The sequence below is a fragment of the Pantoea sp. RG18 genome (assembly GCF_025910075.1).
GTDB classification, from domain to species: domain Bacteria; phylum Pseudomonadota; class Gammaproteobacteria; order Enterobacterales; family Enterobacteriaceae; genus Pantoea; species Pantoea agglomerans.
Genome location: NZ_JAPCIL010000012.1, coordinates 57,672 through 173,014, shown reverse-complemented (window position 1 = coordinate 173,014; position 115,343 = coordinate 57,672). Strand labels below are relative to the sequence as shown.

General features: G+C 56.3%; 90 protein-coding genes, 1 tRNA gene and 2 pseudogenes (2 of these 93 cut by a window edge). 65 read left to right on the top strand and 28 right to left on the bottom strand.

Features of this window, described 5'->3' with window-relative positions; all coding sequences use genetic code 11:
* From gyrB to dnaA, 4 genes are all read right to left on the bottom strand, one after another.
* Positions 1 to 1,806, bottom strand: the 5' portion of a protein-coding gene (gene gyrB / locus OK409_RS14060; RefSeq protein ID WP_010258926.1) for a DNA topoisomerase (ATP-hydrolyzing) subunit B. Its footprint begins 603 nt before the window's first position; 1,806 of the gene's 2,409 nt are visible here — the first part of the coding sequence; its start codon is at positions 1,804 to 1,806; its stop codon lies beyond the left edge, outside the window.
* Between the two features lie 18 nt (positions 1,807 to 1,824).
* Positions 1,825 to 2,910, bottom strand: a complete 1,086-nt coding sequence (recF, locus tag OK409_RS14055; RefSeq protein WP_010258927.1) for a DNA replication/repair protein RecF — start codon at positions 2,908 to 2,910, stop codon at positions 1,825 to 1,827.
* A 251-nt stretch (positions 2,911 to 3,161) separates the two neighbouring features.
* Positions 3,162 to 4,262 carry a DNA polymerase III subunit beta gene (gene dnaN / locus OK409_RS14050; RefSeq protein WP_010258930.1) on the bottom strand — a complete coding sequence of 367 codons (1,101 nt, stop codon included), beginning with the start codon at positions 4,260 to 4,262 and terminating at the stop codon, positions 3,162 to 3,164.
* 4 nt (positions 4,263 to 4,266) lie between these two features.
* Positions 4,267 to 5,682, bottom strand: coding sequence for a chromosomal replication initiator protein DnaA (gene dnaA, locus OK409_RS14045; RefSeq protein WP_010671615.1), 1,416 nt, complete (start codon positions 5,680 to 5,682; stop codon positions 4,267 to 4,269).
* Between the two features lie 597 nt (positions 5,683 to 6,279).
* Here dnaA and rpmH point away from each other — a divergent pair.
* The 7 genes from rpmH (at position 6,280) to OK409_RS14010 (ending at position 11,905) form a co-directional block, all read left to right on the top strand.
* Positions 6,280 to 6,420: a 50S ribosomal protein L34 gene (gene rpmH, locus OK409_RS14040; protein ID WP_003849659.1), complete on the top strand. Its 141-nt coding sequence runs from the start codon at positions 6,280 to 6,282 to the stop codon at positions 6,418 to 6,420.
* A gap of 14 nt (positions 6,421 to 6,434) precedes the next feature.
* A complete protein-coding gene (gene rnpA / locus OK409_RS14035) occupies positions 6,435 to 6,794 on the top strand; it encodes a ribonuclease P protein component (protein WP_008926396.1) in 360 nt (119 codons plus the stop codon).
* On the top strand, positions 6,758 to 7,015 hold the full coding sequence (yidD, locus tag OK409_RS14030) for a membrane protein insertion efficiency factor YidD (protein ID WP_008926397.1): 258 nt from the start codon (positions 6,758 to 6,760) through the stop codon (positions 7,013 to 7,015). Before rnpA ends, yidD begins: the two co-directional genes overlap by 37 nt.
* 2 nt (positions 7,016 to 7,017) lie before the next feature.
* The gene (gene yidC, locus OK409_RS14025) at positions 7,018 to 8,664 is read left to right on the top strand and encodes a membrane protein insertase YidC (RefSeq protein WP_010258933.1); all 1,647 of its coding nucleotides are present in this window, start codon (positions 7,018 to 7,020) and stop codon (positions 8,662 to 8,664) included.
* A 92-nt stretch (positions 8,665 to 8,756) separates the two neighbouring features.
* Entirely contained in the window at positions 8,757 to 10,121 is a 1,365-nt protein-coding gene (mnmE, locus tag OK409_RS14020) for a tRNA uridine-5-carboxymethylaminomethyl(34) synthesis GTPase MnmE (RefSeq protein WP_264367167.1), read from the top strand.
* A 265-nt stretch (positions 10,122 to 10,386) separates the two neighbouring features.
* Positions 10,387 to 10,977 (top strand): malonic semialdehyde reductase, encoded by a 591-nt coding sequence (locus OK409_RS14015; protein ID WP_031591047.1) that lies wholly within the window; start codon positions 10,387 to 10,389, stop codon positions 10,975 to 10,977.
* A gap of 178 nt (positions 10,978 to 11,155) precedes the next feature.
* Positions 11,156 to 11,905, top strand: a complete 750-nt coding sequence (locus tag OK409_RS14010; RefSeq protein WP_010258937.1) for a 4'-phosphopantetheinyl transferase family protein — start codon at positions 11,156 to 11,158, stop codon at positions 11,903 to 11,905.
* 36 nt (positions 11,906 to 11,941) lie between these two features.
* Here OK409_RS14010 and OK409_RS14005 read toward each other — a convergent pair whose 3' ends face one another.
* Complete coding sequence (locus tag OK409_RS14005; protein WP_010258938.1) at positions 11,942 to 13,255, bottom strand: NCS2 family permease; 1,314 nt, start codon at positions 13,253 to 13,255, stop codon at positions 11,942 to 11,944.
* A gap of 152 nt (positions 13,256 to 13,407) precedes the next feature.
* On the opposite strand from OK409_RS14005, the gene yieH reads away from it, so the two are divergent.
* Together yieH and OK409_RS13995 are read left to right on the top strand one after the other, a co-directional pair.
* Entirely contained in the window at positions 13,408 to 14,067 is a 660-nt protein-coding gene (gene yieH, locus OK409_RS14000; protein ID WP_010258939.1) for a 6-phosphogluconate phosphatase, read from the top strand.
* Between the two features lie 10 nt (positions 14,068 to 14,077).
* Positions 14,078 to 15,010, top strand: a complete 933-nt coding sequence (locus tag OK409_RS13995; RefSeq protein ID WP_264367166.1) for a GlxA family transcriptional regulator — start codon at positions 14,078 to 14,080, stop codon at positions 15,008 to 15,010.
* On the opposite strand, the gene OK409_RS13990 is transcribed toward OK409_RS13995, so the two are convergent.
* Positions 14,995 to 15,990 carry an acyltransferase gene (locus OK409_RS13990; protein WP_010671618.1) on the bottom strand — a complete coding sequence of 332 codons (996 nt, stop codon included), beginning with the start codon at positions 15,988 to 15,990 and terminating at the stop codon, positions 14,995 to 14,997. The genes OK409_RS13995 and OK409_RS13990 overlap by 16 nt on opposite strands.
* 221 nt (positions 15,991 to 16,211) lie before the next feature.
* Here OK409_RS13990 and glyQ point away from each other — a divergent pair, with 221 nt between their 5' ends.
* The 7 genes and pseudogenes from glyQ to OK409_RS13955 all read left to right on the top strand — a co-directional run bounded on the left by glyQ (position 16,212) and on the right by OK409_RS13955 (position 26,252).
* Positions 16,212 to 17,123, top strand: a complete 912-nt coding sequence (glyQ, locus tag OK409_RS13985; protein ID WP_010258942.1) for a glycine--tRNA ligase subunit alpha — start codon at positions 16,212 to 16,214, stop codon at positions 17,121 to 17,123.
* Between the two features lie 9 nt (positions 17,124 to 17,132).
* Entirely contained in the window at positions 17,133 to 19,202 is a 2,070-nt protein-coding gene (glyS, locus tag OK409_RS13980; RefSeq protein ID WP_010258943.1) for a glycine--tRNA ligase subunit beta, read from the top strand.
* Between the two features lie 377 nt (positions 19,203 to 19,579).
* The gene (locus OK409_RS13975) at positions 19,580 to 19,813 is read left to right on the top strand and encodes a hypothetical protein (protein WP_264367165.1); all 234 of its coding nucleotides are present in this window, start codon (positions 19,580 to 19,582) and stop codon (positions 19,811 to 19,813) included.
* Positions 19,776 to 20,726, top strand: a complete 951-nt coding sequence (locus OK409_RS13970; protein WP_264367164.1) for a hypothetical protein — start codon at positions 19,776 to 19,778, stop codon at positions 20,724 to 20,726. The genes OK409_RS13975 and OK409_RS13970 overlap by 38 nt, the downstream gene beginning before the upstream one ends.
* Positions 20,723 to 20,989, top strand: a complete 267-nt coding sequence (locus OK409_RS13965) for a hypothetical protein (protein ID WP_052270955.1) — start codon at positions 20,723 to 20,725, stop codon at positions 20,987 to 20,989. The genes OK409_RS13970 and OK409_RS13965 overlap by 4 nt, the downstream gene beginning before the upstream one ends.
* A gap of 50 nt (positions 20,990 to 21,039) precedes the next feature.
* Positions 21,040 to 25,890: pseudogene (locus OK409_RS13960) on the top strand (hemagglutinin repeat-containing protein); the annotation flags it as partial.
* Positions 25,887 to 26,252: a hypothetical protein gene (locus OK409_RS13955; RefSeq protein WP_182505102.1), complete on the top strand. Its 366-nt coding sequence runs from the start codon at positions 25,887 to 25,889 to the stop codon at positions 26,250 to 26,252. The pseudogene OK409_RS13960 and the gene OK409_RS13955, both read left to right, overlap by 4 nt.
* 49 nt (positions 26,253 to 26,301) lie before the next feature.
* On the opposite strand, the pseudogene OK409_RS22500 reads toward OK409_RS13955, so the two are convergent.
* A pseudogene (locus OK409_RS22500) lies at positions 26,302 to 26,382 on the bottom strand (type I toxin-antitoxin system SymE family toxin); the annotation flags it as partial.
* On the opposite strand from OK409_RS22500, the gene OK409_RS13950 reads away from it, so the two are divergent.
* The 6 genes from OK409_RS13950 to OK409_RS13925 all read left to right on the top strand — a co-directional run bounded on the left by OK409_RS13950 (position 26,345) and on the right by OK409_RS13925 (position 31,372).
* Positions 26,345 to 26,596 carry a hypothetical protein gene (locus OK409_RS13950; protein ID WP_182505103.1) on the top strand — a complete coding sequence of 84 codons (252 nt, stop codon included), beginning with the start codon at positions 26,345 to 26,347 and terminating at the stop codon, positions 26,594 to 26,596. The pseudogene OK409_RS22500 and the gene OK409_RS13950 overlap by 38 nt on opposite strands.
* 301 nt (positions 26,597 to 26,897) lie before the next feature.
* Entirely contained in the window at positions 26,898 to 27,941 is a 1,044-nt protein-coding gene (locus OK409_RS13945) for a VENN motif pre-toxin domain-containing protein (RefSeq protein ID WP_413629124.1), read from the top strand.
* Positions 27,942 to 27,950: 9 nt separating this feature from the next.
* Positions 27,951 to 28,148 (top strand): hypothetical protein, encoded by a 198-nt coding sequence (locus OK409_RS13940; protein WP_033759390.1) that lies wholly within the window; start codon positions 27,951 to 27,953, stop codon positions 28,146 to 28,148.
* Between the two features lie 776 nt (positions 28,149 to 28,924).
* On the top strand, positions 28,925 to 30,187 hold the full coding sequence (locus tag OK409_RS13935; protein ID WP_264367162.1) for a glycosyltransferase family 9 protein: 1,263 nt from the start codon (positions 28,925 to 28,927) through the stop codon (positions 30,185 to 30,187).
* Between the two features lie 592 nt (positions 30,188 to 30,779).
* Positions 30,780 to 31,058 (top strand): type II toxin-antitoxin system ParD family antitoxin, encoded by a 279-nt coding sequence (locus OK409_RS13930; protein ID WP_033773230.1) that lies wholly within the window; start codon positions 30,780 to 30,782, stop codon positions 31,056 to 31,058.
* Positions 31,058 to 31,372 (top strand): type II toxin-antitoxin system RelE/ParE family toxin, encoded by a 315-nt coding sequence (locus tag OK409_RS13925; protein ID WP_033773231.1) that lies wholly within the window; start codon positions 31,058 to 31,060, stop codon positions 31,370 to 31,372. Before OK409_RS13930 ends, OK409_RS13925 begins: the two co-directional genes overlap by 1 nt.
* Positions 31,373 to 31,474: 102 nt before the next feature.
* Here the strand turns inward: OK409_RS13925 and OK409_RS13920 are convergent, their stop codons facing one another.
* Genes OK409_RS13920 through fdnG form a run of 5 tightly spaced genes read right to left on the bottom strand, consistent with a single transcriptional unit; the run spans position 31,475 to position 37,634 of the window.
* Positions 31,475 to 32,086 carry a glutathione S-transferase gene (locus OK409_RS13920; protein WP_033767621.1) on the bottom strand — a complete coding sequence of 204 codons (612 nt, stop codon included), beginning with the start codon at positions 32,084 to 32,086 and terminating at the stop codon, positions 31,475 to 31,477.
* Between the two features lie 21 nt (positions 32,087 to 32,107).
* On the bottom strand, positions 32,108 to 33,031 hold the full coding sequence (gene fdhE, locus OK409_RS13915) for a formate dehydrogenase accessory protein FdhE (protein ID WP_010257482.1): 924 nt from the start codon (positions 33,029 to 33,031) through the stop codon (positions 32,108 to 32,110).
* Positions 33,031 to 33,672, bottom strand: a complete 642-nt coding sequence (gene fdoI / locus OK409_RS13910) for a formate dehydrogenase cytochrome b556 subunit (RefSeq protein ID WP_010257478.1) — start codon at positions 33,670 to 33,672, stop codon at positions 33,031 to 33,033. Before fdoI ends, fdhE begins: the two co-directional genes overlap by 1 nt.
* Complete coding sequence (gene fdxH, locus OK409_RS13905) at positions 33,672 to 34,571, bottom strand: formate dehydrogenase subunit beta (RefSeq protein ID WP_010257476.1); 900 nt, start codon at positions 34,569 to 34,571, stop codon at positions 33,672 to 33,674. The genes fdoI and fdxH overlap by 1 nt, the downstream gene beginning before the upstream one ends.
* A 12-nt stretch (positions 34,572 to 34,583) precedes the next feature.
* Entirely contained in the window at positions 34,584 to 37,634 is a 3,051-nt protein-coding gene (gene fdnG / locus OK409_RS13900; RefSeq protein WP_264367161.1) for a formate dehydrogenase-N subunit alpha, read from the bottom strand.
* A 404-nt stretch (positions 37,635 to 38,038) separates the two neighbouring features.
* On the opposite strand from fdnG, the gene fdhD reads away from it, so the two are divergent.
* Positions 38,039 to 38,863 (top strand): formate dehydrogenase accessory sulfurtransferase FdhD, encoded by an 825-nt coding sequence (gene fdhD / locus OK409_RS13895; protein WP_264367160.1) that lies wholly within the window; start codon positions 38,039 to 38,041, stop codon positions 38,861 to 38,863.
* Here fdhD and OK409_RS13890 read toward each other — a convergent pair.
* Complete coding sequence (locus tag OK409_RS13890; RefSeq protein ID WP_137229742.1) at positions 38,860 to 39,636, bottom strand: DeoR/GlpR family DNA-binding transcription regulator; 777 nt, start codon at positions 39,634 to 39,636, stop codon at positions 38,860 to 38,862. The two genes, fdhD and OK409_RS13890, sit on opposite strands and share 4 nt — an antisense overlap.
* A gap of 207 nt (positions 39,637 to 39,843) precedes the next feature.
* Here OK409_RS13890 and OK409_RS13885 point away from each other — a divergent pair, with 207 nt between their 5' ends.
* The 3 genes from OK409_RS13885 to OK409_RS13875 all read left to right on the top strand — a co-directional run bounded on the left by OK409_RS13885 (position 39,844) and on the right by OK409_RS13875 (position 43,265).
* Positions 39,844 to 41,184, top strand: a complete 1,341-nt coding sequence (locus OK409_RS13885) for an aspartate aminotransferase family protein (RefSeq protein WP_264367159.1) — start codon at positions 39,844 to 39,846, stop codon at positions 41,182 to 41,184.
* A 282-nt stretch (positions 41,185 to 41,466) separates the two neighbouring features.
* Positions 41,467 to 42,084: a superoxide dismutase [Mn] gene (gene sodA / locus OK409_RS13880; protein ID WP_008926407.1), complete on the top strand. Its 618-nt coding sequence runs from the start codon at positions 41,467 to 41,469 to the stop codon at positions 42,082 to 42,084.
* Between the two features lie 212 nt (positions 42,085 to 42,296).
* Complete coding sequence (locus OK409_RS13875; RefSeq protein WP_033780832.1) at positions 42,297 to 43,265, top strand: VirK/YbjX family protein; 969 nt, start codon at positions 42,297 to 42,299, stop codon at positions 43,263 to 43,265.
* Positions 43,266 to 43,273: 8 nt separating this feature from the next.
* Here OK409_RS13875 and OK409_RS13870 read toward each other — a convergent pair whose 3' ends face one another.
* The 6 genes from OK409_RS13870 to OK409_RS13845 all read right to left on the bottom strand — a co-directional run bounded on the left by OK409_RS13870 (position 43,274) and on the right by OK409_RS13845 (position 50,514).
* The gene (locus OK409_RS13870; protein WP_003848030.1) at positions 43,274 to 43,636 is read right to left on the bottom strand and encodes a YibL family ribosome-associated protein; all 363 of its coding nucleotides are present in this window, start codon (positions 43,634 to 43,636) and stop codon (positions 43,274 to 43,276) included.
* Positions 43,637 to 43,739: 103 nt separating this feature from the next.
* Positions 43,740 to 44,285 (bottom strand): mannitol operon repressor MtlR, encoded by a 546-nt coding sequence (gene mtlR / locus OK409_RS13865; protein ID WP_171820345.1) that lies wholly within the window; start codon positions 44,283 to 44,285, stop codon positions 43,740 to 43,742.
* Between the two features lie 64 nt (positions 44,286 to 44,349).
* Positions 44,350 to 45,498 carry a mannitol-1-phosphate 5-dehydrogenase gene (mtlD, locus tag OK409_RS13860; protein ID WP_264367158.1) on the bottom strand — a complete coding sequence of 383 codons (1,149 nt, stop codon included), beginning with the start codon at positions 45,496 to 45,498 and terminating at the stop codon, positions 44,350 to 44,352.
* 96 nt (positions 45,499 to 45,594) lie between these two features.
* Positions 45,595 to 47,529: a PTS mannitol transporter subunit IICBA gene (locus tag OK409_RS13855; protein WP_010257448.1), complete on the bottom strand. Its 1,935-nt coding sequence runs from the start codon at positions 47,527 to 47,529 to the stop codon at positions 45,595 to 45,597.
* Positions 47,530 to 47,961: 432 nt separating this feature from the next.
* A complete protein-coding gene (locus tag OK409_RS13850; RefSeq protein ID WP_010671639.1) occupies positions 47,962 to 48,678 on the bottom strand; it encodes a DUF3053 domain-containing protein in 717 nt (238 codons plus the stop codon).
* A gap of 237 nt (positions 48,679 to 48,915) precedes the next feature.
* A complete protein-coding gene (locus tag OK409_RS13845; RefSeq protein ID WP_264367157.1) occupies positions 48,916 to 50,514 on the bottom strand; it encodes a gamma-glutamyltransferase family protein in 1,599 nt (532 codons plus the stop codon).
* 734 nt (positions 50,515 to 51,248) lie between these two features.
* Between OK409_RS13845 and OK409_RS13840 the strand changes: the two genes are divergently transcribed.
* On the top strand, positions 51,249 to 51,545 hold the full coding sequence (locus OK409_RS13840; protein WP_010257438.1) for an HTH-type transcriptional regulator: 297 nt from the start codon (positions 51,249 to 51,251) through the stop codon (positions 51,543 to 51,545).
* Between the two features lie 41 nt (positions 51,546 to 51,586).
* On the opposite strand, the gene OK409_RS13835 is transcribed toward OK409_RS13840, so the two are convergent.
* Complete coding sequence (locus OK409_RS13835) at positions 51,587 to 52,180, bottom strand: HD domain-containing protein (protein ID WP_010257434.1); 594 nt, start codon at positions 52,178 to 52,180, stop codon at positions 51,587 to 51,589.
* A 62-nt stretch (positions 52,181 to 52,242) separates the two neighbouring features.
* Between OK409_RS13835 and OK409_RS13830 the strand changes: the two genes are divergently transcribed.
* The 16 genes from OK409_RS13830 to OK409_RS13755 all read left to right on the top strand — a co-directional run bounded on the left by OK409_RS13830 (position 52,243) and on the right by OK409_RS13755 (position 74,956).
* Positions 52,243 to 52,707 (top strand): MarR family winged helix-turn-helix transcriptional regulator, encoded by a 465-nt coding sequence (locus OK409_RS13830; protein ID WP_010671641.1) that lies wholly within the window; start codon positions 52,243 to 52,245, stop codon positions 52,705 to 52,707.
* 95 nt (positions 52,708 to 52,802) lie between these two features.
* Entirely contained in the window at positions 52,803 to 53,231 is a 429-nt protein-coding gene (locus OK409_RS13825; protein WP_010257431.1) for an organic hydroperoxide resistance protein, read from the top strand.
* A 321-nt stretch (positions 53,232 to 53,552) separates the two neighbouring features.
* Positions 53,553 to 55,244: a kdo(2)-lipid A phosphoethanolamine 7''-transferase gene (gene eptB, locus OK409_RS13820; protein WP_052270946.1), complete on the top strand. Its 1,692-nt coding sequence runs from the start codon at positions 53,553 to 53,555 to the stop codon at positions 55,242 to 55,244.
* Between the two features lie 125 nt (positions 55,245 to 55,369).
* A tRNA-Pro gene (locus tag OK409_RS13815) sits at positions 55,370 to 55,446 on the top strand.
* A 1,104-nt stretch (positions 55,447 to 56,550) separates the two neighbouring features.
* Positions 56,551 to 58,161, top strand: coding sequence for a dipeptide ABC transporter periplasmic-binding protein DppA (gene dppA / locus OK409_RS13810; protein WP_010671642.1), 1,611 nt, complete (start codon positions 56,551 to 56,553; stop codon positions 58,159 to 58,161).
* A 171-nt stretch (positions 58,162 to 58,332) separates the two neighbouring features.
* Positions 58,333 to 59,352 carry a dipeptide ABC transporter permease DppB gene (gene dppB / locus OK409_RS13805; RefSeq protein ID WP_010257427.1) on the top strand — a complete coding sequence of 340 codons (1,020 nt, stop codon included), beginning with the start codon at positions 58,333 to 58,335 and terminating at the stop codon, positions 59,350 to 59,352.
* A gap of 9 nt (positions 59,353 to 59,361) precedes the next feature.
* The gene (dppC, locus tag OK409_RS13800; protein ID WP_010671643.1) at positions 59,362 to 60,264 is read left to right on the top strand and encodes a dipeptide ABC transporter permease DppC; all 903 of its coding nucleotides are present in this window, start codon (positions 59,362 to 59,364) and stop codon (positions 60,262 to 60,264) included.
* Between the two features lie 12 nt (positions 60,265 to 60,276).
* Complete coding sequence (gene dppD, locus OK409_RS13795) at positions 60,277 to 61,263, top strand: dipeptide ABC transporter ATP-binding protein (RefSeq protein WP_010257423.1); 987 nt, start codon at positions 60,277 to 60,279, stop codon at positions 61,261 to 61,263.
* Positions 61,253 to 62,275 (top strand): dipeptide ABC transporter ATP-binding subunit DppF, encoded by a 1,023-nt coding sequence (gene dppF / locus OK409_RS13790; protein WP_022624835.1) that lies wholly within the window; start codon positions 61,253 to 61,255, stop codon positions 62,273 to 62,275. Before dppD ends, dppF begins: the two co-directional genes overlap by 11 nt.
* Positions 62,276 to 63,113: 838 nt before the next feature.
* Positions 63,114 to 63,704 (top strand): cellulose biosynthesis protein BcsO, encoded by a 591-nt coding sequence (gene bcsO / locus OK409_RS13785; protein ID WP_089415132.1) that lies wholly within the window; start codon positions 63,114 to 63,116, stop codon positions 63,702 to 63,704.
* Entirely contained in the window at positions 63,695 to 64,498 is an 804-nt protein-coding gene (gene bcsQ / locus OK409_RS13780) for a cellulose biosynthesis protein BcsQ (protein ID WP_172608408.1), read from the top strand. The genes bcsO and bcsQ (OK409_RS13780) overlap by 10 nt, the downstream gene beginning before the upstream one ends.
* A 49-nt stretch (positions 64,499 to 64,547) precedes the next feature.
* Positions 64,548 to 66,659, top strand: coding sequence for a UDP-forming cellulose synthase catalytic subunit (bcsA, locus tag OK409_RS13775; protein WP_264367156.1), 2,112 nt, complete (start codon positions 64,548 to 64,550; stop codon positions 66,657 to 66,659).
* Positions 66,656 to 69,670: a cellulose biosynthesis cyclic di-GMP-binding regulatory protein BcsB gene (gene bcsB, locus OK409_RS13770; RefSeq protein WP_264367155.1), complete on the top strand. Its 3,015-nt coding sequence runs from the start codon at positions 66,656 to 66,658 to the stop codon at positions 69,668 to 69,670. Before bcsA (OK409_RS13775) ends, bcsB (OK409_RS13770) begins: the two co-directional genes overlap by 4 nt.
* A gap of 11 nt (positions 69,671 to 69,681) precedes the next feature.
* Positions 69,682 to 73,497 carry a cellulose biosynthesis protein BcsC gene (locus OK409_RS13765; RefSeq protein ID WP_264367154.1) on the top strand — a complete coding sequence of 1,272 codons (3,816 nt, stop codon included), beginning with the start codon at positions 69,682 to 69,684 and terminating at the stop codon, positions 73,495 to 73,497.
* Entirely contained in the window at positions 73,497 to 73,940 is a 444-nt protein-coding gene (gene bcsD / locus OK409_RS13760) for a cellulose biosynthesis protein BcsD (protein WP_010671651.1), read from the top strand. The genes OK409_RS13765 and bcsD overlap by 1 nt, the downstream gene beginning before the upstream one ends.
* A gap of 8 nt (positions 73,941 to 73,948) precedes the next feature.
* The gene (locus OK409_RS13755; RefSeq protein WP_031590334.1) at positions 73,949 to 74,956 is read left to right on the top strand and encodes a glycosyl hydrolase family 8; all 1,008 of its coding nucleotides are present in this window, start codon (positions 73,949 to 73,951) and stop codon (positions 74,954 to 74,956) included.
* Between the two features lie 128 nt (positions 74,957 to 75,084).
* On the opposite strand, the gene bcsG is transcribed toward OK409_RS13755, so the two are convergent.
* The 3 genes from bcsG to bcsE are packed head-to-tail and all read right to left on the bottom strand — an operon-like array spanning position 75,085 to position 78,469.
* Positions 75,085 to 76,746, bottom strand: a complete 1,662-nt coding sequence (gene bcsG, locus OK409_RS13750; protein WP_050680407.1) for a cellulose biosynthesis protein BcsG — start codon at positions 76,744 to 76,746, stop codon at positions 75,085 to 75,087.
* Complete coding sequence (gene bcsF / locus OK409_RS13745) at positions 76,746 to 76,934, bottom strand: cellulose biosynthesis protein BcsF (RefSeq protein ID WP_010257418.1); 189 nt, start codon at positions 76,932 to 76,934, stop codon at positions 76,746 to 76,748. Before bcsF ends, bcsG begins: the two co-directional genes overlap by 1 nt.
* Positions 76,934 to 78,469, bottom strand: a complete 1,536-nt coding sequence (gene bcsE, locus OK409_RS13740) for a cellulose biosynthesis protein BcsE (RefSeq protein ID WP_264367153.1) — start codon at positions 78,467 to 78,469, stop codon at positions 76,934 to 76,936. Before bcsE ends, bcsF begins: the two co-directional genes overlap by 1 nt.
* 206 nt (positions 78,470 to 78,675) lie before the next feature.
* Here bcsE and bcsR point away from each other — a divergent pair, with 206 nt between their 5' ends.
* From bcsR to OK409_RS13700, 8 genes are all read left to right on the top strand, one after another.
* Positions 78,676 to 78,873, top strand: coding sequence for a cellulose biosynthesis protein BcsR (bcsR, locus tag OK409_RS13735; protein WP_010257416.1), 198 nt, complete (start codon positions 78,676 to 78,678; stop codon positions 78,871 to 78,873).
* A complete protein-coding gene (gene bcsQ / locus OK409_RS13730; RefSeq protein ID WP_010257415.1) occupies positions 78,873 to 79,604 on the top strand; it encodes a cellulose biosynthesis protein BcsQ in 732 nt (243 codons plus the stop codon). The genes bcsR and bcsQ (OK409_RS13730) overlap by 1 nt, the downstream gene beginning before the upstream one ends.
* Positions 79,601 to 82,204, top strand: coding sequence for a UDP-forming cellulose synthase catalytic subunit (bcsA, locus tag OK409_RS13725; protein ID WP_033759432.1), 2,604 nt, complete (start codon positions 79,601 to 79,603; stop codon positions 82,202 to 82,204). Before bcsQ (OK409_RS13730) ends, bcsA (OK409_RS13725) begins: the two co-directional genes overlap by 4 nt.
* A 4-nt stretch (positions 82,205 to 82,208) precedes the next feature.
* Positions 82,209 to 84,497 carry a cellulose biosynthesis cyclic di-GMP-binding regulatory protein BcsB gene (bcsB, locus tag OK409_RS13720; RefSeq protein ID WP_122459515.1) on the top strand — a complete coding sequence of 763 codons (2,289 nt, stop codon included), beginning with the start codon at positions 82,209 to 82,211 and terminating at the stop codon, positions 84,495 to 84,497.
* Positions 84,490 to 87,957 carry a cellulose synthase complex outer membrane protein BcsC gene (gene bcsC / locus OK409_RS13715; protein WP_264367152.1) on the top strand — a complete coding sequence of 1,156 codons (3,468 nt, stop codon included), beginning with the start codon at positions 84,490 to 84,492 and terminating at the stop codon, positions 87,955 to 87,957. Before bcsB (OK409_RS13720) ends, bcsC begins: the two co-directional genes overlap by 8 nt.
* A 116-nt stretch (positions 87,958 to 88,073) precedes the next feature.
* Complete coding sequence (hmsP, locus tag OK409_RS13710; protein WP_264367151.1) at positions 88,074 to 90,098, top strand: biofilm formation regulator HmsP; 2,025 nt, start codon at positions 88,074 to 88,076, stop codon at positions 90,096 to 90,098.
* Positions 90,099 to 90,323: 225 nt separating this feature from the next.
* Positions 90,324 to 91,613 carry a dicarboxylate/amino acid:cation symporter gene (locus tag OK409_RS13705; protein ID WP_010257403.1) on the top strand — a complete coding sequence of 430 codons (1,290 nt, stop codon included), beginning with the start codon at positions 90,324 to 90,326 and terminating at the stop codon, positions 91,611 to 91,613.
* Between the two features lie 246 nt (positions 91,614 to 91,859).
* Complete coding sequence (locus OK409_RS13700; RefSeq protein WP_010257399.1) at positions 91,860 to 93,350, top strand: M16 family metallopeptidase; 1,491 nt, start codon at positions 91,860 to 91,862, stop codon at positions 93,348 to 93,350.
* A gap of 2 nt (positions 93,351 to 93,352) precedes the next feature.
* Here OK409_RS13700 and OK409_RS13695 read toward each other — a convergent pair whose 3' ends face one another.
* On the bottom strand, positions 93,353 to 94,225 hold the full coding sequence (locus OK409_RS13695) for an alpha/beta hydrolase (RefSeq protein WP_010671660.1): 873 nt from the start codon (positions 94,223 to 94,225) through the stop codon (positions 93,353 to 93,355).
* 523 nt (positions 94,226 to 94,748) lie between these two features.
* Positions 94,749 to 95,681, bottom strand: a complete 933-nt coding sequence (locus tag OK409_RS13690) for a sugar kinase (protein ID WP_264367150.1) — start codon at positions 95,679 to 95,681, stop codon at positions 94,749 to 94,751.
* Between the two features lie 284 nt (positions 95,682 to 95,965).
* On the opposite strand from OK409_RS13690, the gene OK409_RS13685 reads away from it, so the two are divergent.
* Positions 95,966 to 98,026 carry an AsmA family protein gene (locus OK409_RS13685; RefSeq protein WP_050680420.1) on the top strand — a complete coding sequence of 687 codons (2,061 nt, stop codon included), beginning with the start codon at positions 95,966 to 95,968 and terminating at the stop codon, positions 98,024 to 98,026.
* On the opposite strand, the gene ppiC is transcribed toward OK409_RS13685, so the two are convergent.
* Complete coding sequence (gene ppiC, locus OK409_RS13680) at positions 98,027 to 98,308, bottom strand: peptidylprolyl isomerase PpiC (protein WP_010257386.1); 282 nt, start codon at positions 98,306 to 98,308, stop codon at positions 98,027 to 98,029.
* Between the two features lie 75 nt (positions 98,309 to 98,383).
* Here ppiC and rep point away from each other — a divergent pair, with 75 nt between their 5' ends.
* Positions 98,384 to 100,405 carry a DNA helicase Rep gene (gene rep / locus OK409_RS13675; RefSeq protein ID WP_010257384.1) on the top strand — a complete coding sequence of 674 codons (2,022 nt, stop codon included), beginning with the start codon at positions 98,384 to 98,386 and terminating at the stop codon, positions 100,403 to 100,405.
* Between the two features lie 43 nt (positions 100,406 to 100,448).
* On the opposite strand, the gene gppA is transcribed toward rep, so the two are convergent.
* Entirely contained in the window at positions 100,449 to 101,933 is a 1,485-nt protein-coding gene (gene gppA, locus OK409_RS13670) for a guanosine-5'-triphosphate,3'-diphosphate diphosphatase (protein ID WP_010671664.1), read from the bottom strand.
* Between the two features lie 7 nt (positions 101,934 to 101,940).
* On the bottom strand, positions 101,941 to 103,233 hold the full coding sequence (gene rhlB, locus OK409_RS13665; RefSeq protein WP_022624852.1) for an ATP-dependent RNA helicase RhlB: 1,293 nt from the start codon (positions 103,231 to 103,233) through the stop codon (positions 101,941 to 101,943).
* A 117-nt stretch (positions 103,234 to 103,350) separates the two neighbouring features.
* On the opposite strand from rhlB, the gene trxA reads away from it, so the two are divergent.
* From trxA to OK409_RS13605, 12 genes are all read left to right on the top strand, one after another.
* Entirely contained in the window at positions 103,351 to 103,683 is a 333-nt protein-coding gene (trxA, locus tag OK409_RS13660; RefSeq protein WP_003851963.1) for a thioredoxin TrxA, read from the top strand.
* Positions 103,684 to 104,035: 352 nt separating this feature from the next.
* Complete coding sequence (gene rho, locus OK409_RS13655; RefSeq protein WP_010257369.1) at positions 104,036 to 105,295, top strand: transcription termination factor Rho; 1,260 nt, start codon at positions 104,036 to 104,038, stop codon at positions 105,293 to 105,295.
* Positions 105,296 to 105,575: 280 nt separating this feature from the next.
* Positions 105,576 to 106,661, top strand: coding sequence for a UDP-N-acetylglucosamine--undecaprenyl-phosphate N-acetylglucosaminephosphotransferase (gene wecA, locus OK409_RS13650; protein ID WP_022624853.1), 1,086 nt, complete (start codon positions 105,576 to 105,578; stop codon positions 106,659 to 106,661).
* Positions 106,662 to 106,688: 27 nt separating this feature from the next.
* On the top strand, positions 106,689 to 107,738 hold the full coding sequence (gene wzzE / locus OK409_RS13645) for an ECA polysaccharide chain length modulation protein (RefSeq protein ID WP_010257365.1): 1,050 nt from the start codon (positions 106,689 to 106,691) through the stop codon (positions 107,736 to 107,738).
* Between the two features lie 10 nt (positions 107,739 to 107,748).
* A complete protein-coding gene (gene wecB / locus OK409_RS13640) occupies positions 107,749 to 108,879 on the top strand; it encodes a non-hydrolyzing UDP-N-acetylglucosamine 2-epimerase (RefSeq protein WP_010257363.1) in 1,131 nt (376 codons plus the stop codon).
* Positions 108,876 to 110,135 (top strand): UDP-N-acetyl-D-mannosamine dehydrogenase, encoded by a 1,260-nt coding sequence (gene wecC, locus OK409_RS13635; RefSeq protein ID WP_010257361.1) that lies wholly within the window; start codon positions 108,876 to 108,878, stop codon positions 110,133 to 110,135. Before wecB ends, wecC begins: the two co-directional genes overlap by 4 nt.
* Complete coding sequence (gene rffG, locus OK409_RS13630; RefSeq protein WP_033780850.1) at positions 110,132 to 111,202, top strand: dTDP-glucose 4,6-dehydratase; 1,071 nt, start codon at positions 110,132 to 110,134, stop codon at positions 111,200 to 111,202. Before wecC ends, rffG begins: the two co-directional genes overlap by 4 nt.
* A gap of 19 nt (positions 111,203 to 111,221) precedes the next feature.
* The gene (rfbA, locus tag OK409_RS13625) at positions 111,222 to 112,103 is read left to right on the top strand and encodes a glucose-1-phosphate thymidylyltransferase RfbA (protein ID WP_010257356.1); all 882 of its coding nucleotides are present in this window, start codon (positions 111,222 to 111,224) and stop codon (positions 112,101 to 112,103) included.
* Positions 112,081 to 112,788, top strand: coding sequence for a dTDP-4-amino-4,6-dideoxy-D-galactose acyltransferase (gene rffC / locus OK409_RS13620; RefSeq protein WP_264367149.1), 708 nt, complete (start codon positions 112,081 to 112,083; stop codon positions 112,786 to 112,788). Before rfbA ends, rffC begins: the two co-directional genes overlap by 23 nt.
* Entirely contained in the window at positions 112,775 to 113,905 is a 1,131-nt protein-coding gene (gene rffA / locus OK409_RS13615; protein WP_010257349.1) for a dTDP-4-amino-4,6-dideoxygalactose transaminase, read from the top strand. Before rffC ends, rffA begins: the two co-directional genes overlap by 14 nt.
* On the top strand, positions 113,905 to 115,155 hold the full coding sequence (gene wzxE, locus OK409_RS13610) for a lipid III flippase WzxE (RefSeq protein WP_010257347.1): 1,251 nt from the start codon (positions 113,905 to 113,907) through the stop codon (positions 115,153 to 115,155). Before rffA ends, wzxE begins: the two co-directional genes overlap by 1 nt.
* A protein-coding gene (locus OK409_RS13605; protein ID WP_033780854.1) for a TDP-N-acetylfucosamine:lipid II N-acetylfucosaminyltransferase crosses the window boundary here: on the top strand, positions 115,152 to 115,343 show its start. The gene runs 876 nt beyond the window's last position; only the first 192 of its 1,068 coding nucleotides appear in the window; the start codon lies at positions 115,152 to 115,154; its stop codon lies off the right edge, out of view. Before wzxE ends, OK409_RS13605 begins: the two co-directional genes overlap by 4 nt.

Genomic DNA, 115,343 nt, shown 5'->3' with positions numbered 1-115,343 from the left:
CGGATAACGGCGCTCCATACGCTTGATCATCTTCTGGGTGCTGTTGAAGTCAGTGACCAGCGTCTCCAGCGGCTCACCGCCCAGCGCCGGCGCGCTGGCATTGGTGTGCAGCGTCGCGCCATCAAGCGCGATAGCGATCTGGTATTGATCCATCGCTTCATCATCTTTGATGTACTGCTCCTGCTTGCCTTTCTTCACTTTGTAGAGTGGCGGCTGGGCGATATAAACGTGGCCGCGCTCAATGATTTCAGGCATCTGACGATAGAAGAAGGTCAGCAGCAGGGTACGGATGTGCGAACCATCGACGTCGGCATCGGTCATGATGATGATGCTGTGATAGCGCAGCTTGTCCGGGTTGTACTCGTCGCGACCAATACCGCAGCCCAGCGCGGTGATCAGCGTGGCCACTTCCTGGGAGGCGAGCATTTTGTCGAAACGCGCTTTCTCAACGTTAAGAATCTTACCTTTCAGCGGCAGAATCGCCTGGTTTTTACGGTTACGGCCCTGTTTGGCCGAGCCGCCTGCGGAGTCACCCTCCACCAGGTAGATTTCAGACAGCGCCGGGTCGCGCTCCTGGCAATCCGCCAGTTTGCCTGGCAGACCCGCCAGGTCCAGCGCGCCTTTACGGCGGGTCATTTCACGGGCGCGGCGTGCCGCTTCACGGGCACGGGCGGCGTCGATGATTTTGCCGACTACAATTTTGGCGTCTGATGGGTTTTCCAGCAGGTATTCAGCCAGCAGTTCATTCATCTGCTGCTCAACCGCTGTTTTCACCTCGGAGGAGACCAGTTTATCTTTGGTCTGCGAGGAGAATTTAGGATCCGGCACTTTCACCGAAACCACAGCGATCAGACCTTCACGGGCATCATCACCGGTGGCGCTGACTTTGGCCTTCTTGCTGTAACCCTCTTTTTCCATATAGGCATTCAGGGTACGGGTCATCGCTGAACGGAAACCGGCGAGGTGTGTACCGCCGTCGCGCTGTGGGATGTTGTTGGTAAAGCAGTAGATATTTTCCTGGAAGCCGTCGTTCCACTGCAGCGCCACTTCCACACCAATGCCATCTTTCTCGGTAGAGAAATAGAACACGGTAGGGTGAATCGGGGTTTTGTTTTTGTTGAGGTACTCAACAAACGCCCGGATGCCGCCTTCATAGTGGAAGTGATCGCTTTTGCCATCACGCTTATCATCCAGACGAATCGACACGCCGGAGTTCAGGAATGAGAGTTCACGCAGGCGTTTCGCCAGGATGTCATACTCAAAATCGCGCACGTTGGTAAAGGTTTCGTGGCTCGGCCAGAAACGCACACGGGTCCCTGTAATGTCGGTCTCACCCGTCACCGCCAGTGGTGCCTGCGGTACGCCATGGACGTAAATCTGCTGATGCACTTTGCCTTCGCGACGAATGGTCAGCTCCAGCTTCTGCGACAGGGCGTTAACCACGGAGACGCCCACGCCGTGCAGGCCGCCGGAGACTTTATAGGAGTTATCATCGAACTTACCGCCAGCATGCAGCACGGTCATGATCACTTCAGCGGCAGAGATGCCCTCTTCTTCGTGAATACCGGTAGGAATGCCGCGCCCATCATCCTGCACCGATACGGAGTTATCAGCATGGATGGTGACCACAATGTCACTACAGTGACCAGCGAGCGCTTCGTCGATTGCGTTATCCACGACCTCGAATACCATGTGATGCAGACCGGTACCGTCATCGGTATCGCCGATATACATGCCCGGGCGTTTGCGTACCGCATCAAGTCCTTTCAGGACTTTAATACTTGAGGAGTCATAAGAATTCGACATCAACGTTTCTCGCTCATTTTAATCTTCAGGTTGAACCGCTATTTTACCCTGTTCCACGCGGAACATCTTGCCCTTTTCGTCGGTCATGTCGATTACATGTCCGGCAGAAATTGCGCTGACAAATACCTGAGCCTGAGTGGCTTTTAACCGTTCCGCCAACAGGCGTCGGCGGCTCTCATCCAGCTCAGAAGCAAAGTCATCAATGAGGTAAATACAGCGGCGTCCGCTCTGGCTTGTCAGGAACTCGCCCTGTGCCAGACGCAATGCACACATCAGCAGTTTTAACTGCCCGCGTGAGAGTAAATCTTCTACCGGCGTCCCTTCAGCCCGAATACGAAAATCCGCTTTATGGGGGCCGCTGGCGGTATAGGTCAGTGCGCGATCGCGCTCAAAGTTACGTTCCAGCAGTTCGGCGTAGTCGCTCTCTTTGTCCCAGCCACGCTGGAATGAGAAGCGCAGCTCAAATTCCGGCAGAAACTGGCCACAGGTGGCGGTGATCTCCGCTGAAATCGCCGCACTGTATTCCGCCCGCCACTGGCTGATCTGTTCAGCCAGCGGAACCAGCTCCTGATCCCAGGGACGAATCTGGCTGTAGCGTGAGACCTGGCGCAGCGCCGCGTTCCGCTGTTTAAGCAGGCGGCGCATGTTGTTCCAGGCGTTAAAAAAGCCGGGGGTGTTATGAAAGCAGCCCCAGTCGACATAGGCTCTGCGATATTTGGGGCCGCCATTCAGCAAACTAAAGCCTTCAGGGGTGATTAACTGCATCGGCAACAGCTGCGCCAGCTCCGCGACCTTATGACCATCGCTGCCATCAATGCGCACTTTGCTGTCACCGGCACGGTTTTTGGTCAGCCCGACTGAAATTTCCCGCTCTTTGTTTTCCAGACGCCCATGCAGCACAAACGCCGCCTCATCGTGACGAATCACGCGTCCCGCCTGCAGGCTGCGAAACGAACGGCCATGCCCCAGAGTATGAATCGCTTCTAAAACGCTGGTTTTACCACTGCCGTTGGCACCAACCAGGAAATTAAAGCCGGGTGCCAGCTGCAGGTCAGCCTGCTCAATATTACGAAAATCTTTGATAAGAAGGCGGGTTAAAGCCATGAATCAGTCCAGCGTGAAGGGCAATGATCGGGATGAAATGGTTTTGCCTTATAAAAATTCAGGTCTTACCTTTAACAATCCAGGGCGTCGACGGCGAAGCAGGTTTGCCCGATACCTCAGTCACCAGGCCGTCGGCGTCGCCGCCAGTCTGGTTCCGGCCAGCGCGCAGGCCCTGGGAGCATACTGAAGTATGTGACCAGGGGCGAGCACTGCCCGGAATCAGAATGGCAAGTAAGCCAGGCCGATATATTCTACAAGCGCATGGGCATGACGACATAGGCCGCTGCCGGACTCGCCACATCCTCAATCTGCACGCTCGACACCGAATCGGTCAGCAGCAGACGGACGTTTTCGCACTTCAGCGCGTTCAGCACATCCAGCACGTAACTGACGTTGAAGCCAATCTCCAGTTCCGTGCCGTTGTAGCTGACATCCAGCATCTCTTCCGCTTCTTCCTGTTCAGGGTTATTGGCGGTGATCTTCAGCTGATTTTCGGTGATATAGAGCCGAACACCGCGGAACTTCTCGTTAGAGAGGATAGCGGCGCGGGCAAAGGCCTGTTTGAGCAGATCGCAGCCCGCTTCCAGCGCTTTGTCCGGATTCTTCGGCAATACGCGACGATAATCGGGGAAACGACCATCAACCAGCTTAGAGGTAAAGATGTAGTCGCCGACATGCGCACGGATATTGCTGCCGCCAATCTGAACCTGCAGCGGAGTATCGCCGCCATCCAGCAGACGCAGCAGTTCAATCACGCCTTTGCGCGGCACAATCACCGAATGACTCGGCAGCGCCTGACCAATCGGCATGGAGCAGACAGCCAGACGGTGACCGTCAGTGGCCACGGTGCGCAGCTCTTCCCCTTCGGTTTCAAACATCATGCCGTTGAGGTAGTAACGCACATCCTGATGCGCCATCGAAAACTGGGTGGCTTCAATCAGCCGTTTCAGCGTTGCCTGTGGCAGGGTGAATTCAACCTCACTCTGCCAGTCGTCAAGATTGGGGAAGTCACTGGCGGGCAGGGTCGACAGCGAAAAACGGCTGCGGCCAGAGCGCACCAGCATGCGATCGCCTTCCAGTGCCAGAGTAATTTCTGCGCCATCCGGCAATCCGCGACAGATATCGAGGAATTTACGCGCCGGAACGGTGGTGGATCCAGGCTCATGTGCCTGAGTCAGCGCCACGCGTGCGACCATCTCCATTTCCAGATCGGTACCGGTCAGCAACAGCGAACCTTCAGTTACCTGCAGCAGCAGGTTTCCGAGGATCGGCAGCGTCGGACGACCACCCAGGGGGCCACTTACTTGTTGCAGCGGCTTCAGCAACTGCTCACGTTCAACAATAAATTTCATAGCGTCAGGAAGATAATGTTCTGATGAGATTAGAGAAATCTTCTTTGATATCGTGGCTCTCTTCACGCAGCTGCTCAATCTTGCGGCAGGCATGAAGCACCGTTGTATGGTCGCGCCCCCCAAAAGCATCGCCAATTTCTGGCAAGCTATGGTTGGTTAACTCTTTCGCCATCGCCATCGCCATCTGGCGTGGACGTGCCACCGAGCGCGAACGGCGCTTGGAAAGCAGATCCGCCACCTTAATTTTGTAGTACTCAGCCACGGTCTTCTGAATATTATCGATGGTGACCAGCTTTTCCTGCAGCGCCAGCAGATCGCGCAGCGCTTCGCGCACGAAGTCGATGGTAATCGCCCGGCCAGTAAAGTTGGCATTGGCGATCACGCGATTCAGCGCGCCTTCCAGCTCACGCACGTTAGAGCGTAACCGCTTGGCAATAAAGAAGGCGACTTCACCAGGCAGACGGATGTCGTTCTCATCCGCTTTTTTCATCAGGATCGCCACACGCGTTTCCAGCTCAGGCGGCTCGATCGCCACCGTTAAACCCCAGCCGAAACGTGATTTAAGACGATCTTCCACCCCGTTGATCTCTTTTGGATAGCGATCCGAGGTGAGGATGATCTGCTGGTTGCCCTCTAATAAGGCATTAAAGGTGTGGAAGAACTCTTCCTGCGATCGCTCTTTATTAGCAAAGAACTGAATGTCATCGATCAGCAGCGCATCTACCGAACGGTAGTAGCGTTTGAACTCTTCAATCGCATTGTTCTGTAGTGCTTTAACCATGTCCTGCACGAAGCGCTCGGAGTGCATATAAACCACTTTTGCATTGGGTTTTCGGGCAATGATGCCGTTGCCCACCGCATGCAACAGGTGCGTTTTACCGAGACCGGTGCCGCCATACAGAAACAGCGGGTTGTAAGCGCCGCCTGGATTATCCGCCACCTGACGTGCCGCCGCGCGCGCCAGCTGGTTAGATTTACCCTCGACGAAGTTATCGAAGTTATGACGGTTGTTCACATTTGAGCGATAGGTGACGTCGGCCGGAGCCGGGACATTATCCCAGCTGGGACGCATGATCTGCGTCGGGGCCGGACGAATATGGCTCTGTACGGGCATCACGGGCGCGCTGACGCTGGCCATTACAGGCTGGCTGACCGCTGCCGCCTGCTGCTGAACCGGGCGCGTTCCCACTTCAAAACGCAGCGTGGGCACGTTTGGACCGCAGAATTCATTCAGCAGTGCATTGATACTATTAAGGTATTTGTCCCGAACCCAGTCGAGTACGAAGCGATTTGGAGCATACAAGGCAAGCGTATTGTCGTTTAACTCAGCCTGCAGTGGACGGATCCACATGCTGAATTCGGTGGCAGGAAGCTCATCCTGCAAACGGGCAAGACACTGTTGCCAAAGCGTAAGTGACACGGCGGACTCCACTCGTACAAATTCGAAAAGAATAGTAGGCGTTACTCTAAGAAACGTTCATTTTTGACACAGACGCTAAGAAAGCGCCTGCGACCGCTATCAGCGGTTTTCCGTCCTGCAATCACCGGAGGATCGTCAGCGGAAGGGCGGATCATAGCGCAAAGCGAGGCAGAGATCTTCCCTTTCTACACAGTTTTGATCCTTTTTATCCACAGGCCAGAGGCGCGCAAAGAAGTTTACGCCAGTTGCGGGAAAAACCAGCAGGGATCTGGCGCAATCCATTAAAATTTCGGGCGACATCTCATTTTATCCCCAGGATCCGGCAAGCCGATCGCAATAAGATCCCGTGCGATCCTTGCGCTTTAGTGCGGAGCCCGTATAATTCTCCACCCGACATTGAGCCATCAGGCGCAAAGTCGGGACTCTGCGGGCTGTATGCGGGTTTTCAGGCACTATGACACGCGAAGTAAATTGACTCGGGACTGTACAATTATTACAATCCCGCCTCTTTATTAAAGACACATTGAGGCGTAGGTCGATTTTCTGGCCCGAAACGCGTCACCCAGTGAAAATTTTCAAGTTTAGGTAGAAACCGCCATGAAACGCACTTTTCAACCGTCCGTACTGAAGCGCAACCGTTCACACGGTTTCCGTGCTCGTATGGCAACAAAAAATGGTCGTCAGGTTCTGGCACGTCGTCGTGCTAAAGGCCGTTCTCGTCTGACCGTTTCTAAGTAATAAAGCAAGCCCTGATGGGTAAGCTCGCATTTCCCAGGGAGTTACGTTTGTTAACTCCCACTCATTTCACTTTCGTCTTCCAGCAGCCACAACGGGCTGGCACGCCGCAAATTACTATTCTCGGCCGCCTTAACGCGCTGGGGCATCCCCGCATCGGTCTCACCGTCGCTAAAAAACATGTGAAACGCGCTCATGAACGCAACCGGATCAAGCGATTGACCCGCGAAAGCTTTCGTCTGCGTCAACATGAACTGCCGTCGATGGACTTCGTGGTGGTCGCGAAGAAGGGGGTTGCCGATCTGGATAACCGTATGCTGGCGGAAGCGTTGGAGAAATTATGGCGTCGTCACTGTCGCCTGGCGCGCGGCTCCTGATCGTCCTGATACGCGTCTATCAACGCGGCATCAGTCCATTACTGGGACCACACTGTCGGTTTCACCCGACCTGCTCTCATTACGGAATTGAGGCATTACGCAGGTTCGGCCTGATAAAAGGCAGTTGGTTGACATTAAAACGCGTATTAAAATGCCACCCCTTGAACCCGGGTGGTGACGATCCTGTGCCGCCAAAAACCTTTGATACCAGAGAACATTAACGATGGATTCGCAACGCAATCTCTTTCTCATCGCTTTTCTGTTCGTGACCTTTATGATCTGGCAAGCCTGGCAGACGGACCACGCTCCGCAGCCACAGCAGACGCAGACCACACAAGGCACAAACAGCGTAGCGGGTGATACCGCCAGTCAGGGTGTACCGGCCAGCGGTCAGGGCCAGACGATCACCGTTAAGACTGATGTCCTGTCATTGAATATCAACACCCGAGGCGGTGATGTTGAACAAGCACAGCTGCTGACTTTCCCGGACAAACTGGGTTCTAACCAGCCGTTCCAGCTGCTTGAAACAACGCCAGCGTTCCTTTATCAGGCACAGAGTGGTTTGACCGGTCGTAATGGCCCGGATAACCCGAACAACGGCGCGCGTCCGCTGTTCAACGCTGCGCAGGATCACTTCGAGATGGCTGATGGCCAGTCCGAACTGCGTGTGCCGATGACCTACACCGCTGAAAATGGCGTGGTTTACACCAAAACCTTCATCTTCAAGCGTGGCGAATATGCCGTTAATGTCGATTATCATGTCAACAACACCACCCAGCAGCCGCTGGAAGTGTCGCTGTTTGGCCAGCTGAAGCAGACCATCGATCTGCCTAAGCATCGTGATACCGGCAGCAACAACTTTGCTCTGCACACCTTCCGTGGCGCGGCCTACTCCACCAGCGAGTCGAAATATGAGAAGTATAAATTCGACACCATCGCGGATAACGAGAACCTGAACGCCACCACCAGCAATGGCTGGGTTGCGATGCTGCAGCAGTACTTTGCAACGGCATGGGTTCCGCGTACCGAAGGCACCAACACCCTTTACACCAGCAACCTGGGTAATGGCGTGGCGGCGATTGGCTATAAATCTGCACCGGTCACCATTGCCGCGGGCGCACAGCAGAATCTGGGTGCAACGCTGTGGGTCGGCCCGGAAATTCAGGACAAGATGGCAGCGATTGCGCCGCACCTTGATCTGACCGTGGATTACGGCTGGTTGTGGTTTATCTCTCAGCCGCTGTTCAAACTGCTGAAATTTATTCACAGCTTCATCGGTAACTGGGGCTTCTCCATTATCGTGATCACCTTCATCGTGCGCGGCATCATGTACCCGCTGACCAAAGCGCAGTACACCTCGATGGCGAAGATGCGCATGCTGCAGCCGAAAATTCAGGCGATGCGTGAGCGTCTGGGTGATGACAAGCAGAAGCAGAGCCAGGAAATGATGGCGCTGTATAAAGCAGAGAAAGTGAATCCGCTGGGTGGCTGTCTGCCGCTGGTGATTCAGATGCCAATCTTCCTGGCGCTCTACTACATGCTGTCAGGCTCGGTTGAACTGCGTCATGCGCCATTTATTCTGTGGATCCATGACCTGTCAGCGCAGGACCCGTACTACATCCTGCCGATTCTGATGGGCATCACCATGTTCTTCATTCAGAAGATGTCACCGACCACCGTGACCGATCCAATGCAGCAGAAGATCATGACGTACATGCCGGTGATTTTCACGGTGTTCTTCCTGTGGTTCCCGTCAGGTCTGGTGCTGTACTACATCGTCAGCAACCTGGTCACCATTCTCCAGCAGCAGCTGATTTATCGCGGCCTGGAAAAACGTGGTCTGCATAGCCGCGACAAGAAGAAAGCGTAAGCGATCCAGAGCGGGAGTAATCCCGCCCTAAAATAGTCTATTCTCAGGCGGTCAAAGCGACCGCCTGTGTTTTTTGTAGCGAGAGAAAATTTATGAGCCACAGCGATACCATTGTTGCCCAGGCGACGCCACCCGGACGCGGCGGCGTAGGCATTCTGCGCGTCTCTGGCGCGCAGGCGGCAGAGGTCGCCCGCCAGCTGCTGGGCAAACTGCCTAAGCCGCGTTACGCCGATTATCTGCCGTTCACCGATAGCGATGGCCGCGTGCTGGATCAGGGCATTGCGCTGTGGTTTCCCGGTCCTAACTCCTTTACCGGTGAAGATGTGCTGGAGCTGCAGGGCCACGGCGGCCCGGTGATCCTGGACCTGCTGCTGAAGCGCATCGTGGCGCTGCCTGGCGTGCGTATCGCTCAGCCGGGTGAGTTTTCAGAGCGTGCGTTTCTGAATGACAAGCTCGATCTGGCGCAGGCCGAAGCGATTGCTGACCTGATTGATGCCAGCTCTGAGCAGGCGGCGCGTTCGGCAGTGAACTCCCTGCAGGGCGTCTTCTCCACCCGTATCAATCATCTTGTGGAAGCACTCACTCACCTGCGGATCTATGTCGAAGCCGCTATCGACTTCCCGGATGAGGAGATCGATTTCCTCTCTGACGGCAGAATCGAAGCGCAGCTGAATACGGTGATCGGCGACCTGGATGCCGTTCGTGCCGAAGCGCGTCAGGGCAGCCTGCTGCGTGAAGGGATGAAAGTGGTGATTGCGGGCCGGCCTAATGCGGGCAAATCGAGCCTGCTGAATGCGCTGGCGGGCCGTGACGCCGCCATCGTCACGGACATCGCAGGCACCACCCGTGACGTACTGCGTGAGCATATTCATATTGATGGCATGCCGCTGCATATCATCGACACCGCCGGTCTGCGTGAAGCCAGCGACGAAGTGGAGCGCATCGGGATTGAGCGCGCCTGGCAGGAGATCGAACAGGCTGACCGCGTGCTGTTTATGGTGGACGGCACGACGACCGACGCCACCGAAGCGGCGGTTATCTGGCCCGATTTCGTCTCCCGTCTGCCGCCCGAACTGCCGATTACCGTGGTCCGCAACAAGGCGGATGTTACCGGGGAGTCTCTCGGTCTGACAGAAGTAAATGGTCACTCACTGATTCGCCTGTCGGCACGCACCAGCGCGGGCGTGGACGAGCTGCGCGACCACCTGAAGCAGAGCATGGGCTTCGCCGGCAATATGGAAGGCGGCTTCCTGGCGCGTCGCCGTCATCTGCAGGCGCTGGAGCTGGCGGCAACGCACTTACAGCAGGGTAAAGCGCAGCTGCTCGGTGCCTGGGCCGGTGAGTTACTGGCGGAAGAGTTGCGTCTTGCCCAGCAGGCGTTAAGCGAGATCACCGGCGAGTTCACTTCTGACGATTTGCTGGGTCGCATCTTCTCCAGCTTCTGTATCGGTAAATAACCGTGCTGGCCTGATAGCGTCCTGCTGTCAGGCCAGATTTCCTGCCACGCTGCCTCCCTGTTATTCCCGCCTCTGCGTTGATTCTTGCTGATATGTTATTTTGCGGCGGCACGGCATTGCCGTATAACGGTTGAAGCGCCGATCTGACGAGCGGCGACGGATTGCGGTGAATAATCCCCGCCTTATCCCGCCGCGTCGGGCCGGACGCAAACCCACTACGTGAACACCATTGGGCGAACTTTTTCGCCTGAAACAGGAGAGTTGCATGAGTACACCGCTCGACACTGCCGCACTGGACACGCTGTTTAATGACGCCCGCACCCACAGTTACTGGCAGGCTAAGCCCGTCGATAACGCCCTGCTGGAGCAGCTCTACGCTTTAACGGCACTGGGCCCGACCTCGGCGAACTGCTCGCCTGCGCGATTTGTTTTCGTGACCTCGGCGGAAGGCAAAGAGAAGCTGAAACCGGCACTCTCTTCCGGCAATCTGGAAAAAACCATGAGCGCGCCGGTCACGGTGATTGTGGCCTGGGACCGCGAGTTCTATGAGCAGCTGCCCGCCCTGTTCCCGCATGCTGATGCGCGCAGCTGGTTTACCGGCAGCCCGGAAGCGGCAAAAGAGACCGCTTTCCGTAACAGCAGCCTGCAGGCGGGCTACCTGATTCTGGCGGCGCGTTCGCTGGGTCTGGATGCCGGTCCGATGTCCGGGTTTGATCCGGCCAAAATCAATGACGCCTTTTTCCCCGACGGTCAGTATCAGGTTAACCTGCTGATTAACCTCGGCTACGGTGATGCATCAAAACTGCATCCGCGCCTGCCGCGACTGAGCTTTGAGCAGGCGAGTCGTTTCGCCTGATGCTGCCCGCGTCGCGATTCGAAGCGCGACGCTTATCTCTGGTCGATCCCCGCAACTCAGCTCACTCTGCTCATCCTATTCCGAATTTACCCCAATCTGTGCGTTGCCAGGTGCATTAAGGTAAGAAAATTCCTACAATGCTTCTGATGATTATCTGACCATTTTCACGGAGCGACAGATGGCTGGTCATTTTGTACGCTGGACGGGCGATCCCGGCTTCCCGGCTAATGATTTACGCATTCCCCAGGCTATCACCGACACGGCACAGCAGTTTGCTGACAAACGCCGTGGGCGATTTCTTGCCGCCCGTACCCTGCTGGCACAACTGATGCTACGGGTTTATGGCATTGGTGAACTGCCGCGCCTGCTTATCCAGAGCAACGGACGCCCCGTTTTTGCTGACAGCGATCTGCCCGATTTCAGCATCGCCTATGCGGGTAATACGGTGGGTGTGCTGCTGGCCGAAGAGGGTGGACGTGCCGGTCTGGATATGGAGATTGTGCATGCCAGAAGCCGTCAGACTCAGGAGCAGCTGATTCAGGGATTAACCTCGGGCGAGATCGCCTGGATCAATGCCCAGCAGGATGCCATGGAGGCGGTGACGCAGATCTGGACATTACGCCAGAGCATTCTCAAGCTGACGGGAGAGGGCGATCGGGGACTGGATTCGCTGCGCCTGTTGCCCGGTGCGGGTCGGCTGCGATCTTCACTCTATCCCGATATTCAGGTGGTGTGTGATGCGGAGCCCATGCTGGTCTGGTCGTGTGCGCTGTCGTCTGCGACTCAGCGTCTGCATCTGTGGGAGATGGATAACGCCTTTCAGTGGCACGCATTACGCGAAATAGAGATGGGTAAGCCCAACATCGGGCCTCATGCTCTGCGGCTGACCAGCCTGCCCAGCGAGCGCAGCCTGCATCCTGAAATGTAAAAAGCCGCAACCCGGCGGTTGCGGCCCTGAATGCGCTTAGTGCGCGTCTACAAAGACAATCTTCAGCACAAACAGCAGAGCAACAATCACTACGCAGGGGCTGATTTCACGCCAGCGGCCAGTACCCAGCTTCATGACGCAGTAAGCGATGAATCCCAGCGCAATACCTTCGGTGATGGAAAAGCTGAAGGGCATCATGGCGGCGGTCACAAACGCCGGAACGGCTTCGGTCAGATCATCCCAGCGTACGCGCGACAGGCTGGCGGTCATTAACACCCCAACGTAAATCAGCGCGCCCGCAGCGGCGTAGGATGGCACCATCGCGGCCAGCGGTGACAGGAAGGTCACCAGCAGGAACAGCAGGCCGGTGACCACGGCCATCAGGCCGGTACGGCCACCAATCGCCACGCCCGAGGTGCTTTCGATATAGGCGGTCACGGATGAGGTGCCTGCCAGCGCGCCACTCACTGAACTGATGCTGTCGACATAGAGCGCCTGCTGCATGCGCGGGAAAGTGCCGGTTTCATCGGTCAGTCCCGCTTTGTCGGTGACGCCGATCAGCGTGCCGGAGGAGTCGAACAGATTGACCAGCATAAAGGAGAAGATTACGCCTGCCATGCCGATGTTGAAGGCGCCTTTGATATCCACCTGGCCAACCACAGAAGTAATGGAAGGCGGCGCAGAAAACAGGCCGACAAACTTCACGTCGCCCAGCATCCAGCCGATAGCGGTGGTAACCACCATCGAGATCAGCACTGCCGCGTGGATATTGCGTGATGCCAGAATAGCGATGATAAAGAAGCCCAGCGCGCCCAGCAGTACGCTGTGCGAGGTCAGGTTCCCCACGGCCACCAGGGTATCGGGATTCGGCACGATAATACCGGCATTCTTCAGCCCCATCATGGCGATAAACAGGCCGATACCGGCGGTAATGCCGACGCGCAGGCTCAGCGGGATATTGGCAATCATCCAGTAGCGAACCCGCAGCAGCGTCAGGATCAGCAGGCCGACCGCACCCCAGAAGATCGCGCCCATACCCACCTGCCACGAATAGCCCATCGCCCCGACCACCACAAAGGCGAAAAAGGCGTTCAGCCCCATTGCGGGCGCCAGCGCCACCGGCAGATTGGCAAACAGTCCCATCAGAATGCTGCCAAAAGCGGCAATCAGACAGGTGGTCACAAACACCGCCTGGGTATCCATGCCGGCGACGCCGAGGATCTGCGGATTGACGAAGACGATGTAGACCATCGTCAGAAAGGTGGTGATACCCGCGATCACTTCGGTGCGCACCGTGGTGCCATGTTCCTGCAGCCTGAAGATGCGCTGCAAAACGCCTTGCTTGCTCATGCCATCCATCCAGAAGAAAAAATCATCGGCGCGTATCCTGGCGATTTTACCGGGGCAATACAATGATTTTTCGCAACCGATTGCCAGTCTCGCAATCTGCGCTGAGTGCGGTAGAGTGTGGAGCACACCCCTGAATCGAAGGATAGAGTCTGATGTCAGTAGAATGCGTCTTTTTTGATTGCGATGGCACGCTGGTGGACAGTGAGTTGCTCTGTACCCAGGCCTACGTCAACACCTTTGCCCGTTACGGCCTGGAACTGTCGCTGCAGCAGATGTTTGAAAAGTATAAGGGCGTCAAACTCTACGATATTATTCGTGACGTCGGCGACGCGCATCAGGTGACGCTGCCGATGGAAGAGGTGGAGACTGCTTATCGCGCAGAGGTCGCGCGGCTGTTTGATCAGCAACTGCAGCCCATCCCGGGCGCGAAAGCGCTGGTTGAGCAGATCAAGGTACCGATGTGCGTGGTTTCAAACGGGACGGTAAAAAAGATGCAGCACTCGCTGGGCTTAACCGGCATGCTGCCGCTATTTGCGGAGCACCTCTACAGCGGCTATGACATTCTGCACTGGAAGCCCGATCCGGAACTGATGTACCACGCTGCGGAACAGATGCAGGTGCCGATTGAGCGCTGCATTCTGGTGGATGACTCCGAAGCGGGCGCCCGCGCCGGTATCGCCGCTGGCATTCCGGTCTACTACTACTGCGCTGACCCACACAACCCTGAACTGGATCACCCGCTGGTGACGCGCTTCGACGATATGGCGCAACTGCCTGCGCTGTGGCGCGCCCGTGGCTGGGATCTGGTGTAGTGCGGCCAGCATGACACACACCGTCTGGTTTTTAACCCTGCCCGGCGTGATGGCGCTGGATCTCACCGGCCCGGCCGAGACGCTGAAGCTGGCGGGCGAACACTTTACGCTGCGCTACATCGGCCCGCAGCCGGAGGTGGTCTGCTCCACCGGCATGACCATTGGCGGCATCGAACCGTTACCTGAACAGTTGCCCGCCGGGAGTCTGCTGGTGGTGCCAGGCGTCTATGACTCGCAGGTCTGTTACGCCACGCCGCAGGCCGGAGAGGCACGCGACTGGCTGATGCGCCAGCACGGCGCGCTGCGCGCGCAGACCTTTATGCTGGTCTGCGTCTGCTCGGGTGCGCTGCTGGCGGCGCAGGCAGGCATGCTGGATGACGTGGTCTGCACCACTCATCATGATGTGATTGCCCGTCTGAAAGCCGCGGCCCCGCGCGCACGGGTGCAGGAGAACCGGGTGTTTGTCGGGCATGAGAATATCTGGACCAGCGCAGGCATCACGGCGGGAATCGATCTGGCGCTGCATCTGATTAATCAGCTCTGTGATACGCAAACCGCGCTGGCGGTAGCGCGGGAGATGGTGGTCTGGTTCCGCCGGGCCGGTGACGATCCGCAACTTTCGCCGTGGCTGCGTTACCGCAACCACATGCATCCGGCCATTCATCGGGCGCAGGATCTGATGATTGCCCATCCTGAGCACGGCTGGACCCTGACCGAGCTGGCTGGACGCACGCATGTCAGCAGCCGCCATCTGGCGCGGCTGTTTCGCCAGCATCTGGGGATTAGCGTGCGTGAATACCATGAGCAGCTGCGGGTTGGCGTGGCACGCCAGCGTCAGCAGCAGGGTGAATCTGCCGAAAAAGCGGCGCTGGCAGCGGGGTTTTCATCGGCGCGCCAGCTACGGCGCGCCCGCCAGCGCGAAGCCGATCAGCTGACAAAGTGACGGGTATCGACGCGTTTCAGCGCCATCCCCAGCAACAGGCTGCCGCCCAGTGTCAGCCCGAACACCCAGGGCAGGTCGAGCCACGGACGCGACATATCATCGTAATGATGCGTTCGCAGGTAGTGAATGAACAGCGCATGAAAGCCGTAGATCGGCAGTGAATAGCGTGCAATCACCGTTAAACCCGGCAGCGTGCGCTGGTTCAGGCTGTTTTTAAACACGATGAGCAGGCTGATCGCGGCGATAAACACCAGCGGTCCGCAGTAGAGATACCAGGTGTCATTAAACGCCCCGTTGACGATCAGCGCCTGTTTCGTCCCTAACGTAATGCCAATCACACAGGCGATAAACAGCCCGGCAGCCAGCGGCGTCAGGCCGCGCCGGGTCGTTTCCATCGTGCCGATAGCCCGTCCCAGCAGCGCATAGAGCAGGTAGTAGATACTGTCACCGCTGACATAGAGATTAACCGGCAGAAAGTGAAACGGCCCCAGCGACTGGCTGACCGTATTGGGGTTGGCGAGCACCGCCAGCACCAGCACCAGCAGCGCCACGTAGCGCGCCTGCACGGTTTTTACCTGGATCAGGGGTGACAGCAGATAGATGCCGATCAGCGCAAAGAAGAACCACAGGTGATAAAACACCGGCTTCTGCAGCATCTTCAGGATTGATCGCCCTTCGCTGATGGGGGTCAGCCAGGTGATATAGGCCAGCGATACCGCGCTGTAGAACAGCAGACAGAGCACCAGCCGGAGCATATGGCGCGGCTGGGCGCTGCGTTCGCCGAAAAACAGATAGCCGGAGATCATAAAGAACAGCGGAACACAGACGCGTGATGCTGAGTTCAGCAGATTAGCCGCATCCCAGGTGATGCCAGTCACCGCCATCGGCCCGGTGATATACCAGGTGGTGGTATGAATCACGATCACCATCAGACAGGCAACCGCGCGTAAATTATCGATCCAGTAAATCTTCTGCGGCATGGCATCCTCTTGCGCATCGCGTCCGTGCGCAAAAGGGTAGCCAAATGCGACCAGAGCAACAACTGCTGCCAGCAGGATTCGGAGCCATCTGTATGCCAGCGCCCTGAATCACCGCGAAAACGCGCCGGTAGCGCCTGGGATTTACGGCTGCACATCGCGCGGTCAAAGGGTATACTGTCGGCCTCTTTTTTTAATCTAACCGAAGCGCGTGCACACTCAACATGCAAAAGTTTGATACCAAAACCTTTCAGGGGCTGATCCTGACCTTGCAGGATTACTGGGCGCGTCAGGGCTGCACCATTGTCCAACCGCTGGACATGGAAGTGGGCGCTGGCACTTCACACCCGATGACCTGCCTGCGCGCACTCGGCCCGGAGCCGATCGCCGCCGCTTACGTGCAGCCATCACGCCGTCCTACCGATGGCCGCTACGGTGAAAACCCGAACCGTCTGCAACACTACTACCAGTTCCAGGTGATCATCAAACCCTCACCGGACAACATTCAGGAGCTCTATCTTGGCTCGCTGAAAGAGCTGGGTATGGACCCGACGGTGCATGACATTCGCTTCGTGGAAGATAACTGGGAAAACCCGACGCTGGGTGCCTGGGGACTCGGCTGGGAAGTGTGGCTCAACGGCATGGAAGTGACGCAGTTCACCTACTTCCAGCAGGTTGGCGGCATGGAGTGTAAGCCGGTGACCGGCGAGATCACCTACGGTCTGGAGCGTCTGGCGATGTACATCCAGGGCGTCGACAGCGTTTACGATCTGGTGTGGAGCGACGGTCCGCTGGGCAAAACCACCTACGGCGACGTGTTCCATCAGAACGAAGTGGAGCAATCCACCTATAACTTCGAATACGCCGACGTTGATTTCCTCTTTACCTGCTTCGAGCAGTATGAGAAAGAGGCGCAGCATCTGCTGGCGCTGGAAAAACCGCTGCCACTGCCCGCCTACGAACGCATTCTTAAAGCGGCACACAGCTTCAACCTGCTGGATGCCCGCAAAGCGATCTCGGTAACAGAGCGTCAGCGCTATATTCTGCGCATTCGTACCCTGACCAAAGCCGTGGCTGAAGCTTACTACGCCTCTCGCGAGGCAATGGGCTTCCCGATGTGCAATAACAAAAAGTAAGAGGCAGCCATGACTGAACAAACCTTCCTGGTGGAGATCGGCACCGAAGAGCTGCCACCAAAAGCCCTGCGCAGCCTGGCAGAAGCCTTTGCCGCGCAGGTCACTGCTGAACTGGATGCCGCTAACCTGAGCCACGGCGAGGTCAGCTGGTTTGCTGCGCCGCGTCGTCTGGCGCTGAAAGTCGCCAACCTGAGCGCCTCACAACCCGATCGGGAAGTAGAGAAGCGTGGACCGGCGATCTCTGCTGCGTTTGACGCTGACGGCAATGCGACCAAAGCCGCTGAAGGCTGGGCGCGTGGCAACGGCATTACCGTCGATCAGGCTGAACGTCTCGCCACCGATAAAGGCGAATGGCTGGTTTATCGCGCTCAGGTCAAAGGCGAAGCGGCCCAGGCGCTGCTGCCCGCAATGATCGCTACCGCGCTCAGCAAGCTGCCGGTGCCAAAACTGATGCGCTGGGGCAACAGCGATGTGCAGTTCGTTCGTCCGGTTCACACCGTGACGATGCTGCTGGGCGATGAGCTGATCCCAGGCACCATTCTGGGCATTAAGTCAGATCGGGTTATTCGTGGTCACCGCTTTATGGGTGAAAGCGAAATCACGCTCGACAACGCCGATCAGTACCCTGATGTGCTGGAAAAACGCGGCCAGGTCATTGCCGACTATCAGGTCCGCAAAGCGATGATTAAAGCCGATGCTGAAGCAGCAGCACGCCGTTTAGGCGGCAACGCTGATATCAGCGACAGCCTGCTGGAAGAGGTGACATCGCTGGTGGAGTGGCCGGTGGTCCTGACCGCGACCTTTGAAGAGAAATTCCTCAAGGTACCTGCGGAAGCGCTGGTCTACACCATGAAAGGCGATCAGAAGTATTTCCCGGTGTATGACAATGACGGCAACCTGATGCCGAACTTCATTTTCGTCACCAACATCGAATCCAGCGATCCGCGTCAGATTATCTCCGGCAACGAGAAGGTGGTACGTCCACGCCTGGCCGATGCGGAGTTCTTCTTTAATACCGACCGCAAAAAGCGTCTGGAAGATCACCTGCCGCGTCTGGAGACGGTGCTGTTCCAGAAAGAGCTGGGCACGCTGCGCGATAAAACCGATCGCATTCAGGCCCTGGCGGGCTGGATTGCCGGTGAAATTGGCGCAGATGTGAATCACGCCACCCGCGCGGGCCTGCTGTCGAAGTGTGACCTGATGACCAACATGGTCTTCGAGTTCACCGACACCCAGGGCGTGATGGGCATGCACTACGCGCGTCACGACGGCGAAGCCGAAGATGTGGCGGTGGCGCTGAATGAGCAGTATCAGCCGCGCTTTGCCGGTGACGATCTGCCGTCCAGCCCTGTCGCCTGTGCACTGGCGATTGCCGATAAAATGGATACGCTGGCCGGTATTTTCGGCATTGGTCAGCATCCAAAAGGCGACAAAGACCCGTTCGCACTGCGTCGTGCGGCGCTGGGCGTGCTGCGTATCATCGTTGAGAAGAACCTGCCGCTCGACCTGCAGACTCTGACCGAAGAAGCGGTGCGCCTGTATGGCAGCAAGCTGAGCAACGCCCGCGTGGTGGATGATGTGATCGACTTTATGCTGGGTCGCTTCCGCGCCTGGTATCAGGAAGAGGGTCACAGCATCGACACGCTGCAGGCGGTTCTGGCGCGTCGTCCGACCCGTCCGGCTGATTTTGATGCACGCATGAAAGCGGTGTCGCACTTCCGTACGCTGGAAGCAGCCGCAGCACTGGCGGCGGCGAACAAGCGCGTCTCTAACATTCTGGCGAAATCGACCGAAACGCTGAATGAGAGCGTGCAGGCGTCGCTGCTGAAAGAGAACGAAGAGATCCAGCTGGCGACCTTTGTCACTGCGCTGAGCAGCAAGCTGCAGCCTTACTTCGCTGAAGGTCGTTATCAGGATGCGCTGGTCGAACTGGCACAGCTGCGTACTGCGGTAGACAACTTCTTCGATAAAGTGATGGTTAACGCCGACGATCAGGCGGTGCGGGTTAATCGCCTGACGCTGCTGTCAAAACTGCGTGAGCTGTTCCTGCAGGTCGCGGATATCTCGCTGCTGCAGTAATGCTATTTGTTGTGCGAAAAAGGGACGAGCAATCGTCCCTTTTTTTATGGGATTTTTTTGGCCTGATGTCTTCAACTCATACCTGAGTGTGACCGCTATAGCGGCCATTTTTTAGGGTGCAAATGAATACGCTAAAGTGCTCAAACTGCCATTGCCGGTCATCAGGAATCGGCTGTTGTGATGCGCCAGATTATAAATGTTTCATATATATCAAATGTTTACTTGTTAATTTTTCTCCTGTCATACTCTAAATTTTTTCATCAATCCGGTGGTTAAGAAACCGCCCTAAAAATAGCCAGCCCTCTTGTTTTTCCCCTCTCCTGATGGATAATTCGCCAGAATTTACACCCGGTTACATTTAGTGAAATGGAATTTTCATGAAAAGGATTTGTTTATCGCTCTGTCATCCGCCAGTGCGTCTGCTCACCATGGTGGCAGGCGCGCTGCTCTGCTCTGCTTCCCCGCTGATGGCAGCCCCGCCAGCCGATAATCCCCGCGAAGAAGGCCAGGCGATTGAAACCGGGCAACAGTTGCGTCAGCAGATGCGTGAAAATAATTCTAAAAGGTGTTTAGATGAATGTCTCAAATATGGATATGCAGCAAAAACTTGAAGTTTCCATCACTAAGGCTGCAAAAATTCTGCCTGGTGATGTCGGTCAACAATTGTTGGCAATGCTGACCCCTCAAGCATTGGCCACAATGGCTGCAATAACTGGTTTATGGGCTGGTGCACACTTTTTTGGTATTGGTGAGTTAGCTGACCTCATTCTGATTGTGGCGGGTTGGGTTGCCGTAGGTGGTGTGGCTGCTGAGGCTTCAAAAAAGCTCTACGAATTCGGTAAGACAACATACAAAGCCAGAACTGAAAGTGATCTTGATGATGCGGCTGTCTGTTTAGCTGCAGCCATTACCATGATTGGCGTAGATACTGTGATGGCGATTTTACTGAAAAAGAACCCTCGCGACGCCTTCAGGCATTCATACAGAAATATACGTATGCCTAAATACAGCGCATCAGTGGGCCGCGCAATGAATGGCCCCCGAAACACTTCTTCATCCTGGCGGTATCGCCCAAAAATCCGCTTTACTGATAAGCAAAATGCCGGGTTAGGTTCAACTAATTTATGGGGTGACATTACTATTGGCAGAGCCTACGACCGCACAGTAAAAACAGCGGAACAAGCGGCTGAGGATGTTCTGGTGGCTATATATCATGAGCGGGTACATTCCTACATTGCGCCAAAGTTTTATCTGCTTCGGGAGCTTAGAGCCTTTATGCATATTAGCTCCTACAACAGGTCATATACTTTACGGTATCTGGAAGAAGCATTTGCCGAGATGGTTGGGCTAATGAGAGCGAAAGGGATGTCACCACGTTATGTTATTGATGGTTTCAAATTTCCGTTAACCAATAACTATGAGATTACCTTTACCGCACTTCGACATGAAGCAGCTGGCGTGCTTCTTGGGCCGGTTGTTGTAGGCGGTGCTATGTACAATGTCTATTATGGAATTCAGCAATGATAAACCTAGAAGACGCTAAGAACGCCGCTCGTGACTATGCATCCCGACATAAAGTGGGATGGAGTGAGAAATTTACTTTCATTAAAACGGCTTTTTATGATGGTGTTGAATGCTATATCGTTGAGACTTCTAGCGAAGATGTAGAAAACAAGTCATGGATGGAGATTGAGACCTCTACTCCCGTGAATATTTACGTCGATATGAAAACTGGAAAATGTTTTGGGCATCAGTTTGGTAATAGGGGTTTTAACAAGGGTATTTAATATCCTCAATCATTGACCAGATAATACCGTGTGGCCTGGCATGGCCTGGCCTAGCCTTTGCCGTAGACGGGGCCGCCCGCCATGACGGCGACACAGAACTTACGACGGGTGCTAACACATCGGGTCGCCCACTGTTACCGGCTGAGCTGGCTCTGACGTCGCTACAACAGCTGGAGAAGGTCGCCACAACCATCCCCAATAATGGTCTGTTCAGCCAGCATACCGCGGCGGGCAGCCCGTATCTGATCGTGACTGACGAGCGTTTTACCAGCAAGAGCAAATTTATCAGCAGCGACTATCTGCTTGAACGGGTGGGTTACGATCCGTCACAGGTGCATAAACGCCTGGGCGACGGTTTTTATGAGCAGCGTCTGGTACGCGAGCAGGTCCTGAAACTGACCGGCAGGCCTTCCGTTAACGGCTGGGATGCGATGGCGCAGTATCAGGAGCTAATGAACAACGGCTCTAAAGTGGCGCAGGATTTCCATCTGGTGCCGGGCGTGGCGTTGACGCCGCAACAGATTGCGGCGCTGCAACAGGATATCGTCTGGCTGGTCAGCGAAACGGTTGATACGGCAGACGGCCCTCAGACGGTGTGGGTGCCGAAAGTTTATCTGGCACAGACCACGCTGCGCCTGACTGGCGCGGGCGCGGTGATTGGCGGCGGTAATCTGCAGCTCTCGGCAGAGAGCGTGACCAATGCCGGTAACCTCTTTGCGGATCAGGCGCTCTCCATCGACAGCTGGCAGTTTCAGCACCTGGGCGGCGATATCAAGGCGGGCAGCATTGATGTGAAGGCGGAGACGCTGACGATCAGCACCGATCTGCAGAATGCCCTGCGTCAGGCGACGATGAGTGCTGGGGATATCAGCCTCAGTGGCACCGATATCCGGCTGCATGGCGCGAAACTCAATGCCACCAATAACCTCAGTCTGAGCGCGCGCAACAACCTTGAGATCGGTGCCGCGAAAAGCAGTCACAGCGGCAGCCTGAACGTTATCTCCGGGGCGATGGGCAACCGCACCAGCAGCGGCATAGAAGAAGCGGGCAGGCGCATGGCGCAGGTCAGCGGCGAGTGGCAGCAGGCGCAGGGCAGCGAGCTTAACGCCGGTGGCAATCTTCTGCTCTCGGCCGGTCGTGACCTGACGCTGACCGGTAGCCAGGCCAGCGCCTCCGGCTCCGCCCGGGTTCAGGCTGGCGGCGACATCCGCATCGGCGCTGAAACCACCACCAATACCACCCATCTTGAGGCCGACAGCCGGACCTCGTCGGTCAGCAACAGTCGCACGGAAGATCGTCTTTTGCTCAGCACCCTGAGCGGCGCTCAGGGTGTGACGCTGGTGGCGGGTAATAACCTGCTGGCCGAAGGCGCGCAGGTTGACAGTACCCAGGGCCGCATCGGCGTCAGCGCGCAGAACGTCACCATTAAAGATGCGCGGGCCAGCCTGCTCGATCAGGACAGCGAAAACAAGCGTGAGGGTAATACCCGCACCCATCGTGAAGAAGAAAGCGTGCGCGAGAGCAGCACCGGTAGCACCTTCAGCGGGCAGCAGGGCGTAACAGTGATTGGGCGCGAGGGCGACGTCACCGTGACCGGCAGTACGCTTCACAGCGAACAGGGCGCGGTCGGGCTTCAGGCGAAACAGGACGTGGTGCTCAACACCGCCACCGAACGTGAGTCACTCTATAGTGAAGAACGCTCAGAGAATAAAGGCCTGCTGAACAAAAGTAGCAGTCACAGCGTGACGCGGGACGTTACCACCCGTGAGAACGGCAGCCTGCTGAGCGGCGAAAGTGTCACGGTCATTGCCGGGCGCGACCTGACGGTGACCGGCTCGGCGGTGGCCGCAGACCAGGACGTCAGTCTGCGGGCCGGACGCGACGTGGAGATCGGCGCGGCAACCGAGACCGACAGCCACTACCAGCTGAAAGAAAAGAAAAAAAGCGGGCTGATGAGCAGCGGCGGCATCGGCTTCACCGTCGGCAAGCAGTCCACGCGGCACGAAATTGATGAGAAAGGCACCACCCAGAGCCAGAGCGTCAGCACCATCGGCAGCAGCCAGGGCAGCGTGGATATCACGGCGGGCAACCGGCTGCACGTCGGCGGCGCAGACCTGGTGGCGGGTAAAGACATGAACCTGACGGGCGACAGCGTAACTATCGACCCGGGCTTTGATTCACGCAGCCGTAAGGAAACCTTCGAGCAGAAACAGAGCGGTCTGAGCATCGCCCTGTCAGGCACGGCAGGCAGCGCGCTCAACACGGCGGTGAGCAGCGCGCAGCAGGCCAGGAAGGCGGGTGACGGGCGGGTCAGCGCGCTGCAGAACACCCAGGCGGCGCTGAACGGGGTGCAGGCGGCGCAGGCGGCTCAGATGGACGGGCTGAACACTGCCGCCGCGGACGCGCACAATGCCGCCGGCGACCTGAAGCCGGGGCAGGACGGCTATCAGGCGGGATCGACCAACACCATCGGCGTCAGCGCCTCGTACGGCAGCCAGTCGTCGAAAAGCGAAGCGCGTACTGAGAGCAGTCAGTCGCAGGGCAGTACGCTGACGGCGGGCCGGAATCTGACCGTCACGGCAACCGGCAAAAACGGTACGGCGCAGAGCGGCAACATCAGCATCGCCGGCAGCCAGCTGAAGGCGGGCGGCGACCTGAGCCTGGATGCGTCGCGGGACATTCTGCTGCAGTCGGCGCAGAACACGCAGAGCACCGACAGTAAGAACAGCAGCAAGGGCGGCAGCGTCGGTGTCGGCATCGGCGTGGGGTCGGGCGGCTACGGCATCAGCGTGTCGGCGAGCGTCAACGCGGCGAAGGGCAGCGAAAAAGGCAACGGGCTGACGCACAGTGAGACCACGCTGGACGCGGGCAACCGGCTCAGCCTGACCAGCGGGCGCGACATCACGCTCACGGGCGCGCAGGCCAGCGGTGAGAGCGTGAAGGTGGATGCGGGCCGCAACCTGACGCTGACCTCGGAGCAGGACAGCGACCGCTACGACAGCAAACAGCAGAGCGCCAGCGCGGGCGGCAGCTTCACCTTCGGCTCAATGACCGGGTCGGCGAACGTGAACGTGAGCCGGGATAAGATGCACAGCACCTGGCAGAGCGTGGCCGAGCAGACCGGTATCTTTGCCGGGAAGGGCGGCTTTGACGTCACGGTGGGTGAGCACACGCAGCTGAACGGCGCGGTCATCAGCTCAACGGCTACCGCCGATAAGAACAGGCTCGACACCGGCACGCTGGGCTTCGGCAATATTGATAACCACGCGGAATATGAGGTGGAGCACCAGAGCGCGGGCATGAGCACCGGCGGCGGCATTGGCGGTCAGTTCGCCGGGAACATGGCGAACGGCATGCTGGCGGGGCTGAACGACAGCGGCAGCGCGGACTCCACCACGAAGGCGGCGGTGAGCGAAGGCACGATAGTCATCCGCGACCCGTCGAAGCAGAAGCAGGACGTGGCAGAGCTGAGTCGCGACGTGGCGAACGCGAACCCGGGGCTGGACGTCATCTTTGATAAGGAGAAGGAGCAGAACCGGCTGAAGGAGGCGCAGCTTATCGGGGAAATCGGGGCTCAGGCGGGGGATATCGCACGGACGCAGGGCCAGATAGCGGGCCTGAAGGCGCAGCAGGATCCGGCGGCTCTTCAGGCGGCGCGTGAGCAGCTGTCGGCAAGCGGTAAGCCTTATACGGAAGCCGATATATCGCAGCGGGCGTATGACAACGCGATGAAGCCGTTCGGCACGGGTTCGTCGCTGCAGCAGGGCATCAGCGCAGTGACGGCGGCAGTGCAGGGCCTGTCGGGCGGGAACGTGGCGCAGGCGATAAGCGGCGCGTCGGCACCGTACCTGGCGGAAAAGATACACGAGCTGACCACGGACGCGAACGGTAAGGTTAATGTCCAGGCGAACCTGATGGCGCACGCGGTGCTGGGTGCGGTAACCTCGTACGCGGCGGGCAATGCTGCGCTGGCCGGAGCCTCGGGCGCGATGATGGGCGAATACATCGCGCAGCAGCTGTATCCGGGGGTTAAGCGCAGTGACCTGTCTGAGGAGCAGCGGCAGACGATAAGCGCGCTGGGTACGCTGGCGGCGGGTCTTGCGGGCGGCGTTGTGGGTGACAGCACGGCGGATGTTGTTGCGGGGGCTCAGGCGGGTAAAAATGCGCTGGAGTTCAACTCGCTGAGTGGTGACAAAGCCCGTGAAACGGCGAAGCAGGTAGCTGAATCGCTGAAGAGTCAGGTCAGGGAAAAGCTGGGTGAGGGCACAACCTCTTCCATCGCCAACGGCATTATTAATGCGCTTGCTGATACCGGCGATGCGGCATTAGGCGGAGCAGATTACGCTGCTGACGCAGCAATGGCGCTGGCGTCGTGCGCGACCGGGGACAGTTACTGCGGTACAGCGCTTAATGACCTGTCCGGTAAGAATCAGGCGGTGGCAGACAGCGTTAAAGCGCTGATGAGTAGTGATACCTGGTCTGCGGTTGCTGATACTATTAAGCAGGCATCCGAAGGGAACCAGGTAGCGCTGGAAGCAACCGGCGGGATGCTGGCCGGGATCATATTGCCGGGTAAAAAAGTCCCACATGTGCCTAATGCTGGAGCCGTAGGAAATATCGGCGAGTTTTTTAAACAGTCTGGCTTTGGCAGCGAAATTAAAGAATTATCTAAGAAAACTAGTAAGCAATATCAGGGGCAAGCTGTCTATAAAGCAAATAAATCGGTCGGTGATTATATTAAAAAGGGTGATCAATTTTACCTAGATGCTAAACATAAAGATCATATTGAGGTTTTTGATAGTACAGGGACAAAAGTAAAAGCAGTCCTTAATCTTGATGGTTCGTTTAATGATGCAAAAACTAAGGCAGCCAGAGCTGAAGGACGGAGGTTACCCAAATGATTGATATTAGTATGCTGGATAAATTCAAAGATGCTTATCTGGAGTTATTAAAACAGAGGTCATCAGAAGAGCTTGATGCAGACGATATTTACTTATCAGAAGATTATTCAATTGTTGAAAGTATTCAGAGAGATATAAATAATCTTAACTTGACAATTGAACTTTTTTTTAATGCGAAAGAAAATAATGACGAGTTAGCAATACAGGCAGCGTTGCTACGTATATCAACTTTCTTATCAGGAATATATGGCGTTTTTTATCAGGCAGGGGAGGATGTTGATAGATTTACCCTGCTTCCAAATACAGAAGATTTTCCTGAAAATTATAAGATCCCAGAGCATTACAACTATCCTGTTAAATAGTAAAAACCCCAGCCAACTGGTTGGGGTTTTTACTTTATAAGTCAGCCAGTTATCCCTCAGTCGCCAGCTGGACGATCAGCTGCCCCGGCCCGGTGATCACCTCGATCTTCTGCCCGGTCGTAAAGCCCATCGCCGGGCGTGAGCTGACGGTGGCCGCCGATCGGGACGTCAGTCTGCGGGCCGGGCGCAATGTGGAGATTGGCGCGGCGACCGAGACCGACAGCCACTACCAGCTGAAAGAAAAGAAAAAAAGCGGCCTGCTGGGCAGCGGCGGCATCGGCTTCACCATCGGCAGGCAATCGGGGCTCAGGCGGGAGATATCGCACGGACGCAGGGCCAGATAGCGGGCATGAAGGCGCAGCAGGACCCGGCGGCTCTTCAGGCGGCGCGTGAGCAACTGGCGGCAAGCGGTAAGCCTTATACGGAAGCCGATATATAGCAGCGGGCGTATGACAACGCGATGAAGCCGTTCGGCACGGGTTCGTCGCTGCAGCAGGGCATCAGCGCGGTGACGGCGGCGGTGCAGGGCCTGTCGGGCGGGAACGTGGCGCAGGCGATAAGCGGCGCGGCGGCACCTACCTGGCGGAAAAGATACACGAGCTGACCACGGACGCGAACGGTAAGGTTAATGTCCAGGTGAACCTGATGGCGCACGCGGTGCTGGGTGCGGTAACCTCGTACGCGGCGGGCAATGCTGCGCTGGCCGGAGCCTCGGGCGCGATGATGGGCGAGTACATCGCGCAGCAGCTGTATCCGGGCGTTAAACGTAAAGACCTGTCTGAGGAGCAGCGCCAGACGATCAGTGCGCTGGGGACGCTGGCGGCGGGTCTGGCGGGCGGCGTGGTTGGTGACAGCACGGCGGATGCGGTGGCGGGTGCGCAGGCGGGTAAGAACGTGGTTGAAAACAATAATCTTGCACTGGTTGCGCGTGGTTGTGCCGCACTTTCACCGTGCCGGAATGAGGTTGCAGAGCAGTTGCTGGAGATTGGTGCGAAAGCCGGAATCACAGGACTTGCCGGAGTGGCCATTAAAGATGTAGCTGATAAAATAACCTCCGACGAACTGGAGCATCTTGTTACCCTGCAAATGATGGGTAACGACGAGATCACAAGAAAGTATCTCAGTTCGCTTCATGATAAATACGCGCCTGTTCATACCGGTGGTGACCAGATAGCTGGGTCAGGTCCAGCCAACACAGGTGGAAATCAGCAGTTAGATCCAAATGATACGCCGACCAACACTGGTAATAATCAGGCTTCAGGACAGGGAGCTACTAATACCGGTAATACGGAAGGAAAACCTGATACTGTTGGGAATATCTTAGTCAATCCGGGAGCTGATCCTCTCACGAAGAAAGACATAGTTTATCTTTCAGAGAATTCAAACAGCAAGATAGATACTGTCATTAATGAGACCTTATCTGGTAAGAAAAACTTCACCAGTTCAACAGCTTTGAGTTCAGATGAAGCGTTAGCTGCTGGTTTAAAATTCTTAGGAACGGGATATAAAGAGATTGGAAAACCAGGATCTGGTGTTTACCATAGTGCTGATGGGACAAAAGAATTTAGGATTGACTCAGGTTCAATTGGTGGTGCCCATGCGCCGGGAGTTCCACACGTACATTTTGGTGTAAAAAATCCTACAACAGGCAAGTATATTTCGAACAACCATGTTCCTTATAAAGACTAAGGAAGCAAAATGCTCTTAAAGAAAGGCATCGTTAATGATGGCGAATATGCTGGATGGGAAATCCAAATTGTCGATGATACAGAGGGTGAAACAGGAGGGTTCTACCTAATTTTAAGTAGCGGAGAGGCTGAGGTTTTTGATTATTGGTTTGAGAAAAGACAGTTCCTAGATAATCAGTTAGCTGATTTTAATGTGGAATGGAATTAGTACAAAAATCCCGGCCAGTTGGCCGAGATTTGTGCTTTTACGCCCTAAAAACCCCATCCTCCCGCCGCCATGACCGACGTGCGCCGGGTGCAGCGGTGGCCTCCTGTTGTTCAGCGTCGGTAATATCGGACTCGATGATCCAGTCGCCATCCATCATCTATTCACCATACCGATATCGACCAACTGGTATCTTCAATCGTAGGTAAAGTGAGGGACAGGAAATTTTTTGTCATTACCGCCATGCCGTGGCGGTAATGACAAAATAACCTGGTCTGGGCTTCGCCCCGAGACCCCAAAGTGGATCAGGTTGAACGGCCCACTTAAAAAACAGGCTTTCCCGTCAATAATCAACTCGCCATTACCCCTGAAAGCGTTTACCCTGGCGCTATGTCCGTAATAAGTATTCGGGAAGTAATATTAAAAATAGCTAATTCTATTCAATGATTGTCTTTGAGTAGATTATTTATCAGAACTCACTATTATTGACCTGTCAGTGAATAACTTATATTTAGCAACCTGAGTTGTCATATCACGGCGCATGATGCAGTAAGGTTAATGGGAACGATAATGGCTGGGTGTTTTTAGCAAAAATCCAATAAGTGATGTTAATTGAATAATGATCCTGCAGAACGATTAAATATTATTGTATAGCGTAAGCGTTTCAGGATGTTGTAGAATCACACACTTATTAAAAGGTTAATATAAATAAAAGACGATTGATTCAAGTGATTTTTTGTATCAAATGAATGATCTGCTCAGGAAGCAGGAAGGGTGAAATGAATAAGGATGTGAGGATCACCGTATCAAAGGGACGATTCAAAAAAATACGCGAATGGAATCGAAGAAAAAACTACTATCTCAAAGAGGTGAAACTCGAGGCAAGAATGTCTATTGCAAAGCTTCTGTGGGATAAACGGAAAAAGGTCTCCTTTGAACCTGACTCCGTGAAAACTATACTGCTTGTTCGCAATGAAGGAAAAGTGGGTGATATCATCGTTTCGATGCCACTCATCAGGTCACTTCATCAGGCTGGCTATGCAGTAGATTTGCTGGTAACTGAAGCCTGTTACGACGTAATAAAATACAGCCCTTTTATCAGGCATATTTATAAGTCAGGAACTTGCAGTTATAACCATTACCTGAAGTCTTTTTATCATACCGTTTCAAAAGCAACGATGAAGAAGCTAAATAGAAATAAGTATGATCTGATTATCGATCCTTGCTTATCCGAAACGCCGGTGCATCGGATGAAGTTATTTCGGGATATCAATGCCAGATTCGTTATTGGCCTAAATAAGGAATCTGACATCAGCCATTACACAGTTTCGGTTCCCTATAAAAATGAAAAGCAGCATGTTACAGAGTTACTTTCTTTGATAAGTAAAAGCATTGGCGTTAAAGCGACAGGCAATTTCACTTACAGTCTTCATTTTCCTGATGTTGTGCTTGAAGAGGTGAGGCACTTTCTTAGTCCCTGGGAAAATAAGAAAAAAATTCTTATTAATGCTTTTGCTGGCACGCCGGAAAGGAACTTCTCACAACAGCAATTGCTGAAAGTTATTAATATGATTAATAATAACAGCAGAGAGGTGAAAATCATCACCTTGGATCATCGTAATGAAATAGCGGTGCCGCTTCCTGAAAATGTTGTGAAAAATCCCTTTTATACTTTGCATCATGTGATGGCATTAATTAAAGAATCGGATATGGTGATAACGCCAGATACATCAATTGTACATATCTCTGCTGCGTGGAAAAAACCTCTTATCGCCGTTTACAAAAATGCGCCTAATAATAATATGTGGGCGCCAGGCTATGAAAACGCAAGCCACATCATTGTTCATGATGATAAAACATCCGATGCTGAGAATATCCCTGAGCGTATTTTTAAAGAGGTAATCCGCAGGAATTTATTGGGCAAGCGTGAGGTGAAAATCCAGAAATCTGTATCGGTGATCGAGTTGAAAGAACCTGTTTGTACCCACGGTTATCATGCTCCCGACTACTGTATCGCCTCCTCTGATCAGCTCTGTTGCTGACCAGCAGATAAAGCGTCCTGCCGTGCCAGACACCATTGTCCTTCTTAAGTGGGCTGGCTTAGAAAGCTCTCACGCCGCAGCGGCACCCTATCCTGCAGAGCAGATACATACGCTGACTATCACGAAAGGGGCTGACAGAAAAGATGTGGTGAAATACTGAAGCAAACCTGATTGTGCATGCGGTGGTGGGTATGCTCGTAGGTAAAAATTTGCCTGAAAACAATAACCTTTAATCCCAAAAAGCCAGGTAATAAACTGCGAGTCGTCTCTGAAAAACCCATTATTTTTCCGGCAGATTTTGTGTGGTTTTCTATTCCTGAATCCCTCTTCAGCTCCTTTAAACAGCCAGCTATTCAATCTTTAAGTCCAGGTTATGCACATTATAATCTGTATGGTTTTTACACTGTCCGATAATGACAGTGCCTGAACCGCTGATAAGATGTGCTATCGCGCTGTTGAAAACCGGATACCCTCGACGACATCTGTAAGTCCCCAATTCTCAGGAGAGAGCGACACAACAGAGTGTGAAACTGACAGCTGCCAGAAAGGTGAGTATGATTAAATCCTATCAGGCAGAAGAAAGAGGTTACCCATGAGAACAACACAACAGATGAGTATCACGCTGCCCAATGAAATGGCAGCACAGGTTAAGGCACGTGTTGCCAGCGGCGAATATGCATCGGAAAGCGAAGTGATCCGTGAAGGATTGCGTGCGCTGATGGCACGGGATCATGCCGTGGAACAATGGCTGCATGAAAAGGTAGTGCCCGCCTGGGAAGCACTTCAAAGTGGCGAAACACAAAGCCTGAGCGCTAACGACCTCAGGAACAGACTGAAAGCGGAACACAGGAAGGCGACCGGGGAGGAGTAATGGTTTACAGGGTGGTGTTCGCACCAGAGGCGCAGGAACAACTGGCAGAACTTTACCGTTATATCGCGCAAGCAGCGACACCCTATACCGCTTTAAACTTTACGGAAAACGTCATCGATTATTGTGAGTCTCTTGCACAGTTCCCACATAGAGGGAACTGTCGTGATGATCTTCTGCCAGGACTGAGAATCACCAATTACCGCAGACGGACAATAATTGCTTTCATGCTGTCTGAGAAAACAGTGAGTGTTTTAGGCATATGGCATGGCGGGCAGGATTATGAAAATGACCTGTCTGGAGACGAAATTGACTGAGTTGTCAGACCAGCAGGCCGATTATATTTTTCCTGTGCAGCGTAACAAAATGTCGCTTCCATGCCTGCCCGGGGCGCTTTGATAGTTATTTCGCCTGACCCATCACGCCGCAGGCGGCGTCGTCCGCGCAAAGCTCTCGCGCTGAAACAGCGTTTCCGCCAGCTTCACCAGCGCCGGTCGTTCGACACACCAGTTCGGCACTACGCGACGGAAATTGAGGTAGCCGATCATGCAACCGGTGGCGATATCCGCCAGATTGAGCTGTCCGTTGTTAAGCCATTTCCCCTCTGCCGCCTTCGCTTCCAGCATGTCGAGGCTGCGCTGAATCTTTTCACGATTGCGCAGCAGCACCTCTTCCGACTGTTGATCACCCGGTCGCATCTGCTCGCGCACGATTACCAGCGCGGCATCGCTGACGCCATCCGCCAGCTTCTCCAGCTGACGGATGTTAAGCGATTCAAGCGGATCGGCAGGCAGCAGAGCAGGCTCCACACCACGCAGTTCCAGAAACTCCGCAATGATGCTGGAATCGAACCAGATTTGCTTATCGTCAGCGACCAGCGCCGGAACTTTGCCCAGCGGATTGTAGTGCGGCACGTGGCTGTCATCGCTGTAAGGCGATGCGTTAACGAATTCAAAAGTAATGCCTTTTTCCAGCATGATAATCGAAATCTTACGCACAAACGGGCTGGTATAGCTGCCAATCAGTTTCATCGGGTTCTCCAGAGTCAGTGACTATTCGCCAGGAAACATAAAGGGATTGAGACTGCTGCGTGCGAAGCCTTCCTGCTCCATTCTGGCATCCAGTATCAGCGATGCCAGGTCATCTGCCACCGGTTCAATGGCCGGATCTTTCTCCTGATAGAGCATCTTCAGGTAAGTGCCGCAGTCGCCACAGCTCTCTGCTTTCACCGCCGCCCGTTCGCTGTCGATCGACCAGTAGTGCAGATCACGGGACTGTTCGCACTGGGTACATTTGCTGCGCACCACATGCCATTCACTTTCGCACAGATTACAGTGCAGATAGCGCGCGCCTTCATGACTGCCCATATGCACCACGCTGGCGACTGGCATACTGGCGCAGACCGGACAGAACTGACGCTGATCGCCCATCTCAGCGCGTGCTTTACCTGGGATCAGGGCCGCCATCTGCGCCCAGTAGAGCGAAAGCGCCGCCCAGATAAAGGGTGCTTTGTCGCTGCTGACCAGCGCATACTCGCCGGTAAACAGCGCGCTGGCCAGCGTTTCCAGCTCGGTGGCGGACGCCTTCTCCAGATTCTCCAGCACCGCCAGTGCCTGACCGCTCATCTCTGGCTTCAGCTCGGCAATCAGTGAATGCAGTAGTCGCTGCCAGTGGGGATCGCGCGGCAGGGTATGAATATTCAGCGGCGGCTTACCCTCGCTGGCGCTCTGCGTCAGGCGGGCATGCAGGTCGATGTGCAGCGGATGGTCATACAGCACAATCTCCTGCGCTTCAGCGATCACCGCCGCAAAGCGCAGGTAGTCGCCGAGTGGGTTTTTCGCCGCCAGGTCACGCAGTCGCGCAGCACGACGGCTGTATAAATTTTTCAGCCGTGGAAAAAGTAACGGCGGAATCATCTCCGCCGTTGTCTTTTCGCCTTTCTCCAGCTGATCTTGCGGGATTATGCGAATACTCATCAGGGGCGTTTTTCCTGTTTTATTGGCGGATTACGCTGCTCGCGATACCAGCGAGGATGGTGCTGCCTGGCCCATTCGGCGCTGACCCAGCCTTCCACCATCGCGGTCAGTGTGCCTTTGACCCACAACGCAGCATAAATGTGCACCATAATGACGATGATCAGCGCCACCGCTGACACCGAATGTACCACCAACGCCAGACGAATCAGCGGAATGGCGAAGGCATCGGCAAAGTAAGGTCGCCAGATCACGATGCCACTGGCAAGCAGCAACACTAAGCTGATAATAGCAGCCCAGAACACACACTTCTGACCAAAGTTATATTTACCGGTATCACCCACCTCTTCATTCAGCGCAATCCGATGAATGTTTCTGGCCCAGTAAAGGTCATCGCGATTAATCAGGTTGTGTTTCCAGTAACGCAAAAACATCAGCATAAAAGCAACGAACATCACCACGCCGACAAAAGGATGCAGAATACGCGCCAGCTGTGGTGTGCCAAATATCTGCATCAGCCAGTTGAACGACGGAAAGAAAAACCCTAATCCGCTTAACGCGGCCATGACAAAGCAAATCGCGACAATCCAGTGATTGATGCGTTCGGGTGCGCGGTAACGCACCAGATGATCGGGCTTTTTCATTATTTGCGCTCCTCAGGGTGATCGTCGTTGTCGTCGTGCTCTTCAGTGACGCGATTCGGGCCAACGCCAACATAGTGAAAAATAGAGGCGGCGAACGTAGCGGCAAAACCCACCGCCGCCAGCGGTTTCCAGATCCCCTTCCAGAAGGTCACCGTCGGGCTGATGCCCGGGTTAGCAGGCAGCCCGTGGTAGAGCTGAGGCTTGTCGGCATGATGCAGCACATACATCACGTGGGTGCCGCCCACGCCTTCCGGGTTGTAGAGGCCAGCCTGCGCAAACCCGCGCGACTTCAGCTCCGCTACACGTTCCTCCGCCAGCGTCAGCATGTCGCTTTTGCTGCCGAAATGAATGGCGCCGGTCGGACAGGTCTTCACACAGGCAGGCTCCTGGCCGACGCTGACGCGATCCACGCACAGGGTGCATTTGTAGGCGCGGTTATCCTCTTTGTTGAGCCGCGGCACGTTGAACGGGCAACCCGCAATGCAGTAGCCGCAGCCGATACACTGCTCAGACTGGAAATCGACGATGCCGTTGGCGTACTGAATAATGGCACCTGCCGACGGACAGGCTTTCAGGCAGCCGGGATCGGCGCAGTGCATGCAGCCATCTTTGCGAATCAGCCAGGCCAGCTTGCCGTTCTCTTCAACTTCCGAGAAGCGCATCACCGTCCAGGATTTGGCGGTCAAATCGGTAGGGTTGTCATAGACCCCGATGTTATGACCGACTTCATCGCGGATGTCGTTCCATTCGGAGCAGGCGACCTGACAGCCTTTGCAGCCAATACAGGTGGTGACGTCAATAAGCTTCGCGACTTCACGCTGGTGATCGCGCGCCTGTGGCGGTGGGGTAAAGCCGTTGGTCGCTGAGCGACGGATAATATCTTGTGATTGATAAGCCATTGTCATCTACCGTTACGCTTTTTCCACTTTCACTAAAAATCCCTTGTATTCCGGGGTCTGCGAGTTGGCATCGCCAACCGACGGCGTCAGCGTATTGGCGAGGAAGCCTTTACGCGTGGTGCCTTCAAAGCCCCAGTGACAGGGAATACCCACGGTATCAACCGGCTTGCCGTCAATCATCAGACGCTGCAGACGACGTGTTACCACCGCTTTGGCTTTGATATAGCCACGGCGCGACGAGACTTTGATGCTGTCTCCGGCCTTGATGCCTTTCTCCTCTGCCAGTTCGGTGCCGATTTCAACAAACTGCTCCGGCTGCGCAATCGCGTTCAGCAGGGCATGTTTGGTCCAGTGGCGGAACAGTTCGGTGATGGAATAGGTGGTGGCGACGCAGGGATAGTCAGCGGCCTCGCCCAGTTGCGCGGCGTCGCTGCTGAACAGTCGAACGACCGGACTATGACGCTGCTGCGGATTCATAGGATTGTCGGCGAGCGGGCTTTCCATCGGTTCGTAATGTTCCGGGAAGGGGCCGTCGGCCATCTTATCGAGCGCAAACAGGTGGCCAAGACCATCGGGCTGCATGATAAACGGACCGGCCTGCTGCTGCGGCGACAGCGTTACCGGATAATCCGGCACGTCGATGCCGTGCCAGCGAGTGCCATCCCACTCAATCAGGCGGCGCTGCGGATCCCAGGCTTTACCCTGCGCATCGGCGGAGGCGCGGTTATAGAGAATGCGGCGGTTAGCCGGCCACGCCCAGGCCCAGCCGGAGACCGCGCCCAGCCCCGATGGATCGGCGTTGTCGCGTCGTGCCATCTGGTTGCCTTCCGGCGTCCAGCTGCCGCTGTAGATCCAGCAGGCGCTGGCGGTGGTGCCGTCGTTACGCAGCTCTGAGAAGCCGTTGAGCTGCTGGCCTTTTTTCAGCAACAGCTTGCCGTTGGCGTCGTAAATGTCGGCCAGCGCCTGACCGTTGTTCTCCTGCGCCACCTCTTCCGGCTCAGGATTAGACGGATCGCGGTAGTCCCAGCGCATTGCCATCAGCGGCTCTGGGGCTGCACCGCCTTCCAGGCGATAGAGCGCGCGCAGACGCATGAACAGATTGCCGAGAATTTTACCGTCGTGCAGCGCTTCAGCGGGCGGCTCCGCAGCCGCCCAGTGCCACTGCAGCCAGCGTGACGAGTTAGCCACCGATCCCGACTCTTCAGCGAAGCAGGAAGAGGGCAGACGGAACACTTCGGTCTGGATTGTCGACGGATCGACGTCATTAAACTCGTCGTGATGCTGCCAGAAGCTGGCGGTTTCGGTGCGAAGCGGATCGATCACCACCATATATTTGAGGCGGGATAGTGCCCGGACCGCTTTATTTTTGTCCGGGAAGGCGGCCAGCAGGTTGAAGCCCTGAATCAGGCAACCGTTCAGCGCGCCCTGTTCCATCATCTCCGCCTGCGCCATGCAGTCATAACTCTTATCCCACTTCGGCAGCCAGTCGTAGCCCCACTGGTTTTCTGCGGTGGCCTTATCGCCGTAGAAACTCTTCATCAGGCTGACGAAAAATTTGTCGGTGTTCTGCCAGTAGTTGACCTGATCCGGCAGTGTCGCAACCGGCGTGGCCTGCTGCAGGTAGGTTGCCAGCGTGGTCATTTTCTCTGAGGGCAGTGGCAGATAGCCCGGCAGACTCTGCGCCAGCAGGCCGAGATCGGTGTAGCCCTGCACGTTGGAGTGGCCGCGCAGCGCGTTAATACCGCCGCCTGGCATCCCGATATTACCCAGCAGCAGCTGAATCATCGCCGCCGTGCGGATAATCTGCGAACCGTTGGTGTGGTGAGTCCAGCCCAGCGCATAGAGAATAGTCGCGGTGCGATTCGGCACACAGGTGGAGGCCAACTGCCTGCACACCGCAATAAAGGATTCCTGCGAAGTGCCGCACAGGCGCGTCACCATTTCCGGGGTGTAACGGCTGGCATGGGTTTTCAGCAGATTCAGCACGCAGCGTGGGTGAGTGAAGCTCTCATCGCGTCTTGCATGGCCGTTTTCATCCAGCTCATAGTGCCAGCTCTGACGATCGTACTGACGGGTTTCAGCATTGTAACCGCTGAACAACCCGTCGCTGAAGCTGAAGCCTTCGCTGACAATCAGTGCGGCATTGGTGAAGGCGCGAACATACTCCTGCTGAATCTGATTGTGTTGCAGCAGATAGTTGATCACCCCCATCAGGAAAACCACATCGCTGCCGGCACGCAGTGGCGCGTAGAGATCGGCGACCGCCGCAGAGCGGTTAAAGCGTGGATCGACCACGATGACCTGCGCATTGTTATGAGTTTTGGCTTCAATCACCCATTTAAAGCCAACCGGATGCGCCTCGGCGGGGTTGCCGCCCATGATCATCACCACATTGGCGTTTTTGATGTCGTTCCAGTTATTGGTCATTGCACCACGACCAAAGCTGGGGGCCAGCGCGGCCACGGTCGGGCCGTGACACAGGCGCGCCTGATTTTCCAGCGCCAGAATACCCAGCGAGCGGGCAAATTTCTGATCGAGCAGGCCGGTTTCATTACTGGCGGCGGAAGAGCAGAGCATGGCGGTAGTCGGCCAGCGGTTTACCGTGACGCCAGCGGCATTGGTGGCCTGGAAATTGGCATCGCGATCCTGCTTCATCAGGCGGGCTATGCGGTCAAATGCCTCATCCCAGCTGATGCGCTGCCATTTATCCGAGCCTGGCGCGCGGTATTCCGGGTATTTCAGGCGCTGTTCACTGTGAATAAAGTCGAGCACGCCCGCGCCTTTGGGGCAGAGCGATCCACGACTGACCGGATGGTCAGGATCGCCTTCAATATGGTAAATCGAGGCGCGGGCATTTTTAGCGCCATCACCCAGGCTGTAAATCAGCATGCCGCAGCCGACTGAGCAGTAGGTGCAGTTATTACGTGTCTCTCTGGCGCGAATGAGTTTGAACTCTCTGACGCTGGCTAAGGCTGTGGTGGGGGCAAAACCGAGTAACGCCGCGCTGGTGCCCGCCAACCCGCCAGCACAGATTTTGAAAAAACTCCGTCTGTTAATTTGCATTTTATCGTTCTTCTTTATTGGCTCCATTGCGAAGCCTTGCAAAATAGCAGCCCTATCTGCCTGTAAGTTGACCAGGGTCAACAGGTTAGTCATTAGTAATTCTTTTTCTAAATTTTGTTAAAAATCCTCGGCAACCAATCCCCGGCGCAAGCAGATTTCCCGTAGCGGCAGATAATTACTGTTGTTTTATGCTTACCGATGTTAAAGCCTGAAAGATACCCATTCTCATTCTGCCCGCCAGCAGGCGTGGCTGCGCCTTTCCCGATGAGAAAACCGCATGAATTGCCCCGCTGTTTATTTGCGCCGCACCGGGCCAGAAGGCAAAATTAGTCTGCGTCTGATCACCGCTGTGCAGCCGTACTGACTGTCGCATTTCATTATTTATTAACAACAGGTCGTACTTTTTGAAAGCTATCCAGCCTGACTCAGGCGAAGATTTAACAATTCAGGCCGGCGTCAGCAGAACGCAGGTATGGCAGCGTGCCGATTTGACCGCAGCAGAGTCTGACTGGCTGGCGGACGAGGTGCCGGTGGCGCTGGTTTACAACGGCATCTCTCACGTGGTGATGATGACCACGCCCAAAGATCTGGAGGAGTTTGCGCTGGGTTTTTCGCTGTCAGAGGGCATTATCGACGCGCCAGGCGACATTTTCGGCATGGACATCGTGCCGGGCTGTCACGGCATTGAGGTTCAGATTGAGCTTTCCAGCCGTCGTTTTATGGCGCTGAAAGAGCAGCGTCGTGCGCTGGCAGGCCGTACCGGCTGCGGCGTGTGTGGCGTTGAACAGCTGGACCAGATTGGCAAGCCGCTCTCTCCGCTGCCGTTTACCCAGACCTTTGCGCTGGATCAGCTGGATCGGGCGCTGGGCCAGCTGAAAGCGTATCAGCCGGTCGGACAGAAAACCGGCTGCACCCATGCTGCCGCGTGGATCCAGCCTGATGGTCAGCTGGCCGGTGGCTGTGAAGATGTGGGTCGCCATGTGGCACTGGATAAGCTGCTGGGCTATCGCAGCCAGGCTGCGTGGGGGCCAGGCGCGGTGCTGGTCTCCAGCCGCGCCAGCTATGAAATGGTGCAGAAGTCCGCCATGTGCGGGGTTGAGATCCTGTTCGCAGTCTCGGCAGCGACCCGCCTGGCGGTTGAGGTGGCTGAGCGCTGCAATCTGACGCTGGTCGGATTCAGTAAACCTGGACGCGCTACGGTTTACAGCCATCCTCAGCGACTGCGTTAAACTACCATCACCTCTGGCAACGTCTGCTGCAACGCCTCAAGGGCGGCACTGTTGTCGCCGCCACTATCCGTAATCAGCAGGTTGATCGCCGGTGACGGCGCGTAAACCGTGCGGCTGACTACCCCCAGTTTGGTGTGATCGGCCAGCAGATAGCAGGAAGTGGATTGCTGCACCATCGCCCTGGCGATGGCCGCTTCGTGCGGATGAAAACTGCTGGCACCGCAACCCGCCTCAATGCCGACCGGTGACAGCAGCGCCACATCGGCGCGATAGCGGATAATCTCACCCACGGTGATTTCGCCACGCGTCTGTTGCGCACCCGCCGACATCATCCCGCCCAGCAAAATGATCTGATTATTCAGCGGCTGATCTTCTTCTCCGGCGCTCAGCGCCAGCGCGGCCTGCAGGCTGTTGGTCACAATCGTCAGGCCGGAAAGGGCGTGCAACTCCTCTGCCAGCAGCGTGGTGGTGCTGCCCGCATCCAGAAACAGCGTCTGTCCGGGCTGCAGCAACTGCGCAGCGGCGCGGGCGATGGCGCGCTTCTCCCGGGTCTGGGTACTGCGGCGTTCCGTCAGCGGCGGTTCAGCCCGCGTTTCAATCGCCACCAGCCCGCCGTGAACGCGGCGCGCCAGACCCAGCGCTTCCAGCTCAATGATATCGCGGCGCGCGGTTTCGCGTGAGACCCCCAGCTCCCTGATAATGCGCTCGGTACTCACCTGGTTAAGCCGGGTCAGTAAGGCACGGATGCGATGAAGGCGCGTTTCCTGCAGCATAGAGGTTTCCTTTTAAAGCGCGAAGATCACGGATGATACGCCAGTGAAGCGAAAGATTCCGTCTGAATCAGGGAGCAAGCTTAGCGTGGCGATCTGCCTGCGTCATGTGTATTTTATTGCATTTGTGTATTTGGTTGCATTTTAGATTCAGGCAGGCATGATAAAGGCGTCAGCTCTTCCTTCTTCATCCTTGTAACGGGAGTCATTATGGCCACGCGTTCCACCATTATGGATACCAACAGTTTCCGTGCCGAACATGCCGATGCACTCGACAGCGAGACGCGCAAACTGACCGATAAACGCAGCAAAGTGCTTGGCGAATCTTATCGCCTGTTCTATCGCAAACCGGTGCATCTGGTGCGGGGTGAAGGGCAATATCTGTGGGATGCGGCGGGCGATAAATATCTCGACGTCTACAACAACGTGGCGAGCATCGGGCACTGCCATCCGGCAGTGACTGAGGCGGTGACGCAGCAGATGAAAATGCTGAATACCCACACCCGTTACCTGCATGAAAATATTCTGGATTACAGCGAAGCGCTGCTGGCGACCACGCCTGAGGCGATCGATCGCGCGATGTATATGTGCACCGGATCGGAAGCTAACGACCTGGCGATTCGCGTGGCGCGCGCCTTTAGCGGCGGCAGCGGGATTATTGTCAGTAAAGAGGCCTATCACGGCACCAGTGAGCTGACATCCGGCGCTTCTCCGGCGCTGGGCAGTGGACAGCCGCTGGCGCCCACCACGCGGCTGGTGATGCCACCGGATGCGTATCGTGTGGACGCGCCTGACCTGGGCGACTGGTTCGCTGACCAGATTCAGCAGCAGATTGATGATATGGCGGCGCACGGCATTAAATTTGCCGGTTTCCTGGCGGACTCAATCTTCTCCTCAGACGGCGTGCTGCCCGATCCGCGCGGCTTCCTGAAAAAAGCGGTCGAGGTGGTGCATGCCAACGGCGGCATCTTTATTGCCGATGAAGTGCAGCCTGGTTTTGGCCGTACCGGCGACGCGTTCTGGGGCTTTGGCCGCCACGATGTGGTGCCTGACATCATTACCACCGGCAAGCCAATGGGCAACGGCATTCCGGTTTCCGGCCTGCTGGCAAAAAGTGAAGTGCTGGCCGCCTTCAGCGACTCAGTTCCCTACTTCAATACCTTTGGTGGTAATCCGGTCGCGATGGCGGCGGCGCAGGCGGTACTGAAAGTGATCACCGAAGAGGGGTTACAGGAACACAGCCGCGTGGTCGGCGCGAAGCTGCTGGCGGAGCTACGAACCCTGATGGATCGCTATGAGTGCGTGGGGGATGTGCGCGGTGCCGGACTGTTTATCGGTTTTGAGCTGGTCACCGATCGTCACAGCAAAACGCCGGACAAAACGCTGGCGCTGGATTTAATCGAGAAGCTGCGTGAACATCGCGTGCTGACCTCGGTCGCCGGCCCGTATGGGAATGTGCTGAAACTGCGTCCGCCACTGGCGTTCCAGGAAGGGGATATCGACTGGCTGGTCGGCGCGCTCGACAGCGGGCTGCGCGAACTGGGCAGGTAACGCGCAGGGCAGGGCAGATGCGGCGTTCGGGCGGGATGAGTGCCTGCTGGTGGTGCTGGCAGAGTGCTTCGCTCTCCCTGTCTGATAAAGCTGAAAAGGCGGAGTCAGCAGCAGCATGCTGTAAAAACAACGGGTTGCTTTTGCCAGATTTCTCAAATCCTTATGGTTAATAGGGCATTGATTACCCTTTTACGCTACATGAATTTAACTATAATGATTCGACTGCTTACGCGGCACGTCCCGAATTCGTCGTGCTGCTCAAACTAAATGGAGAGGAAGAACATGAGTTATTCACTGCCATCCCTGCCTTACGCATACGACGCACTGGAACCGCATTTCGACAAGCAGACGATGGAAATCCATCACACCAAACATCACCAGACCTACGTGAACAACGCTAACGCGGCGCTGGAAGGCACTGAATTTGCCAATCTGCCGGTAGAAGAGCTGATCACCAAACTGGATCAGCTGCCAGCAGACAAAAAAGGCCCACTGCGTAACAACGCAGGCGGCCACGCTAACCACAGCCTGTTCTGGAAAGGCCTGAAAACCGGCACCACGCTGCAGGGCGACCTGAAAGCGGCTATCGAGAAAGATTTCGGTAGCGTGGAAAAATTCCAGGAAGAGTTCGAGAAAGCGGCTGCGACCCGTTTCGGCTCAGGCTGGGCGTGGCTGGTTAAAAAAGGCGACAAACTGGCTGTGGTATCTACCGCAAACCAGGACAACCCGCTGATGGGTGAAGCGGTTGCTGGCGTTTCTGGCTTCCCAATCATCGGTCTGGACGTGTGGGAACACGCCTACTACCTGAAGTATCAGAACAAACGTCCTGATTACATCAAAGCATTCTGGAACGTGGTCAACTGGGACGAAGCAGCAGCCCGCTTCGCAGCTGCCCAGTAAGTTAACCCAGTGTTAACGTGATAACGATAAACCGGTGGAATTTATTTCGCCGGTTTTTTTTATCTTTAAATTCTGTCGTCCCAGATTAAACCAAAAATAAACGGATCTCGCTTTTTAACCGCCGCGCTTTTAACCTTCTGCCACATTAACACGCCGTTGATACTCGTTGTCTTATGCTCAGTGACATTCCTGCTCACTGTGTGTCGATGACTATGTCAATTATAACTACTCATGAAACTACGACCGATTCTTCTGCATCGCTTTTTTTTCAGTTAATTAGCGGAAAATACGTTCCGAATAAACTCTGGATAAGTAAACGTTTCCGGCTGAAATTTGTGTTAAGAACCTTAATATCACCGCTGACTACGCTGCGTTATCTGGATGAGCTGTCGCATTTACCGCAACTCCCTCTGTTGATGAGTACTCAGGGATTGCTGCCAGCCAAGCTGCACCGGCCCTATCTGCGCTCAGGGTTGAGCATTGCTGCGCGCGCGCAGGCGATACTTGATCATTACAGTCTGATGAATAATCTGGAAAACCCTGCGCTGCGTCAGCTGCTGCAAAGCGCCACGGATAATCCGCTGGCTACGCTGACCGGTAAAAATGGCGAATCCTTTTTACTTTCCTGCAGTTCCGGTTATTTCGATCGGGAAGGGGAAGTGACGCTGGTATTACGCTATAACGACGAAATTATTGCTTCACTTTCATTTTCAATTCTCAATGAAAATAACCAGCGCACATTATTAATTGGCGGATTACAGGGTCCGCGAAAACATATCAATAATGAGGTGATCCGCGAGGCGACCAAAGCGGCGCAGGGTCTCTTTCCGAAACGCCTGTTAATGGAATCGGTATTTATTGTGGCGAAGCAGTGCGGCGTGGAGAATATTCTGGCGGTAGGCGATGAGACTCATGTCTTCCGCAGCCTGCGCTATCGCCACAGCAAAGGGGATAAGTTCTTTGCCAGCTACAGTGAATTCTGGCTGTCGCTGAGTGGCGAGGCGCGCAGGGATGGGATGTTTATCCTGCCGCTGAGTCTGCCGCGCAAAACGCTGGAGGAGATTGCCAGTAAGAAGCGGGCTGAATATCGTCGCCGCTATGAACTGCTGGATGCGCTGGCGGAGCAGGTCTATGCCGCCGCCGGCGAACGCAAAGCCGATGTCGATCAGGCTGCTGCCTGATCGACCCGTCAGAATGCGGTTTTGGCGAAGCCGGTCATTGCTGTCAGCCCCATCTCACGTCCCAGCGCGGTCATTGGATGCACCACGACCAGGCCGCGCACGCTTTTCTTCAGCGCGCCCAGATTTGCCTGCTCTTTCTTGGTAATTTCGCGGCTGAAGCCCATTTTTTGCAGCTTCTGCGCCTCGGCACTGAGTTTTTCAACCCGCTGACCGCGCAGACGCTCAATCTCAATGACCAGCGCTTCTTTCTCTTTCAGCAACGCGCCCAGTTTCTCGACATCACCCGATTCCAGTAACTGCGGCTCTTTGCGGTTCAATGCGTCCAGCTTATCGCTGAGAAGTTTGATTTCGTTCTTTTCTTGCTCTTTCATGACAACAACTCGTTGAGGAAAACAGGCCAAGGATACACCAAATCTGGCGCATATTCCCGCTCAGGTTAAGACGAAAAAGGCGCCGTGATGGCGCCTGACAGGATTAGCTGCCGGACTTTTTAAACGCCTGCTTCATACTGATGCGGGCGATCAGCTCGGTTAGCGACAGGACCATGGTGGATCGCACCATCTGCAGATAGCGCTGCTGCTGCATGCTGCGCAGCTCTGCATCTTCGGTGTGAAACACCGGCGCGGGCGGCCAGGCGGTGACGCAGTGCAGTTCACCAAACGGGCCAAGGATCTCATCGTCGGTAAAACGATAATCACCGCTATCGTGATTCAGCTCTTCGCGCAGCGCCAGCAGCAGTTCACCATCTTCATATTCGTGGCGGCTGATAACGCCAAGACCGTAAATCAGCTTCAGACGAACCGAGAGTTCACCCAAAGGACCATCGCCCAGCAGCAGCGGTTCTACGGCATATTTCACCGCGTAGTCATCTTTACGGAAGACCTGCAGCACCAGCAGATTGACGGCTTCAGCCAATAGCTCAACGGCGGCGATCAGAAAGCTTCTCACCGAACGACCGGCGTTCAGGCGCTCAAGCACCCGGTTTTCAAAAGCCTGCTTCTCTTCCATTATTGCCTGCATGGGTTCAATACCGCCGTTGGGCGCAGGCGAACTGCGCCCGGCTTGCGTCACTAACACGCGCGCATTATGCCATAGCGTGCCAGGCGCTCACCACCGAAGCCACCACTTCGCTGTCAGCATCCAGACCTGAAACCTCAGCCAGCGTCGCCTGTGGGCCTTTTTCTGCCAGCAGCGTGGCCAGCTCCTGCGCCTGTGGGTCCTGGTCGCTGCGATAGTGCATCGCGGCGGCAATGCCCTGCACCAGGCTGGCGTGCGGTAACCCATACTCCAGCGTGCCCAGCGTCGGCTTGATCAGGCGATCGCCCGCGCTGAGTTTACGCAGCGGCTGACGACCCACACGCTCAACATCATCTTTCAGATAAGGGTTCTCAAAACGGCCAAGAATTTTCTGGATGTAGGCCGCATGTTTATCCGCCTCAAAACCGTAGCGCTTAATCAGCACCGCGCCGCTCTCTTCCATCGCCCCTTTCACCACGGCCCGGATTTTTTCATCGAGGATGGCGTCACGAATGGTCTGGTGACCGGCCAGCTGGCCGAGATAGGCGGTAATCGCGTGACCGGTGTTCAGGGTAAAGAGTTTACGCTCAACAAATGCCATCAGGTTATCGGTCAGTTCCATACCCGGAATCGCAGGCAGGTCGCCTTTAAACTGAGTTTTATCGACGATCCATTCGCTGAAGGTTTCAACGGTCACTTCCAGCGGATCGGTGCTGCCCGCTTCAGACGGTGGCACGATGCGATCGACAGCAGAATCCACAAAGCCGACATGCTGCTCCAGCCAGGCGTGATACTGCTCCGGCAGCGCCTTCAGCACATGCTGTTTCAGCTGGCTGGTGCCGCGCACCATATTCTCACAGGCGATAATATTTAGCGGGCGGGTATTGCCGTTGTCACTGCGTTTTGCCAGGCCTTTAGCCACACTGCTGGCAATACGCTCCAGAATCTGCGGGCCCACGGCGGTGCTAACGAGATCGACTTCAGAAACCAGGGTGATGATCTCATCGCTGGTGCTGTTTACCGCACTGACGCCTTTAACGGTTTCTGTTTTGGCCTGCTCGCCAACTACATGAACGGGATACTCATGACGCGCGTTCAGTGCATCCAGCACCGTCTGATTCACATCAGCAAAAACCAGTTCGATACCTGCATCAGCCAGTAACTTGCCGATAAAGCCGCGACCAATGTTTCCTGCTCCGAAATGTAACGCTTTCATAATTTTTGACCCATATCAAATGACGATGGGGCGGGCAAACCCGCCCCAGGAAATCGGGACGGGCATGACCGCCCCAGGGAAAATAATTGCTATAAATTACGCGATTGCAGGCTTACCTGACAGCAGATCCAGCACTTCCTGCACGCTGGTGGTGTTCGCCAGCTTCTCAATCACGCTGTCATCATCCAGCGCATTGGTCAGACTGGTGATCACCTGGATGTGCTCGTTGTTACGGGCAGCAATACCAATCACCAGGCGCGCCACATCGTCCGGCTCTTCACCGAACAGGACGCCTGCCGGATACTGACAGAACACCACGCCGGTTTTCAGCACGCGATCTTTCGCTTCGACGGTACCGTGCGGCACGGCAATCGACTCACCGAGATAGGTCGGTGTCAGTTTTTCACGCGCCAGCATCGCCTCAACGTATTCAGGCTCAACGTAACCGCCTTTCACCAGCTGTTCGCCAGCAAAGCGAATCGCCTGCTCTTTGTTACTGGCGGTCAGGCCGAGGAAGACGTTATCCGCTCCCAGTTTAAACAGGTGTGCGTTGCCTTCATCGTAGCTGTCAGAGAGCGCGGTATTCACCGTTTGACGATGCACGTCGCTGCGGTTAGCCGCCACCAGACGTTCGGTCAGGGTGCTGTAGAGCGCGCTGTCGAGGAAGTTGTTCAGCGAGATATGCTGCGCATGCGGAGCCTGGCGGATGGCGCGTTCAGTCAGATCACGATGGGTAATCACCAGATCGACATCACCCGGCAGGGCGTTGATCGCGGTATTGGTCACCGATACATTGCTCAGCCCGGCGTCCTGCACTTTCTTACGCAGTACGCCTGCACCCATCGCGCTGGAACCCATACCGGCATCACAGGCGACGATGATTTTACGCACGTGATGCAGTTCAACGCTCATGGCATCGCTGGCGACTGGGGCACCCGCGCCGCTCTGGCCTTTAGACTGCGCTTTCATCTCATGCATGCGCTGGGTCGCGGCTTCGATATCGTCATCTTCTTTGACTTTGCTGGTTTTCAGCAGGATAGCGGACACCACGAAGGAGACGGCGAAGGCGGCAGCGATAGCGGCGATGTTCGCGAAGTAAGCACCTTTTGGCGTCATTGCCAGCACCGCCAGGATTGAACCCGGTGAGGCAGGAGAGACCAGGCCACCGTTCAGCACCGTCAGCGTGAAGACGCCGGTCATACCGCCAAGGATAACCGCCAGCAGCAGGCGAGGAGCCATCAGCACATACGGGAAGTAGATCTCATGGATGCCGCCAAGGAAGTGGATGATTGCCGCACCGCCCGCAGACTGTTTAGCACTGCCACGACCAAAGAACATATAGGCCATCAGCACGCCCATACCCGGACCCGGGTTGGCTTCGATCAGGAAGAAAATGGATTTGCCGGCTTCACTAGCCTGCTGGATACCAAGCGGCGAGAAGATACCGTGGTTAATGGCGTTGTTCAGGAACAGGATTTTCGCGGGTTCGACGAAGATCGAGGTCAGTGGCAGCAGGTTGTTCTGCACCATCAGATTCACGCCCGCGGCGAGAATGTGTGACAGACCTTCTACCAGCGGACCGATCGCCAGGAACGCCAGCAGTGCCAGTATCATCCCGATAATACCGGCCGAGAAGTTGTTGACCAGCATCTCGAAGCCGCTTTTGATTTTGCCGTCAATCGCCCGGTCAAACGACTTGATTGCCCAGCCGCCCAGCGGACCGGCAATCATCGCACCGAGGAACATCGGCATATCAGCACCGACAATCACACCCATGGTGGTAATGGCACCGACCACGCCGCCGCGATCGCCGCCCACCAGGCGCCCACCGGTGAAACCGATCAGCAGTGGCAGCAGGTAGGTGATCATCGGGCCAACCAGTTTGGCCAGCGTTTCGTTAGGGATCCAGCCAGTTGGAATAAACAGTGCGGTGATGATACCCCAGGCGATAAACGCCCCGATGTTTGGCATCACCATATTACTCAGAAAGCGACCAAAGCTTTGTACTTTGACCTTCACTGATGAGGACATAAACCCACCCCTTATTGAGACGCGCTGCAATAGGAGAGCGCGCTTGTTTTTGTTTAGCCACCCCGACCCAAAGCCGGTGGTATTACTGTATGCACGCGGACTCTATCACGCGAATTTGACGCTGCGTAGCGTGCGGGGTAAGTGTGATCTACATCACTGATTAAGGGTGGTGGCAGGGGTGATTAGCGTGATTTTGATCACACTTTAAGGCGTAGCTCAGGCTCAGTTGGCTGATTTTTAGACGGGGTGGCCGGTTATCTGTGAGGTGAATCACACTTGTTTGACGTTGATTTGTTATATATCTGTGACCTAGATCACAAACTATTTTTGGTCGAAAATGCGCCAGATCACACTTCATTCAGCGGGTGATTGGGTGGGAGGAGAAAAGAGAGTGGGACGGGCAGACGATTAGCGCCTGCCCGTAAAGCGGGTTTACTGCAGACCACCCTGGACGGCAGCCTGTGCCTGAGGAAGCGCCTGCGAATTGGCGGATAAAGTGCTCATCAGCGCGTTATATTGCGAAGCCTGATCCTGAGTCGGGAACTGCACGCCGCCATCATTGAAGCTGACACGGGTTCCCTGCGTTTGCAGGAAATCGCCGGTCTGCACTGCACCCTGACTCAGCGCCTGGAGTTTTGGCAGCAGAGGAATCAGCTGATTGGCAGGCACCGTCACCACTTTGTTATAGGCGGTGTCGTAGACTTTTTTCAGGTCATCCGGCTGCTTCAGGGTCGCCTTGCTGCTGTCCGCCTGCATTTTGGCGCTTTCAATCTGCTGGGTGACGATCACCAGTGCGCTGGTCGCCTGACGCAGGGAATCACGACGGCTGAGATAATCCTGCGGAACGCGAATGGCAGAAAGCTCATCCACCACCGGACGCATACCCTGTTCAACCGCTTTGTTCGCCTGCTGCGAGAAGCCATACATAATGGCGTAATCGCTGGCGAAGTTGCCAAAGCTCTGCTTCTGGTTTTCGCTGAGGCTGGGCAGATGCTCGCCGCTGCGCATCACAGTGTTCTGGAGAAAATCGATAAATGCTTTGCGCTGCTCGCCTTCTTTATCACCGCATGCGGTGAGTTGCAGCACGATCAGCGCGCCAGCGAGCATAATGCCGCCACGTGCCATAAGGCGTGTAAGTCCTGAAGCCATAGGGTCAACTCCTGTCGGTGATACTGTCAGATGTCCAGGTAGGAATGGCCTAAAGAATAGAACAAACCCGAGCCACGGCACAACGTGAAACCACCTGTGAAACAGATGCTTTCTGAAACGCCGGTTACAGAATGGGACCGCCTGCGCCTCAGGGCGTGCTGCATTCCCTGCCATCGCAGGCTTCAGCGCGCAGAGATGAAGGAGGGGTTGAGCAGCCTGACACTCACTGCCGCGACCTTAAAACACCACCGCCTGACCATCTTTGCGACTCTCACTGGCCGCAATGTAAAAGCCCTGCGGATCGCGCACTATCGCCTGCGCGCCACCAAAATTGTAATTACTCAGGGGATCTTCCAGTACCACGTTGTGACCCATGCGGCGCAGTGTGCTCAGGGTATTGCGATCGAGGGTTGATTCAAATACCACCTCGCGTCCCTGCACCACGCGCCAGCGCGGCGCATCAATCGCGGCCTGCGGATTCTGCTGGTGCAGCATAATGCGCAGCGCCAGCTGGAGGTGCCCCTGCGCCTGCATCGGGCCGCCCATCACGCCAAACGCCATCAGCGGCTGGCCCTGCTGATCCCGCGCAAAGGCCGGAATGATGGTATGAAATGGCCGCTTACCGCCCGCCACGACGTTGGGATGGTCTGGATCGAGTGAAAAGCCCGCGCCCCGGTTCTGCAGGCTGATGCCGGTATCGGGTACCACCACGCCGGAGCCAAATCCCATGTAGTTAGACTGAATGAATGAGACCATCATGCCGCTGGCATCACCGGCGGCGACATACACTGTGCCGCTTTGCTGAGGTGATCCAAAGCGGAAATCTCCCGCCTTGTCAGGATCAATTAACGCTGCCCGCTGGCGGATATAGTCGTTGCTGAGCAGGTGTTCCGCCGGAAATTCGAGGTGATCTTCATCGGTGACATAACGGTCCAGATCAACCAGCGCCAGTTTCATCGCCTCAATGGAGAGATGCAGCCACTGCGGCGAATCCGGTGCATAGCGGTTGATTTCCCACTCTTCCAGAATGCCAAGTGCAATTAAGGTCGCAATGCCCTGACCATTCGGCGGCAGCTCCTGCACCGATCCTCCGGCAAACGGACGCGACAGCAGGGTAACCCAGTCGGCACGATGGTTTTTCAAATCCTCCAGCGTCAGGGCCGCGCCATGCTCACGGGCGAAGGCTGTCATCTTTTGCGCCAGTGCGCCGCGGTAAAAGCTTTCGCCCTGAGTCTCAGCGATTTCCTGCAAGGTGCGGGCCTGAGCCGGATTGCGGAACAGCTCGCCAGCACGAGGCGGACGACCCTGCGGCGCAAAGCAGTCGCTAAAGCCAGGTTGATCCCGCAGCTTGTCATAGCCGCGCTGCCACAGCTGACCAATCAGCGGTGAAACCGGAAAGCCGTGGCGCGCATAGTCAATTGCCGGTTGTGCCAGGGTGGTCAGCGGTAAGGTGCCAAAGCGCTGTGCCAGTGTGACCCATGCCGAGACGGCCCCTGGCACGGTGACGGATTCCCAGCCGGTTTCAGGCATCGCACTAAAATCGGCAAAGCGTTCGGGATGCCACGTGGCTGGCGATCGGCCTGAGGCGTTTAACCCATGCAGCTCGCTGCCATCCCAGACAATGGCAAACGCATCGCTGCCGATGCCGTTTCCGGTTGGCTCCAGCACGGTTAAGGCGATGGCGGTGGCGATAGCCGCATCCACGGCGTTTCCACCCTGTTGCAGCATCCGTAAACCCGCCTGCGCCGCCAGCGGTTGAGAGGTTGCGACGGCATTACGACCCATCATCGGTACACGATGAGAAGGGTATCCGACGTTAAAATCTGTTTCTCGCATCGCTTTTCCTTACAGAGGTCAGGTATGGGTTTTGCCCTTCGTCAGTGCGTTATCACGGGGCTGCACTTTTACCGCGCATCAGGTCGATAGTTGTTGGGTAACTGCACCGGCATGAGGCGTCAGCCGTTTCGTTAAGATGACTGTTGATTAATCTGGCGACAGAGCGCCGTTAAGAATAAAAGATTTACCCGCTCTGCACTGTGAGCCGCCACGCGCCAGGCCTCAGGCCCTAACCAGGACTATTCTTAATTTAATAAGAACAGTGAATATATGTGTTCAGGAAGTAAACCATTGGCGTATATTTTGCACTCACTACCTGAAGAGGTGTATTGCCTCACAGAAATGAGAATATGCCAGCAAAAAGCTTGATGGCATCCACATAAATAGCAAACACCATTTGATTTTTCTGCCCACGTCGAAGGCACAAAACTCAACTGCCTCAGCAGGTTAGAGGTGCTGGAACTTTTCCGGCAAACCATAGTTGAAAAAATAATTATAAATTGCGCGGCAAATAGTCAGGTCTCTATCCATACTTAGTCTCCCGGCATTTGTTGCATTGACCTGACATCTTTAAAGCAGTGCACCGCAGGCTGTGTCCCGTAATGGTTTCTCTCATAACAAAAATAAACCCTTGCGGGATCCAGCCTGAAACAGGCCCGGTTTCAGAGTCCTGACTTCAGGCTCGTACCTCTCTACTTTCACGTGCTTCATAGCGAGTTTTTAAGGAGTTCTCTATGGAATTAAAAGACCCGATGTTTGAATTGCTCAGCAGCCTTGAGCAGATTGTTTTGACACGTGATGATCGCGCCGCCGAGTTACTTATTCAGCGTCAGCAACCCGCCCAGCCAGAGCCGCAGCGTCTGCGTGAAATGACCGGCATGCAGGTTGATGAGTTTGCAAAAGTAATGGGCGTGAGCGTTTCTTCCGTGAAAAGCTGGGAAGCCCGGCGTACCCGTCCTTCCGCGACGGCGCAGAAATTGATGAAGTTATTACATGCCAATCCCTATCTGGGACGGCAGTTGCTTGAATAAACTGATATCACGAAAAGAACCCGCCGCTGGCGGGTTTTTTATTAGCGTAATTCGCTGTATTTAGCCGCCTGTCTGGCAAACCAGCTCTCCGGCACGCTATAGGGCGGCTCCCGCAACTGTGCGAGTCCGCTTTCGATAATCATTGAAGCCTGCTGCCATAACTGCGCATCTCCCTGTTTCAGCAACTCAATCTGTATCTGCTTTTCAACCAGGTAGACCCGCGCAAAGTCGGGATCGAAACGCACAATCGCGCGTGTGTTATCGATGATGTCAGCCAGTTTGATGGTTTGTGCCTCAGGACTGGCGCTGGCTGTATGGCGGAAGTGCGCCAGTTTACGGGCCGTCCGATTTTTTGCCCCAGCGGGTGCGCTGTTGGTCAGCATCTCTACCAGGCTTGCCACGCGCGTACCAAAGTGCGTTTCGATATCGCTCTGTGTGGTTGCGGTATCTTCCACGGTATCGTGCAGCCAGGCCGCCGCTAACAACGCGTCGTCATGGCTGACGCTGCGCACCAGTTCCACCACCGCTGCCGGATGAACAATATAAGGCTCATCGGTATATTTGCGGCGCTGTCCGGCACTGGCATGTGCCTCGGTGGCGAAGCGACGCGCCTGTTCTTCCAGTGAATCCTGCATGCCTTTCCCCCTGACAAAAAGTTTGCTTGCAATTATCTAGCGCGCTATCTATATTATTAACCATGAACTGTGATCAAGATGACAAAAAAGTGAAAACGATGCCACTGTTGGTCGATCAGCACCTCTGCTTTGCGCTTTATTCTGCCAACCTGGCGATGAATAAAGTCTATCGTCAGTTGCTGAGCCAGCTCGACATCACCTATCCTCAATATCTGGTCATGCTGGTGTTGTGGCAGAAAGATGATGTCACGGTGTCAGAGATTGGCGAGCAGCTTTTTTTAGACTCGGCAACATTAACGCCACTTCTGAAGCGACTGGAAAGTGCAGGCCTGATTAACCGGCAGCGAACCCGTCAGGATGAACGCCAGGTTGCGGTGACGCTGACCGAAGCCGGGCAGGCGTTACGGGCCAGGGCTGAAGCCATTCCTGAAGCGGTCAAGTGTGCCACAGCCTGTGATGATGACGCTCTGCTGGCGCTGAAATTACAGCTGGATGGGTTGCGAGATAACCTGAATAAGTCACGATAAATATTGCTGACGGGTGCGCGGCACCCGTTAAACCTCACCGCCTGATTACGGCTGTATAAGTAGTGGGCGATTAAATAGCGTAACGGAGAAATGTCATGTCTTTAGAACAAGTGGTTTACCGCGCCAAAGCCAAAGCAACCGGTGGTCGTGATGGTCGTGCAACCTCTTCTGACGGTGTACTGGACGTGAAACTGGGCGTGCCAAAAGAGATGGGCGGTGCAGGCGGCGAAGTGACTAACCCTGAGCAGCTGTTTGCTGCGGGCTATTCTGCCTGCTTCCTGGGCGCGATGAAGTTTGTGGCGGGCCGTGACAAGATCACCATGCCAAAAGACGCCTGGATCGAAGGTGAAGTGGGTATCGGCCCTATCCCTGATGGTTTTGGTATTGAAGCGACCCTGAACATTCACCTGCCAGAGATGGATGAAGCAGAAGCGCAGAAGCTGGTTGATGCGGCACACATCGTTTGTCCTTACTCAAACGCCACCCGCAACAACATCGATGTCACGCTGAACATTATTCGCTAAGCGTGCTGCGGGCCTGAAACTATCAGGCCCGCACTTTTTTCCCTCTCTCATTTTCGCTCTCCTGCTGCTGTCTGCGACAGCCCACCTGGCCGTTCCTGTCCGCTGTGTACAAAAAATGTGCTAATCAGGTCGACAACGATTATTTTCTGGTCTATCAAACGCGACCATGTTTTACTGAGCCACCTCGCGTTATAGCCTGTAAATCCGTTCAGAATTTTCCTTCATCTTGTCCGGTCCGCTTATTCAGCGAACTCTGCCGCGTTTCGGCAGTCACATAAAAGATTTGGTCAAGCGCTTCACACCGGAGAAACACCTTTTTTCATGAATTACATTAAAACCCTGACTCAGCAGAAGTTATCGCTCTTGCTGGCGCTCTATCTCGGTATCTTATTGAATTTGCCGATTTTCTATCGTCGTTTTGACGGTTTTCTCAGGCACTCTACGGTTACGAACTGGCTGACTGCCGTCACCGAGGTAGTGGCCATTGTGGTGCTGACTTTCTTCCTGATGCGTCTGCTGTCGCTGGGAGGAAAGTGGTTTTATCGCGTGCTGGCCACGCTGATTGTGCTGATTTCGGTTGCCGCCGCCTATTACATGGCGTTTTTTAACGTGGTGATTGGCTACGGCATTGTGGCTTCGGTGATGACGACTGACACCGATCTCTCCAGAGAGGTGATTGGTTACCATTTCATCCTGTGGATGGTGCTGGTCAGTGCGCTGCCACTGCTGATGATCTGGCGCAATAAGCTGAGCATGACGCTGAATGAACAGCTGCGTACGCCGGGACAGCGCCTGAAACCCACCCTGATCATGCTGCTCTGCGTGGCACTGGTCTGGCTGCCGATTCGTTTTTTCGACAAGCTGCAGAAGCATAACGAAGAGATCACTAACATCGATCTGCCGAGTTACGGCGGTGTGGTGGCGCACTCTTATCTTCCTTCGAACTGGCTGGCGGCTGTGGGCCTGTTTGCCTGGACCCGCGTGGATGAGTCGCTGAACAGTCAGGAACTGCTGGATCCGGCGAAGAAGTTTACCTACGTCGCGCCTGCCGGGCTTGATGATACCTATGTGGTGTTTGTGATTGGCGAAACCACGCGCTGGGATCACATGGGGATGCTGGGCTATGAGCGTGACACAACGCCGAAGCTGTCGAAAGAGAAGAACCTGGTGGCATTCCGGGGCGAGTCCTGTGATACCGCGACTAAGCTGTCACTGCGCTGCATGTTCGTGCGCGAAGGCGGCACTATGGATAATCCGGGCCGCACGCTGAAAGAGCAGAATGTGTTTGCGGTGATGAAAGAGCTGGGCTTCACCTCTGAGCTGTTTGCGATGCAGAGCGAAGTCTGGTTCTATGACAACATCAATGCTAACAATTTTGCCTTCCGTGAGCAGATTGGTTCAGAGAAGCGTAATCAGGGCAAAGCGGTGGATGACATGCTGCTGGTGCCGGAGATGAAAGCGTCACTGGATCGTTTCCCGAAAGGTAAGCATCTGATTGTGTTGCACACCAAAGGTTCGCACTACCTCTATTCACAGCGTTATCCGCGCAGCTTCGCGAAATATCAGCCGGAGTGTATGGGCGTGGATGAGACCTGCAGCAAAGCGCAGTTGATCAACGCTTATGACAACTCGGTGCTGTATGTCGATAGCATGCTGGATAGCGTGCTGGATCAGCTGCGTGATAAGAAGGCGATCGTCTTCTATGCCGCCGACCATGGTGAGTCGATTAGCGAGAATATGCACCTGCACGGCACGCCGCGTGAGATGGCTCCGCCTGAGCAGTTCCGTGTGCCGATGATGGTCTGGGCGTCAGATAAGTATCTGGAAGACAGTCAGAACCGCAGCAACTTTGAGCGTCTGCAGGCGCAGCAGCGTGTGGGCCGGACCCATCGCCACGTTGAGCTGTTCGATACCATCCTGGGTTGTCTGGGTTACACCTCGCCAGATGGCGGTATTAACCCGGCCAACAACTGGTGTCAGGCACCGGGTAATGGTCAGGCTAAACCGCTGTAATAGTGGTCGAAAAGGGTAAAGCAGGCGGCTGATTCCCGGTAACCGCGTGCTTTCCAGGCGATTGGCGGCAAAAGCATAAAAAGCGGTTGACGCTGATCGGGGGTAGCAGTAACATGCGCCCCCATCGGCGAGTAGCGCAGCTTGGTAGCGCAACTGGTTTGGGACCAGTGGGTCGGAGGTTCGAATCCTCTCTCGCCGACCATATTTAAGAAACCTGTCTGAAAAGACAGGTTTTTTTTCGTCTTTAGAAAAACAACGGCAGGGGCGGTTTTTCCTGAGCAGTCTCGATCTGACCGCTAAGCATTCACATTCTTACCGCTGAGTGGGCTTCAGGGAGCATACGCCTTTCGCAAAGACGCAAAAACGCCATCCCTGGCCCGCGATGCTTTGCTACAGGCGTATGCTCCCTTCGCTTCACGTCTGGCAGACGCATCAGGTACTTACAGAAGCATCTCAGACAACTGACAGATCCAAATCAGAGTGACTCTGACAGCAATGAACAATCTCAAGGCGGAGGGAACACGGGCAGAGGAGGAAAGCGTCCCACGCCAGGGACGGCGTGGGCCGAGCGTCCAGGGATGGTTTAAGCGCCTTTCCGATCTGACCGTGTTCCCGAAGCTGTCTCGATCTGACAGCCATTCATGCCACATCCTCTTCACTGAACCTTCCCCCGCTTTCAGCCTCTGGCTGTCACCTTCAAGAAAGTTCCAGTAAACCCCATCCACCGCGCATTCTGTTTACCAGCCGTTGTTATCATCACTTACCCGCTGGCAGGCCTTGCCATATAAGAGATGCGATCATAATTCGCGACACATTCTTCTTATGACCGAAAGCGGCAATATGCTGATTTCTTATGCTTCTTTACCAGCATATTCCGCTGGATGAACGTCATAACGCACGGTGAATCGTTCAGTTATTCAACATTTGCCGGTAAAAGTTTTAAGTTTTTTAGCGGTGAGAATCACTAGCGATATAACAGCCATCCAGCACAATGCACGGAAATCAGACCAGCAGCGCTGTGCATTGTATGGCTTTTAGGCCGAAAGGGTTTTTATTACCGTTGCATGCTATCCCTCACACTCTGTGTAAATAAGTAACCGTTGTATTGACGTTCTTTGCAACTGTTGACAAATTGATGCGTCAATAAACGCACAGTTACGGAATTTTCTGAATGCACCATCTGCATAAGAAAAAACAAAAAAAACGTAGCGTGCTTTAACCACCTGTTCGGTGGTACGCCTGAACCGCATAAAAAAATCAGAGGTCGGGCAATACACACAACATCACATCACAATGGAGCAAAAGCATGATCAACTCCCTGGCTAAATCCGGGATGCTGAAGGTCGGTCTGAGCCTGATTGCTATGACTGTCGCCGCCGGTGTTCAGGCAAAAACCCTGGTCTACTGTTCTGAAGGTTCTCCGGAAGGCTTTAACCCGCAGTTGTTCACCTCGGGCACCACCTACGATGCCAGCTCACGTCAGATCTACAACCGACTGGTTGAGTTCACTATCGGCACCACCGAACTGCACGCTGCGCTGGCAGAGAAGTGGGATGTCAGTGAAGACGGTAAAACTTACACCTTCCACCTGCGCAAAGGCGTGAAGTGGCAGACCACCAAAGATTTCAAACCGACGCGCGACTTTAATGCGGATGATGTGGTGTTCACCTTTGAGCGCCAGCTGGATAAAAACAACGCCTATCACGGCGTCTCCGGCGGCAGCTACGAATATTTCGAAGGCATGGACATGCCGAAGCTGATCAGCAAAATTGAAAAAGTGGACGAGAACACCGTGCGCTTTGTGCTGACGCGTCCTGAATCGCCGTTCCTTGCTGACCTCGGCATGGACTTCGCCTCGATTCTGTCGAAAGAGTACGCTGACAACATGCTGAAAGCGGGCACCCCGCAAAACGTCGACCTGAATCCGGTCGGTACCGGTCCGTTCCAGCTGCTGCAGTACCAGAAAGATTCGCGCATCCTTTACAAAGCTAACCCGGATTACTGGGGCACCAAGCCGAAAATCGATCGCTTAGTCTTCTCCATTACCCCGGATGCTTCAGTGCGTTACGCCAAGCTGCAGAAGGGCGAATGTCAGGTCATGCCCTATCCAAACCCGGCTGACATCGCGCGTATGAAGCAGGACAAAAACATCAACCTGTATGAGCAGGCTGGCCTGAACGTCGGCTATCTGTCGTACAACGTTGAGAAAAAACCGCTGGATAACCTGAAAGTGCGTCAGGCACTGACCATGGCGGTCAACAAAAAGGCGATTATCGAAGCCGTTTATCAGGGTGCAGGTCAGCCTGCTAAAAACCTGATCCCACCAACGATGTGGGGCTATAACGACGACGTAAAAGACTACGCCTACGATCCTGAGAAAGCCAAAGCGCTGCTGAAAGAAGCGGGCATGGCAGACGGCTTCTCAATCGACCTGTGGGCGATGCCGGTTCAGCGTCCGTACAACCCGAATGCACGTCGCATGGCTGAGATGATCCAGAGCGACTGGGCGAAGATTGGCGTCAAAGCCAAAATCGTCACCTACGAGTGGGGCGAATATCTGAAGCGCGCCAAAGCGGGCGAGCACCAGACCGTCATGATGGGCTGGACCGGCGACAATGGGGATCCGGATAACTTCCTGGCCACCCTGTTCAGCTGTTCAGCGGCAAAAGATGGCTCTAACTACTCGCGCTGGTGTGATAAATCCTTTGAGGATCAGATTCAGCCAGCTCGCGCCACCGCCGATCAGGCGAAGCGCATCGAGTACTACAAGCAGGCACAGGTTGTGATGCATGACCAGGTACCGGCGCTGATGATCGCGCACTCAACGGTATACGAACCGGTCAGCAAGAAAGTCTCCGGGTACAAAGTCGATCCGCTGGGCGGACACTACTTTGCTCAGGTAGACATTAAAGAATAATTGTCGCCTTTTCCGGGGCGGCTGCGCGTCGCCCCGGCTTTATCTCCCTGTTTTACTGGAAACGGTAGAGGCGCAGCCTGTCTGCGTCGCGGTCGGGCCTACCCGATCGTCAGATGTAAGCAATAACTACCCTCGCGGCGACGGTCGCGCGGACAAGAGAGAACCCGGATTATGCTGCAGTTCATACTCCGACGTCTGGGCCTTGTCATCCCAACGTTTATCGGTATTACATTACTCACCTTCGCATTTGTTCACATGATCCCCGGCGATCCGGTACTGATCATGGCGGGCGAACGCGGTATTTCTCCTGAACGCCATGCACAGTTAATGGCGCTGTTAGGTCTGGATCAGCCGCTGTGGAAACAGTACCTGAACTACATTAACGGCGTATTACATGGTGACCTGGGCATTTCACTTAAGAGCCGCATCCCGGTCTGGGATGAGTTTGTTCCGCGCTTCAAAGCGACGCTGGAACTCGGCATCTGCGCCATGATATTTGCCGTGGCCATTGGTATCCCGGTTGGGGTCATGGCCGCCGTGAAGCGGGGGTCGATTTTCGATCACACCGCCGTGGGGATCTCACTGACCGGCTACTCCATGCCGATCTTCTGGTGGGGCATCATGCTGATCATGCTGGTCTCGGTACAGCTCAACCTGACGCCGGTTTCCGGGCGGGTCGGCGACACCGTCTTCCTGGATGACACCATGCCGCTGACCGGCTTTATGCTGATCGATACCTTCTTCTGGGGTGAGCCGGGCGACTTCCACGATGCGGTGATGCACATGATTCTGCCTGCCATCGTGCTCGGCACCATTCCGCTGGCGGTGATTGTGCGAATGACGCGATCGGCGATGCTCGAAGTGCTGGGTGAAGATTACATCCGTACGGCGCGCGCCAAAGGCCTGACGCGCATGCGCGTGATCGTGGTGCATGCGCTGCGAAACGCCATGCTGCCGGTGGTTACGGTGATCGGCCTGCAGGTCGGCACTTTGCTGGCCGGGGCGATTCTGACCGAAACCATCTTCTCGTGGCCGGGCCTGGGTCGCTGGCTGATTGAAGCGTTGCAGCGCCGTGACTATCCGGTAGTGCAGGGCGGGGTGCTGCTCACAGCAGTACTGATTATTGTGGTCAACCTGCTGGTTGATCTGCTGTATGGCGTGGTTAACCCGCGCATACGTCATAAGAAATAAGGGGGCATCATGTCTGTTGTTGATCCCGGCAGCGTTACCGTTGCACCCAAGCCGATGACCCCGTTTCAGGAATTCTGGCACTACTTTAAACGTAACAAGGGCGCCGTCGTGGGCCTGGTTTACATCATCATTGTGTTGCTGTGCGCCATTTTTGCCGATGTGCTGGCCCCGCATGCCCCTGCTGAGCAGTTCCGCGATGCGCTGCTGCATCCGCCGGTCTGGCAGGAAGGCGGCAGCTGGAGCTACATTCTGGGCACCGACGATGTAGGCCGCGATGTGCTGTCGCGTCTGATGTATGGCGCGCGCCTGTCGCTGCTGGTTGGCTGTCTGGTGGTGGTGCTGTCACTGATTTTCGGCGTGATATTTGGCCTGCTGGCCGGTTATCTCGGCGGCGTGGTCGATGCCATCATCATGCGTGTCGTTGATATCATGCTGGCGCTGCCCAGCCTGCTGCTGGCGCTGGTGCTGGTCGCCATCTTTGGCCCCTCGATCGTTAACGCCTCCATCGCGCTGACCTTTGTGGCGCTGCCGCACTATATCCGTCTGACCCGCGCGGCGGTGCTGGTGGAAGTGAACCGCGACTATGTGACCGCCTCAGGCGTGGCCGGTGCCGGTATGCTGCGCCAGATGTTTGTGAATATTCTGCCTAACTGCCTTGCACCGCTGATCGTGCAGGCTTCATTAGGTTTCTCCAACGCCATTCTCGATATGGCGGCGCTGGGCTTTCTCGGTATGGGTGCGCAACCGCCGACGCCGGAGTGGGGCACGATGCTCTCCGACGTCCTGCAGTATGCGCAAAGTGCCTGGTGGGTAGTGACCTTCCCTGGATTGGTCATTCTGCTTACCGTGCTGGCATTTAACCTGATGGGCGATGGTTTGCGTGATGCACTCGACCCGAAACTCAAGCAGTAAAGAGGCACCGAGATGGCGTTATTAAATGTAGACAAACTATCGGTGCATTTCGGCGACGATAAAGCACCGTTCCGCGCGGTTGACCGCATCAGTTATCAGGTTGAGCAGGGCCAGGTCGTGGGTATCGTGGGCGAGTCCGGCTCCGGTAAATCGGTGAGTTCCCTGGCGATCATGGGGCTAATCGATTTCCCCGGCAAAGTGATGGCTGAGAAGCTGGAGTTTAACCAGCGCGACCTGCAGAACATCTCCGAACGTGAGCGCCGCCAGCTGGTGGGCGCAGAAGTGGCGATGATTTTTCAGGACCCGATGACCAGCCTCAATCCCTGCTACACCGTAGGTTTCCAGATCATGGAAGCGATCAAGGTGCATCAGGGCGGCAATAAACGCACCCGGCGTCAGCGGGCGATCGACCTGCTGAATCAGGTCGGTATTCCCGATCCCGCGTCACGGCTCGATGTCTATCCGCACCAGCTGTCGGGCGGCATGAGCCAGCGTGTGATGATTGCCATGGCGATCGCCTGTCGGCCTAAGCTGTTAATCGCCGATGAGCCGACCACGGCGCTCGACGTGACCATTCAGGCGCAGATCATCGAACTGCTGCTGGAGTTGCAGCGGCAGGAGAACATGGCGCTGATCCTGATTACTCACGATCTGGCGTTAGTGGCAGAAGCGGCGCACCACATTATCGTGATGTATGCCGGTCAGGTGGTGGAGAGCGGGAAAGCGACCGATATCTTTAAGGCGCCGCGCCATCCTTATACGCAGGCGCTGCTGCGTGCGCTGCCAGAGTTTGCGGCCGATAAAGCACGCCTGGCCTCGCTGCCTGGCGTGGTACCGGGCAAGTATGACCGCCCGATTGGCTGTCTGCTTAATCCACGCTGCCCCTATGCGACTGACCTTTGTCGTCAGGAAGAACCTGAACTGCGCACCATTCCAGGACGCCAGTCCAAGTGTCACTATCCGCTGGACGATGCCGGGAGACCAACTTATGAGTCATGAAACCACGAAAGATCAGTTCCTGCTGCAGGCGATTGATCTGAAGAAGCACTACCCGGTGAAGAAGGGGCTGTTTGGTCAGGAGCGTCTGGTCAAAGCGCTGGATGGCGTCTCTTTTAATCTGGAACGCGGCAAAACGCTGGCGGTGGTAGGCGAGTCAGGCTGTGGTAAATCCACGCTGGGCCGCCTGCTGACGATGATTGAAACCCCGACCGAAGGGCAGCTTTACTGGCACGGTCAGGATCTGCTGAAACATGATCCCCAGGCGCAGAAGCTGCGTCGCCAGAAAATCCAGATCGTGTTCCAGAACCCGTACGGCTCACTCAATCCGCGCAAAAAAGTAAGCCAGATTCTGGAAGAGCCGCTGGTGATTAATACCCAGCTGACCCGCGCGGAACGCCGCGAGAAGACGCTGGAGATGATGGCAAAAGTCGGCCTGAAAACCGAGCACTACGACCGCTACCCGCACATGTTCTCAGGCGGGCAGCGTCAGCGTATCGCCATCGCACGTGGGCTGATGCTCGATCCGGACGTCCTGATTGCCGATGAGCCGGTTTCGGCGCTCGACGTGTCGGTGCGTGCCCAGGTGCTTAACCTGATGATGGATCTGCAGCAGGATATGGGGCTTTCTTATGTCTTTATCTCGCACGATCTGTCGGTGGTGGAACACATTGCCGATGAGGTGATGGTGATGTATCTCGGCCGGTGCGTTGAGAAGGGCAGCAAAGAGGCAATTTTTGCCAACCCGCGCCATCCTTATACTCAGGCTTTGCTGTCAGCGACGCCGCGGCTTAATCCAGACGACCGTCGTGAGCGCATTAAGCTGACCGGCGAGCTGCCGAGCCCGCTCAATCCACCGCCGGGCTGCGCCTTTAATGCGCGCTGCCACCGACGTTTTGGCACCTGCGTGCAGCTGCAGCCGAAGCTGAAAAACTATGGCGGACAGGAGATTGCCTGCTTCGCGGTTGATCAGGATGAGAATCAACCGGTCGGCGTGGCAGAAAAGGTCAACTGAGGATTGGCAGCGCATTCTGATGTTTACAGACCGCACAAAATTGAAAGCGATGGGAGCACAGGCCTGTAGCAAAACATTGCGCCCCCCGGACAAAAACGCCGGGAGCGTTTTTGAACAACGCAAAGCGTTGGCCCGACTACGGGCGCACCTCAGGAATGAGGTGCGTACTAAAAAAACCGGGAGCGTTTTTGAACAACGCAACGCGTTGGCCCGGCTACGGGCGCCCCTCAGGGATGAGGTGCGTAATCGCCCGCGCTGAGCCTGCCAGGGATGGCGTCTTTTGCGTCTTTGCTTAAGGCGTATGCCCCCTGAGCCTGTTCGCGATCTTAACTCCCCAGCCGAAGGCTCTTTTCTGGAGTCTTTTTTTATCTCAACTCAGCTGCAAGCCGCACTGCTGGCAGGTCAGCGAGCACTTTCTGGTTATTCCTCCTCTTTTTCCGTTATCAGTCTTAACCTGTTTTTCTTCTTGCGATATTTTCAGTGAAAAAAGATAAATAGCCTCAATCACTTATGGCAGAAAGGCGATTTTTTTTCGCCTGCGGCAGCCTGAACGCTCTTTGAAAGGCTGTTTACAGGAGTCAGCCTGGCAGTGCCAGAGGTTGTAAGAGCGGTATTTTCTGAAAAATTATTAAAACAGGGCTAATGAATTTAACTTAAGTATTACTTATTAATTATCAGCGGTAATGACTCAGCAAAGGCTTTCTTCCGCCACTATTGAATCTTTATGATTAAACAATTTGATTGAAATTGCTTTTTTTGTAATCAGGTTTTTCTGACTGATATTAAAGGGATGTGTTATATTCCAGGAAAATTCCCACCTTGTTGCAGGCCATGGCCAATGAAGAATAATTACGATGATTTGCAGCGTTTTAAAGAGAAAACGCAAACGCTCGACATCGACTTTAAAGATATGTCTGGCCAGACGCAGGAAGCGGCGGAACACAGTAAATGGGCATTGATTCGCCAGCTGGCGAAAGAAGAACATCAGACACCGTTTGGCGGCGGCGAGCGTATTGACCTGCCGCAACCTCAGCCGCTGCGTGGTGATGAGTTTACGGCTCCACCGCCTGGGGCACCGGCACGACATGCCGCACTCACTGCGCAACCGGCAATGGCAGCTCGCACCTCGATTCTCGATAGCCTGTCAGGCAGCAACCTGCCAGCAACCAGCACGACTGCACGCGGTCCTTCATCACTCTTTCCGCCACCGCCACCACTGCAAAAAGCGGCCGTGGCTGAGCCTGCGACCCCGCTGCGTGCTGAGCCGGTCCGGCCTGCCGCCGTGGCGGAACTTCAGCCCGTCGTCGCACCCACCGCCACCCATTCTGAGCCAGGACGATTTGGTGCGCTGTTCCGCTCGCGCGAGATTAATCTGCCGAAAGAAACCTTACTCAAACCGTTACTGGAGAAGATTGCGCTATGCCATTAGTTTGTGTGTGCTCGCCGAAGGGGGGCGTGGGGAAAACCACGCTGGCGGCGAATCTGGCCTGGAGTCTGGCGCGTTCCGGTAGCAAAGTTCTGGCGATTGATTTTGATGTGCAGAATGCAATGCGTCTTCACTTTGGCGTGCCGCTTCATGATGGCCGCGGATTTGTGGCGCGCTCAGAAGAGCAGGCGGACTGGAGCCAGTCGATCCTCACCACTGGCGGCAATATCTTTGTGCTGCCCTATGGCGACGTCACTGAGCCGCAGCGCGAACGGTTCGAAGAGAACCTGATGAAAGATCCCCACTTTATTAAGCGCGGTCTGGATACGGTGCTCAATTATCCCGGTCTGGTGATCGTGGCTGATTTCCCGCCGGGCCCAGGCCCCGCCCTTAAAGCAATGACGACGCTGGCCGATATGCATTTAGTGGTGATGTTAGCCGATACCGCATCAGTATCGTTATTACCGCAGATTGAAGAGAACCGGATGATCGGTAAGCCTCTCAATAATAAGCAGGGTCACTATTTTATCCTTAATCAGTGTGACAACCGCCGGAATATCAATCGCGATGTCACCGCGTTTATGCAGCAGCGCCTGGGCGATAATTTACTGGGCGTGGTTCACCGTGATGAAAGTGTGGGTGAAGCCAATGCTTCGCAGCAGTCTGTTTACGATTTCAGTCCCGCCTCCGCAGCGGCATTTGATATTGAACTGATCGCGAAAAGGGTCAGCAGCATTCTGAATATCACCGTGGGTAATGGCGAAGTTCAGGCTCCCATCCGCACAAACCACTTTTAGTCGGCTTCCGCCAGGCGACTGACTTACACAGCTTTTCTCAGGGTGAATCATGAGTAAAATCGGGTTTTACCTGCTGCTGCTGGTGCTTGCACCCGTTGCGGCGGTGATCATCATTACGCCAATGGACAGCCAGAAACAGTATATTTTTGGTCTGATCAGCATCGGCATGATGTTTTTATTGGGTTTCAGCAAGAGCCGTAAAATAACGGTGGTGATGGTGGTTCTCTCTGCGCTGATGTCCAGCCGCTATATCTGGTGGCGGACCACCGAGACGCTGCACTTTAATTCCGAAGTTGAAGCTATCTTAGGCATTGGCTTATATCTGGCGGAGCTGTACGTCTGGCTGATCTTAATTCTTGGCTTCCTGCAAACCACCTGGCCATTAAAACGCACCATCGAACCCTTACCGGACGACACCAGCCTGTGGCCGACGGTCGATATTTATGTGCCTTCCTACAATGAAAGTCTTGATGTGGTGCGCGACACCGTACTCGCGGCGCAGTGTATCGACTACCCGCGTGACAAAATCAGGGTCTATCTGCTGGATGATGGCAAGCGCAGCGAGTTTGCCCGCTTTGCGGCGGATGTCGGCGTGGGTTATATCACCCGTGACGACAACAAACATGCCAAAGCCGGGAACCTCAACCATGCGATGAAAATCACCAAAGGTGAGCTGATTTGCATCTTCGACTGCGACCACGTGGCGACGCGCACCTTCCTGCAGGCGACGGTCGGACCGTTCCTGAAAGATCCAAAGCTGGCGCTGCTACAGACGCCGCACTACTTCTATTCTCCCGATCCCTTTGAACGTAACCTGCGCGCCGCACGCAGCATTCCAAACGAAGGCTCGCTGTTTTATGGCCCGGTGCAGCAGGGTAACGATAACTGGAATGCCACTTTCTTCTGTGGCTCCTGTGCGGTTATCCGTCGTTCAGCGCTGGAAGAGATTGGCGGTTTTGCCGTTGAAACCGTGACCGAAGATGCACACACCGCCCTGAAAATGCAGCGACTGGGCTGGGGCTCAGCCTTTTTGTCGATCCCGCTGGCTGCCGGTCTGGCAACAGAACGTCTGGGCCTGCATATCATTCAGCGTACCCGCTGGGCGCGTGGCATGACACAGATTTTCCGCGTCGATAACCCGCTGTTTGGCCGTGGCCTGAAGTGGCAGCAGCGTCTTTGCTATCTCAACGCCATGCTGCATTTCCAGTTTGGCCTGCCACGCGTTGCCTTCCTGACCGCACCGCTGGCTTACCTGCTGTTTAACCTGAATATTATTCACTCATCGGCCTCGCTGATCTTTGCCTATGTGCTGCCCCATCTGGTGATGTCGCTCTACGTTAACTCACGAATGAATGGCCGTTTCCGTTACACCTTCTGGGGTGAAATTTATGAGACGGTGATGTGCTTCCATCTGGTGATCCCGACCATTCTGACCCTGCTGTCGCCAAAACATGGCAAGTTTAACGTGACCGATAAAGGCGGCGTGCTGGATCAGGGCTTCTTCGATTTCCACATTGTGCGTCCGCATGTGATTGTGGCGCTGCTGCTGGGCATTGGCATTGTAGCCGGCGTGGTGCGCGCCGTGATGCATGACTATTTTGGCGTCGATCCTTACGTAATCGCGCTCAACGTCGGCTGGGCGATCTTCAGCCTGATCATTCTGATGGCGGCGATTGCCGTGGCGCGCGAAACCAAGCAGGTACGTAAAACCATCCGTGTTGAAGTGCAAATCCCGGCGATTATTCATTACGCCAGCGGCATTTCATTGCGCACCCAGACCAGCAACCTTTCGATGGGCGGCGCGCAGCTTGATGCACCCGATGGACGTCATGAAACTGATGAGATTGAAGAGATTGATCTGCTGCTGAAATCCGGCGCGATCACTATCCCGGTCAGTCAGATTTCCGGCGATGATGAGAGCATCCGTCTGCGCTTTGAGGCGATGCCGCTGGCGCGTCGTCGCGAACTGGTCCGTGTGGTGCTGGCTCGTGCTGATGCCTGGATTCAGCCGGAGTATAAGCAGGACAACCCGCTGATTTCGCTGGGCACTATTATCCGTACCGTCTTTGAGCTGTTCTGGCTGACCTGGAAAGGCCGCCACGATAAACGTAAAAATGTCGACCCGGTTGCCGCGGCGGCGAAAGAGGATGGGGCGGCATGAAGATCCTGACGCAAACTTTGCTGGTCAGTTCACTGACCGCAGCGTTATGGCTGACGCCCGCTGGCGCGGAAACGCCGGTTACTGCTGATAACAGCAGTGCTGCGCCGGTAAACAGTTCAGCCCCGACGCCGCCTGATGCTGCTTCCACCACGCAGCCTGCCAGTGCGCCGGTAAACAGTCCGGCTCCGATGTCGCCTGATGCTGCTTCCACCACGCAGCCTGCCAGTGCGCCGGTAAACAGTCCGGCTCCGACGCCGCCTGATGCTGCTTCCAGCACGCAGCCTGCCGATGCCACCGTCATTGCACCCGCGACAAATCAGGCTCCGGTCAGCGATGCGGCATCTGTGGTGCCCATGAATAATGGTTCCACCCAGACGGCAGGTTCAGACCAGGTAGCGGTCCCGGTCAGCGGTGGAGAGTCTGCAATGCCGTCAGTGTCACCAGCGGCAAATGCGCCATCTGCGACACCGTCCGCAGAATCTGCACCGGCATCGGCGCCACAGAGTGCATCACCCAATGCCATGGCACCCCCGGTGAACGCCTCTTACGCCCCAGGTAGCGAGGCGACATCACAAACTCAGCCATCTTCAGTGACCGGTGACGCGACCTCAACGCCTCAGACCGCGTCATCGACCGGTGAGGCGGCGGCTTCTGCCCAGACCACCGTGCCGATGGCCGCCACCGGCGCGGTGACCCAGGACAGCAGCGCGCTGTCAGCAGTACCCCTGCCGCAGGGCCTGAGCAGTGCCGATCCCGCGCTGGAAGCGGCCGCCAGTGCGCTGCCCTACGCGCCAGGTCAGGTAGCTGCACCGGTTGCAGAAGCGCAGCCGCCGATCGCGGCTGCCATCAATCAGCCAATCAGTAGTGTTATTTCAGTGGCCCAGATGGGCCAGTCGCGCGGCATCACGCTGACCGGCGGCCAGCTTCAGTCGGGCATCACCTTTACCCTGCCCGGCGATGAAGTCATCACCAATGCGCGACTTAATCTGACGCTGCGCGTCTCAGCTGCGCTGGCGGCACGCAATACGTCGCTGCAACTGATGCTGAATGGTCAGCCGCTCGGCACGCTGCCGCTGGGTGCGACGGACAGCGATGTCAGCGACTATGAGCTGGATATTCCGGCGGCGATGGTGGTGTCGGCGAACAATCTGAGTTTTAAAATCAATGATGCGGACAAGTTGCTGTGTGAAAGAGAGAGCGCACAGCAGTATCAGGTCACCATTCTGCCGAACACATCGCTGCACCTTGAGGGTCAGAAGCTCAATATCGGCACCAGCCTGCGTAATTTCCCGCGCCCCTTCCTGGATCCTCAGCGGATGACGGCGTCCACCGTGACGGTGGGCTTTGCCAGTCATGTTTCAGCCGATGCTGTCAGCGCGGCGGCACTGGTGACATCATGGCTTGGCATTCAGAGTGATTATCGCGGCATCCGTTTCCCGGTGGTGCGCGGCGAACTACCGGAACACAACGGCATCCTGTTTGGTCATCCTGGTGACCGGATCGGCACCCTGACTTTCCCGGCCAGTAACGGTCCGATGTTGCAGGTGGTGGATAATCCCAATAATCCGGTTTACAAATTGCTGCTGGTCAGTGGCAACAATGAGGAGCAGTTGCGTCAGGCGGCGAACCGTCTGACGACGCAGCCACTGACGACGGATGAGAGTCATCTGCAGGTCCCCGCACAGACTATTGCAAACCGCAAACCTTACGATGCCCCGCGCTGGATTAACACTGACCGTCCGGTACGACTGAGCGAACTGCTGCGTAAAGATCAGAGTCTGACCAGTAGCGGCATCTGGCATGATGCGCTGCGTGTTAACTTCCGCGCCGCGCCTGATTTGTTCCTGTGGGATGGCGACACAGTGCCGGTCAATCTGCACTATCGCTTCCCGTCCGAAAGCTGGATCGATGAGGATAATTCCTTCCTTAACGTCATGCTTAACGGCACTTTTCTGCGCAATCTGACGGTGAACAAAGTCGGCCTGCTGGAGAACGCCTGGCACCGTCTGGGCGGTGATGCGCGTCAGGAGCAGTATCAGCTTAATCTCGAACCCTACCTGATCTATGGCGATAACCAGCTGGCGCTCTACTTCAATATCAAACCGCGGGCTGATGCGCCCTGCGGTGTGTTACTGAACAACAACATCAAGAGCCGGATTGAAGAGGATTCATGGATCGATCTGAGCCATACCCGTCACTTCAGCATGCTGCCGAACCTCTCTTACTTTGTGGGTGCCTCTTTCCCGTTCTCACGTCTGGCCGATTTCAGCCAGACCACGCTGCTGCTGCCGGAAACGCCCAGCGATGCTGAACTGTCAACGCTGCTGGATCTGGCGGCGCGGGCTGGTAAAGCCACCGGTCTGGCGCTGACACAGAATCAGGTACTGTTTGGCCTGCCGACTGGCGGAACCCATCTGGCGCGCATACAGCAGAGCGATCTGCTGGCGGTGAGCACCACCGGCAACAGCGCCTTTAATCAGGCGATGCTGGCGGCTTCCCCTTATGACGCCACCAGCAGCACTTTTGGGGTGAAAGAGCCTGACACGCTGGAAAAATTACGCGGCTGGCTGACCGGTGACTGGAGCCGTCAGCAGCTGGATGCCGATCGTTACTTCTCCTCCAACGAAGCGTGGCGAGGCTTCCTCAGCTACCGATCGCCATGGAACCGCGATCGGCTGGTGGTGATGACGGTGGCAACCAGCGACGATCAGCTGTTGCGACTGCATAACGATTTGAGTTCAGCGCAGATTAACGCCGGCATTCGTGGCGATACCGCGATTATTACCGATGAAAACGGCATTCGCAGTTTCCGCGTCGGCGCGCAGTTTCCCAGCGGTGAGTTGCCCTGGTACATGATGGTGGTGTGGTATGCCAACCAGCACTCGGTGCTGCTGGCGGTGGCGGCGATGCTGCTTTCCGCGCTGGTGGGCAGTGCGGCCTGGGTGATGCTGAAGCGTCACGCCTGGCGACGTCTGAACCCAAAGCAGGACCGTGATTCCGGCAGGAAGTAAGGATAATAATAATGAAAAAAAATCTGTTAAGTGCCGGTATCCGTAAGGCGTTGCTGCTGGGCAGTGCGCTGGCCCTGTCACAGCCGCTGCTGGCGGCGGAAAGCGCCAATCCGGCGTTGCAGGCGCTGTTCGATCAGGCCTCTTACTGGCATCAGAAAGCGCATGACGACCTGGCGACAGCCTCACTGCAAAAGGTGCTGATGGTTGAACCCAACAACACTCAGGCGCTCTACCTGCTGGCGCTCTATTCACAGCAGGGTGGCGACACTGCGGCGGCGGCGCAGTATCGCGCCCGTCTGAGTCAGGTCTCCCCCAACGATCCGCACCTCGGCGAGCTGGATAACGCGCGCCAGATGCAGACCATTCCGCAGGCGCAGCTTGCGCTGGCGCGTCAGCAGGCGCGCAGCGGCAATATTCCGGCGGCGTTACAGACCTGGCGCAACACCTTCAGCGGCAATGCGCCACCACCCAGCGTCGCGGCAGAATATTATCTCACTATGGCGGGCGACCGTACGCTGCTGCCGCAGGCGGTTGAGGCACTGCGCCAGTTTGCGGCTCAGCATCCGCAGGACACCGGCGCACGGCTGGCGCTGGGTAAAGCGCTGACCTATCAGGAAACAACCCGTCGCGAAGGCATTGAGGTGCTGAGTTCGCTGGCGAGCGGTAATCAGGATGCCGACCGCTCACTGCGTCAGGCGCTGCTGTGGCTCGGTCCGCAGCCGTCAGATGCGGCGCTCTATCAGACCTGGCAGCAGCGTCATCCGCAGGACTCCGCCGTCATCGACTACTACCGTAAAAACGTCGGCGGCGCAGAAAAAGGGGCCGGATTCAGTGCGCTCAACAGCGGTGACGTCGGCGGTGCGCAGTCCAGCTTTGAAAAAGTACTGGGTGCGAATCCGCAGGATGCCGATGCGTTAGCGGGCATGGGCTATGTGGCCCAGCGAGCCGGACGTTATCAGGAAGCGGCGGATTATCTGCAGCGGTCTGCTCAGCTCGGCGGCGATCAGGGTTCATCGCGTCAGCAGCAGGCTGACGATGCACGTTTTTATGCACAGCTGGCCAGCGCCCAGCAGGCACTGAAAAGCGGAGACACGGCGCAGGCGCTGACATTAAGCGAACCGCTGGTGCAGGCTGACGGCGAAAAAGGGCTGGCCGCCAGACTGTTCCGTGCCGACGTGCTGCGCCGCACCAATCAGCCACAGCAGGCGGAGCAACTCTATCGCACTATTCTGCAAAGCGATGCGGATAACCGCAGCGCCAAAGAGGGGCTGTTCTACGTTCTGCGTCAGCAGAATCGGGGTGCCGAAGCCAGTACGCTGCTGGGTGCATTGCCGGACAGCGTTCGCCAGAGCGTCACGCCACGGGCCAATGAAGCCGACGCACTGCGTCAGCAGGCGAAGCGTCAGCTTGCAGCCGGTAACAATGCCGCTGCCATCGCGACGCTGCAGCAGGGTATTCAGCGCTATCCCACGGATGGCTGGCTGCGGCTCGATTTAGCCCGGCTCTATCGTCAGCAGGGCGACACGCTGCTGGCGGCTAACGTGATGCAGCCGGTGATGCGCAACGGGGCCAGCACCAGCGAACTGTATGCCGGTGCGCTTAACGCCAGCGAAAGCGGCGGCTGGCAGCAGGCCAGCACGTTGCTGTCGCGTATTCCCGCTAACGCGAAGACGGCGGCGATGCGTGAACTGGCGCAGCGGGTTAATTTCAATCTGCAGATGAGCACGGCCGACCAGTATCTGGCGCAGGGCGCGACGGCTGCCGCCGCCAATACCCTGAAGGCGCTCACGGTTAATCCACCCACCAACCCGGTTGATGCCGGAAACCTGGCGCAGAAGCTGGCGCAGGCGGGCGATCTCACCAGCGCCGTTTCGGTGGTGCGGACTAACCTGCAGCGTGGCGTGCAGGGCAATGCGGGCGATTATGCCGCGCAGATGACGGTACTGAATCAGGCGGGCCTCGGCAGTGAGGCGCAGCGCTTCCTCAGCAATCCGGAACTGCAGGCGCGCAGTACGCCAACGCAACTGGCCGGTATTCGCAATGGCTATCTGATTAACGAAGTGGATCGTCTGCGGCAGCAGCGTCAGTACGCGGTGGCGTATGACAAGCTGATTGGTGCACTGCAGCAGGATCCGCAGAACCGCGATCTGATGTTCGCGATGGCCCGTCTCTACCAGGACGGCAAGATGAACCGGGATGCGGGCGTGGTCTATGACTACCTGATGACCCAGGATACGCCGACGCAGGATGCGCGCGTCGGGGCCATCAACGTCGCGCTGGCGCAGAACAATGTGCAGCGCGCTAATGAGCTGAGTCGCGGCCTTAACAGTACGACTCAGACACCGGATCGTCTGCTGCTGCTGGCGCGGGTCGCGGAAGCCAATGGCGAGCATTCTCAGGCGATGACTTATCTGCGTTCAGCGCGCGGTCAGCTGATTGGCCTGCAGGGCGCGCAGCCTGGCAGCGTGCCGACCGTGGGCGGACTGGCGCTGGCGGATAATCCGTTTATCAACCGTGATACTTCGCCGGTGGGACGTTCACCATCCAGCTACGGCACCGTGCTGCCGTGGCAGGCGGCACCGGCGGGCGTTGCCGCTGGCGTGACAACGCAGAGTGAACCGGCCGCGGGCAGCGAAACCGTTGCTCAACAGTCACAGATTCTGCACGACGTCGACACCATGATGGATTCGCTGCAGGAAAAAACCGGCAGCTGGAGTCAGGGCACGGTGCAGGTGCGCGGGCGTGATGGCGAGTCGGGCCTGAGCAAGCTGACGGAAGCCAAAGCGCCGCTGACCTTCTCTACCGTGCCGTTTGAAACGGCGCGCTTCGACTTTACCGCCACGCCGGTGTCACTTACGGCGGGCAGTGGCGCAGCCGATGCCTGGCGCCGTTTTGGCACTAATGCGCTGAGTCAGGGCAGAGTGGTCGCCGCAGGCGGTGCGACGGTGAATGACCTGCCGAACGCCACCACCGATTCGCAAACCGCCTCAGGTGTGGAGCTGAATCTGGCGCTGAAGGGCGACAGGTATAAAGTGGATATCGGCAGTACGCCGCTGGGCCAGGATCTCAGTACTCTGGTCGGGGGCGTACAGTGGTCACCGAAACTCACCGACTTCCTGACGCTAATCCTGACCGGTGAGCGCCGCGCGATTACCGACAGCCTGCTCTCTTACGTCGGCGCAGAAGATAAAGCCAGCGGCAAACGCTGGGGACGCGTCACCAAAAACGGCGCTAACGCCCTGTTAAGCTACGACAATGGCGATGCGGGCTTCTACGCCGGCGCGGGCGCGTACAGCTATCTCGGCGAGAATGTCGCCAGCAACAACAACCTGCAGGCAACTGCCGGTGCCTACGTTCGTCCGTTTCACACTGAGGATCGCGAGCTGAAAGTGGGCATGAGCCTGTCGTGGATGGACTTCTCGAAAAACCTCAGCTACTTCAGCTACGGTCAGGGCGGCTACTTCAGCCCGCAGAACTATGCGTCGGTCTCGTTCCCGATAGAGTTCTCACGCAAGTTTGACGATCTGAAAGTGAATATTGGCGGTGCAGCCGGTTATCAGACCTACAGTCAGGATAAGAGCGCGTACTTCCCGTCGGATGCCAGCCTGCAGTCAGAGCTGGAATCCCTTGCCGCCAGCGGCAGCGTGAAAGACGCTTACTACTCCGGCGGCAGTAAAAACGGCATCGGCTACAACCTGCACGCCGGGGCGGACTACAAACTCAATAAAGATGTGACGATTGGCGGCCAGCTGGGTTATGACACCTTTGGTGACTACAACGAAAGCAGCGCGCAGCTCTATGTCCGTTACCTGTTCGGAGAGAAGTAATGAGTGAGCATTCGGGGGTATCGCATCCGTATCAGCCAGGCTGGTTTGACCTGGTCAGCGTGCTGATTGACGGGATGATCGCCAACGCCGGTCAGCAGGAGGCGGAAGCCTTTCTCTATAAGATGGGGGAATCGCTGGCGAACCGCTATCCTTTGCCAGAGTCGCGTACCGTGCAGGATCTGGAGCGCGAGTGCAATCTGCAACTGGCGCGGTTTAACTGGGGCTTTGTGCAGCTTCAGCCGGAAGAGAAGGCGCTGCTGATTGCGTATCACGCCTTACCGGCAGGCGACAACATCCACTCTCCGGCTGACTGGCAGGCGGCGTTTGGTGCGGTGATGGCCGGACTTTTTTCGGGCTGGTTGCAGGGCCAGGGCGGCAGCAGCATTGTGCCGGTTACGCTTGAACTCAACGATGGCAGCACGCTGCACTATCGATATCAATAGGATCGGAAATGAAACGTAATCCACTCTGGCGGGTCTGGCTCTGCTCTGTTTTACTGCTGGCCTGCAGCGCGCAGGCGAGTGCCAGCGGCTGGGAGACTTTTAAAAGTCGCTTTGTGACCTCAGAAGGGCGGATCACTGACACCGCCAATAACAACGTCAGTCATACCGAAGGCCAGGGTTATGGCATGTTGCTGGCGGTGGCCAACGACGATCGCGCCACCTTTGATCGGTTGTGGCAGTGGACGCGCAGCCAGCTGCGTAATCCGCAGACCGAGCTTTTTTACTGGCGCTACGTGCCGGGCAGTGACAACCCGGTCGCCGACAAGAATAACGCCGCGGATGGCGATGTGTTGCTGGCCTGGGCGCTACAGCGTGCTGCACAGAAATGGCAGGTGGAGAGCTACCAGCAGGAATCTGACCGTATTCAGCGCGCCATTATCAGGCTGGATGTCACGAGCTTTGGCGGCCACACCGTGATGCTGCCGGGTGCGCAGGGCTTTAACAAAGTCAGTTATGTGGTGCTCAATCCCTCTTACTTCCTGTTTCAGGCGTGGCGCGAGTTTGGTGAACACAGCCATCTTCAGGTCTGGGATAAGCTGATTAACGATGGCTTTGATCTGCTGGGTAAGCTGAGCTTTGGTAAAACCGGGCTGCCAATGGACTGGGTCGCACTGAATGCCGACGGTTCGGTTGCCCCGGCCGTCGGCTACTCGAACCGCTTCAGTTACGATGCGATTCGCGTGCCGCTGAACATCTGGTGGTATGACCCGCACAGTCTGGCACTGGTGCCGTTTCAGCGCGTCTGGCAGGGTTACAGCCGCATGCTGACACCCGCCTGGTTCGACGTGCTGGCGAATGCCCCAGCACCTTACCATCTTGAGGGCGGGCTGCTGGCGGTACGTGACCTGACGCTGAATGAAACCGGCTATCTGAGCGATAAGCTGGCTGCGGATCAGAACTACTTTTCTGCCAGTCTGCAGTTGCTGACCTGGCAGGCGTTTCAGGAGAAGCGCTGATAACTGGCAGAATGGCGGCACTGGCCGCTATTCTGTCATCGACAGCCACGCGCTCAACAGGGAGCAGGCGCCGCGCCTGACCCGCCATTAACTGCCGGGTCACGGCTCTGCAACCCGGCGGTTACGCGTTACTGCGGATAGGCGACCCAGTCGCCGCCGTTCAGCCTGATCCAGGGTTTGCCCTGATACATCATCACCACTGCACCGTCATTTTCCGACACCACCGGCGTCTGTGGCAGCTTGTCAGTCAGCACCGACATATTCACATTCGGGGCATTAAATACCTGCCCATCTACGACGCGCGACACAATCTCTGACAAGGCCAGCAGGCTGGTCGGCGCATCAATGTTCAATGGCTGAGCCTGATGCGGCGCCTTCATTCCGACGAATTTAATGCCCACCGGTACGTGAGTAATATCCGGGCTGGGAATATCGCGCAGGCCGGACATCTGCATTTTGTCTCCCTGCAGCGCGGCACCGTGCTCGGGCACCACCAGCACCATGACGCGTCGGCCCGACTTCTCCAGTTGCGTCATAAAGGCATCAAGCTGATCGAATAATAGTTGCGCGCGCGGCTTCCACGGCGCGGTTTTGGTGCTGCCGAGTTCGCGGGTGCCGTCGTGCAGCGGGATCAGATTGTAGAAGGTGGCGCTGCGCGCATCGCTGCTTTTGCTGCGGTCGTCCAGCCAGCGCTGCATCAGTTGCGCATCGTTGAATACCGGCGAGCCGTCGAATGATGTCAGTTCTGGTGCGATACCCGCCTGTGACATCAGCGGTGCCTGAATATCGCCGCCCTCGCGCACCTCCTTCAGGTAGTTACCGAATACGCCGGTGTGATCCATCATCAACTGCTCTTTAAAGCCCAGCTTCGCCAGATTGTCGAACAGATAGCAACGCGGATCGGCAGGTTTATAGAGATCGCTATGCGAGGTCTGGCCACAACTGGCACGCAGCAGTCGGATACCCGCCGGTCCGCTGTAGCTGGTTGCGGCGTTGTAATTGCTCAGCATGATGTCGAAATGCTGCCACAGCGGATGGTTACGCAGCTGAGAAGCATCCATATCAGACCAGGCGAGCGAACAGATATTGATCACCAGGATGTCGAAAGGCTGCGAATCGGCAGGCAGATTGTCGGGAAAATGCGTCACGCGCTGGCGTTCACTTTCATGAAAGCGGTTCAGCCAGGCGGTGAGATTCGCGCTGGTCGGCGGCGCAGACTGCTCCAGTCCATCCGGCGTGGCGGCTGGCTGGCCGCCGCTGGGTGTCTGATTCAATACGACCTGTGGCGTAGCCGTCCGGGTCGGCAGCAGCGACATCGCCGGGCCAGCAATCGTCAGCACGTTAAGCCAGATCAGCATCAGGGAAACCAGCACCGTGATGCGAACCCATTGTGAAACAAACAGATAGAGAACCAGCAGCACAAAGGCGGCTCCCACCATTTGCCAGTTAATAAAGCGATCGGCCAGGTCGAGCAGATAGGCCGCAGAGAAGCCCGCCAGCTGATCGCCCTGGCTGAGTATGCTGCTGAGTCCTGGCAGCCAGGTGTCGTGCCAGAACAGCGCGATGCCAACCGGAATCGAGATCAACTGGCGGATGCGATGCAGGCGCGCCGAGGGTAACGGAAAAAGCAGCCAGGCGAGAAACACCAGATTGCTCAGGGCGTGAAAATTGAGATAGCCATACCACAGCAGGCCGAACTTCAGTAAAAAGTAGAAATTCCAGCCGCCCAGTCCGCGCCAGGAGGACCAGAAGCGGGAAGAGGAGGCCGCCGCGGGTTGATCAGTATTCATTAATTTTTTCTATCCGTTTCAGAGGATTGACGCTGCCAGTGACCTTCCGATTTAAGCGCGCGCGCTGGCAACAGACGATTCATGATGCCGTTCCAGCGACGGGGTAGCCATTTTTGATATAATGGCTTTAAAAACAGCAGGATAACCAGAATAAGTAGCGCAATTTGTACCCAGTCCATCAGATTCATCAGGCTTTGTTCTCCGGCAGTAAAGTGATGGGCTGCGGTGCAGCGCGTTCATGTGTTTCAGGCCGGCTCTCAACGGCGGCGCGGGCCGTCTCTGATACCGGAGCCAGATCCTGAATTGCCATCGGCGTCAGTTTCTTAATATTGCTGACTTCTGCGAGGATCTGATTATCCTCAAACCAGACCATCCGGTTAGCAAACAGCTCGTCGTGAGGCAGAGAAAAGATATATTTCAATGCCTTATCAAGGTCGTTATAGCGGCAGGAAGAGAGGAAAAGGATGACACGATCTTCCAGTACCGTGACCAGGTCGCCAAAGCGGCGCGGTTTACAGAGCGTCAGGATTTGCTGAGGCTTAAGCTGTGGCACAGGCCGCAACGCGACCAGCAGGCCCTTATCATTTTCCGGCAGCAGGGTATTGCTGATCAACTGGCCGACTGACTGACAGAAGGCATCGAGACGCAGGTAGCCTTTCTCATGCAGAGGCTGCAACGAAGCGGTTAACGCCTCAAGACTGGCGGGAACGCGACGGTTAAACACCTGTCCCTGAAGGCCCTCCAGCGTGGTCAGAAAGCGCGACAGTGTGGCGTTGGTCGGGACGATGGCGTTTACACCGCAGGCCAGCAGCAGACGTTCGTCGCTATAACGCAGGCTGGCACCCATCTCGCGCACCACAATTTTCAGGCCGTTGCCGCGTGTACGACGCAGGCTGTGCACCATCTTCGCCAGTTCGTTGATATATTCGCTGCGGGTCAGGCTGAAAATCACCGTTGCGGCATTGGCCTGCTGCGCCCGCAACCAGACCTGTTCATTATCCTCGAACAGTTGCCACTGGCGTGAAAGCGGCGGCGCGCCCTCAAGCACGATGTTGTCCGCAAGATAATGCTGCTCATCGTTGAGGCTCAGTGGTTCCTGCTTTTCATTTAAGGTAAAAAATCGCTCATTTTCACAGCCCAGACGTATTGCCCGATCGGCAAGCAGGCGTTCCGCGGCATACCACCAGTTAATTCGATACTGCCAGCTATCCTGCTGAAAGCTCAAATGCGCAACGCCATCCAGCTGACGAAAATAACGCTGAAGATGATTACTCAGATTTATTATTGTGGTGCCGGAGGTCACGATTAAAAGGGTGAGCTTTCTTTTATGCAGCGTCTGACGCATGCCCTTTATCCAGCGGGATAATTCTGCGTCATCAAGCTTATCCCATTGCGCTGCGCTGCTATTAAATATCACTAACCCATTTTTACTGCCGAGCGTGCGCAGAAAATCACATTCCAGCTGCAACAAACTGCTTTTGCTTTTGGAAAGAGAAAACAGCGGAATACGATCGGGTCCGCCAATGGGATCGGGCGTCAGCAAATCACGCGGCGGCTGGTCAGCGCTGATCAGCGTTACGGCCTGCTGATGTGAAATTACCTGTCGAATAAAAGTGCGGGCGTCATCCTGCCGCGCACAGGTCACCCAATAACAGCCGGGCGTTTGCAATGCCGTTAATTCAGGCTGAACATGCAACAGCCCCAGCGAAAAAGAATTTTTCATATTGAATTCGTTATTTTTCCAGTCCAGGCTAGCTTATTATAGACAGGCCGGGATGTAACCTGAGAAATTTAAACATTGCTAATCACAGGCCGGCTCACATTGTTCTGCAATTGCCGCGTTTCTGGAAATATTTTTCAACTTTCCTTTACGCGTACGCGCAGTCGGTCATCCTGAGTGTGACGTTGTTTTATTTTTGGCGAACAGTAATGAAAAACCACAATCTCTATAACCCTGTTGCCGCTGATGGCGATCGTCAGGATGATATTAGTGCGTTGCGTGATGCGTTTTCTTTGCACTCTTTCCGCTATGTCGACATTGCGCGTGAAGAGCGCCTGAAAGCGATCGTGTCGCGCTGGCCGCTATTAGCGGAAACCCTTGCCAGCCAGTCTGAGACCGATCGCTGATGCCGCAGATCGCGCTTCAGGGCGTACGGGGCGGCGTCGGCACGACTTCTCTTTGTGCCGGATTAGGCTGGGCGCTGGCGGCACTCGGCGAACGAGTATTGTTGATCGATGGCTCCCCTGTCAGCCAGCTTGGCGTGCATTTTAATCTGCCCGCTCAGCAGGATAATGGCTGGATGAAAGCACTGTGTGAGGGCGGTGACTGGCAGCACAGCGGGCTTCGCTATCCCGATGGTCCTGATTTGCTGCCTCACGGGGTGCTGTCCCATCAGCATGCTTTGACTATTGCCAGACAGAATGAGGCGATCGCCGCGCCGCTGCTCCAGGCATTACCGGACCTGCGGGCGCGCTATCAGTGGATTATTTTCGATCTGCCTGCCGATACCCTGCCCTGGCATGAAACGCTCTATCCCACGCTGGACAGCCTGCTGTGCGTCACTCAGCCAGACGCGAATTGCCATTTACGGCTTAGCCAGCGCCAGTTTCCGGCGCGCACTCGTTTTATTATCAATCAGTTTAATGCCAACAGTCGTCTGCAGCAGGATCTGCATCAGCTCTGGATGGCCTCGCTGAATCCGCTGATACCGCTGCTGATCCACCGGGATGAGGCGCTGGCAGAAGCGCTGATGATGAAGCAGCCGGTCGGTGAATACCGGCCACATGCGTTGGTCAGTGAAGAGATCATCACGCTGGCAAGCTGGCTGCTGCTCAATCTGAATGGAGTGAGCTCTTGAATCCGTTGTGCTGGCTGTTAACAGCGCCCGCCTGGCAATCGCTGCACAGGGGCTATACCACCGCGCGAGGCAATGGCGCGTCCCGCTTCGCCAGTGCACTCCATCTGTTCTGGTCGGTGCTGGGCCTGATGCTGCTTCGCTTCGAAACGCCGGGCTGGCAGCGGATTATTCAGCAGCGCCGCCGGCTCTATCCGCACATTTCGCCGGAGCGGCCGCGACCGCTGGATATCCTGCGTTATCTGATCCAGACGCTGTGGCTTTTGGTGATCCTGCCGCAGAGCGATCGCGCTCGTGGCGGTTTCCGTGGCCTCGGTGCGCTGTCTGGCTGGCGCCACCATGGCTACCGCTGGCTGGACAAGGCCGTTGCCCAATCACAGACCCAGGGAATCGATGTGCGCATCGAACACTGGCTGAAGCGGCTGTCGCCGCTGGTGCGACGCAGCCTCTTCGCCGTCACTGCCCTGTTTGCCACGTTGCTGGCGCTGCTCTGTATCAGCCAGCCGTTTGGCCTGATGACGCAGTTTATCTTTGTGGTACTGCTCTGGAGTCTGGCGATGCTGGTACGACGCATCCCGGGGCGTTTCCCGACCATGATGCTGATTGTGCTGTCGCTGACCGTATCGTGCCGCTACCTCTGGTGGCGCTATACCTCGACGCTGAACTGGGACGATCCGCTGAGTCTGGTGTTTGGTCTGCTGCTTATTGCGGCAGAGACCTACGCCTGGGTGGTGCTGGTGCTGGGCTATTTTCAGACGCTCTGGCCGCTTAATCGTCAGCCGGTGTCGATGCCTGTCGATCGGGATCAGTGGCCAGGCATCGATCTGCTGGTGCCAACCTACAACGAACCGCTCAGCGTGGTCAGACCCACCATCTACGCTGCCATGGGCATCGACTGGCCGAAAGACCGCCTGAATATCTATCTGCTCGACGACGGCGACCGGCCGGAATTCCGCGACTTTGCCGCCAGCGTGGGTATCAACTATGTCGTCCGTCCCACTCATGAGCACGCCAAGGCCGGCAACATCAATCACGCGCTGAAAAAGTACTGCCGCAGCGAATTTGTGGTGATTTTCGACTGTGACCATGTGCCGACGCGCGCCTTTTTGCAGATGACCATGGGCTGGTTTATTAAAGATCCCCGGCTGGCGATGATGCAGACGCCACATCACTTCTTCTCGCCTGATCCGTTTGAGCGCAATCTCGGGCGGTTTCGTCGTACGCCCAATGAGGGTTCGCTCTTTTATGGGCTGGTGCAGGACGGTAATGATACCTGGGACGCCACCTTTTTCTGCGGCTCCTGCGCCGTGCTGCGCCGCAGCGCACTGGATGAAATTGGCGGTATTGCGGTGGAAACCGTTACCGAAGATGCCCATACCTCGCTGCGTCTGCACCGGCGCGGCTACACCTCGGCCTACATCCGCATTCCTCAGGCGGCCGGACTGGCGACCGAAAGTCTGTCAGCGCATATCGGACAGCGTATCCGCTGGGCACGCGGTATGGTGCAGATCTTCCGCCTTGATAACCCGCTATTTGGTAAGGGGCTGAAGTGGGTACAGCGGCTCTGTTATGCCAACGCCATGCTGCACTTTCTCTCTGGCATTCCGCGGCTGGTCTTCCTGCTGGCGCCGCTGGCGTTTTTGCTCTGTCATGCCTACATCATCTACGCGCCTGCGCTGGCGATCGCCATTTATGTTTTGCCCCATATGCTGCATACCAGCCTCACCAACTCGCGTATTCAGGGACGCTGGCGACACTCTTTCTGGAGCGAGGTCTACGAGACGGTGCTGGCCTGGTATATCGCCCGGCCTACCACCGTGGCGCTGTTCAATCCTCATAAAGGGAAGTTTAACGTCACCGCAAAAGGCGGGCTGGTAGAGGAGGAGCATCTGGACTGGGTGATAACCAAGCCCTATATGCTGCTGGTGCTGCTCAACCTCGCAGGGGTTTTGATGGCGTTCTGGCGCATGCAGCACGGTCCGGCCAATGAGGTACTGACGGTATGGGTGAGCCTGATTTGGGTGCTCTACAACATGATTATCCTTGGCGGTGCGGTAGCGGTTTCGGTTGAAGCACGGCAGATCCGTGAGGCGCACAGGGTGGAGATCGCCATGCCGGCCGCCATTGCACGCGAAGATGGTCATATGCTGCCCTGTACGCTGCGTGACTACTCTGACGGCGGCGTCGGGCTGGAGATGCGCGAGCCGGATGCGCTGCGGGAGAATGAAAAAGTGTGGCTGCTGCTGCGTCGTGGACAGCAGGAGTTCAGCTTCCCGTGCCAGGTGCAGCGGGTCTTTGGCCACCGGGCTGGCGTGCGTCTCCATCAACTGACCACTCAGCAGCATATTGAATTTATCCAGTGTACCTTCGCCCGCGCCGATACCTGGGCGCTGTGGCAGGACGGTTTTCCGGAAGATAAACCGGTCCAGAGCCTCGCCGATATCATGATCCTCGGTTTCAAAGGTTACCTGCGCCTGGCGGAATATGGCCCGCCGCAGTTACGTCGGCTGTTTAACCTGCTTACCGTTGGGGTGAGCTGGCTGGCTTCGCTGTTGCCGCAAGGCATCGGACGTGTGCCAGCTTCAAAAAACGCATTGAGTTGATGATATGACGATACCGAGAGTAAACAGGTGGTTTGCCGCTCTGCTGTTGGGCAGTGCAACGTTAAGCTGTGCCGCCGCGCAGGAGGACGCGCCCGCAAACATCGCTGGTGTAACGCCTGTGCAATCTTTACCGCAGGATAACGGCGCGCCGCTGCGGAACAGCCAGCTGAGCTTTGCCCAGCTGGCACCGCCGCCTGGCAGCATGACGCTGCGTGGCACCCGCACCACCGGACAGATTGAGTTCGGTGTGCGCAGCGATGAGGTGGTGACGCGCGCGTTGCTGAACCTCAGCTTTCGGCCTTCGCCCGCACTGCTGCCGACGCTGTCGCAGTTGAAGGTTTATCTCAATGATGAGCTGGTCGGTCTGATTACCCTGACGCCGGAACAGCTGGGTAAAGAGATCCAGACGCAGCTGTCGATCGATCCGCGTTACATCGCCGACTTTAACCGCGTGCGTTTCGAGCTGGTGGGCCACTACGCCAACGTCTGTGAAAATCCTGCCAATAGCGCAATCTGGCTGGATATCGGCAAACAGAGCGGCATCGATCTGACGCTGCAAAAACTGCCGCTGAAAAATGACCTCTCCCACTTCCCGGAACCCTTTTTTGATTCGCGGGATACGCGACCGCTGACCCTGCCGATGGTGTTCAGCGCCCAGCCGGATGTCACGCAGCAGCGGGCTGCCGCCATTCTTGCTTCCTGGTTTGGCAGCAAAACGGGCTGGCGCGGGCAGCGTTTCCCGGTGCTGTATAACCAGCTGCCGCAACAGCAGCATGCGGTGGTGTTTGCCACCAACGATGCGCGCCCGGATTTCCTGAAAGATCTGCCGCCGGTGACAAAACCCACAGTAGAGATTGTCAGCCAGCCCGATAATCCGTATGAAAAAATGCTGCTGATTCTGGGACGCAACGATGAGGACCTGCTGACGGCGGTTCAGGGTATCGCCCAGGGTGAGCTGCTGCTGCGCGGCGATACCTCAACCATCGACAGCGTGAAGCTGCTCTCCCCGCGCCAGGCTTATGACGCCCCTAACTGGGTGCGGACCGATCGCCGCACCACTTTCGCCGAACTGACGCAATATGAGAATCAGTTGCAGTCTGATGGGGTGCAGCCTAATCCCGTCAGCCTGACCCTCAATCTGCCGCCCGATCTCTTCCTGGTTCGCGCGCGCGGTATCGACATGGATCTGAGCTATCGCTATACCGCGCCTTTCCAGTCGGATGGCTCACGGCTGGCGGTCAACCTGAATAATCAGTTCATTCAGGATTATCCGCTGCCGCCGAAAAATACGACGGGTCAGCAGCTGCTGCATATTCCGCTGATTCAGGGAATGCTGGACAAGAGCCATGAGCTGCTGATTCCGGCGCTGCGCCTCGGGGTGGTGAATCAGCTGCGCTTCGATTTTGATTACGCCAACATCACCATCAGCGGCAACGCGGATGGACGCTGTGAAACCGCAACGCCGATAACGCATCATGTGGTGGTGGACGACAATTCCAGCATCGATTTTTCCGGCTATCGCCACTACATCGAAATGCCGTCGCTGCGCGCCTGGGCGAATGCGGGCTTTCCGTTCAGCCGCTACGCCGATCTGGCGCAAACCCTGGTACTGATGCCGCCAAAACCCGATGCAGAGCAGGTCAGCACGCTGCTGAATACGTTGGGCAATATGGGTGCGCAAACCGGCTATCCGGCGCTGCGCGTTCAGTTGACCGATGACTGGGCCACGGCGAAGAAGCAGAATGTGGATCTGCTGATGATCGGTGTCATCCCCAAAGATCTTCAGGATGACCAGCGGATCCCGGCGCTGGTCGACGCCACCGCCAGCTGGCTGAAAGAGCCTGTGCGACAAATCACTCCGGAAGTGAACCCGCAAAGTCAGCGCGAGCAGGCGGCAGAAAGCACGACGACTATCAGCTCCCGCGGCCCGCTGGCAACGGTGATTGGCTTCCAGTCACCTTTTTACGATCAGCGCAGCGTTGTCGCGTTGCTCGCCGATGGCACGCCGCGTAGCTGGCAGTTGCTCAACGAGGCGATGGGTGACAGCGGCAAGCGTGGCACGATGTCTGGCTCCACCGTGGTGATCCGCGAGTCAGGGGTTAACAGTCTGCGCGTGGGAGAGAGCTACTACGTTGGTCATCTGCCGTGGTGGGAGCGTCTCTGGTCGCTACTCTCCGTCCATCCCTTCTGGCTGGCACTCTGCGCACTCTTTGTAGTGGTGCTGTTTGCGCTGATGACCTGGCGTCTGATGCGAATTATTACCCGTCGTCGTTTACTGGATGAAGATGAATAACGCACAGGTGCTGCGGGCAGGCATGCTGCTCGGCGCACTGAGTGCGCTGCCGGGGCTGGCTGCACCGGTCGACGGATCGGAGGTGTCGCCGGTCGAATGGTTGCTGTCACAGGTACGCACCGGCGAGTCGACCAACAAATATGATCTGGTGCAGCAATCGCTCTACCGGCTTGAGAAGATCGATCCCGATAATCCGCAGGTGCTGGCGGCTCGCCTGCGGCTGGCGCTGCGTCAGGGCGATATCCCTAAAGCGCAGATGCTGCTGGAGCAGCTGAAAAAGGTTGCGCCCGACTCCGCCGCGACGCGTGAATCCGCCGTCGGCCTGACGCTGATGTCGTCGGATGGGCGGCAGCAGCTGCAGCAGGCGCGCCTGCTCGCCACCTCGGGGCGCCTGGCGGAGGCGAAAAGTGCTTACGACGCGTTGTTCGGAGGGGTTTTTCCGGATGCGAACACGGCGCTGGAATACTGGCGGCTGCTGGCACGCACTCCCGGTCAGGAGAGCGTCGCTTACCAGCAGCTGCAGGCGCTGGAGCAGCGCTACCCGGGCAATATCGGGGTTGAGCTGCAAATTGCACGCATGGCATTTGATCAACAGCAGCCGGAGCAGGCGATAGCGCAGTTGAAAAAGCTGGCAAACAGCAACGGCGGACGCGCCGCCGCCGCCGATCTCTGGCTGCAGCAGATCAACGATCAGCCGGTCAGTGACAGCAGCGTGGCGCAGTTAAACGCCTACCTGGCTGTTTTTACCGACGGCGACGCACACCAGCAGGGCGCGGATGTGCTGGCGAAGCAGCAGGCGCAGCTCGCCGATCCCGCCTATCGCGAGCGGATGCGTGGCCTGGCGCTGGTCGAGGCGGGCGATGTGAATAATGCGATGGCAGCGCTTAGCCGGGCACTGAAGGATAACCCCAACGACGCCGAATTGATGGGTGCAATGGGGCAGACTCAGGCACGCGCCGGCCATCGTGATGTGGCGGTGCTCTGGCTGGAACGCGCCGTTGAAGCGGGCAAGCAGAGTACGCTGATCGGCAAATGGCAGTCACTGCTGCAGACTAACCGTTACTGGCTGGCGGTCGAACAGGGCGATAAGGCGCTGGCGCAGCATGACGTTGAGGGGGCCGAACGCGCTTATCGCGCCGCACAGAAAATTGATAGCACCGACAGCTATGCCCTGATTGGCCTGGGCGATGTGGCGATGGCGCGCAAAGATGCGGCAGGTGCCGAACTGTTCTGGCAGCATGCGCTAAGGCTGGACGCGACCAACACCACCACCGTGCGTCGCCTGGCCGGGCTTTATCAGGCCGAGTCGCCTGCCCGCGTCATGCAGTTTATCAGTACGCTACCCGCCGGGCAGCAGCGCGAGATGGCGGGAACGTTGCGCGCGCTGCGCAGTGACAGTCTGCGCGCCGAGGCCGATGCGCTCGCCCGGCTGAATAAATGGCCGCAGGCGGCAGAGAAGTATCGGGCGGCGCTGGCGCTGCAGCCGGATGACGTCTGGCTCAGTTATCGGCTGGCGAGCGCGCTACGCGACGGTGGAGCCATCCAACAGGCGGATGCGCAGATCGCGACGCTGCAACAGCAGCATCCCGGCGATGCGACCGCGCTCTACGCCGCCGCGCTCTACCTTTCCAGCCGGGATAATGATGACGCCGCACTGGCAACGCTGCATCGCCTGCCTGAAACGCAGTGGAACAGCAATATGCATGAGCTGGCTGACCGGCTCGGGCAGGATAAAATTTTTGCCAGCGCCGAAGCGCTTCGTGCGGCAGGGCAGGAGCGGGCAGCGGTGACGCTGCTTTACCAGCAGCCGGTTTCCAGCCGACGCGACCTGACGCTGGCCGACTGGGCGCTGGCTCGCGGGGACGCGCAGCAGGCTCTGGAGATCTATCAGCAGGTGCTGTCAGGTGAAGCTGACAACAGCGACGCAGCGCTGGGACGAATCGAAGCGCTGGTTGCCCTCCAGCGCAACAGCGAAGCACGGCAGGCACTTGAGCAGCAGCCAGCCCAGGCCAATACTCTTAATGCCGATCGCCGCGCCGCGCTGGCATGGCAAGCGGTGGGCGAAACCACGCAGGCTGCCGTGCGCTTTGCCAGCCTGAAGCAGCGCGCTGCGTCACTGCCGCCATCACAGGATAAGGCACTGGTGTTTCGTGATGCGGCACGGCTGGAGCGCGCGCAGCAGCAGCCAGAGATCGCGCTGGCGGATTATCGTCAGGCGATGACGGCCATCGGTATCGGCAGCGGCGAAAGTATCAGCCGCGCGACACGCTCTCAGGAACAGGATGACTGGCTGAAGCGCAGTATTCGCAGCGACACCGCAGATCTCTATCGTCAGCGTGAGACCACGCTGACGGTGCAGCAGGACTATTCGCGCAATAAGGGTACGGCTGGGGTCTCCGACTTTACTGCCCATACCACCATGCTGCAGGCGGAAAGTCCGTTTGCCGACGGACGCGGCTTTTTCCGTCTCGACCAGGTGGACGTCTCGGCAGGAAGTTTTACCACCCGCAACGGCAGCTTCGACGAGCAGTTTGGTAGCTGCGACGACGCCAGTTCCGGCGGATGCAGCCGCGATTCCAGTCAGCGCGCCGAGGGCACTGCGCTGGGCGTCGGCTGGCATAATGACCGCTGGTCAGCGGATCTGGGTACCACGCCGCTGGGCTTTGAGGTGACCAACTGGACCGGCGGACTGAGCTGGAAAACTGACGTCAGGGATCTTGGCGTGACGCTGACCGCCTCGCGACGGCCGATCGCCAGTTCGCTGCTTTCCTACGCGGGCGCGCGCGATCCATCAGCCAACGGTGGAAAAAGCTGGGGCGGCGTAGTGGCAACGGGTGGCAGCATCGGGCTGAGTTACGATCAGGGCGGCGCACACGGTGTCTGGGGCGACATCAGCGCGCATCAGATCACCGGTAAAAACGTTGCGGATAATAGTCGCGAGCGCTTAATGGCCGGCTACTACTACAAGCTCATTAATAGCGATAATCGCCGGGCCACCGTCGGGCTTAACAGTATGCTCTGGCACTATCAGAAGGATCTCAGCGATTACACCTTCGGTCAGGGCGGCTACTACAGTCCGCAGCAGTATCTCTCCTTTTCCGTGCCGGTCACCTGGCGACAGCGGACAGAAAACTGGTCGTTCGACCTGGGCGGCTCGGTTTCCTGGTCACATTCGAAAACCGATGCGCAGCAGCGCTATCCGGTCAATCCCGGCTTTACTCTGGCCAGCAATCCCGTTTCCGCCAGCAGCACCGGCAGCGGCACGGGGTATACGCTGCAGGGCGTGGTTGAACGTCGTATCACACCCGACTGGTTTATCGGGGTGGGCGTCGATATTCAACAGGCGAAAGACTATACCCCAAGTCACGGGCTTATCTACGTGCGTTACTCTGCCGCAGGCTGGGAAGGGGATCTGGATATGCCGCCACAGCCGCTGACCCCTTACGCAGATTTTAAATAATCCCGACCGGGAAAAAGCCGGACTTTTCAGACGGTAAAAAAGTCAGTTTATGGGATATACTGGCGGGCATTGTACTGTCTGCTATCTGGGCTTTTTTCATCGTCAGGAGAATATTTTTGCGCGTAAGCCGGTCACTTACGATAAAGCAGATGGCGACAGTTTCGCTGGTTGCGGTTATCACCATCAGCATCTTTATCGTCATCCAACTGTTTCATTTTGTGCAGCAGCGCAGGATTGACTACGCCCAGCAGATGGAGAATATTGCACACACCGTCCGCCAGCCGCTGTCGGAAGCGGTACTGCGCGCCGATATTTCTCAGGCCGAACGCATTCTCCATTCACTGAAACCTGCCGGTATTTTATCGCGCGCCGATGTGGTGCTGCCGAATGCGTTTCAGGCTCTGCATGCCGACTTCGAAACGGAGAAACCGGTGCCGCGTCTGGTGGCGCGACTGTTTGAGCTGCCGGTGCAGATTACCCTGCCGCTCTATTCAGTGGAAAATACCGGGATGCCGAAACCGCTGGCCTATCTGGTGCTGCAGGCTAACTCGACGCGCGTCTACCAGTTTATTCTCAGCACGCTCTCGACCATGATTATCACCTATCTGCTGCTGGCACTGATCCTGTCAGTGGCGATCAGCTGGTGTATCAACCGGCTGGTGGTGCATCCGCTGCGCAATCTCTCGCGGGAGCTGCAGGAGCTGCCGCCGCAGTCGATTCTGACGCATAAGCTGTCACTGCCGCAGAGCCACCGCGATGATGAAATCGGCATGCTGATCCGCAGCTACAACCGCAATCAGCAGGTGCTGGAGTCGATACATGATGAGATGAGCCGGCTGACCACCCATTTTCCCGTGACCGATCTGCCCAACCGTACCCTGTTTCTGGCGCTGGTCGAGCAGTTCATGAGCAGCCCGGAACAGCCGCTGGGGCTGATGGTGATCCGCATTGAAACCCTGCAGGAAGCCAACGGCGTATTAAGCGATGAGCAGCGCGATACGCTGATGCTGACGCTGGTGGAGAAGATCCGTAATACGCTGGATGACCATACTCTGCTGGCGCAGACCGGGACCAGCGACTTTGTCCTGTTAATGAAGCGCGCCAGTAATCCGTTCCGCGCCCTGCGTCTGGCCCGTAACCTGATGATTCGCCTTAATCAGCCGGTCAACCTCTATCAGCTGCAGCTGCGTCCTAACGTCAGCATTGGTCTGGCGCTGCGCGATGATCAGCCGCTGAGCGATGATCAGCCGCTGAGCGCCAGTGATCTGCTTGGCCGCGCGACCTCAGCGATGATGTCGGCCCGTCATCAGGGCAAAAATCAGATTCTGTTCTTTGACGCCGCGTTAACCGAGCGCGCGCAAAAACGTCTGACCCAGGAGCATGATATTCTGCAGGGGTTGCACAATGAGCAGTTCGCCCTCTATCTGCAACCGCAGGTCGATATGCGCACCGGCACGTTAGTCGGCGCGGAAGCGCTGCTGCGTATGCGCCAGCCCGACGGCAGCTACGGTCTGACCGAAGAGTTTATTGCCAGTGCCGAAGAGATTGGCGTGATTAGCGCGATTGGCCGCTGGGTGTTTGAAGAGGCGTGCCGCATTCTGGCAGGCTGGCAGCGACAGGGCATTATGCTGCCGCTGAGTGTGAATATTTCCGCTGTGCAACTGCGTGACACGGGCGTGGTCTCTCATCTGCAATCCCTGCTGACGCGCCACCGCATCGCACCTGGCACCTTCGTGCTGGAAGTGACAGAAACGGCTCAGCTTGATGATGCTGAACAGGCGATATCGATGCTGCGGATGCTGCAGCAGACCGGCGTAGCCGTGGCTCTGGACGATTTCGGCATGGGCTACTCCAACCTTAACTACCTCCATCAGCTGAAAGCGTTGCCGGTTAACAAGCTGAAGATGGATCGCAGCTTCGTGGCGGCGCTGCCGCATGACGACACCATGGTCTGCATCGTGGCGGCCATCGCCGAGATTATCCATCTGGAGGTGATTGCCGAAGGCGTGGAGACAGCGGAACAACGTGACTGGCTGCTGGCGCGCGGCATCTCTATCGGACAGGGCTATCTGTATGCTGAAGCGCTGCCTCTGACCCGATTCAATCAGGCATGGATCGAAAACTCCTCACTACCGCAATAATTGCCTGATTCATTGATTTTGCGAGAATTTTAGTTACAAAACCCCCTGCTGAAGCGTTTCAGTTCAGAATTACGATCCCCGGGTTTCCTGGGCGTTTGTCACCCTGTATTAATCACGTAAACAGAGTGTTATTTTCGGGTTACTGTCAGGCGCCACCTCTGTTGCCCGCCAGTCACAATAACGAATCCGACAACATCACCTCACGGCGTTAGTGGACACCTGTTTATGAAAACCTCACTTTTTAAAAGCCTTTATTTCCAGGTGCTGATGGCGATTGGCATCGGCGTTTTGTTAGGCCATTTTTACCCGGAGTTAGGGACCCAGATGAAGCCGCTGGGAGATGGCTTTGTTAAGTTAATCAAGATGATTATCGCCCCGGTAATTTTCTGTACCGTGGTGACCGGCATCGCTGGCATGGAAAGCATGAAAGCGGTAGGACGGACCGGCGCGGTTGCACTGCTCTATTTTGAAATTGTCAGCACCATCGCGCTGATTATCGGCCTGATCGTGGTGAACGTGGTGCAGCCAGGTGCCGGGATGAACGTTGATCCTGCCACGCTGGATGCCAAAGCCGTGGCGATTTACGCGCAGCAGGCAGAACAGCAGGGCATCGTCGCTTTCCTGCTGGATGTCATCCCCAACAGCGTGATTGGCGCCTTTGCCAGCGGCAATATTCTGCAGGTGCTGCTGTTTGCCATTCTGTTTGGTTTTGCCCTGCATCGTCTGGGTAACACTGGCACGCTGATTTTCAACGTGATTGAAAGCTTCTCAAAAGTGATTTTCGGCATCATCAACATGATCATGCGTCTGGCACCGATAGGGGCATTTGGCGCGATGGCGTTCACTATCGGCAAGTATGGCGTGGGCTCACTGGTGCAGCTCGGCCAGCTGATTATCTGCTTCTACATCACCTGTATTCTGTTTGTGGTGATCGTGCTGGGGCTGATTGCACGCCTGTTCGCCGGATTCAGCATCTTTAAGTTCATCGCCTATATCAAAGAAGAGCTGCTGATTGTGCTGGGCACTTCCTCTTCCGAGTCTGCGCTGCCGCGCATGCTGGATAAGATGGAGAAGCTGGGCTGCAAGAAATCGGTAGTAGGGCTGGTGATCCCCACCGGTTACTCCTTTAACCTGGACGGCACCTCGATTTACCTGACCATGGCGGCAGTATTTATCGCTCAGGCGACCAATGCGCACATGGACATTTTCCATCAGATTACGCTGCTGGTGGTGCTGCTGCTCTCCTCCAAAGGCGCGGCGGGGGTAACCGGGAGCGGATTTATCGTGCTGGCGGCGACGCTCTCTGCGGTGGGACATCTGCCGGTGGCGGGTCTGGCGCTCATTCTCGGTATCGACCGCTTTATGTCCGAAGCCCGTGCGCTGACCAACCTGATCGGTAACGGTGTGGCGACCGTGGTGGTGGCGAAGTGGGTCGATCAGCTGGATCATAAACAGCTGACCGACACGCTGGCAGGCCGGAATAAGGAGAATAAAGCGTCTGAATCTTCAATTTAATCATTGAATTTCACTTAAATCCCCACAAATGCCCGCTGTCGCTTGCCCTGACAGCGGGCATTTGCATAATAAACCCCACTTGTTTTTTTTGACGTTTTTCACTTCGTTACGCGACATCCTGAGCTTCCTGTGGTCAAACACTTTGTTGTTGGATAACAGCGCGATTCGGCGCCAGCCGATTCGTTAATAACAGCGGCAATATGCGCCAGTGATAACGATATTTGAATTATTTGAGTAGGGGTTCACATGCAGGGCACCAGAATTCGGCTTTTGGTTGGTGGATTAGTGCTGGCAAGCAGCTTTGGTCTCCAGGCAGAAACGCTGCAACCGGATCCGGCCTGGCAGGAAGGCAAGCTGGATAATGGATTTAACTGGCAGTTACTGGCCACACCGCAACGCCCCAGTGACCGTATTGAACTGCGGCTGGTGGTGAATACCGGCTCGCTGGTAGAGAGTGCGCAACAGGCCGGCTTCAGCCATCTGCTGCCGCGTCTGGCGATGGTGCACAACACCGCGCTTGATAACCATCAGCAGCGCGCGCTATGGCAACAGGCTATGGATCCTCAGCATCCGCTGCCACCTGTGATCACCTCCTATGATTCCACCCAATATAATCTGAGCCTGCCGAATAACCGCCCCGAGTTGCTGAAAGAAGCGCTGAACTGGCTGGCGGCCACGGCAGGCAATATGGCCATCACCGAACAGGTGGTTAATACCGCGCTGGCGGCATCGGATCCGGTGGCGACCTGGCCGAAAGATACCCAGGATGTCTGGTGGCGCTACCGCCTGAAAGGCTCCGCGCTGCTGGCGCATGACCCCGCAGCGCAACCACGCGCGCCGGTTGATTTAACCCAGCTCAATGATTTTTATCATCAGTGGTACACTCCGGATGCGATGACGCTCTACGTGGTGGGGAATGTTGACAGCCGCAACCTCTCTGAGCAGATCAATAAAACCTTCTCGGCGTTAACCGGTAAACGTGAAACGCCTGCGCCACTGCCCACCCTGTCGCCGCTGCCGCACGAGCCGGTAAATCTGGTCAGCAGCAACATGACGCAGGATCGTCTCTCGCTGGTGTGGGATACGCCGTGGCAACCGATTCGTGACTCCCAGAATCTGCAGCGTTACTGGCAGGGCGATCTGGCACGTGAAGCGCTGTTCTGGCATGTCCAGCGTGCGCTCAGTGACAGCAAGGCACAGGGCATACAGGTGGGATTTGATTGCCGTGTGCTCTATCAGCGTGCACAGTGCTCCATCAACCTGGATGGACGCAACGAAAATCTGGCGCAGAATATGAATCTGGTGGCGCGTGAGCTGGCAAACGTGCGTGACAAAGGCTTGCCGCAGGAGGAGTTTGATGCGCTGATGGCGCAGAAGCTGCTGGAGCTGAACAAGCTGTTTACCACCTATGCCCGCACCGATACGGATGTGCTGATGAGCCAGCGCCTGCGCTCCCAGCAGAACGCCGTAGTCGATATCGCACCTGAGCAGTATCAGAAGCTGCGTCAGACTTTCCTGGCCGGCCTGACCCGCGAACAGTTAAACCAGGAGCTGCGTCAGCAGCTGACGCAGGAACTGATGATGGTACTGATTCAGCCGGAAGGCGAAGCGGAAACCAACGTGAAGAGCCTGCAAAACAACTGGGACAAAGTGATGGCACCGCCAGCGGCACCGGCGACCAGTAATGAAGCCAGTCCGCCGGATAGCAACGTCAAAGACGTTCCGCCAGCCGCATAAAGTCAGGTTTTTGCCCTGAGCCACTCGGTCACTAACATCGGCCAGCTGGCGAGGGGCAAATCTGCCACGCCGCGGATACCAAATCCGTGCCCGCCTTTCTGATAGAAATGCACCTCTGCCGGGACCTTATGCTCACGCAGTGCGCCAAAAAACGCCATGCTGTGATTCACTGATACATCATCATCGTCGGCTGCGTGGATCAACAGCGTTGGCGGCACCAGCGGATGAACCCGGGTTTCCATTGAATAAGCGTCAATGGTTTTCTGATCGGGCCAGGCACCCAGCAGGCGGGTTCTGGCTCCTTCATGGGCGATGCCGTCCCGCATGCTGATTACCGGATAGACCAGTACCATCGCATCCGGACGCGGCGAGAAGTTTTCTGCGCCATCCTGCACCGGATAGAGTTTCTCTGCGAAACGCGTACCCAGACTGGCAGCCACGTGGCCACCCGCCGAAAAGCCCATCATGACGATATATTTACCATTCAGGCCGCGCTGCGCCCGTTCACGCAGGACGCGTACCGCGCGCTGAGCATCGGCCAGCGGCGCGTCGGGGCCTTCGTGATGTCCATCATAGGGCAGACGATAGGTCATCACCGCCAGGGTGTAACCCATTGAGGTAAAGAATGTCGCCAGGGCGCTGCCTTCACGATCGATCATCACGCGCTGATAGCCACCGCCCGGTGCGACCAGCAGGGTAATCCCGTTTGATTCGACCGGATGCCAGATCGCCATCTCCGGGCAACGTACGCCGGTAGCGGCCCGATCGTAAGGCTCATACTCTTTTGCCATGTCGACAATCTGCGGCTGTGCGCGCGAATCGCTGGCGCCTGGCGCATCACCGTGTGGCCAGATATTAATAATTTCTGTGTGCATAAATAGATCCTGATGCGGGGAATATTTTAATTGTTTTGTTCGCGGCCGGAGAGAACAGCGTCCTGCTGTCTTTTGATTAAAAGATGGTCTTTTTTCAGGCAGTCGTCCATCCGAAAAGGGGGGATCTGACCAGATTCGGACTATGCCTGGTGGTGGATCTGTTTGTTTAACTTATTAATTTTAATCAATAAATTATAAGATAGATTGAAGGGGGCGACCGCAGGGGATCTGTTATTAACCACAATTTTTCCGCTTAAGGTAAATAGCTGGCACGGCCCGCTTTATTAGCCGCAATTTACCGGATATCACGCTGTGCGTTCTTAAGGCGACATAATGATTTTAGCGTCAGGATCACACCGCAACGCTGCAGGGGCTAACGTGCCAGTCTCATCTGGGAACGGATAGCATCGGTTACAGTCACGCAGCCAGACGTTACCAGCAGCCTAAAAAAATGCGCCCGAGGGCGCATTTTCTGGCATCGGCACGATCAGTGCCTGTATCAACGACGCTGGCTGCCGCTCTGTCAGTCAGGCATCGCCTCTGCCGGAATAATCGCGCCGCGATGCTGAATCACGGTGCTGGCAGTCAGGTGTCCGCGCTGCGCGGCGACCTCTGCAGAGGCGCCGGTCAGACGGCGAGCCAGATAACCGGCACTGAACGAATCACCGGCTGCGGTGGTATCGATCACTTTCTCTTTCGCCAGACGTACCGCAGGTACATCAATCAGCGGTGCGTCGCCGGTGACCACCAGGCAGGAGTCTGCACCGCGCTTAATCACGATTTCGCTGGCACCCGCCCGACGGGTACGCGCGATAACATCATCCAGCGGCTCTTCGCCCCAGAGCAGATGTTCATCATCCAGTGTCAGGAAGGCGATATCGGTGCAGTTGAGCATGGCGCGATAAGCGGCCTGCGTGCTGGCCCGATCGGCCCATAAACGCGGGCGGTAGTTGTTATCGAAAATCACCTTGCCGCCATTAGCCCGGCAGCGCGCCAGCAGCACCATCAGCTTTTCACGACTGGCAGGCGGCAGAATCGCCAGGCTGATGCCGCTAAGGTAGAGATAATCGTAGTGCGACAGCTGCTCAGCTATCTCTGCTGATTGCGGACTGTCGAGCCAGTAACGCGCGGCGGCATCACTGCGCCAGTACCAGAAGGTGCGCTCACCGTCGGCATCGGTTTCAATGAAATACAGGCCCGGCATTTTATTATCGAGCCGCTGAATCAGGTCGGTATTGACCCTCTCCTGCTGCCAGGCCGCGATCATTTGATCGCTGAACGAATCCGTACCCAGCGCAGTGACATAATCGACCCGTAACTGCTGCTCATCAACCTGGCGAGCGAGATAAACGGCCGTATTGAGCGTATCGCCGCCAAAGCCACGTTTAATGTTCTCACCCTTTTCGGACAGCTCAATCATGCATTCGCCGATGATGGCGATTTTTTTCTGCGTCATGGTTTCAGACCTGTAGTGAAATATCGCCTTAGTCTCGCGTCTGGTATGGCAGACGTCAATGGTTTTAAAACGGTGTTTTAATTTACCTTTAAAGGCGGCCATTAGCCCTGGTCTCGGGGATAAACGCCGGGAATGTCGGCTTTTTTTACCGCTTATGCTAACGAAATGGCTGAGAAACCCCTTTTTCTGAATTGAATCATCTTACTATCCCGCTTCCCTGATGCTGTTGCCCGCGGTCTCGACTATCTTTAACGCAGACCGTGAATGTGCAAGGAGAAAGCGTAATGTCGCGTACCGGGAAAATAGTCAGCTGGGTAGCAGGAATTCTGGTGTTGTTGATCGTGGTGATTATCGTCGTCATCGCGACCTTTGACTGGAATCGCCTTAAGCCCACCATCAATCAAAAAGTTTCAACCGAGTTAAACCGTCCGTTTGCGATACGCGGGGATCTGGGTATCGACTGGGCACGAAATCGCGACGAAGCAGGCTGGCGGCGCTGGGTGCCGTGGCCGCAGATCCATGCGGAAGATATCATGCTGGGGAATCCGCCTGACATTGCCGACGTTACCATGGTACATCTGCAGCGGGTCGATGCCACATTGTCACCGCTGTCGCTGCTGCACAAAGAACTGTTCATCCCGTGGATTAAATTGCAGCGGCCGGATGCGCGTCTGATCCAGACCGCGGATAAAAAGAACAACTGGACCTTTACCCTTGCCGATAGCGGCAAGGATGAGAAGAGTGCTGCGCCATCGGCCTGGTCATTCCGTCTGGATAATATTCTGTTCGATCAGGGCCAGATTCGTTATCGCGACGCCATTAACCGCGCAGATGTCACGGTGCAGGTTAATCCGCTGGGTAAGCCGGTGCCGTATACGCAGATTGCCGGAGGCAATGACCAGCAGAAGGGCGCAGGCGACTTCGTCTTTGGCTGGCAGGCGAAGGGCACTTATAACAATGAGTCACTCAGCGGCGACGGTAAGATTGGCGGCATGCTGTCACTGCGCAGTCAGAACACCCCGTTCCCGATTCAGGCCGATCTGCGCAACGGCAGCACCCGCGTTCAGGTGACCGGCGGTCTGCAGGATCCGATGAACCTCGGCGGGCTTAACGTGCGACTGCGTTTCTCGGGCGATACGCTGGCCAATCTCTATGGCCTGACCGGCGTCCTGCTGCCTGACACGCCACCTTATGAAACCGACGGCCATCTGATTGCTAAATTCAGCGGCGAAAAGGGCGCGGTCTACCGCTATGAGAAATTTAACGGACATATTGGCGACAGCGATATTCATGGGTCGCTGATCTACAGTCAGGTTAAACCCCGCCCGACACTCAGCGGCGAGCTGACCTCTGAGCAACTGCGCATGGCCGATCTGGGGCCGCTGATTGGCGTCGACTCTGGCAAAGGTAGTGAAAAAACGGCTCAGGCCAAAGCCCGGCGCGGGGAGAAATCGAATCAGCCCGCAGACCGCGTGCTGCCACACGATAAATTCGAAACCAAAAACTGGGACGTGATGGATGCCGACGTGAAGTTCAGCGGCAAACGGATCGAACACAGCAATTCACTGCCGTTAAGCGATCTCTATACCCATTTACAGCTGAAAAACGGTGATCTGCTGCTGGATCCGCTGCGCTTTGGTGTGGCGGGCGGCAATCTCAACAGCACTATCCGGCTGGAGGGCGATCACTCGCCGATGCGTGGTCGGGTTGATCTTCATGTCCGTAAGCTGCAACTGCGTCAGCTCTTCCCGAATGTGGAGGCGATGAAGAACAGCCGTGGCCAGCTCAATGGCGATGCCAGCTTTACCGGCACCGGTAACTCCGTAGCCGATCTGCTGGCGACCAGCAACGGGCAACTTAAGCTGCTGATGAATGATGGTCTGATCAGCCGCAGCCTGATGGAAATTGCCGGACTCAACGTCGGTAACTACGTGGTGGGCAAACTGTTTGGCGATGATCAGGTGCGCATCAACTGCGCCGCCACCGATCTCAAACTGCAGAATGGTGTGGCGACGCCTAACCTGTTTGTGTTTGATACCGAGAACGCGATTATCAACGTGTCAGGCAACGCGAACTTCGCCAGTGAGCGGCTGGATCTGTCGGTGAATCCGGAGAGTAAGGGCGTCCGCATCGTAACGCTGCGCTCCCCGCTCTATGTGCGTGGTACCTTTAAAAATCCTGATGCGGGCGTGAAAACGGGGCCACTGCTGGCACGTGGTGCCGCTGCAGTGGCATTGGGCGCAGTAGTGGGCCCGGCGGCGGCGCTGCTGGCACTGATCTCTCCAAGCGATAACGAAGACAACCAGTGCAGCACCGTCCTGCAGCAGATGAAGCAGAAGAAGTAACTAGTTGCGATAGAGCACTTTGATAATGTGATAACCAAAGCCGGTCTTTACCGGCCCGTAAGGCGTCAGCAGCGGGCAGGTAAAGACCGCTTTATCAAAGGCCGGCACCATCTGTCCCTGCCGGAACTCGCCCAGATCGCCGCCATTCCGGCCGGAAGGACAGGTTGAGTGCTTCTTTGCCAGCTGCTGGAAATTGCCACCCTTCGCCAGTTTTGCCAGTATCTCTTTTGCCAGCGCTTCCTCTTTGACGAGGATGTGTAAAGCCGCCGCGGTTTTCGCCATGTTGGTATCTCGGTTGTGTATAATTGCCGCCCAGTATAAACCCCTTTCTTTTGATTCAATCAGGCGATTTCTCCTATGCGTTTAAACCCCAGCCAACAACGTGCCGTCGAATTTGTTACCGGTCCCTGTCTGGTGCTGGCGGGCGCGGGATCGGGCAAAACCCGCGTGATTACCAATAAAATCGCCCATCTGATCCGTGAATGCGGCTATCAGGCGCGCCACATCGCCGCAGTGACCTTTACCAATAAAGCCTCGCGCGAAATGAAAGAGCGTGTGGCGCAGACGCTGGGCCGCAAAGAGGCGCGCGGCCTGCTGATCTCCACCTTCCATACGCTGGGGCTGGAGATCATCAAACGCGAAACCGCGGCGCTGGGCATGAAGTCAAACTTCTCGCTGTTCGACGATCAGGATCAGCTCGCCCTGCTGAAAGAGCTGACAAAAGAGTGGCTGGAAGAGGATAAGACGCTGCTACAGCAGCTCATCTCCACCATCTCGAACTGGAAAAATGATCTGATCGATCCGCAGGGCGCCGCCGCGCTGGCGCGATCGCAGCAGGATAATATTTTTGCTCACTGCTACGCCCTCTACAGCCAGCATCTTAAGTCGTGCAACGTGCTCGATTTCGACGATTTGATTCTGCTGCCGACGCTGCTGCTGCAGCGTAATCAGGAGGTGCGTGAACGCTGGCAGCAGCGTATCCGCTATCTGCTGGTGGATGAGTATCAGGACACCAACACCAGCCAGTATGAACTGGTTAAGCTGCTGGTGGGGGCGCGGGCGCGCTTCACGGTGGTGGGCGATGATGATCAGTCTATCTACTCCTGGCGCGGCGCACGCCCGCAGAATCTGGTGCTGCTGAATCAGGATTTCCCGGCGCTGGAGGTAGTGAAGCTGGAGCAGAACTACCGCTCTTCGCAGCGCATACTGAAAGCGGCAAATATCCTGATTGCCAATAACCCGCACGTCTTTGAGAAGCGGCTCTTTTCGGAGCTCGGGCAGGGCAGCGAGCTGAAGGTGCTTACTGCCAACAGCGAAGAGCATGAAGCGGAGCGGGTCACCGGCGAGCTCATCGCGCATCACTTTATCAACCGGACGCAGTACAAAGATTACGCCATTCTTTATCGTGGCAACCATCAGTCCCGGACCTTTGAAAAGTTTCTGATGCAGAACCGCATCCCTTATCGCATCTCTGGCGGTACTTCGTTCTTCTCACGGCCCGAGATCAAAGATCTGCTCGCCTATCTGCGCGTGCTGACCAATCCTGAGGATGACAGCGCGTTTCTGCGCATCGTCAATACGCCGCGCCGTGAGATTGGCCCGGCCACGCTGCAGAAGCTCGGTGAGTGGGCCAACCTGCGCAGCAAGAGCCTGTTTAACGCCAGTTTTGATGTCGGTCTGGGGCAGACGCTGAGTGGCCGTGGTCTGGAGCATCTGCAGCGCTTCACCCACTGGCTGAATGAGATTATCCAGCTGACCGAACGTGAGCCGGTAAACGCAGTGCGTGATTTGATTCGCGGCATCGACTACGAAAGCTGGCTGTTCGAAACCTCCGGCAGCCCGAAAGCCGCAGAGATGCGGATGAAGAACGTCAACACGCTGTTTCAGTGGATGACCGAGATGCTGGAGGGCAGCGATATCGATGAGCCGATGACGCTGGCGCAGGTGGTGACGCGCTTTACCCTGCGCGACATGATGGAGCGCGGTGAAAGCGATGAAGAGCTGGATCAGGTGCAACTGATGACGCTGCACGCCTCCAAAGGGCTGGAGTTCCCCTATGTATTCCTGGTGGGCATGGAGGAGGGGCTGTTACCGCATCAGAGCAGCATCGATGAGAATAATATCGAAGAGGAGCGTCGCCTGGCCTACGTGGGGATCACACGGGCGCAGAAAGAGCTGACCTTTACCCTGTGTCGCGAACGCCGGCAATATGGCGAATTAATCCGGCCGGAGCCGAGCCGTTTTCTGCTGGAACTGCCGCAGGACGATCTGCAATGGGAAACCGAGCGCAAAGTGGTCAGTGCGGAGGAGCGGATGAAAACCGGTCAGAGCCGGGTGGCCGGTCTGAGAGCGATGCTGGATAAGGCGAAAAAGAGTTAAACCAGTGCAGGAGGCGAAAGAGATTCGCCTCACGCGACGGCAATTACGAAAGGGTTAATAACCAGTGGACGTAAGACTGATAATGGCTTTCCTGCTCCAGCAGCTCACTGCGCAACGGATGGGCCTCCAGCCAGCCCGCGGGCAAGGTCAGATGCAGGGCATCATCGTCTGCCTGTAGCCGCACCGCAGGCAGGGTGTCATCGCGACGGCGGGTGGAGAAAATAATCGCCAGCCGCAGCAGACGGCACATCCGTTCCGCCAGCCGCGGCGGCAGGGCGTTCTGCTGAGTCAGCAAAGCCAGATCGATGCTGCCGCTCTGGTTTTGCAGTAAACAGGCCAGCAGCTTCTTCTGCGCCGGTGTGAAACCAGGAAGATCGAGGTGACGCACCAGATACGCCGCATGCTGCGGCGCATGACGGAAGTCAACGCTCAGGCCGATTTCGTGGATCGCGCAGGCGCTGAGCAGCAACTCACGACAGCGCTGATCCAGCTTCCACAACGTGGAAACCTGACGGAAAAAGCTCTCCGCCAGCTGACGCACGCGATCCGCCTGCTCGACATCAATGCTGAAACGGCGCTGGACGTTGTGTAGCGTGCGGGTTCGGATATCCCGGTCGATGGGCAGATGCAGCATGCCGTAGACCAGTCCTTCGCGCAGTGCGCCGCCCGCCAGCGTCATGCTATCGATACTGAGCTCCTGGAAGATGGCGATCAGAATCGACAGGCCGCTGGGGAACACCAGCGCCCGCTCCAGCGTCAGCCCTTCGATTTCCAGCTCTTCCAGTTTGCCGCACTGAATGGCGCGCTGCTTCAGCTGCTGCAGCTTATTCAGCGTGATGCGCTCATCCATGCCCTGCGCCACCATGATCTCCTGCAGCGCCTGAACCGTGCCAGAGGCACCAACACAGGCCTGCCAGCCCTGCTCACGCAGTTGCGCTGCAATAGGCTGGATCATTTCACGCGCCGCCAGCTCGGCCTGGTCAAAGTTCTCTTTTGCCAGATGACGATCGCTGAAGAAGCGCTCCAGCCACGTCACACAGCCCATCGACAGACTGAACAACACCGACGCGTGCGAACCATCGCCGGTGGCCAGCTCGGTGCTGCCGCCGCCGATATCGACCACTAAACGCTGGTCGGAACCGCCGGTGGTGTGGGCCACGCCCTGATAAATCAGGCGCGCCTCTTCTTCACCGCTGATGACGTTGATGGTACAGCCAAGGATCTGTTGGGCGGTGTCGAGGAAGGTCTGCGCATTGGCAGCCAGACGCAGCGTGGCGGTCGCCACCACGCGAATCTGATCGGGGGGAATATCCTGCAGTTGTTCAGAGAACAGTCTGAGGCATTGCCAGCCTCGCGACATCGCGTCGGCTGACAACAGGTTATTTTTATCCAGACCGGCAGCAAGGCGAACCTTGCGCTTAATTTTTGCAACGGTCTGGATACTGCCAGAGACCTCGCGCACCACCAACATATGAAAGCTGTTAGACCCTAAATCAATCGCTGCATAAAGTGACGATGCGCTTAGCATGGTGGCCTTAACCTGAACGTTTACGGTTGTTGTTGCGTGGAGCACCGCGACGATTGGCGTTATTCCCTCCGCGACGTGGGCCATTGCCGGAACGGCTGCGTTGCAGACGCTTAGGCGGCGGTAAATCCGTTAACAACGCTTCGCTGCTGTACTTGCTGACCGGGATGCTGTGGCCGATGTACTCTTCAATCGAAGGCAGATTCAGCGCGTATTCTTCACAGGCCAGGCTGATTGAATGACCGCTGGCGCCTGCACGACCGGTACGGCCAATACGGTGAACGTAATCTTCACAGTCATCTGGCAGATCGTAGTTAAAGACGTGGGTAACAGCCGGGATGTGCAGACCGCGAGCAGCCACGTCAGTGGCGACCAGAATATCCACATCACCTTTGGTGAAGTCATCCAGAATGCGCAGGCGCTTCTTCTGAGCAACGTCGCCGGTCAGCAGGCCGACACGATGTCCATCGGCAGCCAGGTGGCCCCAGATATCTTCACAGCGGTGCTTGGTGTTGGCGAAAATAATGGCGCGATCGGGCCACTCTTCTTCCAGCAGGGTCTGCAACAGGCGCATTTTCTCTTCGTTAGACGGATAGAAAAGCTCTTCCTGAATGCGATGGCCGGTTTTCTGTTCCGGTTCCACTTCCACATATTCAGCACTGTTCATGTGCTCAAACGCCAGTTCACGGACGCGGTAGGAGAGGGTCGCCGAGAACAGCATGCTCAGACGCTGAGTCGCCGGCGGCATGCGACGGAACAGCCAGCGAATATCTTTAATAAAGCCGAGATCAAACATGCGATCGGCTTCGTCCAGCACCATGACCTGAATAGCACCGAGGTTGACGTGATTCTGTTTCGCGTAGTCGATCAGGCGACCGGTGGTAGCCACCAGAATATCAACGCCCTGCTCCAGCACTTTCAGCTGTTTGTCATAACCGTCTCCGCCATAGGCGAGACCCAGTTTCAGGCCGGTTGAGGCGGTAAGGGGTTCTGCATCAGCATGAATCTGCACAGCAAGTTCACGCGTCGGCGCAAGAATTAATGCCCGTGGCTGGTTAACCTGACGACCTTCCGCCGCAGGATGAGAGAGAAGATGATGAAACGTTGACGTCAGAAACGCCATCGTTTTGCCGGTACCGGTTTGCGCCTGGCCTGCAACATCACGCCCTGAAAGCGTAAAAGGCAGAGCTAACGCCTGAATCGGCGTGCAGTATTGAAAGCCTTTAGTATCAAGGGCTTCCACCACTTTTGGGTGCAGGGCGAAGTCGGAAAACTTCTGTTCAGTTAAGTGTGTTTTGCTCATAGTGTGGTAGAATATCAGCTTACTATCGCTTTACGAAAGCGTATCCGATGAAATAAAGTCAACCAACATTGGTATATTTTACGCCAATTCGCCAGGCATAATCTTGTGGAGTAAAACATGAGCAGCGATAAAATCGTTCATCTGACTGATGACAGTTTCGACACCGACGTGCTGAAAGCCGACGGCGTTACACTGGTAGATTTCTGGGCTGAATGGTGCGGTCCTTGCAAAATGATCGCGCCAATCCTTGATGAAGTTGCAGAAGAGTATGATGGCAAGCTGACCATCGCTAAGCTGAATATTGATGATAACCCAGGCACGGCACCGAAGTATGGCATTCGTGGTATCCCGACGCTGCTGCTGTTTAAAAATGGCGAAGTCGCCGCGACCAAAGTGGGCGCGCTGTCTAAAGGCCAGCTGAAAGAGTTCCTGAACGCCAATCTGGCGTAATTCAGGGCTGAATGTCCGGCAGTGGTGAATTTATCTCCTGCTGCTGGACGTTCGCTTTCAGGCGTGCTAATTTACCAGCACTGCATTACGAACTTACCTTGTAGTTAGCATCTAAAAGTTTTCCCTTGTTGAACCCTGTCGCCCTGTACATTATAAAGATAGAACGGTTCAGCAATCTTACGGTTAGCTCCAACTCTGGCATCACATTCGGACATCTCCCTGCATACCGATCGCCATTCCATACGATGATCGTCAGGAAGAGCTGAAAAGAGCCATTAACGGCATGGATTAGTTGCCATACCATTCACGACAAACATTCCGAGTATTACCCCGAGTTTAAGAACCCATCACTATGAATCTTACCGAATTAAAGAATACGCCGGTTGCTGAGCTGGTTACTCTCGGCGAAAATATGGGACTGGAAAACCAGGCTCGTATGCGCAAGCAGGACATTATCTTTTCAATCCTGAAGCAGCACGCGAAAAGCGGCGAAGACATCTTCGGTGATGGCGTGCTGGAGATCCTTCAGGATGGATTTGGATTCCTCCGTTCCGGAGACAGCTCCTACCTCGCCGGCCCTGATGATATCTACGTTTCCCCTAGTCAAATCCGCCGCTTCAACCTCCGCACTGGTGACACCATCTCTGGCAAAATCCGTCCACCGAAAGAGGGTGAACGTTATTTTGCGCTGCTGAAAGTTAACGAAGTTAACTACGACAAGCCGGAAAATGCGCGTAATAAGATTCTGTTCGAAAACCTCACGCCGCTGCACGCAAATAAACGTCTGCGTATGGAGCGGGGTAATGGCTCAACGGAAGATTTAACCGCTCGCGTACTGGATCTGGCATCGCCAATTGGTCGTGGCCAGCGTGGTCTGATTGTTGCACCACCGAAAGCCGGTAAAACCATGCTGCTGCAGAACATCGCGCAGAGCCTGGCGCACAACTATCCGGACTGTACCCTGATGGTACTGCTGATCGATGAGCGCCCGGAAGAAGTCACCGAGATGCAGCGTCTGGTGAAAGGTGAAGTTATCGCCTCAACCTTCGATGAGCCAGCTTCACGCCACGTTCAGGTTGCTGAAATGGTGATTGAAAAGGCCAAGCGTCTGGTTGAGCACAAAAAAGATGTCATCATCCTGCTCGACTCCATTACACGTCTGGCACGTGCTTACAACACCGTGGTTCCTGCTTCAGGTAAAGTCCTGACCGGTGGTGTGGATGCCAACGCCCTGCATCGTCCAAAGCGTTTCTTTGGTGCTGCACGTAACGTGGAAGAGGGCGGCAGCCTGACCATCATCGCGACCGCGCTGGTTGATACCGGTTCGAAGATGGATGAAGTGATTTACGAAGAGTTTAAAGGTACCGGTAACATGGAACTGCATCTCGCCCGTAAAATCGCTGAAAAACGCGTCTTCCCGGCGATCGATTACAACCGCTCTGGTACGCGTAAAGAAGAGCTGCTCACCTCTCAGGAAGAGCTGCAGAAGATGTGGATCCTGCGTAAGATTATTCACCCGATGGGCGAAATCGACGCAATGGAATTCCTCATCAACAAGCTGGCGATGACCAAAACTAATGATGAATTCTTCGATATGATGAAGCGTTCTTAATCCGATACTGCCTGGCCGAACCACAGATTCGGCTTTTTTAGTCCAGATGCGCAGAAAATCGACCTCACGCCACGTCTCAACGTGGCGTTTTTCATTTGTGAGCTATAGGATTGAACACTGGCAGGAGCATTTATAATGACTGTGGTAGCGATGGCGAACTTTTGACCGTTCGTCTGTCTCTTTATGCAGAATTCGGAATCCGACACAGCGATAGGCGCGTTTTTTCGCGTATTGTTGTGCGGGATGTTAGCTGAGAGCGTTTAACGTGAATTTACTCACTATGAGTACTGAGCTTGGTTTAATTTTTCTCTTTTCCCTGGCTTTCCTCTTTTTTGCTCGAAAAGCAGCTAAAAAAATTGGTTTAGTTGATAAGCCTAACTCACGTAAACGCCATCATGGCGCGATTCCGTTGGTGGGCGGCATTTCTGTGTTCGCAGGTATCTGCTTTACGTTTGCCATTACCAACTACTATCTGCCTCACGCGCTGCTCTATCTGGGCTGCGCCGGTGTTCTGGTGCTGGTTGGCGCACTGGATGACCGTTTCGATATCAGCGTCAAGATCCGCGCGGTGGTGCAGGCGATTGTCGCGCTGGTGATGATGTTTGGCGCAAAACTCTATCTGCTTAGCCTGGGCTTTATCGTCGGCCCGTTCGAGCTTATCGTGGGGCCCTTCGGCTATGTGCTGACGCTGTTTGCCGTCTGGGCCGCGATCAACGCCTTTAATATGGTGGATGGGATCGACGGTCTGCTGGGTGGGCTCTCCTCGGTCACTTTTGCCGCCATGGGGATCATCCTCTACTTCGACGGCCAGACCAGCCTCGCGATGTGGTGTTTTGCGATGATTGCCGCCACGCTGCCCTATATCCTGCTTAACCTCGGCTTCCTTGGCCGTCGCTTCAAAGTCTTTATGGGCGATGCCGGCAGCACCATGATCGGGTTCACCATTATCTGGATTCTGCTGGAAACGACGCAGGGTCTGAGCCATCCCATCACGCCCGTTACCGCACTGTGGCTTATCGCCATTCCTCTGATGGATATGGTGGCGATTATGTATCGTCGCCTGCGTAAAGGCATGAGTCCGTTCTCGGCTGACCGTCAGCACATCCACCATCTGATTATGCGTGCCGGCTTTACCTCACGTCAGGCCTTTGTACTGATTACCGTTGCGGCGGCTATTCTCGCCGGTATCGGTGTGCTGGGCGAATATCTGGCATTTATCCCGGAGTGGGTGATGCTGCTGCTGTTCCTGGGCGCGTTTATGGTTTACGGCTACTGCCTCAAACATGCATGGCGCGTGGCGCGACGTGTCCGCCGCATTAAGCGCCGTCTGAGCCATCATCGCGAAGCAAAAAACAAATTACCCTGAAAAGAGCTGATAAAGGATACCTCTGCCATGCCTTCTGACGTTGTGGACAACGAACTGGATATTCGCAGCTTTTGCTGCCGTTTATGGCGTGGCAAGCGCTGGATTATCGGGCTGGCGCTGCTGTTTGCTCTGGTCGCCTGGCTGGCCACGCTGCTGCTGAAACAGGTCTGGAGCACCACGGCGATCACCGATCGTCCGACGGTGAACATGCTGGGTTCTTACTATGCGCAGCAGCAATTCCTGACCAATCTGGATGTGCGCAACAACGCCTTAACCCTGGCCGCACCTTCACCTACGGTGATGGATCAGGTTTATCAGGAGTTCACCATGCAACTCGCCTCCTGGGATACGCGTCGTGAGTTCTGGCAGCAAACGGATTATTACAAGAGTCGTAAAACCGGCAATGCGCATAATGATGCCGCGCTGCTCGACGATATGATCGGCAATATCCTGTTCACGCCCGCTGACGCGGCACATAACCTGCCCGATAACGTCAAACTGAAAGCGGAAACCGCAGGCGACGCCAATAATCTGCTGCGTCAGTACATCGCCTATGCCAGTGAGCGCGCCGCGCGTCATCTGAATGATGAGCTAAAAGGTGCCTGGCGGGCGCGTACCGACCAGTTGCAGGCGCAGGTGAAACGTCAGGAAGATGTGGCTAATGCGGTGTTTCAGCGCCAGCAGCATCGGCTGGAGCAGGCGCTGAAGATCGCCAGCCAGCAGGGCATCAATGAGAAACAGACGCGTGAAGCGGGTGAAAATCTGGCAGACAGCGACCTGTTCCTGCTGGGCCAGCCCGTTTTACAGGGACAGCTGGATACGCTGCGCGCTACCGGTCCGGAGTTTGATATCAGCTATGATCAGAACAGAGCAATGCTGACCACGCTGCAGACCGGGCCAAAACTGAACAGCCAGTTCCAGACCTACCGTTATCTGCGTACGCCGGAAGAGCCGGTATCACGTGACAGTCCGCGACGTCTGTTCATGATGATTATGTGGGGTGCCATTGGGGCATTAACAGGCGCGGGAGTGGCGCTGGCACGTCGTCCGCGTCTGATGTCAGACACGCATGAGTGAGAGAAACAGTGTGAAAGTTCTGACGGTATTTGGTACTCGTCCCGAAGCGATCAAAATGGCACCGCTGGTTCAGGCGCTGGCGCAGGATCCCGCTTTCGAATCGCGACTGTGCGTCACCGCACAGCATCGCGAAATGCTCGATCAGGTGCTGCGCCTGTTCAAGCTGCAGCCGGACTATGATCTCAATATTATGCGTCCCGAGCAGGGGCTGACCGAGATCACCTGCCGCATTTTAGAGGGCATGAAAACCGTCCTGCTCGACTTCAAACCGGACATCGTGCTGGTGCATGGTGACACCACCACCACACTGGCGGCGAGCCTGGCGGCATTTTATCATCAGATTCCGGTCGGGCATGTGGAGGCCGGTCTGCGTACCGGCGATCTCGCCTCGCCATGGCCGGAAGAGGGTAACCGTAAACTTACCGGTCATCTTGCCCATCTGCATTTCACCCCCACCTCCCGATCGCGTCAGAATCTGTTGCAGGAAAATCTGCCCGATGCGCGCATTATCGTGACCGGCAATACGGTCATTGATGCGCTGCTGTGGGTTCGCGACAGGGTGCTGGATGACAGCAATCTGAATGCACAACTGGCGGCGCGCTATCCGTTTCTCGACCCGGATAAGAAACTGGTGCTGGTCACCGGACATCGTCGCGAAAGCTTTGGTGGCGGCTTTGAACGTATCTGCAGCGCGCTGGCGCAGATTGCCCGCCAGCATCCCGAGGCGCAGATTGTCTATCCGGTGCACCTTAATCCCAATGTCAGCGAGCCGGTAAACCGGATTCTCAGCGGCATTGAGAATATCATTCTGATTGAACCGCAGGAGTATCTGCCTTTTGTCTGGCTGATGAACCGCGCCTGGCTCATCCTCACCGACTCCGGTGGCATTCAGGAGGAAGCGCCTTCGCTGGGTAAACCGGTGCTGGTGATGCGTGACACCACCGAGCGGCCTGAAGCGGTCGACGCCGGCACCGTCAAACTGGTGGGGACCGATATCGCCCGAATCGTGGCGGAGGTCAGCAGCTTGCTGACTGACGACGCTGCCTGGCAGGCGATGAGCCACGCCCATAATCCGTATGGCGATGGCAAAGCCTGTGGTCGTATTTTACAAGCCTTAAAAGATAACCGAGCCGAATTATGAGTTTTGAAACCATCTCCGTGATTGGACTGGGATACATTGGGCTGCCGACGGCAGCCGTTTTTGCCTCAAAGGGAAAAAAAGTGGTGGGCGTGGATATCAACGCGCGTGCCGTTGAAACCATCAATCGTGGCGCGATCCATATTGTGGAGCCCGATTTAGATCAGGTGGTGCATGCGGCCGTTACGCGTGGCGATCTGCGCGCCACCACGCAGCCGGAAGCCGCCGACGCTTTTCTTATCGCCGTACCGACCCCTTTTAAAGATGAGCATCAGCCCGATCTGCGCTTTGTGAAAGCCGCGGCGGAGTCGATTGCGCCGGTACTGAAAAAGGGCGACCTGGTGATTCTGGAGTCGACCTCACCGGTGGGCAGCACCGAACAGATGGCCGACTGGCTGGCGGCGGCGCGTCCCGACCTGCGCTTTCCTCAGCACGGTGATACGCCCGATATTTTTGTCGCCTACTGTCCGGAGCGCGTGCTGCCTGGTCAGGTGATGGTTGAGCTGATTAACAACGACCGGGTGATTGGCGGCATGACGCCAGCCTGTTCCGCCCGCGCCAGCGAGCTTTATCGGCTGTTTTTAAAAGGCGAATGCGTTGAAACCAACGCCCGAACCGCCGAGATGTGTAAGCTGACAGAAAACAGCTTCCGTGACGTGAATATCGCCTTTGCCAATGAGCTGTCGCTGATTTGTGCCGATCAGGGGATTAACGTCTGGGAGCTGATTGCGCTGGCGAATCGCCATCCGCGCGTCAACATTCTGCAGCCGGGCCCAGGCGTCGGCGGTCACTGTATCGCCGTCGATCCCTGGTTCATCGTGGCGCAGAATCCTGAATTAGCCCGGCTGATCCGCACCGCGCGCGAGGTCAATGACGCCAAGCCGCAGTGGGTGCTGGACCAGGTGAAAACCGCGCTGGCGGACTGCCTGACACAGACCGGCAAGCGCGCCAGCGATATCACCATCGCCTGCTTTGGCCTGGCCTTTAAACCCAATATTGACGACCTGCGCGAAAGCCCGGCGGTGGGCGTGGCACAGAAAATTGCAGAGTGGCACAGCGGCACCACCTGGGTGGTTGAACCTCATATTGAGCAGCTTGCTGACGCACTGGCCGACAAAGCCGTGCTGGTCTCTGCCGGGCAGGCGCTGGAACAGGCCGATATTCTGGTGATGCTGGTCGATCACCGCGCCTTCCGCGCCATTGATGGTGCCAGCGTTCAGCAGAACTGGATTGTCGACACCAAAGGTGTGTGGCGATGAGGCGTTTTCTGATCACGGGCGGTGCCGGTTTTATCGGTTCCGCACTGGTGCGCTTTCTGATCGCAGAAACCGAACATCAGGTGGTGGTGGTCGATAAACTCAGCTACGCCGGAAATCTGGCGTCACTCGCCAGCGTTGCCGACTCGTCCCGCTTTCATTTTGAGCAGGTCGATATCTGCGATCGCCCGGCACTTGATCAGGTGTTTGCCCGTCATCAGCCAGACTGTGTGATGCATCTTGCGGCTGAAAGCCATGTGGATCGTTCAATTGACGGGCCGTTGGCCTTTATCGAGACCAATATTGTCGGGACTTATCAGTTGCTGGAAGCCGCGCGTTTTTACTGGCAAAACCTGGATGACGCGCGCAAAACCGCCTTTCTGTTCCACCATATCTCGACCGATGAAGTCTTTGGCGATCTGCATGACAGCCAGGCTTACTTCACCGAAACCACACCTTATGCGCCAAGCAGTCCTTACGCCGCCAGCAAGGCCAGTAGCGACCATTTAGTGCGGGCCTGGCTGCGAACTTACGGTCTGCCCACGCTGGTCACCAACTGTTCAAATAACTACGGCCCCTGCCATTTCCCGGAGAAGCTGATCCCGCTGACCATCATCAATGCGCTGGCCGGGAAAGCCTTGCCGGTTTACGGCAACGGACAGCAGATTCGTGACTGGCTCTACGTCGAAGATCACGCCCGCGCACTCTATCAGGTGGTCAGCCATGGCAAGCCAGGCGAAACTTATAATATTGGCGGCCATAACGAGCGACGCAATATTGAGGTGGTTGAAACTATCTGCAGCCTGCTTGAAGAGCTGGCCGCAGAGCAGAAACCTGCCGGGCTGGCGCATTACCGCGACCTGATTACCTATGTCACTGACCGCCCCGGTCACGATCAGCGCTATGCCATTGATGCCAGTAAAATCGCGCATGAACTTGGCTGGGTACCGCAGGAAACCTTTGAAAGCGGCATGCGTAAAACCGTGGCATGGTATCTGGCCAATCCCACCTGGTGGCAGGCTATTCTGGATGGCCGCTATCAGGGCGAACGCCTTGGCTTATCGCAATAAACCCGCGTAAGGAGCAGCGATGAAAGGCATCATTTTAGCGGGAGGGTCGGGCACGCGGTTACACCCGATAACCCGTGCAGTATCAAAGCAACTTCTGCCGGTTTACGACAAACCGATGATCTACTATCCGCTCTCCGTGCTGATGCTGGCGGGTATTCGCGACATCCTGTTAATTACCACGCCGGAAGATCGGGCGCAGTTTGAACGGCTGCTGGGCGATGGAAGTGAATTTGGGATACGCCTCAGCTATGCGGTGCAGCCAAGTCCCGATGGGCTGGCGCAGGCCTTTATCATCGGCGAATCCTTTATCGGCGAGGATAATTGCTGCCTGGTTCTGGGTGATAACCTCTATTTTGGCCAGGGCTTCAGCCCCAAGCTCCGGAAAGTTGTTGAACAGAATCGTGGCGCAACGGTGTTCGGCTATCAGGTCATGGACCCGGAACGTTTCGGCGTGGTGGAGTTTGACGATAACTTCAAGGCGATCTCGATTGAAGAGAAACCACAGCAGCCGAAATCGCGCTGGGCAGTAACCGGGCTCTATTTTTATGACAATCAGGTTATTGAATTCGCGAAACAGGTGAAACCCTCAGCGCGGGGCGAGCTGGAAATCACGGCCATTAACCAGATGTATCTGGAGCGTGGTGAGCTGACGGTCGAACTGCTGGGACGAGGTTTTGCCTGGCTGGATACCGGCACACACGACAGCCTGGTGGAAGCCAGCATGTTTGTGCAGACGGTGGAAAAACGTCAGGGCTTCAAAATTGCCTGCCTGGAAGAGATTGCCTGGCGTAACAGCTGGCTGAGTGATGACCAGCTGCGGGCCGCGGGTGAAGCGCTGACAAAAACCGGCTACGGCCAATACCTGCTGGATTTATTACATGCCCGTCCACGTCAATATTAATCCCCTTAGCTGGGAGAGCGCATTCTTCGGTGTGAATACCGTGCGGCTGGAGCCGCAAGGTGACATTCCGCTGGAACAGGCGCTGCGTCATCCCTGTGCGCTGATGCAGATAAAAGTCGCTGCCAGCGAGACTGCACTGATTGATACGCTGCAGCAGCATCAGTTCCGGCTGGCAGAAGGCGAAGCAGATCTGACGCTGGCGCTGAAACAGACTGAACGGCAGGCGGGAATTCGCATTGCGCGCGAAGCCCAGATCCCGCTACTGCGCGATGCTGCCTCACATCTCTTCAGCCAGAGTCGTTTTCGCGCGCCCTGGTATGCGCCGGACGCCAGCGGACGCTTCTATGCGCAGTGGATTGAAAATGCGGTGCGCGGGGCGTTTGACGATCAGTGTCTGGTGGCAAGCGATGCCGCGGGTCAGCTGCAGGGATTTGTTTCGCTGCGCGCGGTGGATGGCGATGCCCGCATTGGCCTGCTGGGCGTACTGCCCGACGCGCAGGGCCAGGGGCTGGGTCAGCGACTGATGCTGGCAGCAGCAGACTGGGCGCGGGTACGACAGCTGGCTCAGCTTCGGGTTGCTACCCAGCTCAGCAATCTCACGGCGATGCGCCTCTATTTACGCAGCGGTGCCCGGCTCGACAGCACCGCGTACTGGTTTTACAGGAAAGGTCATGATTCCATTTAATGCGCCCCCGATTGTGGGCACAGAAATTGAGTATATGCAGTCGGCGATGAACAGCGGCAAGCTGTGCGGCGATGGTGGATTTACCCGTCGCTGTCAGCAGTGGATGGAGCAGCGTTTTGGCAGCAAAAAAGTGCTGCTGACCCCCTCCTGTACCGCTTCGCTGGAGATGGCGGCGCTGTTAATCGATCTGCAGCCCGGCGATGAAGTGATTATGCCGAGCTACACCTTTGTCTCTACCGCCAACGCCTTTGTGCTGCGCGGCGCCCGCATTGTGTTTGTCGATGTGCGCCCGGACACCATGAACATTGATGAAACGCTGATCGAAGCGGCCATCACTGAAAAAACCCGCGCCATTGTGCCGGTGCATTACGCAGGCGTGGCCTGTGAAATGGACACCATTATGGCGCTGGCGGCAAAGCATAAGCTGTTTGTGATTGAAGATGCGGCGCAGGGCGTGATGTCACGCTACAAAGGTCGTGCGCTCGGCACCATCGGTCATATTGGCTGCTTCAGTTTCCACGAAACCAAGAACTACACCGCCGGCGGCGAAGGTGGCGCGACGCTCATTAACGACGCCAGCCTGGTCGAGCGCGCCGAGATCGTGCGGGAAAAAGGCACCAACCGCAGCCAGTTCTTCCGTGGTCAGGTCGATAAATACACCTGGCGCGATATGGGATCGAGCTATCTGATGGCCGATCTGCAGGCAGCCTATCTCTGGGCGCAGCTGGAAGCCGCTGAAGGTATCAACCAGCAGCGGTTACGCATCTGGCAGCGTTACTACGATGCGCTGCAGCCGCTGGCGGCTCAGGGACGCATCAGCCTGCCGGTGATCCCCGCCAGCTGTGAACACAATGCGCACATGTTCTACATCAAACTGCGCGATCAGGACGATCGTCAGGCGCTGATAAACTGGATGAAAGAAGCCGAGATACTGACGGTGTTTCACTATATTCCGCTGCACAGTTCGCCCGCCGGTGAGCGGTTCTCGCAGTTTGTCGGCGACGATCGCTTTACCACGCGGGAAAGTGAACGCCTGCTGCGTCTGCCGCTGTTTTATAACCTGTCGGATAATAATCAGAGCACGGTTATCAGCTCACTGCTGAGCTTCTTTTCCTGATGTCATTAGCCAGAGCCTCAGTGTGGACCGCATCGTCCACGCTGGTAAAAATTGTGGCCGGCCTGCTGGTCGTCAAACTGCTGGCGGTCAGCTTCGGACCCGAGGGTGTCGGCCAGGCGGGGAACTTCCGTCAGTTGATCACCGTGCTGGGTGTGCTGGCGGGCGCAGGCATCTTTAATGGCGTTACCACCTATGTGGCGCAGTATCAGCAGCAGCCCGAACAGTTGCGGGCGATGGTGGGCACGGCATCAACCATGGTGCTGGGCTTTTCCGGTGTGCTGGCGCTGCTGTTTCTGCTGGCGGCGGCACCCATCAGCATCGCGCTGTTTGGTCACGACCGCTATCAGGGCGTCATCCGCGTGGTGGCCTTTCTTCAGCTCGGCATCGCCTGGGCCAACTTTACCCTTGCACTGCTGAAGGGCTATCGCGACGCGCGCGGTAATGCGCTGGCGCTGATTCTCGGCAGCCTGATTGGCGTGGCAGGCTATCTGCTCTGCTGGTGGCTGGGTGGCTATCAGGGTGCGCTGACCGGGCTGGCGCTGGTACCGGCTTTGCTGCTGCTGCCTGCACTCCTGATGCTGAAACGCCGTGCGCCGCTGCCGCTTAGCTGGCTGCGACCGCAATGGCATCCTGAGCTGGCCCGTAATCTGGCAAAATATACGCTGATGGCGCTGATCACCGCCGTGACCCTGCCGGTCGCCTGGGTGCTGATGCGTAATCTGCTGGCGGAGCAGCAGGGCTGGGCACAGGTCGGATTGTGGCAGGGCGTCACCAGCATTTCCGATGCCTATCTGCAGTTTATTACCGCGACGTTTAGCGTCTGGCTGCTGCCGACGCTGGCGCGGCTGGATAACAAACGTGACATCGCGCGCGAGATTGGCCGTGCACTGCGCTTTGTCCTGCCCGCCGTAGCGGTTGCCAGCCTGGGTGTCTGGGTACTGCGCGATTTCGCCATCAGCCTGCTGTTCTCTGAAGCGTTTCGCGGGATGCGCGATCTCTTTGTCTGGCAGCTGTGCGGCGATGTTTTTAAGGTCGGCGCCTATGTTTTCGGATATCTGGTTATCGCCAAAGCCTCGCTGCGCTTTTATGTTCTGACTGAGATCAGCCAGTTCCTGTTGCTGACGCTGTTTTCACGCTGGTTGATCCCGTTACATGGCGCGACGGGTGCGGCGCAGGCCTATATGTTTACCTATATGGCTTACTTTGCCCTGTGTTGTGGCGCTTTTATTGTTTACTGCCGGAAAAAATGACTTTAATTCACGTTTTGGGATCGGACATTCCCCACCACAATCTTACGGTGCTGCGCTTTTTCAACGACGTACTCAGCGTTGAGCAGCCTGCGGCTGCGCCACGCCATTTTATGGTGGTGACGCAGCAGCCCGAGAGCCTGACGCCGTTCAGTGCGTTGCAGATCGAGTGCTTTACCAGCAAGAAAGCG

What these genes read in the sequence shown, in the direction of transcription:
- recF (WP_010258927.1), bottom strand. Translation starts at nt 2,910, where the DNA reads ATGGCTTTAACCCGCCTTCTTATCAAAGATTTTCGTAATATTGAGCAG.
- dnaN (WP_010258930.1), bottom strand. Translation starts at nt 4,262, where the DNA reads ATGAAATTTATTGTTGAACGTGAGCAGTTGCTGAAGCCGCTGCAACAA.
- rpmH (WP_003849659.1), top strand. Translation starts at nt 6,280, where the DNA reads ATGAAACGCACTTTTCAACCGTCCGTACTGAAGCGCAACCGTTCACAC.
- rnpA (WP_008926396.1), top strand. Translation starts at nt 6,435, where the DNA reads ATGGGTAAGCTCGCATTTCCCAGGGAGTTACGTTTGTTAACTCCCACT.
- yidD (WP_008926397.1), top strand. Translation starts at nt 6,758, where the DNA reads ATGGCGTCGTCACTGTCGCCTGGCGCGCGGCTCCTGATCGTCCTGATA.
- yidC (WP_010258933.1), top strand. Translation starts at nt 7,018, where the DNA reads ATGGATTCGCAACGCAATCTCTTTCTCATCGCTTTTCTGTTCGTGACC.
- mnmE (WP_264367167.1), top strand. Translation starts at nt 8,757, where the DNA reads ATGAGCCACAGCGATACCATTGTTGCCCAGGCGACGCCACCCGGACGC.
- OK409_RS14015 (WP_031591047.1), top strand. Translation starts at nt 10,387, where the DNA reads ATGAGTACACCGCTCGACACTGCCGCACTGGACACGCTGTTTAATGAC.
- OK409_RS14010 (WP_010258937.1), top strand. Translation starts at nt 11,156, where the DNA reads ATGGCTGGTCATTTTGTACGCTGGACGGGCGATCCCGGCTTCCCGGCT.
- OK409_RS14005 (WP_010258938.1), bottom strand. Translation starts at nt 13,255, where the DNA reads ATGAGCAAGCAAGGCGTTTTGCAGCGCATCTTCAGGCTGCAGGAACAT.
- yieH (WP_010258939.1), top strand. Translation starts at nt 13,408, where the DNA reads ATGTCAGTAGAATGCGTCTTTTTTGATTGCGATGGCACGCTGGTGGAC.
- OK409_RS13995 (WP_264367166.1), top strand. Translation starts at nt 14,078, where the DNA reads ATGACACACACCGTCTGGTTTTTAACCCTGCCCGGCGTGATGGCGCTG.
- OK409_RS13990 (WP_010671618.1), bottom strand. Translation starts at nt 15,990, where the DNA reads ATGCCGCAGAAGATTTACTGGATCGATAATTTACGCGCGGTTGCCTGT.
- glyQ (WP_010258942.1), top strand. Translation starts at nt 16,212, where the DNA reads ATGCAAAAGTTTGATACCAAAACCTTTCAGGGGCTGATCCTGACCTTG.
- glyS (WP_010258943.1), top strand. Translation starts at nt 17,133, where the DNA reads ATGACTGAACAAACCTTCCTGGTGGAGATCGGCACCGAAGAGCTGCCA.
- OK409_RS13975 (WP_264367165.1), top strand. Translation starts at nt 19,580, where the DNA reads ATGAAAAGGATTTGTTTATCGCTCTGTCATCCGCCAGTGCGTCTGCTC.
- OK409_RS13970 (WP_264367164.1), top strand. Translation starts at nt 19,776, where the DNA reads ATGAATGTCTCAAATATGGATATGCAGCAAAAACTTGAAGTTTCCATC.
- OK409_RS13965 (WP_052270955.1), top strand. Translation starts at nt 20,723, where the DNA reads ATGATAAACCTAGAAGACGCTAAGAACGCCGCTCGTGACTATGCATCC.
- OK409_RS13955 (WP_182505102.1), top strand. Translation starts at nt 25,887, where the DNA reads ATGATTGATATTAGTATGCTGGATAAATTCAAAGATGCTTATCTGGAG.
- OK409_RS13945 (WP_413629124.1), top strand. Translation starts at nt 26,898, where the DNA reads ATGGCGCACGCGGTGCTGGGTGCGGTAACCTCGTACGCGGCGGGCAAT.
- OK409_RS13940 (WP_033759390.1), top strand. Translation starts at nt 27,951, where the DNA reads ATGCTCTTAAAGAAAGGCATCGTTAATGATGGCGAATATGCTGGATGG.
- OK409_RS13935 (WP_264367162.1), top strand. Translation starts at nt 28,925, where the DNA reads ATGAATAAGGATGTGAGGATCACCGTATCAAAGGGACGATTCAAAAAA.
- OK409_RS13930 (WP_033773230.1), top strand. Translation starts at nt 30,780, where the DNA reads ATGAGAACAACACAACAGATGAGTATCACGCTGCCCAATGAAATGGCA.
- OK409_RS13925 (WP_033773231.1), top strand. Translation starts at nt 31,058, where the DNA reads ATGGTTTACAGGGTGGTGTTCGCACCAGAGGCGCAGGAACAACTGGCA.
- OK409_RS13920 (WP_033767621.1), bottom strand. Translation starts at nt 32,086, where the DNA reads ATGAAACTGATTGGCAGCTATACCAGCCCGTTTGTGCGTAAGATTTCG.
- fdhE (WP_010257482.1), bottom strand. Translation starts at nt 33,031, where the DNA reads ATGAGTATTCGCATAATCCCGCAAGATCAGCTGGAGAAAGGCGAAAAG.
- fdoI (WP_010257478.1), bottom strand. Translation starts at nt 33,672, where the DNA reads ATGAAAAAGCCCGATCATCTGGTGCGTTACCGCGCACCCGAACGCATC.
- fdxH (WP_010257476.1), bottom strand. Translation starts at nt 34,571, where the DNA reads ATGGCTTATCAATCACAAGATATTATCCGTCGCTCAGCGACCAACGGC.
- fdnG (WP_264367161.1), bottom strand. Translation starts at nt 37,634, where the DNA reads ATGCAAATTAACAGACGGAGTTTTTTCAAAATCTGTGCTGGCGGGTTG.
- OK409_RS13890 (WP_137229742.1), bottom strand. Translation starts at nt 39,636, where the DNA reads ATGCTGCAGGAAACGCGCCTTCATCGCATCCGTGCCTTACTGACCCGG.
- OK409_RS13885 (WP_264367159.1), top strand. Translation starts at nt 39,844, where the DNA reads ATGGCCACGCGTTCCACCATTATGGATACCAACAGTTTCCGTGCCGAA.
- sodA (WP_008926407.1), top strand. Translation starts at nt 41,467, where the DNA reads ATGAGTTATTCACTGCCATCCCTGCCTTACGCATACGACGCACTGGAA.
- OK409_RS13875 (WP_033780832.1), top strand. Translation starts at nt 42,297, where the DNA reads ATGTCAATTATAACTACTCATGAAACTACGACCGATTCTTCTGCATCG.
- OK409_RS13870 (WP_003848030.1), bottom strand. Translation starts at nt 43,636, where the DNA reads ATGAAAGAGCAAGAAAAGAACGAAATCAAACTTCTCAGCGATAAGCTG.
- mtlR (WP_171820345.1), bottom strand. Translation starts at nt 44,285, where the DNA reads ATGCAGGCAATAATGGAAGAGAAGCAGGCTTTTGAAAACCGGGTGCTT.
- mtlD (WP_264367158.1), bottom strand. Translation starts at nt 45,498, where the DNA reads ATGAAAGCGTTACATTTCGGAGCAGGAAACATTGGTCGCGGCTTTATC.
- OK409_RS13855 (WP_010257448.1), bottom strand. Translation starts at nt 47,529, where the DNA reads ATGTCCTCATCAGTGAAGGTCAAAGTACAAAGCTTTGGTCGCTTTCTG.
- OK409_RS13850 (WP_010671639.1), bottom strand. Translation starts at nt 48,678, where the DNA reads ATGGCTTCAGGACTTACACGCCTTATGGCACGTGGCGGCATTATGCTC.
- OK409_RS13845 (WP_264367157.1), bottom strand. Translation starts at nt 50,514, where the DNA reads ATGCGAGAAACAGATTTTAACGTCGGATACCCTTCTCATCGTGTACCG.
- OK409_RS13840 (WP_010257438.1), top strand. Translation starts at nt 51,249, where the DNA reads ATGGAATTAAAAGACCCGATGTTTGAATTGCTCAGCAGCCTTGAGCAG.
- OK409_RS13835 (WP_010257434.1), bottom strand. Translation starts at nt 52,180, where the DNA reads ATGCAGGATTCACTGGAAGAACAGGCGCGTCGCTTCGCCACCGAGGCA.
- OK409_RS13830 (WP_010671641.1), top strand. Translation starts at nt 52,243, where the DNA reads ATGAACTGTGATCAAGATGACAAAAAAGTGAAAACGATGCCACTGTTG.
- OK409_RS13825 (WP_010257431.1), top strand. Translation starts at nt 52,803, where the DNA reads ATGTCTTTAGAACAAGTGGTTTACCGCGCCAAAGCCAAAGCAACCGGT.
- eptB (WP_052270946.1), top strand. Translation starts at nt 53,553, where the DNA reads ATGAATTACATTAAAACCCTGACTCAGCAGAAGTTATCGCTCTTGCTG.
- dppA (WP_010671642.1), top strand. Translation starts at nt 56,551, where the DNA reads ATGATCAACTCCCTGGCTAAATCCGGGATGCTGAAGGTCGGTCTGAGC.
- dppB (WP_010257427.1), top strand. Translation starts at nt 58,333, where the DNA reads ATGCTGCAGTTCATACTCCGACGTCTGGGCCTTGTCATCCCAACGTTT.
- dppC (WP_010671643.1), top strand. Translation starts at nt 59,362, where the DNA reads ATGTCTGTTGTTGATCCCGGCAGCGTTACCGTTGCACCCAAGCCGATG.
- dppD (WP_010257423.1), top strand. Translation starts at nt 60,277, where the DNA reads ATGGCGTTATTAAATGTAGACAAACTATCGGTGCATTTCGGCGACGAT.
- dppF (WP_022624835.1), top strand. Translation starts at nt 61,253, where the DNA reads ATGAGTCATGAAACCACGAAAGATCAGTTCCTGCTGCAGGCGATTGAT.
- bcsO (WP_089415132.1), top strand. Translation starts at nt 63,114, where the DNA reads ATGAAGAATAATTACGATGATTTGCAGCGTTTTAAAGAGAAAACGCAA.
- bcsQ (WP_172608408.1), top strand. Translation starts at nt 63,695, where the DNA reads ATGCCATTAGTTTGTGTGTGCTCGCCGAAGGGGGGCGTGGGGAAAACC.
- bcsA (WP_264367156.1), top strand. Translation starts at nt 64,548, where the DNA reads ATGAGTAAAATCGGGTTTTACCTGCTGCTGCTGGTGCTTGCACCCGTT.
- bcsB (WP_264367155.1), top strand. Translation starts at nt 66,656, where the DNA reads ATGAAGATCCTGACGCAAACTTTGCTGGTCAGTTCACTGACCGCAGCG.
- OK409_RS13765 (WP_264367154.1), top strand. Translation starts at nt 69,682, where the DNA reads ATGAAAAAAAATCTGTTAAGTGCCGGTATCCGTAAGGCGTTGCTGCTG.
- bcsD (WP_010671651.1), top strand. Translation starts at nt 73,497, where the DNA reads ATGAGTGAGCATTCGGGGGTATCGCATCCGTATCAGCCAGGCTGGTTT.
- OK409_RS13755 (WP_031590334.1), top strand. Translation starts at nt 73,949, where the DNA reads ATGAAACGTAATCCACTCTGGCGGGTCTGGCTCTGCTCTGTTTTACTG.
- bcsG (WP_050680407.1), bottom strand. Translation starts at nt 76,746, where the DNA reads ATGAATACTGATCAACCCGCGGCGGCCTCCTCTTCCCGCTTCTGGTCC.
- bcsF (WP_010257418.1), bottom strand. Translation starts at nt 76,934, where the DNA reads ATGAATCTGATGGACTGGGTACAAATTGCGCTACTTATTCTGGTTATC.
- bcsE (WP_264367153.1), bottom strand. Translation starts at nt 78,469, where the DNA reads ATGAAAAATTCTTTTTCGCTGGGGCTGTTGCATGTTCAGCCTGAATTA.
- bcsR (WP_010257416.1), top strand. Translation starts at nt 78,676, where the DNA reads ATGAAAAACCACAATCTCTATAACCCTGTTGCCGCTGATGGCGATCGT.
- bcsQ (WP_010257415.1), top strand. Translation starts at nt 78,873, where the DNA reads ATGCCGCAGATCGCGCTTCAGGGCGTACGGGGCGGCGTCGGCACGACT.
- bcsB (WP_122459515.1), top strand. Translation starts at nt 82,209, where the DNA reads ATGACGATACCGAGAGTAAACAGGTGGTTTGCCGCTCTGCTGTTGGGC.
- bcsC (WP_264367152.1), top strand. Translation starts at nt 84,490, where the DNA reads ATGAATAACGCACAGGTGCTGCGGGCAGGCATGCTGCTCGGCGCACTG.
- OK409_RS13705 (WP_010257403.1), top strand. Translation starts at nt 90,324, where the DNA reads ATGAAAACCTCACTTTTTAAAAGCCTTTATTTCCAGGTGCTGATGGCG.
- OK409_RS13700 (WP_010257399.1), top strand. Translation starts at nt 91,860, where the DNA reads ATGCAGGGCACCAGAATTCGGCTTTTGGTTGGTGGATTAGTGCTGGCA.
- OK409_RS13695 (WP_010671660.1), bottom strand. Translation starts at nt 94,225, where the DNA reads ATGCACACAGAAATTATTAATATCTGGCCACACGGTGATGCGCCAGGC.
- OK409_RS13690 (WP_264367150.1), bottom strand. Translation starts at nt 95,681, where the DNA reads ATGACGCAGAAAAAAATCGCCATCATCGGCGAATGCATGATTGAGCTG.
- OK409_RS13685 (WP_050680420.1), top strand. Translation starts at nt 95,966, where the DNA reads ATGTCGCGTACCGGGAAAATAGTCAGCTGGGTAGCAGGAATTCTGGTG.
- ppiC (WP_010257386.1), bottom strand. Translation starts at nt 98,308, where the DNA reads ATGGCGAAAACCGCGGCGGCTTTACACATCCTCGTCAAAGAGGAAGCG.
- rep (WP_010257384.1), top strand. Translation starts at nt 98,384, where the DNA reads ATGCGTTTAAACCCCAGCCAACAACGTGCCGTCGAATTTGTTACCGGT.
- gppA (WP_010671664.1), bottom strand. Translation starts at nt 101,933, where the DNA reads ATGCTAAGCGCATCGTCACTTTATGCAGCGATTGATTTAGGGTCTAAC.
- rhlB (WP_022624852.1), bottom strand. Translation starts at nt 103,233, where the DNA reads ATGAGCAAAACACACTTAACTGAACAGAAGTTTTCCGACTTCGCCCTG.
- trxA (WP_003851963.1), top strand. Translation starts at nt 103,351, where the DNA reads ATGAGCAGCGATAAAATCGTTCATCTGACTGATGACAGTTTCGACACC.
- rho (WP_010257369.1), top strand. Translation starts at nt 104,036, where the DNA reads ATGAATCTTACCGAATTAAAGAATACGCCGGTTGCTGAGCTGGTTACT.
- wecA (WP_022624853.1), top strand. Translation starts at nt 105,576, where the DNA reads ATGAGTACTGAGCTTGGTTTAATTTTTCTCTTTTCCCTGGCTTTCCTC.
- wzzE (WP_010257365.1), top strand. Translation starts at nt 106,689, where the DNA reads ATGCCTTCTGACGTTGTGGACAACGAACTGGATATTCGCAGCTTTTGC.
- wecC (WP_010257361.1), top strand. Translation starts at nt 108,876, where the DNA reads ATGAGTTTTGAAACCATCTCCGTGATTGGACTGGGATACATTGGGCTG.
- rffG (WP_033780850.1), top strand. Translation starts at nt 110,132, where the DNA reads ATGAGGCGTTTTCTGATCACGGGCGGTGCCGGTTTTATCGGTTCCGCA.
- rfbA (WP_010257356.1), top strand. Translation starts at nt 111,222, where the DNA reads ATGAAAGGCATCATTTTAGCGGGAGGGTCGGGCACGCGGTTACACCCG.
- rffC (WP_264367149.1), top strand. Translation starts at nt 112,081, where the DNA reads ATGCCCGTCCACGTCAATATTAATCCCCTTAGCTGGGAGAGCGCATTC.
- rffA (WP_010257349.1), top strand. Translation starts at nt 112,775, where the DNA reads ATGATTCCATTTAATGCGCCCCCGATTGTGGGCACAGAAATTGAGTAT.
- wzxE (WP_010257347.1), top strand. Translation starts at nt 113,905, where the DNA reads ATGTCATTAGCCAGAGCCTCAGTGTGGACCGCATCGTCCACGCTGGTA.